General features: G+C 64.2%; 81 protein-coding genes and 1 tRNA gene (1 of these 82 only partly in view). 37 read left to right on the top strand and 45 right to left on the bottom strand.

Going from position 1 to position 90,634, the window contains the following annotated elements; genetic code table 11:
• The first annotated feature begins 806 nt into the window (after positions 1-806).
• The 3 genes from U1R88_RS26190 (at position 807) to U1R88_RS26180 (ending at position 4,667) form a co-directional block, all read left to right on the top strand.
• Positions 807-2,744 carry a M23 family metallopeptidase gene (locus tag U1R88_RS26190; RefSeq protein ID WP_322433893.1) on the top strand — a complete coding sequence of 646 codons (1,938 nt, stop codon included), beginning with the start codon at positions 807-809 and terminating at the stop codon, positions 2,742-2,744.
• A 104-nt stretch (positions 2,745-2,848) separates the two neighbouring features.
• On the top strand, positions 2,849-4,144 hold the full coding sequence (locus U1R88_RS26185; protein WP_322433892.1) for an ATP-binding protein: 1,296 nt from the start codon (positions 2,849-2,851) through the stop codon (positions 4,142-4,144).
• A complete protein-coding gene (locus U1R88_RS26180) occupies positions 4,125-4,667 on the top strand; it encodes a response regulator transcription factor (protein ID WP_322433891.1) in 543 nt (180 codons plus the stop codon). Before U1R88_RS26185 ends, U1R88_RS26180 begins: the two co-directional genes overlap by 20 nt.
• A 4-nt stretch (positions 4,668-4,671) precedes the next feature.
• On the opposite strand, the gene U1R88_RS26175 is transcribed toward U1R88_RS26180, so the two are convergent.
• Genes U1R88_RS26175 through cyoA form a run of 5 tightly spaced genes read right to left on the bottom strand, consistent with a single transcriptional unit; the run spans position 4,672 to position 9,662 of the window.
• Positions 4,672-5,403, bottom strand: a complete 732-nt coding sequence (locus U1R88_RS26175; RefSeq protein ID WP_425545485.1) for an SURF1 family protein — start codon at positions 5,401-5,403, stop codon at positions 4,672-4,674.
• 10 nt (positions 5,404-5,413) lie between these two features.
• Complete coding sequence (gene cyoD / locus U1R88_RS26170; RefSeq protein WP_068290624.1) at positions 5,414-5,791, bottom strand: cytochrome o ubiquinol oxidase subunit IV; 378 nt, start codon at positions 5,789-5,791, stop codon at positions 5,414-5,416.
• The gene (cyoC, locus tag U1R88_RS26165; RefSeq protein WP_322433899.1) at positions 5,788-6,414 is read right to left on the bottom strand and encodes a cytochrome o ubiquinol oxidase subunit III; all 627 of its coding nucleotides are present in this window, start codon (positions 6,412-6,414) and stop codon (positions 5,788-5,790) included. Before cyoC ends, cyoD begins: the two co-directional genes overlap by 4 nt.
• 17 nt (positions 6,415-6,431) lie before the next feature.
• Complete coding sequence (cyoB, locus tag U1R88_RS26160; protein ID WP_322433890.1) at positions 6,432-8,441, bottom strand: cytochrome o ubiquinol oxidase subunit I; 2,010 nt, start codon at positions 8,439-8,441, stop codon at positions 6,432-6,434.
• Positions 8,442-8,471: 30 nt separating this feature from the next.
• Complete coding sequence (cyoA, locus tag U1R88_RS26155; RefSeq protein ID WP_425545484.1) at positions 8,472-9,662, bottom strand: ubiquinol oxidase subunit II; 1,191 nt, start codon at positions 9,660-9,662, stop codon at positions 8,472-8,474.
• 171 nt (positions 9,663-9,833) lie between these two features.
• Here cyoA and U1R88_RS26150 point away from each other — a divergent pair, with 171 nt between their 5' ends.
• Positions 9,834-11,168: an MFS transporter gene (locus tag U1R88_RS26150; RefSeq protein ID WP_082979851.1), complete on the top strand. Its 1,335-nt coding sequence runs from the start codon at positions 9,834-9,836 to the stop codon at positions 11,166-11,168.
• A 24-nt stretch (positions 11,169-11,192) separates the two neighbouring features.
• Here the strand turns inward: U1R88_RS26150 and U1R88_RS26145 are convergent, their stop codons facing one another.
• Both U1R88_RS26145 and U1R88_RS26140 read right to left on the bottom strand, forming a co-directional pair.
• On the bottom strand, positions 11,193-12,485 hold the full coding sequence (locus U1R88_RS26145; RefSeq protein WP_322433889.1) for an NAD(P)/FAD-dependent oxidoreductase: 1,293 nt from the start codon (positions 12,483-12,485) through the stop codon (positions 11,193-11,195).
• A 119-nt stretch (positions 12,486-12,604) separates the two neighbouring features.
• Complete coding sequence (locus U1R88_RS26140) at positions 12,605-13,444, bottom strand: IclR family transcriptional regulator (protein ID WP_322433888.1); 840 nt, start codon at positions 13,442-13,444, stop codon at positions 12,605-12,607.
• Positions 13,445-13,628: 184 nt separating this feature from the next.
• Here U1R88_RS26140 and U1R88_RS26135 point away from each other — a divergent pair, with 184 nt between their 5' ends.
• From U1R88_RS26135 to U1R88_RS26120, 4 genes are all read left to right on the top strand, one after another.
• Positions 13,629-14,696, top strand: coding sequence for an ABC transporter ATP-binding protein (locus U1R88_RS26135; protein ID WP_322433887.1), 1,068 nt, complete (start codon positions 13,629-13,631; stop codon positions 14,694-14,696).
• Positions 14,693-15,547: an ABC transporter permease gene (locus U1R88_RS26130; protein WP_322433886.1), complete on the top strand. Its 855-nt coding sequence runs from the start codon at positions 14,693-14,695 to the stop codon at positions 15,545-15,547. Before U1R88_RS26135 ends, U1R88_RS26130 begins: the two co-directional genes overlap by 4 nt.
• Before the next feature lie 4 nt (positions 15,548-15,551).
• Positions 15,552-16,346 carry an ABC transporter permease gene (locus tag U1R88_RS26125; protein ID WP_322433885.1) on the top strand — a complete coding sequence of 265 codons (795 nt, stop codon included), beginning with the start codon at positions 15,552-15,554 and terminating at the stop codon, positions 16,344-16,346.
• A gap of 95 nt (positions 16,347-16,441) precedes the next feature.
• Positions 16,442-17,494 (top strand): ABC transporter substrate-binding protein, encoded by a 1,053-nt coding sequence (locus tag U1R88_RS26120; RefSeq protein WP_322433884.1) that lies wholly within the window; start codon positions 16,442-16,444, stop codon positions 17,492-17,494.
• 76 nt (positions 17,495-17,570) lie between these two features.
• Here U1R88_RS26120 and U1R88_RS26115 read toward each other — a convergent pair whose 3' ends face one another.
• The 3 genes from U1R88_RS26115 to U1R88_RS26105 form a co-directional block, all read right to left on the bottom strand.
• The gene (locus tag U1R88_RS26115; RefSeq protein WP_322433883.1) at positions 17,571-18,278 is read right to left on the bottom strand and encodes a DUF899 family protein; all 708 of its coding nucleotides are present in this window, start codon (positions 18,276-18,278) and stop codon (positions 17,571-17,573) included.
• A 192-nt stretch (positions 18,279-18,470) separates the two neighbouring features.
• Entirely contained in the window at positions 18,471-21,071 is a 2,601-nt protein-coding gene (gene clpB, locus U1R88_RS26110) for an ATP-dependent chaperone ClpB (RefSeq protein WP_322433882.1), read from the bottom strand.
• Positions 21,072-21,255: 184 nt separating this feature from the next.
• A complete protein-coding gene (locus tag U1R88_RS26105) occupies positions 21,256-21,801 on the bottom strand; it encodes a cytochrome b (protein ID WP_322433881.1) in 546 nt (181 codons plus the stop codon).
• A 254-nt stretch (positions 21,802-22,055) separates the two neighbouring features.
• Between U1R88_RS26105 and zwf the strand changes: the two genes are divergently transcribed.
• Positions 22,056-23,516 (top strand): glucose-6-phosphate dehydrogenase, encoded by a 1,461-nt coding sequence (gene zwf / locus U1R88_RS26100; protein WP_322433880.1) that lies wholly within the window; start codon positions 22,056-22,058, stop codon positions 23,514-23,516.
• Positions 23,517-23,709: 193 nt separating this feature from the next.
• Entirely contained in the window at positions 23,710-24,480 is a 771-nt protein-coding gene (locus U1R88_RS26095; protein ID WP_322433879.1) for a transporter substrate-binding domain-containing protein, read from the top strand.
• 198 nt (positions 24,481-24,678) lie between these two features.
• Here the strand turns inward: U1R88_RS26095 and U1R88_RS26090 are convergent, their stop codons facing one another.
• From U1R88_RS26090 to U1R88_RS26075, 4 genes are all read right to left on the bottom strand, one after another.
• Positions 24,679-26,151: an N-acyl-D-amino-acid deacylase family protein gene (locus U1R88_RS26090; protein ID WP_322433878.1), complete on the bottom strand. Its 1,473-nt coding sequence runs from the start codon at positions 26,149-26,151 to the stop codon at positions 24,679-24,681.
• Between the two features lie 63 nt (positions 26,152-26,214).
• Positions 26,215-26,868: a DUF6963 family protein gene (locus U1R88_RS26085; RefSeq protein ID WP_322433877.1), complete on the bottom strand. Its 654-nt coding sequence runs from the start codon at positions 26,866-26,868 to the stop codon at positions 26,215-26,217.
• A gap of 107 nt (positions 26,869-26,975) precedes the next feature.
• Positions 26,976-27,872, bottom strand: a complete 897-nt coding sequence (locus U1R88_RS26080) for a fructose bisphosphate aldolase (protein ID WP_322433876.1) — start codon at positions 27,870-27,872, stop codon at positions 26,976-26,978.
• Between the two features lie 350 nt (positions 27,873-28,222).
• A complete protein-coding gene (locus tag U1R88_RS26075; RefSeq protein WP_068290592.1) occupies positions 28,223-28,417 on the bottom strand; it encodes a DUF2735 domain-containing protein in 195 nt (64 codons plus the stop codon).
• A 379-nt stretch (positions 28,418-28,796) separates the two neighbouring features.
• Between U1R88_RS26075 and U1R88_RS26070 the strand changes: the two genes are divergently transcribed.
• The 4 genes from U1R88_RS26070 (at position 28,797) to U1R88_RS26055 (ending at position 32,633) form a co-directional block, all read left to right on the top strand.
• The gene (locus tag U1R88_RS26070) at positions 28,797-29,831 is read left to right on the top strand and encodes a glutamine synthetase beta-grasp domain-containing protein (protein WP_322433875.1); all 1,035 of its coding nucleotides are present in this window, start codon (positions 28,797-28,799) and stop codon (positions 29,829-29,831) included.
• A 205-nt stretch (positions 29,832-30,036) separates the two neighbouring features.
• The gene (gene rlmN, locus U1R88_RS26065) at positions 30,037-31,275 is read left to right on the top strand and encodes a dual-specificity RNA methyltransferase RlmN (RefSeq protein WP_322433897.1); all 1,239 of its coding nucleotides are present in this window, start codon (positions 30,037-30,039) and stop codon (positions 31,273-31,275) included.
• 95 nt (positions 31,276-31,370) lie between these two features.
• On the top strand, positions 31,371-31,871 hold the full coding sequence (locus U1R88_RS26060; protein ID WP_322433874.1) for a hypothetical protein: 501 nt from the start codon (positions 31,371-31,373) through the stop codon (positions 31,869-31,871).
• A 198-nt stretch (positions 31,872-32,069) separates the two neighbouring features.
• Positions 32,070-32,633, top strand: coding sequence for an invasion associated locus B family protein (locus tag U1R88_RS26055; protein ID WP_322433873.1), 564 nt, complete (start codon positions 32,070-32,072; stop codon positions 32,631-32,633).
• Positions 32,634-32,789: 156 nt separating this feature from the next.
• On the opposite strand, the gene U1R88_RS26050 is transcribed toward U1R88_RS26055, so the two are convergent.
• The 3 genes from U1R88_RS26050 to U1R88_RS26040 form a co-directional block, all read right to left on the bottom strand.
• Entirely contained in the window at positions 32,790-33,350 is a 561-nt protein-coding gene (locus U1R88_RS26050; RefSeq protein ID WP_322433872.1) for a queuosine precursor transporter, read from the bottom strand.
• A 108-nt stretch (positions 33,351-33,458) separates the two neighbouring features.
• Positions 33,459-34,082, bottom strand: coding sequence for a DUF1638 domain-containing protein (locus U1R88_RS26045; protein ID WP_322433871.1), 624 nt, complete (start codon positions 34,080-34,082; stop codon positions 33,459-33,461).
• A gap of 80 nt (positions 34,083-34,162) precedes the next feature.
• The gene (locus U1R88_RS26040; protein ID WP_068290580.1) at positions 34,163-34,855 is read right to left on the bottom strand and encodes a corrinoid protein; all 693 of its coding nucleotides are present in this window, start codon (positions 34,853-34,855) and stop codon (positions 34,163-34,165) included.
• A gap of 478 nt (positions 34,856-35,333) precedes the next feature.
• On the opposite strand from U1R88_RS26040, the gene U1R88_RS26035 reads away from it, so the two are divergent.
• Complete coding sequence (locus tag U1R88_RS26035) at positions 35,334-36,014, top strand: L,D-transpeptidase (RefSeq protein WP_322433870.1); 681 nt, start codon at positions 35,334-35,336, stop codon at positions 36,012-36,014.
• A gap of 26 nt (positions 36,015-36,040) precedes the next feature.
• Here U1R88_RS26035 and U1R88_RS26030 read toward each other — a convergent pair whose 3' ends face one another.
• Positions 36,041-37,393, bottom strand: a complete 1,353-nt coding sequence (locus U1R88_RS26030) for an MFS transporter (RefSeq protein ID WP_068290576.1) — start codon at positions 37,391-37,393, stop codon at positions 36,041-36,043.
• Positions 37,394-37,598: 205 nt separating this feature from the next.
• On the bottom strand, positions 37,599-38,240 hold the full coding sequence (locus tag U1R88_RS26025) for a PadR family transcriptional regulator (RefSeq protein ID WP_322433869.1): 642 nt from the start codon (positions 38,238-38,240) through the stop codon (positions 37,599-37,601).
• Positions 38,241-38,519: 279 nt separating this feature from the next.
• Between U1R88_RS26025 and U1R88_RS26020 the strand changes: the two genes are divergently transcribed.
• Positions 38,520-39,167: a VOC family protein gene (locus U1R88_RS26020; RefSeq protein ID WP_322433868.1), complete on the top strand. Its 648-nt coding sequence runs from the start codon at positions 38,520-38,522 to the stop codon at positions 39,165-39,167.
• Between the two features lie 50 nt (positions 39,168-39,217).
• Here U1R88_RS26020 and U1R88_RS26015 read toward each other — a convergent pair whose 3' ends face one another.
• Both U1R88_RS26015 and U1R88_RS26010 read right to left on the bottom strand, forming a co-directional pair.
• A complete protein-coding gene (locus tag U1R88_RS26015; protein ID WP_322433896.1) occupies positions 39,218-39,874 on the bottom strand; it encodes a DUF1194 domain-containing protein in 657 nt (218 codons plus the stop codon).
• Between the two features lie 325 nt (positions 39,875-40,199).
• Complete coding sequence (locus U1R88_RS26010) at positions 40,200-40,892, bottom strand: DJ-1/PfpI family protein (protein WP_322433867.1); 693 nt, start codon at positions 40,890-40,892, stop codon at positions 40,200-40,202.
• A 65-nt stretch (positions 40,893-40,957) separates the two neighbouring features.
• On the opposite strand from U1R88_RS26010, the gene U1R88_RS26005 reads away from it, so the two are divergent.
• From U1R88_RS26005 to U1R88_RS25985, 5 genes are all read left to right on the top strand, one after another.
• The gene (locus tag U1R88_RS26005) at positions 40,958-41,980 is read left to right on the top strand and encodes a GlxA family transcriptional regulator (protein ID WP_322433866.1); all 1,023 of its coding nucleotides are present in this window, start codon (positions 40,958-40,960) and stop codon (positions 41,978-41,980) included.
• 109 nt (positions 41,981-42,089) lie between these two features.
• Complete coding sequence (locus U1R88_RS26000) at positions 42,090-43,700, top strand: sugar ABC transporter ATP-binding protein (protein WP_425545483.1); 1,611 nt, start codon at positions 42,090-42,092, stop codon at positions 43,698-43,700.
• A complete protein-coding gene (locus tag U1R88_RS25995; RefSeq protein ID WP_322433865.1) occupies positions 43,697-44,698 on the top strand; it encodes an ABC transporter permease in 1,002 nt (333 codons plus the stop codon). Before U1R88_RS26000 ends, U1R88_RS25995 begins: the two co-directional genes overlap by 4 nt.
• A gap of 172 nt (positions 44,699-44,870) precedes the next feature.
• The gene (locus U1R88_RS25990; protein ID WP_068290570.1) at positions 44,871-45,815 is read left to right on the top strand and encodes an ABC transporter substrate-binding protein; all 945 of its coding nucleotides are present in this window, start codon (positions 44,871-44,873) and stop codon (positions 45,813-45,815) included.
• A 523-nt stretch (positions 45,816-46,338) separates the two neighbouring features.
• Positions 46,339-46,995 (top strand): hypothetical protein, encoded by a 657-nt coding sequence (locus U1R88_RS25985; protein ID WP_322433864.1) that lies wholly within the window; start codon positions 46,339-46,341, stop codon positions 46,993-46,995.
• A 140-nt stretch (positions 46,996-47,135) separates the two neighbouring features.
• Here the strand turns inward: U1R88_RS25985 and U1R88_RS25980 are convergent, their stop codons facing one another.
• Positions 47,136-47,912: an SDR family oxidoreductase gene (locus U1R88_RS25980; protein ID WP_322433863.1), complete on the bottom strand. Its 777-nt coding sequence runs from the start codon at positions 47,910-47,912 to the stop codon at positions 47,136-47,138.
• A gap of 274 nt (positions 47,913-48,186) precedes the next feature.
• Here U1R88_RS25980 and U1R88_RS25975 point away from each other — a divergent pair, with 274 nt between their 5' ends.
• Positions 48,187-48,645: an NUDIX hydrolase gene (locus tag U1R88_RS25975; protein ID WP_322433862.1), complete on the top strand. Its 459-nt coding sequence runs from the start codon at positions 48,187-48,189 to the stop codon at positions 48,643-48,645.
• Positions 48,646-48,949: 304 nt separating this feature from the next.
• The gene (locus U1R88_RS25970) at positions 48,950-49,855 is read left to right on the top strand and encodes a ketopantoate reductase family protein (protein ID WP_322433861.1); all 906 of its coding nucleotides are present in this window, start codon (positions 48,950-48,952) and stop codon (positions 49,853-49,855) included.
• Between the two features lie 9 nt (positions 49,856-49,864).
• Here the strand turns inward: U1R88_RS25970 and U1R88_RS25965 are convergent, their stop codons facing one another.
• From U1R88_RS25965 to cpdR, 6 genes are all read right to left on the bottom strand, one after another.
• Positions 49,865-50,884, bottom strand: a complete 1,020-nt coding sequence (locus tag U1R88_RS25965) for an amino acid ABC transporter substrate-binding protein (protein WP_322433860.1) — start codon at positions 50,882-50,884, stop codon at positions 49,865-49,867.
• A 76-nt stretch (positions 50,885-50,960) separates the two neighbouring features.
• Positions 50,961-51,584 (bottom strand): L,D-transpeptidase, encoded by a 624-nt coding sequence (locus tag U1R88_RS25960; protein WP_082979845.1) that lies wholly within the window; start codon positions 51,582-51,584, stop codon positions 50,961-50,963.
• A gap of 14 nt (positions 51,585-51,598) precedes the next feature.
• Positions 51,599-52,102: a hypothetical protein gene (locus tag U1R88_RS25955; RefSeq protein ID WP_322433859.1), complete on the bottom strand. Its 504-nt coding sequence runs from the start codon at positions 52,100-52,102 to the stop codon at positions 51,599-51,601.
• Between the two features lie 397 nt (positions 52,103-52,499).
• Positions 52,500-53,246 carry an outer membrane protein gene (locus tag U1R88_RS25950; protein ID WP_322433858.1) on the bottom strand — a complete coding sequence of 249 codons (747 nt, stop codon included), beginning with the start codon at positions 53,244-53,246 and terminating at the stop codon, positions 52,500-52,502.
• 486 nt (positions 53,247-53,732) lie between these two features.
• A tRNA-Val gene (locus U1R88_RS25945) sits at positions 53,733-53,807 on the bottom strand.
• A 78-nt stretch (positions 53,808-53,885) separates the two neighbouring features.
• On the bottom strand, positions 53,886-54,251 hold the full coding sequence (gene cpdR / locus U1R88_RS25940; RefSeq protein ID WP_105864233.1) for a cell cycle two-component system response regulator CpdR: 366 nt from the start codon (positions 54,249-54,251) through the stop codon (positions 53,886-53,888).
• A gap of 269 nt (positions 54,252-54,520) precedes the next feature.
• Here cpdR and U1R88_RS25935 point away from each other — a divergent pair, with 269 nt between their 5' ends.
• The 5 genes from U1R88_RS25935 to U1R88_RS25915 all read left to right on the top strand — a co-directional run bounded on the left by U1R88_RS25935 (position 54,521) and on the right by U1R88_RS25915 (position 60,933).
• Positions 54,521-55,408 (top strand): N-formylglutamate amidohydrolase, encoded by an 888-nt coding sequence (locus tag U1R88_RS25935; protein ID WP_371260345.1) that lies wholly within the window; start codon positions 54,521-54,523, stop codon positions 55,406-55,408.
• Positions 55,405-55,947, top strand: a complete 543-nt coding sequence (locus tag U1R88_RS25930; RefSeq protein ID WP_322433857.1) for a gamma-glutamylcyclotransferase — start codon at positions 55,405-55,407, stop codon at positions 55,945-55,947. Before U1R88_RS25935 ends, U1R88_RS25930 begins: the two co-directional genes overlap by 4 nt.
• Positions 55,948-56,099: 152 nt before the next feature.
• Positions 56,100-56,660, top strand: coding sequence for an HNH endonuclease (locus U1R88_RS25925; protein ID WP_068290559.1), 561 nt, complete (start codon positions 56,100-56,102; stop codon positions 56,658-56,660).
• Positions 56,661-56,866: 206 nt separating this feature from the next.
• Positions 56,867-58,678 carry a cation:proton antiporter domain-containing protein gene (locus tag U1R88_RS25920; protein WP_322433856.1) on the top strand — a complete coding sequence of 604 codons (1,812 nt, stop codon included), beginning with the start codon at positions 56,867-56,869 and terminating at the stop codon, positions 58,676-58,678.
• A gap of 410 nt (positions 58,679-59,088) precedes the next feature.
• Positions 59,089-60,933: a peptidoglycan D,D-transpeptidase FtsI family protein gene (locus tag U1R88_RS25915; RefSeq protein WP_425545482.1), complete on the top strand. Its 1,845-nt coding sequence runs from the start codon at positions 59,089-59,091 to the stop codon at positions 60,931-60,933.
• Between the two features lie 129 nt (positions 60,934-61,062).
• Here U1R88_RS25915 and U1R88_RS25910 read toward each other — a convergent pair whose 3' ends face one another.
• The 8 genes from U1R88_RS25910 to U1R88_RS25875 form a co-directional block, all read right to left on the bottom strand.
• The gene (locus U1R88_RS25910) at positions 61,063-61,839 is read right to left on the bottom strand and encodes a metallophosphoesterase family protein (protein ID WP_322433855.1); all 777 of its coding nucleotides are present in this window, start codon (positions 61,837-61,839) and stop codon (positions 61,063-61,065) included.
• 53 nt (positions 61,840-61,892) lie between these two features.
• Positions 61,893-62,744, bottom strand: a complete 852-nt coding sequence (gene nadC / locus U1R88_RS25905; RefSeq protein ID WP_322433854.1) for a carboxylating nicotinate-nucleotide diphosphorylase — start codon at positions 62,742-62,744, stop codon at positions 61,893-61,895.
• 1 nt (position 62,745) lies between these two features.
• Positions 62,746-64,305 (bottom strand): L-aspartate oxidase, encoded by a 1,560-nt coding sequence (locus tag U1R88_RS25900; protein WP_322433853.1) that lies wholly within the window; start codon positions 64,303-64,305, stop codon positions 62,746-62,748.
• On the bottom strand, positions 64,302-65,285 hold the full coding sequence (gene nadA, locus U1R88_RS25895) for a quinolinate synthase NadA (RefSeq protein WP_322433852.1): 984 nt from the start codon (positions 65,283-65,285) through the stop codon (positions 64,302-64,304). The genes U1R88_RS25900 and nadA overlap by 4 nt, the downstream gene beginning before the upstream one ends.
• Positions 65,286-65,500: 215 nt before the next feature.
• Positions 65,501-66,418: an NUDIX hydrolase gene (locus U1R88_RS25890; protein WP_322433851.1), complete on the bottom strand. Its 918-nt coding sequence runs from the start codon at positions 66,416-66,418 to the stop codon at positions 65,501-65,503.
• A 131-nt stretch (positions 66,419-66,549) separates the two neighbouring features.
• Complete coding sequence (locus tag U1R88_RS25885; RefSeq protein ID WP_322433850.1) at positions 66,550-67,272, bottom strand: metallophosphoesterase; 723 nt, start codon at positions 67,270-67,272, stop codon at positions 66,550-66,552.
• Positions 67,273-67,471: 199 nt separating this feature from the next.
• Positions 67,472-68,254: a metallophosphoesterase family protein gene (locus U1R88_RS25880; RefSeq protein ID WP_322433849.1), complete on the bottom strand. Its 783-nt coding sequence runs from the start codon at positions 68,252-68,254 to the stop codon at positions 67,472-67,474.
• A gap of 151 nt (positions 68,255-68,405) precedes the next feature.
• Positions 68,406-70,967 (bottom strand): GcvT family protein, encoded by a 2,562-nt coding sequence (locus tag U1R88_RS25875; RefSeq protein WP_322433848.1) that lies wholly within the window; start codon positions 70,965-70,967, stop codon positions 68,406-68,408.
• 352 nt (positions 70,968-71,319) lie between these two features.
• Here U1R88_RS25875 and U1R88_RS25870 point away from each other — a divergent pair, with 352 nt between their 5' ends.
• Both U1R88_RS25870 and U1R88_RS25865 read left to right on the top strand, forming a co-directional pair.
• The gene (locus U1R88_RS25870) at positions 71,320-71,637 is read left to right on the top strand and encodes an SH3 domain-containing protein (RefSeq protein ID WP_322433847.1); all 318 of its coding nucleotides are present in this window, start codon (positions 71,320-71,322) and stop codon (positions 71,635-71,637) included.
• Between the two features lie 97 nt (positions 71,638-71,734).
• Positions 71,735-73,309 (top strand): acetolactate synthase large subunit, encoded by a 1,575-nt coding sequence (locus U1R88_RS25865; RefSeq protein WP_322433846.1) that lies wholly within the window; start codon positions 71,735-71,737, stop codon positions 73,307-73,309.
• Between the two features lie 49 nt (positions 73,310-73,358).
• Here the strand turns inward: U1R88_RS25865 and U1R88_RS25860 are convergent, their stop codons facing one another.
• The 6 genes from U1R88_RS25860 to U1R88_RS25835 form a co-directional block, all read right to left on the bottom strand.
• Positions 73,359-74,591 (bottom strand): MFS transporter, encoded by a 1,233-nt coding sequence (locus U1R88_RS25860; RefSeq protein WP_322433845.1) that lies wholly within the window; start codon positions 74,589-74,591, stop codon positions 73,359-73,361.
• A 127-nt stretch (positions 74,592-74,718) separates the two neighbouring features.
• The gene (locus U1R88_RS25855; protein WP_322433844.1) at positions 74,719-75,087 is read right to left on the bottom strand and encodes a hypothetical protein; all 369 of its coding nucleotides are present in this window, start codon (positions 75,085-75,087) and stop codon (positions 74,719-74,721) included.
• Between the two features lie 221 nt (positions 75,088-75,308).
• The gene (locus tag U1R88_RS25850) at positions 75,309-75,779 is read right to left on the bottom strand and encodes a carboxymuconolactone decarboxylase family protein (protein WP_322433843.1); all 471 of its coding nucleotides are present in this window, start codon (positions 75,777-75,779) and stop codon (positions 75,309-75,311) included.
• Positions 75,780-75,880: 101 nt separating this feature from the next.
• Entirely contained in the window at positions 75,881-76,144 is a 264-nt protein-coding gene (locus tag U1R88_RS25845) for a hypothetical protein (RefSeq protein WP_322433842.1), read from the bottom strand.
• Between the two features lie 50 nt (positions 76,145-76,194).
• Positions 76,195-76,821 (bottom strand): alpha/beta hydrolase, encoded by a 627-nt coding sequence (locus U1R88_RS25840; protein WP_322433841.1) that lies wholly within the window; start codon positions 76,819-76,821, stop codon positions 76,195-76,197.
• A 16-nt stretch (positions 76,822-76,837) separates the two neighbouring features.
• Entirely contained in the window at positions 76,838-77,377 is a 540-nt protein-coding gene (locus tag U1R88_RS25835) for an HdeD family acid-resistance protein (protein WP_322433840.1), read from the bottom strand.
• A 257-nt stretch (positions 77,378-77,634) separates the two neighbouring features.
• Between U1R88_RS25835 and U1R88_RS25830 the strand changes: the two genes are divergently transcribed.
• Together U1R88_RS25830 and U1R88_RS25825 are read left to right on the top strand one after the other, a co-directional pair.
• Positions 77,635-79,197 carry a trimethylamine methyltransferase family protein gene (locus tag U1R88_RS25830; protein ID WP_322433839.1) on the top strand — a complete coding sequence of 521 codons (1,563 nt, stop codon included), beginning with the start codon at positions 77,635-77,637 and terminating at the stop codon, positions 79,195-79,197.
• A gap of 230 nt (positions 79,198-79,427) precedes the next feature.
• Entirely contained in the window at positions 79,428-79,940 is a 513-nt protein-coding gene (locus tag U1R88_RS25825; RefSeq protein ID WP_322433838.1) for a TlpA family protein disulfide reductase, read from the top strand.
• 163 nt (positions 79,941-80,103) lie between these two features.
• On the opposite strand, the gene U1R88_RS25820 is transcribed toward U1R88_RS25825, so the two are convergent.
• Positions 80,104-82,467: a hypothetical protein gene (locus tag U1R88_RS25820; protein ID WP_322433837.1), complete on the bottom strand. Its 2,364-nt coding sequence runs from the start codon at positions 82,465-82,467 to the stop codon at positions 80,104-80,106.
• A 275-nt stretch (positions 82,468-82,742) separates the two neighbouring features.
• Between U1R88_RS25820 and U1R88_RS25815 the strand changes: the two genes are divergently transcribed.
• Positions 82,743-83,045 (top strand): hypothetical protein, encoded by a 303-nt coding sequence (locus tag U1R88_RS25815; protein ID WP_105864147.1) that lies wholly within the window; start codon positions 82,743-82,745, stop codon positions 83,043-83,045.
• Here U1R88_RS25815 and U1R88_RS25810 read toward each other — a convergent pair.
• On the bottom strand, positions 83,039-84,178 hold the full coding sequence (locus U1R88_RS25810) for a helix-turn-helix domain-containing protein (RefSeq protein ID WP_322433836.1): 1,140 nt from the start codon (positions 84,176-84,178) through the stop codon (positions 83,039-83,041). The genes U1R88_RS25815 and U1R88_RS25810 overlap by 7 nt on opposite strands.
• A 140-nt stretch (positions 84,179-84,318) precedes the next feature.
• Here U1R88_RS25810 and U1R88_RS25805 point away from each other — a divergent pair, with 140 nt between their 5' ends.
• Positions 84,319-85,035 carry a hypothetical protein gene (locus tag U1R88_RS25805; protein WP_322433835.1) on the top strand — a complete coding sequence of 239 codons (717 nt, stop codon included), beginning with the start codon at positions 84,319-84,321 and terminating at the stop codon, positions 85,033-85,035.
• A 287-nt stretch (positions 85,036-85,322) separates the two neighbouring features.
• Here U1R88_RS25805 and U1R88_RS25800 read toward each other — a convergent pair whose 3' ends face one another.
• Positions 85,323-85,979 (bottom strand): TetR/AcrR family transcriptional regulator, encoded by a 657-nt coding sequence (locus tag U1R88_RS25800; protein WP_322433834.1) that lies wholly within the window; start codon positions 85,977-85,979, stop codon positions 85,323-85,325.
• A gap of 332 nt (positions 85,980-86,311) precedes the next feature.
• On the opposite strand from U1R88_RS25800, the gene U1R88_RS25795 reads away from it, so the two are divergent.
• From U1R88_RS25795 to U1R88_RS25785, 3 genes are all read left to right on the top strand, one after another.
• Complete coding sequence (locus U1R88_RS25795; RefSeq protein ID WP_322433833.1) at positions 86,312-87,640, top strand: HlyD family secretion protein; 1,329 nt, start codon at positions 86,312-86,314, stop codon at positions 87,638-87,640.
• Between the two features lie 291 nt (positions 87,641-87,931).
• Complete coding sequence (locus U1R88_RS25790) at positions 87,932-89,509, top strand: DHA2 family efflux MFS transporter permease subunit (protein ID WP_322433832.1); 1,578 nt, start codon at positions 87,932-87,934, stop codon at positions 89,507-89,509.
• Positions 89,510-89,723: 214 nt separating this feature from the next.
• Positions 89,724-90,634 carry the 5' portion of a glutamate-5-semialdehyde dehydrogenase gene (locus tag U1R88_RS25785; RefSeq protein WP_322433831.1) on the top strand. Its footprint extends 379 nt past the window's final position, so only the first 911 of its 1,290 coding nucleotides appear in the window; its start codon is at positions 89,724-89,726; the stop codon falls past the right edge of the window.

Here is a 90,634-nt window from a genome sequence, read left to right as displayed (position 1 = left end):
TCAATGCCGGTTTCCCAACATCCGCAAGGACATCGTCGCCTACGCTTCTCTTTCTTCCGATGCAATTGTCAAATAGCCGGAACGAGCTGAACTCGTTCAATCTTCCAGACGCCTCATCAACCCAGCTCTCACCAGGTTCAGAACCTTGCGATCTTAAGCAGAAGAGGCAACAAATCAGCCCCGCCGCTCATTCGCGGCAGCGCCGTCCGTCGATGGGTGCTGTATAGAGGGGCTCTTTCTGCCCGTCAACAGCCGATTTCATTTTTTTGACGGTTGCATGACGCTTTTTTTGGAGGGCCTTTGGAAAGCTACCCGGCGCGCCCCGCTAACCGCTTGTTGCTACATGGATATTCGACACGGGTATTTCAAGCCCTGGGCAACACCACCTCCCTGTTCAGGAGCCCGCCGGCTCTCGACACGCAACCGCCCCGCCTTCCCTTCGAGCAAGGATCTCGCCTTCGCGCGCACCGGTGTGTCCTCGCGCGCGAGCTTGATTAGGTTACCCCTCGGATCCTGTCTCAGCCCTCACTCGAGCGGCTTCCCGATCATCACTTCCGCCCCGAATTTCATGGAATTGTCATGCACCGCCCCAAATCGGCCCAATTGATCAGGGGTTAAGATGGATCTGGAATTGACCGGCGCGCCCGGCTAGGGCACGGTCCGCCCCCAAGGAAAGGGCAACTTCCTACCAACCATGCGCCCGCCTCACGCCTCGGCGTTTTGGGTTCAGCGTATTTCTGGCGGAACGATCGAATTTGTCACCACGGACGACCTATAGAGACAGGCGGCAGGATCGGTACGGGATCGTGGATCCCGGAACGCAGGCGCCGCTTTCGGCAGATGGCGGGCGTGCGCCCGACCGGCGCAAGGTCTCGATCCGCTGGCTGACGGGAACGGTCCTCACCGGCCTGTGCGGTGCCGGCCTGATGGGCGGAGCCGTCTATGCCGCGCTGGACGGCGAATACAGCGTGGGCCATGCCCCGCAGATCGCCCCTGCCGTCGTGCGCGAGAGCGAGGCCCAGACCTCTACCCAGAAGACCGATCGCATCCTGATCCAGACCGATACGATGGAAGCGCACCAGGTCATCCGTGTCTCCACCACCACCAAGGTGGGCGACAAGGACGTCATCAAGGTCAAGCCCTTCGCGCGCGTGCTCGCCAGCCTGCAGATTGCTTCCGGGCCCCTCGCCTCCCAGGTGCCTCCTTACAATCCCCAGGCTCTTTCCGCCGATCCGGATGCGGCCCTGGCGCCCGCCACCGCCCATGTCGAGCAGGCACCCGACGATGGTGAGGTCACCGTGGCCAACCGCGACCTTGTCGGTGTGAACTTCCAACCGACCTCCGGCCCCTTGCTGCCCGACGAGCAGGTCCTCGCCCTGGTGCGGGCACAGACCCAGGGCAACGATCCCGCCGCCGCGATCATCCCGCCGCAATTCGTGGCGCTCGCCGCCGACGACGATCGCGCCGAGAGTGCCGATTTGACGGCCCTGCGCGAGACCGACGTGCAGACCGACCCGGACTCGGCACTCAAGATCACCATCGTGCCCGAGAACTTCACCAACATCGCCAAGACAGCGCCCGAAGTCTCCTCCCGCGAGCAGACCATCACGGTGGAGGACAAGGACACGCTCGCCGGCATTCTGGGGCGCCTCGGCGCAACACCGCAGGAAGTCCAGGAGATCGCCAAGGCGCTCGGCGATGCCGGAAAGCTGCATGGCGGGCTGCGCCTGCGGGTTCTGGTCGCTCCGGGCGAGGAGGACCCGCATTCCAGGCCCGTACGCCTGTCGGTCTACAATGCCGACAAGCATCTGGGCACCGTGGTGCTCGCCGATACCGGCGGCTATGTTTCCGTGCAGGATCCGAGTTCGACCGACATCGCCGCCAACGCCCAGGACAATCAGGGCGGCGACGACGAGGATGAAGGCGACAGCGGTACCGGCATCCGCCTCTATTATTCCATCTACGAGACGGCCCTGAAGCAGCAGGTGCCCAAGGAAATGATCGAGCGCCTGCTGCGCGTCTATGCCTATGACGTCGATCTCACCCGACACACCCGGCCGGGCGACAATTTCGAGCTCTTCTACGAGCAGGACGACGCCGGCAATCCGGTCGGCGACATCCTCTACACGGCGCTGACCGTGAATGGCGAGCTCAAGCGCTACTATCATTTCGCCAGCCCCGACGACGGCCAGGTCGACTATTACGACGAGGACGGCAAATCGGCGCGCAAATTCCTGACCCGCAAGCCGATCAATGGCGGCGAGATGCGCTCCACCTTCGGCATGCGGCGCCATCCGATCCTCGGCTATTACAAGATGCATACCGGTGTCGACTGGGCCGACCGGGTTGGCACGCCGATCCTGGCCACCGGCAACGGCACCATCGTCAAATCCGGCTGGACCAACGGCTATGGCCGCCACATCGAGATCCAGCACGCCAACGGCTATCTCTCGACCTATTCGCACATGAACAGCTTCGCTTCGGGCACGGGTGTCGGCGCCAAGGTCAAGATGGGTCAGGTCATCGGCTATCTCGGCCAGTCGGGCCTGGCGACCGGACCGCATATCCATTACGAAGTGAAGATCAATGGCAGCTTCGTCGATCCGATGCGCATCAAGCTGCCGCAGGGCCGCGAGCTCAATGGCGAACTGCTCGCCTCCTTCAAGGCCGAGCGCGACCGCATCAACGCCCTGATGAGCAAGGCTCCGGTTGCCGAGATCGCAACCGGCACCAACAAGAGCTGAGGTTGGGCAGCCGTCGGCAATGGCTCGACGGCGATCCACCCCCGCGGCATTTTCGCCAACCGTGCTGCTATCAACTTTTCTGGAAAACACTCTAGTAAGTTGTCATGACCGCCATTCGTGACACCACCGACCGGAAAAACCTCGCCCTGCTGATCCAGCTGCGCTGGCTCGCCGTGATCGGGCAGGTGATCACCATACTGTTCGTCGACCTCGTGCTCGGCATTCCCCTGCCGCTGTTCGAGATGGCCGTGGTGGTCGGTTTCCTGGTGGCGCTCAACATCGTCGGCCTGGTCAGGCTGCGCAGCCAGGGCCTGGTGGGCAATACCGAGCTCTTCCTCGAGCTCATGCTCGACGTCGCCGCGCTCACCGTGCAGCTTTATCTGAGCGGCGGTGCCTCCAATCCCTTCATCTATCTCTACCTCCTGCAGGTCATCATCGGCGGCGTCCTGCTGGAAGCGTGGTCGACCTGGACGCTGCTGGCGGCCACCAGCGCCTGTTTCGTCGGCCTGGCAACCTTCAACCGCCCTTTGCCGATCCCGGCGGGGAACGGCACCGACTTGGCCGACCTGCATGTCCAGGGCACCTTCATCTGCTTCGTGCTGGCGGCGATCCTGCTGGTATTCTTCGTCACCCGCATCAACCGCAACCTGCGCGCCCGCGACGCCCATCTGGCAAGCCTGCGCCAGCAATCGGCCGAGGAGGATCATATCGTCCGCATGGGCCTGCTCGCCTCAGGCGCCGCCCATGAGCTCGGCACACCGCTGGCGACGCTCTCGGTGATCCTGAGCGACTGGCAGCGCATGGAGATGTTCAGCCGGGATGAGGAGATCGCCGCCGAACTCGCCGAAATGCGGGGCCAGCTCGACCGCTGCAAGACGATCGTCACCGGCATCCTGATGTCATCGGGCGAGGTGCGCGGCGAAGGCACCCGGCGCACCAGCGTGATCAGCTTCTTCAACGAGCTCGTCGAGGAGTGGCGCACCAGCCGTTCCCCCGCCCGCCTCGACTACAACAACACCTTCGGCACCGATGTCTCCATCGTCTCGGACGACGCCCTCAAGCAGGTGGTGTTCAACATCTTCGACAATGCGCTCGAAGCCTCGCCCAATTGGGTGGGTATCGCCCTGGAGCGGCGCGGCGACGGGCTAACGCTCTCTGTCACCGACGCAGGGCCGGGTTTCGGCAAGGACATACTGGATCAGCTCGGAAAACCCTATAATTCCAGCAAGAATCGGCCGGGCGGCGGGCTCGGCCTGTTCCTGGTCGTCAATGTCGCCCGCAAGCTCGGCGGCACCGTCACGGCCAAGAATCTGCTGAACGGCGGCGCCCTGGTCGAACTGACCCTGCCGATGGCGACGCTATCGCCCGAAGGAGCAATCGATGCCCCCCTCCCCGGCTGAACGCCGCCTCATCATCGTCGAGGACGATGCGACCTTCGCCCGGACCCTGCGCAAATCCTTCGAGCGGCGTGGCTATGCCGTCGAGGTCGCAGCCGGTCTCGAACCGATGCAGGCCTTGCTCGCGGGCCATGCACCGAGCTTTGCCGTGGTCGATCTCAAGCTTGCCAGCGGCTCGGGCCTCGAATGCGTGAAGGCGCTGCATGGCCACGACGAGACCATGAAGATCGTGGTGCTGACGGGCTTTGCCTCGATCGCCACCGCCGTCGAGGCGATCAAGCTGGGGGCTTGCCATTACCTGGCCAAGCCCTCCAACACCGACGACATCGAGGCGGCCTTCCAGCGCAGCGACGGCGACACCAGCGTGCCGACCACGCAGACCCCGACCTCGATCAAGAATCTGGAATGGGAACGCATCCACGAGACGCTGGTGGAGACGGAGTTCAATATCTCCGAAACCGCGCGCCGCCTCGGCATGCACCGGCGCACCCTGGCGCGCAAGCTGGAGAAGCGGCGGCTGAAATGAGGAGTTACCCTGCTCTTCTCTCGCGCAGGGTATAGACCAGCCCGCCAAGCGTCATGAGGGCGAGCGCGAACCAGGTCAGCGCGTAGACCAGATGGTTGTTGGGCAGATCGACCACCGTCATGCCGCCCGTCGGAATTTCGCCGGACCGCTTCCGCTCGGCGTCGATGAAATAGGGAGCGACGGCACCGAGTCCACGTGCGGCGGCGATTTCAGCCACGTCGCGCGAATACCAGCGATCGGCGCTGGGATCGTTGCTGCGCAGGAAGGCGCCCTTGGGCTCGCTGAGCCGCAACAGCCCCGTCACCTCGGCCGGCCCGGCAGCATTCCCGGCCTTGGCGCGCTCTTCCGGCAGCACGAAGCCGCGATTGACGAACACCACGAAGCCCTGCTCCGTCTTCAGCGGCGACAATGTCCAGAAGCCGCCTCCTCGTGCCGTGGTCGCCTGCACGAAGACGGGTGGCCGATCGAGGAATTCACCCACCAGGCGGATGCGGCGGTAGGCGTCCTTGTCGGCAGCGATCGCTGGCCATGTTGCCGGGCCCGGCGGTGGCGCGGGCTCGGCATGGATACGGGCGTCGATGCGGGCGATCAGGTCGAGTTTCCAGCCGAGGCGCTGGACCTGCCACACGCCCAGGGCACAAAAGCCGGCAAAGGCGACGACGAGCGCCGCCACCATGACGGTGAAACCACGTCGCGAACGTGGTGGCTGGTCCGGCCGGCCACCCGGCGTCGTCATCGCATCGGGCTCACGGCATGTTGCGCATGTCATGTGCCGAGATCGGCATCATGTTGTTGACGAGGTGGTACATCACCCACAGCGAACCCGTCAGCGTGATCACCACCAGCACGATGGTGAAGATCAGGGCCATCAGATTCCAGCCGCCCTCGGACTTGGCGTCCATGTGCAGGAAATAGATCATGTGCACGACGATCTGGATCACTGCCAGCGAGATCACGATCAGCGAGGTCGCGACCTTGGATTCGAGCGCCCCCGTCATCACTAGCCAGAACGGGATGAAGGTCAGCACCACCGAAAGGCCGAAGCCGATCAGATAACTCTTGCGCGAACCATGCGAGGAGCCGTGCTCGTCGTGGTGGGAGTCTTGGTGGGTGTGGGCGCTCATCGCAGCATCCCCATCAGATAGACATAGGTGAAGACGCCGATCCAGATGACGTCCAGGAAGTGCCAGAACAGGCTCAGGCACATGAGGCGCCGGCGGTTCGCCGAGGTCAGGCCGTAGCGGGCGACCTGCACCATCAGGGTGAACAGCCAGAGGATGCCGGTGGAGACGTGCAGGCCATGCGTGGAGACCAGCGTGTAGAAGGCGGAGAGGAAGCCGCTGCGCTGTGGCGTCGCCCCCTCATGGATCATGTGCGAGAACTCGTAGAGTTCGATGCCCACGAAGGCCATGCCGAACAAGGCGGTGACCAGGAGCCAGGCCTGGGTCGAGCCGACCTTGTTCTCCTGCATCGAGATCATGGCAAAGCCATAGGTGATGGAGGAAAGCAGCAGCATCGAGGTGTTCAACGCCACCAGATTGAGATCGAACAGGTCCTTCGGGGAAGGACCGGCGGCGTAGTTGCCGCCGAGCACGCCATAGGTGGCGAACAGGATCGCAAAGATGAGGCAGTCGCTCATCAGATAGATCCAAAAGCCGAGCATGGTGCTCGACCCTTCCGGATGATGCGGCTCTTCCGGCAGGTGGAAGACCGGCGCCTGGCTGTCTGCGGCGTCGGTCTGCGGCATCAGGATGGTCTGCGACATCAGCGTTCTCCTGCCGCCGCCAGCAGGCGCGTGCGGGCATTCTCGGCGGTGGCCACCTCCTCGGCGGGGATGTGGAAGTCGCGGTTGTAGTTGAAGGTATGGATGATGATCGCAGCCAGCAGGGTGACGAAGCTGGCGATGGCGAGCCACCAGACATACCAGATCAGAGCGACGGCGCAGACCGCGCTCAAGCCGGCCAGGATGATGCCGGCCCCGGTGTTCTTGGGCATGTGGATGGGCTTGTAGCCCTCCAGCGGACGCCTGTAGCCACGACGCTTCATGTCCGCCCAAGCATCGAGATCATGCACGACCGGGGTGAAGGCGAAATTGTAGGCCGGCGGCGGCGAGGAGGTCGACCATTCCAGCGTGCGGGCGTCCCAGGGATCGCCCGTGACGTCCTTGAGTTCCTCGCGCTTGCGGAAGCTCACGAAGAACTGCATCAGCATGGCGGCGATGCCGACGGCGATGATGGCGGCGCCGCAGGCGGCGATCACGAACCAGATCTGCAGGGACGGGTCCTCGAAATGGCTGACGCGCCGGGTCACGCCCATCAGGCCGAGGATATAGAGCGGCATGAAGGCAACCCAGAAGCCGACGACCCAGCACCAGAACGAGATCTTGCCCCAGAACGGATCGAGCCGGAAGCCGAAGACCTTGGGGAACCAGTAGTTGACGCCGGCGAACATGCCGAACAGCACGCCCCCGATGATCACATTGTGGAAATGGGCGATCAGGAACAGCGAATTATGCAGCACGAAGTCGGCCGGCGGTACGGCCAGCAGCACGCCCGTCATGCCGCCGATCACGAAGGTGAGCATGAAGGCAAGCGTCCACATCATCGGCAGCTCGAAGCGGATGCGGCCGCGATACATGGTGAACAGCCAGTTGAAGATCTTCGCGCCGGTCGGGATCGAGATCACCATAGTGGTGATGCCGAAGAAGGAGTTGACGCTGGCGCCAGAGCCCATGGTGAAGAAGTGATGCAGCCAGACCAGGTAGGACAGGATGGTGATCACCACCGTGGCATAGACCATCGAGGTGTAGCCGAACAGGCGCTTGCCGCAGAAGGCAGCCGTCACTTCCGAGAAGATGCCGAAGGCCGGCAGGATGAGGATGTAGACCTCCGGATGGCCCCAGATCCAGATGAGGTTCACATACATCATCGGATTGCCGCCGAGGTCGTTGGTGAAGAAATTGGTGCCGACATAGCGGTCGAGCGACAGCAGTGCGAGCACGGCCGTCAGCACCGGGAAGGCGGCGACGATCAGCACGTTGGTGCACAGCGCCGTCCAGGTGAACACGGGCATGCGCATCATCGTCATGCCGGGCGCGCGCAGCTTGACGATGGTCGCGATCAGGTTGACGCCCGATAACAGCGTCCCCACGCCCGCGACCTGCAGGCCCCATATGTAGTAGTCGACCCCGACATCCGGACTATAGGCGATACCCGAAAGAGGCGGATAGGCGAGCCAGCCCGTCTTGGCGAATTCGCCGACGAACAGCGACATCATCACGATGGCCGCGCCGGCCGCCGTCATCCAGAACGAGAAATTGTTGAGGAAGGGAAAGGAGACGTCACGCGCGCCGATCTGCAGCGGCACCACGAAGTTCATGAAGCCGGTGACAAAGGGCATCGCCACGAAAAAGATCATGATGACGCCATGCGCCGTGAAGATCTGGTCGTAGTGATGGGGCGGCAGATAGCCCTCGGACCCGCCGAAGGCGATCGCCTGCTGCAGGCGCATCATGATCGCATCGGCAAAGCCGCGCAGCAGCATGACCAAAGCCAGCACGATATACATCACGCCGATGCGCTTGTGGTCGACGCTGGTGAACCATTCGCGCCACAGATAGCCCCAGACGCGGAAATAGGTCAGGGCACCGAGGAGGCCGATGCCGCCGATGGCCACCATGGCGAAAGTCGCGACCAGGATCGGCTCGTGATAGGGGATGGCTTCCAGCGTAAACCGACCGAAGATCGGGCTCACCGCAACCGTTTCAGAAGACATGGCAAAAACCGCTCGCGAATGAGGTTGCACTTAGCCGGGCTGCGCAGCGGAGAGCTGCGTCGGCTGGCGGGAGGCTGGCGGGAGGGAGAGACCGGCCCCGGCGATGCCGGCCGACCGGGAGCTGAGGGCAGGCACGCCGCTCTTCCACGCATCGAGCGCGCCGGGCCGCGGCACCTCGCAATAATCGGAAACGTAGTAGGGGTCCGGACCGAGCACAGCACCGCGACGGGCATATTTGTCGTGGAGCAGCGGGCGGACATTGTTGATGCCCTCCTTGCCGAGACCACCCTTGGCATCGATCGCCATCATCTTGTCCATGCACATCTTGTCGGGTTTGTTGGGGTCGACGCACATGTTCAAGATGGCGCGATAAAGATCAGGCGCCACCGCATTGTAATAGCGCACCGGCACGTTCTGGCTCGGCTTTTCCAAGGCGAGATAGGCTGCGCGATCGAGCGCGCCCTCTCCCCCGCGCGCCTTGGCGATCCACTGGTCGAAGCCGGCCTGGTCGACCCCATGGAAGCGGAAGCGCATGCCCGAGAAGCCGGCGCCGCTGTAGTTGGACGAAATGCCTTCATACTCGCCCGGTGCGTTGATCACCGCATGCAGCTTGGTCTCCATGCCCGGCATGGCATAGATCATGCCCGCCAGCGCCGGCACGTAGAAGGAGTTCATGACGGCCGAGGCGGTGATCTTGAAATTGATCGGCCGGTCGACGGGAGCCGCCATCTCGTTGACGCTGGCCACGCCATATTCGGGATAGATGAACAGCCATTTCCAGTCGAGCGCGACGACCTGGACCTCGAGCGGTTTGACCTCCTTGGTCACCGGCCTGCCCGCGGCCACGCGTTCGAGCGGCCGGTAGGGATCGAGCAGATGGGTTCCCGTCCAGGTGATCGCGCCGAGGATGATGATGATCAAGAGCGGAGCCGCCCAGATCACCAGTTCGAGCTGGGTCGAATGGTCCCAATCCGGCTCGTAGCGCGCCGTCTTGTTGGACTGGCGATAGCGCCAGGCGAACAGCACCGTCAGCGCCATCACCGGGATGATGATCACCAGCATCAGCACGGTGGAGAACACCAGGAGATCGCGCTGCTGGGCGGCGATGTCGCCGGAGGGACTGAGCACCACGGCATTGCAGCCCGCCAGCAGGCCCGCCAGAGGCAGTGCCATGGCCAGGCGGGCGAGCTTGCGCAAGCGGACGGAGCTAAGGGACGGCATTCGGGATAGCATTCGCATGTCGTGCCGATACGCCTCCGGTTTCAGGCTGCCCATTGGACATTTTGTCCAATGACAATATCATCATGAAGACGGCAATAGGTACGCAAGGGACCCCCATACTGCACGGCTTCCGTCGAGCGGGCTAGGGTCTTTGGAGAAAGCCGAGGGACGATGAGCACCACGACTTCCATGCATCCGGCCGGGGCCGCCGGCCAGCACGGCGCCAAGCGTCACACCATCACGCCCAGCGAGATCGCCATCGGCGTGATCATCGGCCGGACGTCGGAATATTTCGACTTCTTCGTCTATGCCATCGCTTCCGTGCTGGTGTTCCCCAAGCTTGCCTTCCCGCATCTCGATGCGCTGACGGGCATGCTCTATTCCTTTGCGATCTTCGCCCTAGCCTTCATCGCGCGTCCCTTCGGCTCGGCGCTGTTCACCCTGTTCGACCGGCATTACGGCCGCGAGGTCAAGCTGACCATCGCGCTCTTCCTGCTCGGCGGCTCCACCGCGGCAATCGCCTTCCTGCCCAATCACGGCACCATCGGCGCCTGGGCCGGCGTCCTGCTGGCGCTGCTGCGCATCGGCCAGGGCATCGCGCTCGGCGGCAGCTGGGACGGCCTGCCGGCCCTGCTCAGCCTGAACGCCCCGGAAGGCCAGCGCGGCTGGTGGGCGATGATCCCGCAGCTCGGCGCCCCGCTCGGCCTGATCGTCGCCAGCGGCCTGTTCGCCTTCTTCTACACCGAGCTCAGCCCGGGCGACTTCCTCGACTGGGGCTGGCGCTATCCCTTCTTCGTGGCCTTCGCCATCAATGTGGTGGCGCTGTTCTCGCGCCTGCGTATCATCGCCACGCCCGAATATGCCGAGATGTTCCAGAGCCAGGAACTGCAGCCCAAGCCGATCGCGGAGACGGTGGCTGCCCAGGGCCGCACCATCATCATCGGCTCCTTCGCGCCGCTGGCGAGCTTCGCCCTGTTCCACATGGTCACGGTGTTCCCGCTTGCCTGGGTGGTGCTGGAGACCAATGAGAGCGTGGTGCAGTTCCTGATCATCGAGATCTTCAGCGCCCTGTTCGGCCTCGCCGCCATCGTCGCCTCCGGCCCGATCGCCGACCGCTTCGGCCGGCGCAACCTGATCGCGGTCTGTGCCATGGCGATCGCCATCTATTCGGGCTATGCGCCGCAATTGCTGAACGGCGGCCAGACGGGCGAGCTCATCTACATGATCGGCGGCTTCATCCTGCTCGGCCTGACATTCGGCCAGGCTTCGGGTGCGGTGAACATGAATTTCCCGATCCACTACCGCTACACCGGCGCGGCCCTGACCTCGGACCTCGCCTGGCTGTTCGGCGCGGGCTTTGCCCCCTTCGTCGCCCTGGCGCTGGCCGCCTGGTTCGGCCTCGCCTCCTCCGGCGTCTACCTGCTCTCGGGCGCGGTCTGCACCCTGATCGCGCTGTGGATCAACCTCGAAGGCATTCGCAAGGGCACCAGCGATTCGAAGGATTGATCGATATTGCGACTTTGCCGGCCTCTACATTTCGAGGCCGGCGCGATGCCGTTCATAGGCTGAAATCACCCGGAACCCCATGGCGCGGAAAGGTTCGGGTGCGATCCAGTTGGCCAATCCCAGCGAGGCGAACAATTCGCTCTGGTCGCCATGCCCCGTCATCATTTCAGCCATATGCTTGCCCAGTAGCGTCCCCTTGACGATGCCGCCGCCATTGCACCCGCCGGAAGCATAGAGGTTTTCGTCGACCCTGCCCCACCAGGGCGAACCGTTCATGGTCAGGGCCGTCGTACCGCCCCAGACATATTCGAAGGGCACATGGCGCAGCGCGGGCCAGCGGCGCTCGAAACGCGTCCTCAAGGCGCGGATGACGCGCGGCTCGTCGAGTTCGTCCTCATAGGAATAGAGGCTGCGCACCATCAGCCGGTTGGGGCCGATGCGGCGCAGGGTGGTACCCAGACGATGCGAGGGCAGGACGCCCCAGTCGTCATCGGCGCCGGCCCAGCGGCTGTCGGCATCCGGAATCGCCGCGGTAACTGCCGCATAGGTATAGATCGTCACCAGGCGCGATTTCAGATAGCCGAATTTTGTAATGAAGCCATTGGTGGCGAGCACGACCTTGTCGGCAGTGACCGCGCCATTCGGCGTTTCCAGCCGCCATTTGCCGTCAAGGCGCATGCCAAGCACCGGAGTGTTCTCGTGGAGTGCCACCTGCGATGGCAGCGCGTCGGCCAAGCCGCGGATCAGGGCGGCAGGCTGCAGCAGGTAATTATCCTCCAGATGAAGGCCGATGGTGTAATAGGCCGTGCCAATCCGCCGCTCCAGATCGTGGCGAGACAGCACCTCGTGCGGGATGGCGTTCTTGCGGGCAACCTCGCGGGCCACCTCCACGACCGATCTGCCGCGTTCGGTTGCCGCCGTTCGGATATAGCCGGTGCGCTTGAGCTGGCAATCGATGTCATGGGCCTCGATCCGATCCTTGAGCCAGTCGAACCCTTCCGCCTGATAGCGTGACAGGATTTGCGCCTTCGCCGCCATTTCATCGGAAGCGTCCTTGGGCATCACCCTTCGGCCGAGGAAGCCGGAATTGCGGGCCGAGGAGCCCTCGCCCACCCTGCTGGATTCGAGCAGCGCGATCTCGGCAGTAGGGTCGAGTTCGGCAAGACGCCACGCCGCCGCCACACCAGTATATCCTGCCCCGATGACGGCATAGCGAACCCGGATGTCGCCCTCCAGCGCGGCACGGGCCTCCCGCACCGGCAGCATCGCATTCCATCCGCAATGGCTGGAATAGGTCGGATAGGTCAGACGCGCCATCGTGCACTCCTGAAAATCTTCATCGCATCCCCACTTCCACCGCATCGGCGCGAATGGCGGCGGCTCGCCCCCGGGCTCGAACGGGGCCTGAACCGTCCTTCGCCTTTCGCCACGCTGCCCTAGCTCCGACCCGAGGAGGCAGGCTTGGCGAATGCCAGGCTGCGCATGGGGTGGCGCAACGTCATGTCGAAGGGATTGAGGCGCTGGCTGAGTTCCTCTGCCTCGGCTTTCATCACCTTGACGACACCGGCAAGCCGGCTCTCCGTCAGCCGTTCGGCAAGCGTGCCCACGCTAAGCGAAGCGACGGCCAAGCCGCGTGCGTCGAAGACGGGAACGCCGACGCCCGCCATGCCGGGAATCAAGCCCGAGTTGAGATCGGCCCAGCCCTGGTCACGGGCCTTGGCGATCGCCACCCGCAAGGTGGCTTCGTCCAGGAAGCCCTTGTCGATCAGCCGGGGCATGTTGAAGCGGATCACGGCCTCCTGTTCCGCCTCGGGAAGGTGGGAGAGAATGGCCAGGCTCCCTTGCCCCAGTCCCAGCGGTACCTTGCCGCCAATATCGCCGGTGAACGAGCGGATGGGATAGGGCCCCTCGACAAGATCGAGGCAGACGGCGTCAAAGCCGGTACGAACCAGCAGAAAAATGGACTCGCTCAGCGTCGCCGAGAGCCGCAGCAAGGTCGGCCCGGCCAATCTGCGCAGCCCGCTCGATTCCCCGATCCGCGCCGCCAGGACGAAAAATTCGAGGGCCGGCCGGTAACGCTTGCTCCCGGACACCTGTTCGACGACGCCTTCCAGGATCAGATCCTGCAAGAGCCGGTGGACCATCGACTGCCCATAGCCCACCACCTCGCCAATATCCTTCAGGCGCATTCCTTCCGGCGGACCGCCAGCCAGGATGCGCAAGAGCTCCAGAGCCCGCCTTACGGTGGAAATCGCCGTGTCGTCGGAAGCGACCATATCAATGGCATTCCTTATTTCAGAAAATTTTAGTCATAATATATATAATTTTTCTATATATCAGAATTAAATAACTCATAATTCTATTCTACGGAATTTAATGTTGACTGCCTAGTCCCCAATGCGTTTCCATCGCCTCGCTTCCGCCAAGGCTGAAGGCCCCAAACGTTCTCTGTGAGGTGAGATGAGTTTCCTGGCCTTGGAATCGCTGTCGAAGCGATACGGCGCGCTGACCGTGGTGAGTGACGTCGGCCTCGAGATCCAGAAGGGCGAGTTCATCTCGCTGCTCGGCCCCTCGGGCTGCGGCAAGACCACGACGCTGCAAATGATCTCAGGGCTGGTGGAGCCCACGAGCGGGCGCATCGTGCTGGACGGTCGGGACATCACGGGCCTTGCGCCCGAGAAGCGCGGTCTTGGCATCGTGTTCCAGAACTACGCTCTCTTTCCGCATATGACGGCTGCCCAGAACGTGGCGTTCGGGCTGGAGATGCGGGGCGTATCGCGACCGGAGCGCGACAAACGCGTCGCCGAGGCCCTCGATCTCGTCCAGCTCGGCGGATTTGCAGAGCGCTATCCGCGCCAGATGTCCGGCGGGCAGCGCCAGCGCGTTGCCATCGCGCGTGCCCTGGTCATCAGGCCTCCGGTGTTGCTGCTGGACGAGCCGCTGTCCAATCTCGACGCCAAACTGCGCGAGGAGATGCAGTTCGAGTTGCGGCGCATCCAGCAGAGCGTGGGAACCACGACCATCATGGTGACCCATGACCAGGCCGAGGCCCTCTCGATCAGCGACCGCGTGGTCGTCATGGAGGCCGGCCGCATGACGCAGGCCGCCCCGCCCTATCGCCTCTATGAGCGCCCGGCCACACCGTTCATTTCAGGCTTCGTGGGCAAGATGAACCGGCTCGAGGCGATCTGGCGCGCCGACGGCGACCTTGGCGTCGCACTGGCAGGCGGAAGCCGACTGCCGGCACAGGCCGGCCATGTCAAGAACGGTGCGACGGTCACCCTGACGATTCGCCCCGAACGCATCCTGCTGGGCAAGCCGGGAGAAGGCGTGGTCGACGGGCGCATTGCCTCGCGCTTCTTCCTCGGCAGTTACTGGCTCTTCAATGTCGATACTCCGGCCGGGCCCCTGACCGTTTCCGTTCCCAACGATGGCCAGGAGCCGGCAGGCACCCATGACACGGTGTCCCTGCGCTGGGATGCCGCCAGCGCCAGGCTGGAAACACCTCTGCCCGGTGCGGCGTCATGACCGGCCGCAAGGGAGCCATCCCCTGGTTGCTCGCAGGCCCGAACCTGTTGCTTTTCACCATGATGGTGATCGTCCCGCTGATCCTCACGGTCACGCTTTCCTTCCGCGTCTACGACTATTCGACCGGGATTGGCGATGCCGTCACCCTCGACAATTATATCAAGGTGATCACCGACCCCTATTATCTCGGAATCTTCTGGCGAACGCTGAAGATAGCCGCGATCACGACGGCGATCTGTGCGCTGATCGGCATGCCCGAGGCCTATATCTTGTCGCGCATGCGCGAGCCCTGGCGCTCCGTCTTCCTCCTCGTCATCATCGGGCCGTTGCTGGTGTCGGTGGTGGTACGGGCCTTTGGCTGGAGCATGCTGCTCGGCCCGACCGGCCTGGTGAACGCCGGCTTGCAGCTGATGGGGTTCGGACCGGTGCGGCTGCTCTACACGGAAACGGCGATCGTCATCGCGCTGGTCCATGTCATGCTGCCCTTCATGGTGATCCCGGTCTGGACCGCGCTGCAGAAGCTCGATCCCATGGTCGAGGCGGCTGCCCGTACTCTCGGCGCCTCGCGCTTCACCAGCTTCCGCCGTATCGTCATGCCGCAGGCGACGATCGGCATCCTTTCCGGCAGCCTGATCGTCTTCGGCCTGTCGGCGAGCGCCTTCGCCATCCCCGGCCTGCTCGGTGGGCGCCGCCTCAAGATGGCGGCGACACTGGTCTATGACGAATATCTCCAGGAGCTGAACTGGCCGCTGGGAGCCACCATCGCCATCGTCGTGCTGGTCGCCAATCTCGCGATCATGGTGACCTACAATCGCATCGTCGAGTCGCGGGCAAGAAAGGCGCTGGGATAGACCGATGGAGAAGAATGGCCCCCTCGCCCTCATCTTCCACACGCTCGTGGTGGCTTTCGTTCTCGCGCCGCTGGTGGTGATCTGCGTCGTCGCCTTCACCCCCGAGAACACCTTGACCCTGCCGACCACCAGCCTGTCCCTGCGCTGGTTCAAGGCCGTATTCGTCCATCCCGACTTCGTCGCCTCGTTCTGGAACAGCATCTGGGTCGCCACGCTCTCGGCCTCGATCGCCGTGGTGCTCTCGGTACCGGCGGGCCTGGCCATCGACCGCTTCGAATTCCCCGGACGCGATGCACTCAATGCGCTGTTCCTGTCGCCGCTGATCATTCCAAGCCTGGTGCTCGGTGTCGCCCTGCTGCGCCTGTTTGCCCTCATTGGCGTACAGGGCAGCTTCGCCTGGCTGGTGCTGAGCCATGCCGTCATCGTCACGCCCTATGTCTTGCGGCTCGTGCTCTCGGCGCTGACCGGTTTCGACCGCAGCGCCGAGCAAGCGGCAAGAACGCTCGGCGCCTCGCAGTGGACGGTATTCCGCCGTGTCACCGCCCCGCTGATCCTGCCGGGCATCACCGGCGGTTGGCTGCTCGCCTTCATCAACAGCTTCGACGAGCTGACGATGTCGATCTTCGTCACCTCCCCGTCGACCGTTACGCTGCCGGTGCGCATGTACATGTACGCTACGGAGTCGATCGACCCGATGATGGCGGCGGTCTCGGCCTTGATGATCGCCCTGACGGCCTGCGCCATGCTGATCCTCGACCGCGCCTTCGGGCTCGACAGGGTGCTGATCGGCAAAGGATGACAATCTTCCAATAAACGGCCCACGCGGGGTGCAGGTCCGCGCCAGGCCGACAACCGAAAACCCACATGGGCCTGCACGTCACGAGAGGGATTGGAATGAACCCGAAATTTCTGACGGGAGCCGCCGCATCGTTCGCCTTGGCCATCGGCGCATCATCCGCCGCACTGGCACAGGACAAGACACTCTATGTCGGCATGAATGGCGGCCCCTACGAGAAGACCTTCACCGAGGCCGTCTTTCCGGATTTCGAGAAGGCCAATGGGGTGAAGATCGTCGTGGTGCCCGGCACCTCGACCGACATCCTGGCCAAGGCGACGGCGTCCAAGGACAACCCGCAGATGCACCTCATCTTCCTCGATGACGGTGTGATGATGCGGGCGATCTCCTCCGGCCTGTGCGAAAAGCTGCAGCCCTCGCCCGAACTGAACGAAATCGCCGCCAGCGCCCGCATCAAGGGCGACATGGCAGCCGGAATCGACATGGGCATGACCGGTATCGGCTACAACAAGAAGATTTTCGACGAGAATGGCTGGCCGGCACCGACCTCCTGGCTCGACCTGGCTGACCCGAAATTCAAGGACAAGCTTGTCTTCCAGTCCGCAGCCACCTCGACCTATGGCCTGCATGCCCTGCTGATGGTCAACCGCATCGAAGGAGGCAACGAAGGCAATGTCGAGCCGGGCTTTGCCAAGGTCAAGCAGGACATCGCCCCGAACGTATTGGAGTTCATTCCCAGCTCGGCCAAATTGTCGGAAATGGTGCAGACGGGCGATGCCGCAATCTTCCCGCTGACGCCGACTGCGATCGGCAATCTGAAGGACAAGGGCCTGCCGGTCGAATATGTCCAGCCCAAGGAAGGCTCGGTGCTGCTGATGATCGCCCAGTGCGTCACCGCCAAGAATTCGGAGCCGGAGCTGTCGCAGAAGCTGGCCGCCTATCTGATGTCGGCGGCAGCGCAGGCAAAGGCTCTGAATGCCGGCAACATCATTCCCTCCAATCCCGGCACCAAGGCTTCCAACCCCGTCGCCCAGTCCAAGCTCGATGCCTTCAACGGCTATATGAAGACCGTCATCACACTCGATTGGGACGCCATCAACGCCAAGCGCCCCGAATGGAACAATCGCTGGAACAAGACCATCGAGCGCTGACATCACCTGCGTCGGACCGGCCGGCCATACCGGACCCGGCGCAGCCGAGCTGGCCTCGCATCACGGTCGCTACCGGTCAATCATAGTCCACCTTCGGATACCAATGCGGATCGCGCCCCTCGGGCGTGGTGTCGAGCACGTTCCAGAGCGGCGTGAAGTCGGGTGCGCCGCGCGGGTCCTGGCCGGGATCGGCGGTCACACCGCCCATCTCGCCGCCCCAGAAATGGCGGATCGAGCCATCCCGCCGGGTAAAGACGTTGTAGCCCGGATAATCCCCGTCCGGGCGCCAGGTCCCGAAATCGCGGCCGAACTCGGCGCTGGTATCGCTGTAGAGCGGCAAATGCCGCCAGCCGCGCTCCCGCTTGAAATCCGTGAGCCGCTCGATCGGGGCGCGCGCGACGACGGCGAGTGCCGCCCGCTGCTGGATATCCTGCGCATTGCCCGCCAGCGCGCCTAGGAGCGCGGTGCACATCGGACACGGCCGTTTACGCTCGGGACCAAACATGTAGTTGTAGACGATCAAGCTCTCATGCCTGCCGAATAGATCTGCGAAACGAACAGGCCCGTTCTCCCCCTCGAAGACATAGTCCTTCGTCACGGGAGCCCCCGGCGGCAACGCACGGCGCATCTCGGCCACGCGTTCGATGTGGCGGCGAAGCTCGATTTCCTCCGCGAGCAAGGCGGTTCGGGCGCGGCGATACTCCTCGCTTTCATTCGGGATCCGGGCCTCGTTCAGGGCAGCCAGTTCGGTGGCGGGTCTCGGCCCGCTCATGGTCGCGGTCATGCGTTTCTCCTCGATTGTCGTCGATGGCGCTACGCTCCAAGGACGTTTCTCAACGCACGGACCCGACAATCGGGTTCCATTTTTGAGCCGGGCGCATAGTTGCCGCGATTCATGTGGTGGCTGTTTCAGCTTCGGCTGCCATAAAAAAGCGGGCCCGAAGGCCCGCTTTCTCGTTTCTCGGCTGATATTTTCTTACGCCGCCCTGGCATTCACCGCCTGGCCGCCGATGACCAGGCCCGAACCGGTCGCCCCGACCTCGATGGTCGAGCCATCCTTCACCTTGCCGGAGAGGATCATCTCGGCCAGTGGATCCTGGACCAGGCGCTGGATCGTGCGCTTGAGCGGGCGCGCGCCATAGGCCGGGTCGTAGCCCTTGTCGGCGAGGTAGGTCCTCGCGGCGTCGTCGAGATGCAGCGTGATCTTGCGCTCGTCGAGCAGCTTCTGCAGCCGGGCCATCTGGATATCGACGATCGCCCCCATCTGCGCCTTCTTCAGGCGGTGGAACAGGATGATCTCGTCGACCCGGTTGAGGAACTCCGGCCGGAAGTGGCTGCGCACCACCGCCATCACCTCCTCGCGCACCTTGTCCGAATCCTCGCCCTCCTTCTGGTTGACCAGATATTCGGCCCCCAGATTGGAGGTCATGATGATCAGGGTGTTGCGGAAGTCGACCGTGCGGCCCTGCCCATCCGTCAGGCGCCCGTCGTCGAGCACCTGCAGGAGAACGTTGAAGACGTCGGGATGGGCCTTCTCGATCTCGTCGAACAGCACGACCTGATAGGGCCGGCGCCGCACGGCTTCGGTCAGCGCACCACCCTCGTCATAGCCGACATAGCCCGGAGGCGCGCCGATGAGCCTGCTCACCGAATGCTTCTCCATATATTCGGACATGTCGATACGGGTCATCGCCGTGTCGTCGTCGAACATGAAGGCGGCAAGCGCCTTCACCAGCTCCGTCTTGCCGACGCCCGTGGGGCCCAGGAAGATGAAGGAACCGATCGGCCGGTTGGGATCCTGCAGGCCGGCCCGGGCGCGCCGGACCGCGGTCGAAACCGCCTGCACGGCTTCACCCTGGCCGACCACACGGGTCGCCAGCACGTCCTCCATGCGCAGGAGCTTGTCCTTCTCGCCCTCCAGCATCTTGTCGACGGGCACGCCCGTCCAGCGCGAGACCACTTGCGCGACATGGTCGGCCGTCACGGCCTCCTCGACCATGCCGACCTTGCCTTCGGACGCCTCGACCTCCTCCAGCTCCTTTTCGAGCTTGGGAATGATGCCATAGGTCAATTCGCCCGCGCGCTGGTACTCGCCGCGGCGCTGGGCCTCGGCCAGTTCGTTCTTGGCCTTGTCGAGCTGGCCCTTGAGATCGGCGGCGCGGCCGAGCTTGTCCTTCTCCGACTTCCAGCGCTGGGTAAGCTCGGACGAACGCTCTTCCAGATCGGCCAGCTCCTTTTCGAGCTTGGTGAGGCGATCCTTGGAGGCGTCGTCGTTCTCGCGCTTGAGGGCTTCCTGCTCGATCTTGAGTTGGACGATGCGCCGGTCGAGCTCGTCGAGCTCCTCGGGCTTGGAATCCACCTGCATGCGCAGCCGCGAGCCGGCCTCGTCGACGAGGTCGATCGCCTTGTCCGGCAGGAAACGATCGGTGATGTAGCGATTGGAGAGCGTCGCCGCCGCCACGATCGCGCTGTCGGTAATGCGCACCTTGTGGTGCTGCTCATACTTCTCCTTCAGGCCGCGCAGGATGGAGATGGTGTCCTCCACCGTGGGCTCCTCGACGAAGACGGGCTGGAAGCGCCGCGCCAGGGCCGGGTCCTTCTCGACATGCTTGCGATATTCGTCGAGCGTGGTGGCACCGACGCAATGCAGTTCGCCGCGCGCAAGGGCAGGCTTCAGGAGGTTGGAAGCGTCCATCGCCCCCTCGCCCTTGCCTGCGCCGACCAGCGTGTGCATCTCGTCGATGAACAGGATGATCTCGCCGTTCGCTGAGGTCACCTCGTTCAGGACGGCCTTCAGGCGCTCCTCGAACTCGCCGCGATATTTGGCACCGGCGATCAGCGCGCCCATGTCGAGCGCCAGCAAGGCCTTGTCCTTGAGGCTCTCGGGTACGTCGCCATTGACGATGCGCAGCGCCAGGCCCTCGACGATCGCCGTCTTGCCGACGCCGGGCTCGCCGATCAGCACCGGGTTGTTCTTGGTGCGCCGCGACAGCACCTGGATGGTGCGCCGAATCTCCTCGTCGCGGCCGATCACCGGGTCGAGCTTGCCCTCGCGGGCATCGGCGGTGAGGTCGCGGGCATATTTCTTCAGAGCGTCATAGGCGTTCTCCGCCGTGGCGCTGTCGGCGGTGCGGCCCTTGCGCAGGGCCTCGATCGCCTTGTTGAGGTTCTGGGGCGTCACGCCGGCAGCCGCGAGCGCCTTGCCGGCCTCGGTATCCTTCTCGACGGCGAGCGCCAGCAACAGCCGCTCGACCGTGACGAAGCTGTCGGAAGCCTTGTCGGCCGCCTTCTCAGCCGCCTCGAACACGCGGGCGAGCCCCGGCGTCAGATAGACCTGGCCGGCGCCCGTGCCCTGCACCTTGGGCAGCTTCTTGATCGCGGCCTCGACAGCATTCAGCGCCTGGCGCGAATTACCGCCGGAACGATCGATGAGACCCGCCGCCAATCCCTCGGGATCGTCGAGCAGGACTTTCAGGAGATGTTCGGGAGCGAACTGCTGATGTCCCTCGCGCAAAGCGAGCGACTGCGCCGACTGCACGAAGCCTCTGGCCCGTTCGGTATAGCGTTCAAAATTCATTCTATGTCCCTTCCAGCACGCCCGGGGACCCGTAGCATCGTCCAGGCGCCATACAGATTTGCGAACCCCGCAGGCATTCGCTGAGAATGATGTGGGGAGCCGGAACGAAGCTACAAGGGGTATCGAAACAAGAGTCTGAGCCAGATCAAGGAAGAAGCCAAGAAGTCAGTATCACCGCCTCGATTTACCGCGCCGAACGGCGGGGAAGCATGCGTGTCAGCACATCGTCACCCCGGACATAATGGTGCCAGAGCGCTGCAACGGCATGGAGGCCGGCCACGACCAGGATCCCATCCGCGCACAGCTCATGCAGTTCCTTGACCTGATGCGCCAGATCGCGATCGGGGGTCATGGGGGCAGGTATGGTGAACAGGCCGAAAAAGGTCAGGGCATCGCCGCGCAGCCAGGTGAGAGTGATGCCGAGGCCGACGATCCCGATCATCAGAGCATAGAGGAGGAAATGGGCTCCCTTCGCCGCCGCGATTTCCATGCCCGACATGGTCGAGGGCAAGGGCGGGGTGCCGAGCGCCAGTCGGGCGAGGAGACGGGCGGCGATCAAGGCCGTAAGCAGGAGGCCCAGCGAGATATGGCTCCACCAGGACAGATCCCGGATCGGGTCCCCCTTAGCGAAGAACGCTTCATTATAGGTGAGGCCATAACAGGCAAGCACCAGCAGGAAGATCGCCCAGTGCAGGGCTTTCTGAACGGGGCGGTAGGACGCGGAGGGCATGTTCGGACTCCAGATTGGATTAATTCTAATCTGCGCAAGACTGCGGCGACGATATGACATCGACCGCGCCAGGCCAATTAATTCTGCGCCGCCCATTTTTTCCTGCCGCCCTTGATCATCACTCCCGTCTATGCCCCAATACCCGCCTCGAACCGGTATGGGGCTCGGCGATGGCGGCTTCAGGCAAGGACGGGCCTGGATCGGCCCGCAGCGCGCCACGCCGGCGCGGTGCAAAACCAATGGGAACGAGACCCTTGATCAAGAATTCTTCGCGCGTCGGCCCGGGCAAGCCGCAGGTGGTGGTGCTGGTGGGCGCCACGGGCGACCTGTCCCGCCGTAAGCTCATCCCCGGCCTCTTCCATCTCGCCAGCGCCGGCTTCATCCCGGGCTGCCGCATCATCGGCGTCTCGCTCGATGACATCGATGCCGATGGCTTCCGCTCCATCGCACGCGAAGCGCTCGACAAGTTTTCCACCCGCAAGGTCTCCCAGGCCGATTGGGAAGCTTTTGCTGCCAGCCTCGATTATGTGCCGATCAGTGCCGGCGCCGGCCCGGTCAAGGAGGCTGTGGCACGGGCCGAGGCGGAACTCGGCCCCGAAGCCCGCCGCGTGCATTATCTGTCCGTGCCGCCCAACGCGGCGCTCTCGGCCGTGCAGATGCTGTCGGAGGCGGGCCTCGTCGACCGCTGCCGTATCATCATGGAAAAGCCTTTCGGCACGGATCTGGCCAGCGCGGTCGCCCTCAACGCCCGCCTGCACGAGGTCTTCCACGAGAGCCAGATCTTCCGCATCGACCACTTCCTCGGCAAGGAGCCGGCCCAGAACATCCTGGCCTTCCGCTTCGCCAACGGCCTGTTCGAGCCGATCTGGAACCGCAATTTCATCGACCACGTCCAGATCGACGTGCCGGAGACCCTGGGCCTCGGCACCCGCGCCGCTTTCTACGAATCCACCGGCGCCTATCGCGACATGGTGGTGACGCACCTGTTTCAGATCCTGGCTTTCATGGCGATGGAGCCGCCGACCGCGCTGGAGCCGCAACCGATCTCTGAGGAGAAGAACAAGGTGTTCCGCTCCATGGTGCCGCTCGATCCGCGCGAGGTCGTGCGCGGGCAATATATCGGCTATCGCGAGGAGCCGGGCGTCGATCCCGAAAGCGACACCGAGACCTTCATCGCCCTCAAATGCGCCATCGACAATTGGCGCTGGGCCGGCGTGCCCTTCTATCTGCGCACCGGCAAGCGCCTCGCCGAGGGCCAGCGCATCATCTCCATCGCATTCCGCGAACCGCCCAAGAGCATGTTCCCGGCGGGATCGGGCGTGGGCGCGCAGGGCCCCGACCATCTCACCTTCGACCTCGCCGATGCCTCCAAGGTCTCGCTGTCCTTCTACGGCAAGCGCCCTGGCCCGGGCTTCCGGCTCGACAAGCTCTCGCTGCAATTCGCCCTCAGCGAGACGGGCCTGATCGGCGACGTGCTGGAAGCCTATGAGCGCCTGATCCTCGACGCCATGCGCGGCGACCACACGCTGTTCACCACGGCGGAGGGCATCGAGCGGCTCTGGGAAGTCTCCCAGCCTTTGTTGGAGAACCCGCCGCCGGTGCGCCTCTACGACCAGGGCAGCTGGGGGCCGAAGTCGATCCACCAGCTCATCGCCCCCAATGCCTGGCGCCTGCCCTTCGAGCGGGTATGGCGGAAATCGCCGGAGAAGGAATAGGCATCGGGCAGCACGCCCGGCACCATCGCGAAGCTGATCCACCCGACACCGGCAAACTGCCGGGTTACGCCGTCCTTCCGTCGATTGACCTTGTCGGACGAATACGCTCTGTTGCCCGCGCGCCGGGCCTTTGCTCCCGGCCCAATCCGAAAAAACGCCGACAGGGCGGGAGCCGAGGGAGGACATTGGGTCCATGAAGAGTTTCAAGATCAGTTTTCTGGCGGGTGCGGCTTTACTGGCTGGCCTGGCGGCGGCCCATGCCGACCCCGTCAAGATCAGCGTCTCGGCCGAGCCGATCCCACCTTTCTTCTCGCTGGACGGGCAGGGCAACTGGCAGGGCTTCCTGCCCGACTATGCCAAGGCCGTGTGCAAGGAGGCCAAGCTCGACTGCGTGGTGGTCGCCACTGCCTGGGACGGCATCATGCCGGCCCTGCTCGCCAAGAAGATCGACGTGATCTGGGCCGGCATGTCGATCACGCCCGAGCGGCAGAAGCAGATCGCCTTCACCATCCCGATCTACAACACGCCGGTTGAATTCATCGGCAACAAGGAAGACAAGTTCGAATTCGTGCCCGGTGGCCTCAAGGGCAAGGCTGTCGGCGTGCAGACCAGCACCATCCATGCCCAGTATGTGCAGAAGGCCTATCCGGAGGCCGAAATCCGCAACTATGCCACGCTCGATGCCGCCATGGCTGACCTGGCCGCCGGGCGCGTCGAGCTGGTGCTGGGCGACGCCGATTCCGTCGGTCCCTTCCTGGAAGGCAAGGACGGCGCCTGCTGCGATTCCAAGGGTTTTCCCAAGGATCCCTTGTTCGAGGGCGGCATCGGCGGCGGCCTGCGCAAGGAGGACACCGAGCTGAAGGCCAAGCTCGATGCCGGCATCAAGGCGGTCTATGCCAGCGGCGAATTCAAGCAGATCGCCGGGAAATATTTCAAATACGATATCGGCATGCCGCCCAAGTGAGGGATAGTAGCCTTCTCCCCTTGCGGGTATCGTCCACTCCACTTGGAGTGGACTGGGTGCCCCGAAGGGGCGGATGAGGGGAGACACGCTCCCTCTGCCAAGTATGTGCCTGCACCCCTCATCCGTCGTTGCTGCGCAATGCCACCTTCTCCCGCAAGGGGAGAAGGTTTGTCGCGCCTCACCCGGCCTGGTTGTCTCTCACGCAAACGCGGCCGTGAAATTCTTCACCGCCAGGTCGCGGTTGCGCAGTACCTTGCCCGCGCGGGGGCCGGTGGCCCTGCCCTCGCTCCAGGCCAGGCTGCCATTGACATAGACCGAGCGGATGCCGGCCGAAAGCTCGGTGGGATCGTCGAACGTCGCCTTGTCCAGGATGGTCCTGGGGTCGAACAGCACGAGATCGGCAAAGGCACCTGTGCGGAGCACGCCGCGCTGAGCCAGGCCGAAGCGGGCCGCGGGCAGCGCCGTCATGCGGCGCACCGCCTCCTCCATGCCGAACAGGCCGATATCGCGGGCGTAATGGCCGAGCACCCGCGGAAAGGTGCCCCACAGCCGGGGATGCGGGCGCACATCGTGCGGCAGCCCGTCCGATCCCACCATGGTGAGCGGGAATTGCAGCACGCGCCGCACATCCTCCTCGTCCATGGTGAAATAGACGGCACCGGCCGGCTGCAGCTTCGCCACCGCCTCCTCCCTGGAGACGCCGAGCTCGCGGGCGATGACGTCAAGCGTCTTGCCGGCGAGATCGGGGCGTGCCTTCGACCAGGTGATCAGGATGCGCTCGACCTGGCCCGCCCGCTTGGCCTCCAGCACGGTGGAAGAGGCCGCATAGGGATAGACGTCGAGCGTGACGGGCTGCTCACGTGCCCGCTTCTCGATGATCGGCAGGGAGACGCGGGTGCGGCCGTGGTTCTGCGGGTCGGTCGCCTTGTGATGGGAGAGCACCACGGGGACGTCGGCCTCGCGCCCGATGGCGAAGGCCTCCTCCATGGCGTCCAGCAGATGATCTGCCTCGTCGCGCAGATGGGTGGTGTAGAGGGCCGAATATTTGGCCAACGGCTCGGCCACGGCGATCACCTCGGCGGTCGAGGCGGCACTCGCGGGCTGGTAATAGAGCCCGGTGGACAGGCCGATGGCGCCATCCGCCAGCGCCTGGTCGAGCAAATCGCGCATGCGAGCGCATTCTGCTTTGGTGGCCGGGCGGTCTAGCCGGTCCATGGTGGCAAGCCGGAGCGTGGTATGGCCGACCAGGCAGGTGACGTTCACCGTGGTTCCCGCCGCCTCCACCGCTTCGAAATAATCGGCGAAGCGCTCGAACAATTCGTGCTCGCTCTTGGCGATCAGGTCGAGCGGCGGCACCACCTCGCCCTTCGCCTGCAGCGGGGCGAGGCTGATGCCGCAATTGCCCACCACCACCGTGGTCACGCCCTGGCTGAGCTTGGCCGTCATGTCGGTGGCGATCACCGCGCGGTCGTCATGGGTATGCACGTCGATGAAGCCGGGCGCGAGGGCGAGCCCGGAAGCATCGATCTCGGCGCTGGCGCGGTGCGGCAAGCGCTCGCCGACGGCGACGATACGCTCGCCGGTGACGGCGACATCAGCCTGGCGTGGCGCGGCGCCGGTGCCGTCGAAGATCCTCGCCTGCCGGAAGATCAGGTCGCAGGTGGCAGTCATGGTCGAGTCCTTGGGCAGAATGCGAGCCGGTGTGCCGGCCTCTCATTCCGCTATAGCCCGCCCCTATGATTCGTACCCGGCCAATACCGCCGCAGCCCGCCGCGCGGCACTCTCGGCAAGCCCTTCTGCCGGTTCTATCGAATTGTGCAGCAAGGCAAGGCCATAACGCCCGTCCGTGGCAAGAACATGAGCCCGGCCGCGATCCGTACGCTCGCGCACCCGTTCGCTGTCTTCCAATCCGATGGCATGGGGCGTCACAGCGATCAGGCCGGCATCGACCCGTGGATTGGCTTGGAGCACCATGCGCACGGCTTCGTCGGGATGGACGCCCCTTTCGATCAGCGACAGCGCCTCCCTGTTCACCGGAACATCCGAGGCACCCGCTATATTGGGCAGCCGGTGGCCGGTGACGAAACCCCTGCGGCTGACGACAAGAAACTGGGTGAGCGGCTCCGGACGATCAGGCCCGCTGGTAATCACCGCCGCCAGCGGCGAGGCCATCATCCAGGCCAGATCCGGGCGGGTGGACCATTGGGCCCGAATGGTCTCGAGCCCGCCGCGCTGACACTCCAGGCCGACCGGCTCGCCATCCGGCGCCAGGGCGTAGAACACCGCAAAGCCGTGCAGGTCGCCCTTGCCGAGCCTTTCCGCCTCGGCCCAGGCCGCCCAGACCGCCCGGCCCGCTTCGGCCCCGAAGGCAGCAATGCCGATCGTCACGTCTTGAACTCCTCGATCGCAACCAAGAACGGGTCCCTAAACGAAGCCGGCCGCGAGCCGGGCGTCCTGCCCCGCTCGCGGCCGATCGTTTCAAGCGTCCCGGAGGGTCAGGCCTTGACCACGCTCGCCGTGTAGATCTCGCCGATGGTCTTGGCGAGGCTGGCGTCGAATTCCGCATCGCTCATCGAGACGCGCAGATCTTCCGTGAGGGCGCGCGAGAAGGAGGCGATCATGCCATGGTTGTGGCTGAGCTTCTCGCAGGCATCGGCGCGGGTGTAGCCGCCCGAAAGCGCCACCACGCGGGAAACCGCCTTGTGGTCGACCAGAGGCTTGTAGAAATCGGCCACGGTGGGGATGGTGAGCTTGAGCATAACCTGCTGGCCCGCCGGCAGGGCGTCGAGTTCCCTGGCGATCTCGTCGCGCAGGATGGCTTCGGCTTCCTGCTTGGTCGGGCTCTTGATCGAGACTTCCGGCTCGATGATGGGGACGAGGCCATGGCCGAGGATCTGCTTGCCAACCTCGAACTGCTGCTTGACGACGGCAGCAACGCCGGTCTTGTCGGCATTGGCGATCACCGAGCGCATCTTGGTGCCGAAGACACCCTTCTTCACCGCGCGCGAGAGCAGGGCGTCGAGTTCGGGCATCGGCTTCATCACCTGGGCGCCGTTCTCTTCCGCCGCCAGGCCCTTGTCGACCTTGAGGAACGGCACCACGCCACGGTCTTCCCACAGATAGGTCGGCACCGGCTTGCCCTTGGCATCGCCGTCCATGGTCTTCTCGAACAGAATGGCGCCGATCACCTTGTCGCCGGAAAAAGCGGGAGCCGTCATGATGCGCACGCGCATTTCATGCATCAGGCGGAACATCTCTTCGTCGCCGCTATAGCTGGTTTCGGCGATGCCATAGAGACGCAGGGCGCCGGGGGTGGAACCACCGCTCTGATCGAGGGCGGCGATGAAGCCATCCTTTCCGGTCATCTGTGACATCATCTTGGCGTCTGCCATGCTGGTCTCCCTGTTGCGGGCCGGTGCGCAGCGCGCCCGGCCTCCACGGTTGCCTAGAACAAAGCGCGTTTAGACGAAAACGCTCCTTCGCTCTAGCTCATTGTTTCCAAGCCAATCCAACCGATTGGCTGGAGCGTCCTTGCGATTGCCGGCGATTGCGCCAAATCACCAAACGCATGCTCTTCGAGTCAGCGCGAGTATCGGCATGCCGGAAGAGTGAAGCAAGGGGCTGGACAGTGAAAAGCTTTCGCAGGGAAGCGGGAAATAGGGATCCGGACACCTTCCGGCCCTGACACGAGCACGGGGGTTCGACAACCGTCAGCCACAGCGTTTTTTGCCTGTCGGTACCGTCAGCGCTTGCGCGGATCGCCCGCATCGCGAATGGCGGCCTGGTGATACCAGGCGCCGTCTATGTCGACGGGCGGCAAGGGCTGGGTCTCGCGCGAGGAAAGCCGTGTCTCGTCGCGCCCGAGGCTGGATCCCATGCGCGGCCGTGCAGGGAACAGGTAGATCTTGGCGGTCTCTTGCCGGGTACTCGCAGTCATGCTCGTCTCCCTTGTCTGGTGCACCCCGGGGAGGCGACCAAACCAGGATCGAGTCTTAGCACAGCTGTCCGCGCCTTCCTATCATTTGCCCGCTTTGCAGGCAGCGTTTGCCTAAACTATGTGCATTCGAGGCTACGCCAGGACACTGCGCAGGAAGGCAGCACTCCCGGCAATGACAGCTCATGCCCCATTCTTCCGTCGATGGCGCGGAAAGACGCGGATTTAACCACATCCGGGCCGATGGGATGGCCATCCTCTGCGACAAAAGCGCCGCACCCCTGCGCGCTGGCACGCTTCCTGCTTATTGCACTGCAACCGGCGGCGGTCCGGTGCGAACCGGCTGCCGTCCATTCTATTCACATTAGCGAGTATCCTGAGAATGACGAAGTACAAGCTCGAGTATGTCTGGCTCGACGGTTACCGGCCGACCGCCAACCTGCGCGGCAAGACCATGGTCCGCGAATTCGACACCTTCCCCACGCTCGAGCAGCTGCCGCTCTGGGGTTTCGATGGTTCCTCGACCAAGCAGGCCGAAGGATCCAGCTCCGATTGCGTGCTCAAGCCGATCCGCGTCGTCCCCGATCCCGAGCGCCTGAACGGCGCCGTCGTGCTCTGCGAAGTGATGATGCCCGACGGTGTCACCCCGCATGTCTCCAACACCCGCGCCACCATTCTCGACGACGATGGTGCCTGGTTCGGCTTCGAGCAGGAATATTTCTTCTACAAGGACGGCCGCCCGCTCGGCTTCCCCGAGCACGGCTTCCCGGCCCCGCAGGGCCCCTATTACACCGGCGTCGGCTACAAGAATGTCGGCAACATCGCCCGCGAGATCGTCGAGAAGCATCTCGACATCTGCCTGACCGCCGGCCTCAATCATGAAGGCATCAATGCCGAGGTCGCCAAGGGCCAGTGGGAATTCCAGATCTTCGGCAAGGGCTCCCGTGCCGCCGCCGATGAGATGTGGCTCGCCCGCTACTTCCTGCTCCGCCTGACCGAGAAATACTCGATCGACATCGAATGGCATTGCAAGCCGCTCGGCGACACCGACTGGAACGGCTCGGGCATGCATTGCAACTTCTCGACCACTCATATGCGGGAAGTCGGCGGCAAGGCCTATTTCGAGGCGCTGATGGCAGCGTTTGCGGCCAACAAGGAAGCTCATATCGCCGTCTACGGCCCGGACAATCATCTGCGCCTCACCGGCAAGCACGAGACCGCCTCGATCGACACCTTCTCCTGGGGCGTGGCCGACCGCGGCGCCTCGATCCGCGTGCCACACTCCTTCGTGCGCAACGATTACAAGGGTTATCTGGAGGACCGCCGTCCCAACTCCCAGGCCGACCCCTATGAGATCGCCTCTCAGGTGCTCAAGACCATCGCTTCCGTCTCGACCGCGGTGAAGGCCGCGGCCTGAGCCCGAACGGTTTCCGACGAAACGGCGCGGATCGAAAGATCCGCGCCGTTTTGCATGCTGCATCCGGATGAAGCCAGCGCGCGCCCACCATGCATCTTTGCCGGTCGCCCTTTCGGGCTGGCTGTGCTATAGCCCCGGCCAACATCAGGAATTTTGCATGTCGGCCCCTTCGCTCGAACAGGCAGCGAACCCTCAGGCCATTCCCATGGGAATGGCCGATACCGTTGCCGCCCCACAAGCCCTCTCCGCCAAGCCCTCCCTCGCCGGGATGGATCGCGCCGCCCTGACCGAGGCTCTCACCGCCGTGGGCGTGCCCGCCGGCGAGGTGAAGATGCGCGTCAACCAGCTGTCGCACTGGCTCTATGTGCGCGGCGCCAGCCGTTTCGATGCCATGACCAACGTGTCCAAGCATCTGCGCGCCCTGCTGGAGCAGTCCTATACGCTCGACCGCCCGGAGATCATCGCCGAGCAGGTCTCGGCCGACGGTACGCGCAAATGGCTGATGCGCATGCCCTCCACCGGTCCGGCCGACAAGGGCGCCGAGATCGAGACCGTCTACATCCCCGACGAAAAGCGCGGCACGCTCTGCGTTTCCTCGCAGGTCGGCTGCACGCTCAACTGCTCCTTCTGCCACACCGGCACGCAGAAGCTGGTGCGCAACCTCACCACGGCCGAAATCGTGGCCCAGCTCCTGGTCGCGCGCGACCGGCTTGGCGACTGGCCGGGCCAGGAGGCGCCGGAAGGCGCGATCGTGCCGCGCGATGGCGGGCGCTTCGTCTCCAATGTCGTGATGATGGGCATGGGCGAGCCGCTCTACAATTACGACAATGTCGCCGCCGCCCTGAAGGTGATGTCCGACCAGGACGGCCTGTGCCTGTCGCGCCGGCGCATCACGCTCTCCACCTCCGGCGTGGTGCCGATGCTCGGCCCGCTGGGCGATGACATCAATCCCGCACTCGCCATCTCGCTGCACGCTACCAACGACAATCTGCGCAACGAGCTGGTGCCGCTGAACAAGAAATATCCGATCGCCGAACTCCTGGATGCCTGCCGCAACTATGCGGGCCTGTCCAACGCCCGCCGCATCACCTTCGAATATGTCATGCTCAAGGGCGTCAATGACAGCCCGGCCGAGGCACGCGCCCTGGTCAAGCTGCTCAAGGGCATTCCGGCGAAGATCAACCTGATCCCCTTCAATCCCTGGCCCGGCACCTTCTATGAATGCTCGGACTGGGAGACGATCGAGGCCTTCTCCGACATCGTCTTCAACGCCGGCTATGCCTCGCCCATCCGCACGCCGCGCGGGCGCGACATTCTCGCAGCCTGCGGCCAGCTCAAGAGCGAGAGCCAGAAGATGCGGGCCCGCGAGCGCCTTGCCATCGAGGCCGATGCCATGAAGAAACTGGCGGTGGAGGCCTTCTACGCTCACGGCGTGGAAGAGTAGTCCCCCTGGGACCGCAGGCGCCTCGCCTGCTCTTCTTCTCCTGCCCGCGCAATGTTTCCAGGTGCAGACGAGACGCCTGCGGTTCCAGAAAGCTCATGTCCTCTCCCCCACCCGCCCCCAACCGCCCGCGCAGCGTCATCGGCTTCGTCGACCGTCTGGTGCTGGTGGCCTTCGCCGCCATCCTGGCCGCCATCGCCGCGTTGGTGGTCGGCGTGATGGGCCTCGCCAATCACGATTTCGGCCAGGAACTCACCGCCACCGCCGAATTATTGGGCCTGAAGGCCCTGGCGACGCTGCTCGACGGCACGGCGGTGGAGGATATCGGTGCGATGATCCAGCAGGCCGCAACTGCTGCCTTGGCGATCTGGCTCGCCCCGATCGCGCTGGTCGCGGTGATCGGCGAAACCATGGGCAAGGCGAGCTGGATGTTCTACGCCGTGGGCATGGCGCTCGCCTTCGCGGTGGCACCGATGGTGATGAGCCTGAACATCCTCGCCATCATGCTGCTTTACCGCGCCTTGCTGGGCCTCCTTGCCATCGGCATCGTCGCCGGCACGGTCTACTGGCTGGTCGCCGGCCGGAGCGCCGTGGGTTGAGCGGAGCCGGGATTGCACGCCATGGTTCTTTTGGCCCGATTTAACCATTTACTCACCGCGTCCGCGTAGGCTTCGAGCCGTTCCGGTCGAACTTTCGCCGGAATCCCTGTCTTTCGTCGCAGTTGCGCGAGGCGCTCCGATTCACGATGATCGGCGCCACCGCTTCCTGCCCTCTTATTCGGGATCGATCGAGCCAGCATGATGTCCTCAACCCTTCGCATCGCGCTCATCGCCACCGCCGTCGTCGCATTCACCGGTTCGGCTCTGGCAGCACCTCGCAAACCCAAGGCCGAAGCGCCGCCCCCGGCTGCCGCGGCCGGCGCTCAACCGACGCCGCTCGGCCAGTTCGGCGATTGGCAGGCCTTCCAGAACGGCACGGCCAAGGGCAAGTCCTGCTTTGCCATCACCAGCCCGAAGGACCGCAAGCCTGCGCGGCTGAAGCGCGACCCGGCCACGCTCTTCATCACCCGCCGCCCGGGCGAGGGTGTGAAGAACGAGCTGAGCATGATCACCGGCTTCGGCATGAAGGATGGCGGCGACGCCACCCTGAAGGTCGGCCGCTCCTCCTATACGCTCTACACGAAGGGCAGCAATGCCTGGGTGAAGAACGCCGCAGAGGAAGGCACCGTGGTCAATACCATGCGCAAGAGCCGCGAGGCGGTCTTCACCGGCGCCTCCAAGCGCGGCAACAAGACCACCGACCGCTATTCGCTCGACGGCCTGCCGCAGGCCCTCGACGCCATCACCAAGGGCTGCCCGTAAGATTTGGAGCGCGGACATCTCAGCGACATTAAGGAATGTCGCGATGTCCGCTCTTGAAGCATAGAACTCGCAAAAAGGGCGCAGCCAGATCAAGCCGCGCCCATTCCTTGTAGGTTCTCTATTTCCAAGAGCGGACAGGATGTCCGCGCTCCTAAACTACACCGTCTTGGCAGCGAGCCTGTCGCGGAAGACGAGATAGCCGTAAACAGGCATCACCACGAAAACCATGGCGATCTTGATGGCATAGTCGGCAATGCCGAGGCTGACCCAGGGCACGTCCGTGCCGACGAAGGCGATCACCCAGAACAGCACGCTGTCGACTGTCGAGGCCAGGATGTTGGAGATGGACGGCGGCACCCACCAGGCATGCTGGCGGAAGCGGTTGAAGACCTGCGCATCCACCATCTGGCCGGAGATGAAGGCGACGCCGCTGGCGATGGCGATGCGCGGATCCGCCGCCACGAAGGAGACGATCACCGCGATCACGAAGGAGGCCATCACCACCTTGCGCGTCATTTCCACGCCATGGCGCCGATTGCACAGATCCGTGATGAAGAAGGCGACCGGGAAGATGAAGGCGCCCCAGGTCAGGAAATCGGACGTGCCCGGCACGACATATTGCACGCCCCAGTTGGCGGCGGCCACGATCACGGCGTGGGCCAGCACGTAGGACCAGCGCAGGCCGGCGAAGAAAGAGAAAGACGAAGAGCTGCTCACGGCGTCATACCCAGCGAAAACACGGAAATTGCGGGCTGGCATACAGCAAAAGCCGGATCAGGCCTACCCATAAAACAGCATGGCGGGCCTTCGGCGCATTCGCTCTCGTCACGCCGCCGTGTCACGTGGCTTCACGAAGGGCTCGATGCCGGAAAGGCCCGTGTAATGAATTTGCAAGGGCAGGCCGAGACGAGCGGCCGCAGCGGCAGCTTTCTTCTCCAGCGCCTTGTCCGGGATCTGCACCAGGAACATCACCCGCTTGTAATGGCCGAAATACATCGGCAGCAATTGCGGATGGACGTCGAGCTTCAGGCCCTTGACCACGAAGCGGTCGAAATGGCGCACCAGGAAATCGGTAAGGTAGAAGGTGCCGATCTCCTCCTCCTGCATGCGGTCGAAAACGTCCGCGCCGGCAAAGAAGGAATAGCAATGCGGCCCTTCGATGCGCTCGACGCCCTCCTCCTTGAGGACCTCGTCGAGCAGGCCACCAGTGCCGCAATCGCCGTAGAGCACCAGGATCTCGTCATATTTGGCACGGTTGGCGCGGATCTTGCGGCGAATGCCGTCCGGGATCTTCTGCGGATAATTGTGCCAGATCGCCGGCAGGCAGGTAACCTCCATATGGTCCCAGCCATTGGCCGTCTTCACCGCCAGGAATTCGCGCGCCAGCGCCCCGCAGGCAATCACCAGCGTCGAGCGGGGTGCGTCTGTCTGTTTCGAAGGACTGGTCATCGCCCACTCCCCGAGGTCGGTTCCCGCCGTCCATCGGGCGGAACGGCGTCATGCCGCCCCGCATGGATCCGTCGTCAGGCTCAGCCCGCCATGCCCTGGCGCTTGCCGATCAGCGACTTGGCCATCTCCACCGCAATGGCGGCGTCGCGGCAATAGGCATCGGCGCCCACGGCTTCCGAGAAGGCCTCGTTCAGCGGCGCGCCACCGACCAGCACGATGTAGTCGGAGCGGATGCCCTTCTCCTTCATCGTGTCGATCACGACCTTCATATAGGGCATGGTCGTGGTGAGCAAAGCCGACATGCCGAGAATTTCGGGCTGGTGCTTCTCCAGCGCCTCGAGATAATTCTCGACCGGGTTGTTGATGCCGAGGTCGATCACCTCGAAGCCGGCGCCTTCCATCATCATGGTGACGAGGTTCTTGCCGATGTCGTGGATGTCGCCCTTGACGGTGCCGATCACCATCTTGCCGACCTTGGGGGCGCCGGTCTCGGCCAAGAGCGGGCGCAGCACGTTCATGCCGGCCTTCATCGAATTGGCGGACATCAGCACTTCCGGCACGAACAGGATGCCGTCGCGGAAGTCGACACCGACGATGCGCATGCCCTCGACCAGGGCCTTGGTGAGCACGTCATAGGGCGTCCAGCCGCGCTTGAGCAGGATATTGACGCCCTCGACGATCTCGTCGGCCAGGCCGTCATAGAGGTCGTCGTGCATCTGCTCGACGAGCTCGTCATCGGGGAGTGCGTTGAGATCGAGATCGCCGTCGGACATGACTTGCTGTTCCTGCACTGGGTGAAGCACGGATTACTATAGAACGCTTCTTAATGCGAGGTAGCCTGACAGGGGCGCCTTACGCTGTCGCACCGGGGACATCGTATATTCAATCTGCGACAACAGCTCAAAAGAGCGATAGCTGCCAGGCAGCGGGAACCCGATTTCGGGGGCCGATCTTATCCACAATCCGGCTCCCGCAAACCGAGCCCGCTATTGGCTCGGCCGGCTCGTCCGAGCTTATGGGTCCGGCCCCCTCGGCAAGAGCGCTCATTTGCCCCACCGCCTGCCGTCCCCGCGCATTTGCGACTCCCGCCGAGTCCATCTATTCGCGGAGCGCTTCGGCAAAACGTTGGCGTCCGACGTCGGTATTGGCTTGCGTGAACGTTGCAGGAAATAGTAGGCCTACCTAACGGAATGTCGTGGCGCCGGCCTTTGGCGTGATTTCGATACTGATGGCTGTTCGGAAAAGGTTGTGATGCCCGGTTTATCTCGTCGTGTCTTTGTTTTCGGTGCTCCTTTGCTGCTCGCCGGCTGCGCCTCCTCGCGTGCCACCATCGGCTCCCTGTTCGATAGATCCAGCGACAGCGGCTTCAACTATCGCGAGATCTATGCCGGCGGCACGGAGAACGGCCATGACTATCCGCCCATCAATCTGAAAGCGATCGATCCCAAATATTTGCGGCGCGTCGTGGTCGCCCCAGCCGGCGAGAAGCCCGGCAGCATCATCGTCGATCCCGACAATCGTTTTCTCTACCATGTCCATGACGACGGCACCGCCACCCGTTATGGCGTTGGTGTCGGCCGCGAAGGTTTTGGCTGGAGTGGCAAGGCCACCATCCGGCGCAAGGCGGAATGGCCGCGCTGGACGCCGCCGCCGAAGATGGTCAAGCGCGATCCGCTGGCCGCCAAATTCGCCGGCGGCATGGAGGGCGGCGTCGAAAACCCGCTCGGGGCCCGCGCCATGTATCTCTACCAGGGCGACCGCGACACGCTCTATCGCCTGCACGGCACCAACGATCCGACCTCGATCGGCAAGTCGATGTCGTCGGGCTGCATCCGCCTGCTCAACCAGGACATCATGGCCCTCTATCACAACACCCCGGTGGGCGTGCGGGTGGTGGTGCGGCCTTCCCACGGCGGTACCGAGGCGAGCTGACACGGGCGCTGAGCCCGCAATCGTCCTCAGCCCGGCTTGCGCAGCCCGCTCGACACGGCTCCGACCAGCGCGAGGCCCGCACCGATCCAGGCGATCAATTCGGTCTGTCCCTGCGCGACCAGGCTGAAGATGACGGCCGCGACGGCTGCACCCATCGACTGGCCGAGCAGCCGGCCGGTCGATTGCAGGCCGCTGGCCCCGCCGCTGCGCTCGCGCGGCGCGCTGGTGATGATGATGCGGTTGTTGGGCGACTGGAACAGGCCGAAGCCGAAACCGCACAAAGCAAGCCGCCAGACGATATCGAAGCTGTCGGGCCGCTCGCCCATGCTGGCGACGGCCGCCAGCCCCGCCGCCAACAGGCAGAGCCCGGCAATGCCGAGCTTCTCGGGCGATATCCGATCGGACAGCCGGCCCGAGATGGGAGCGATCAGCGCCGTCATCAGCGGCCAGGGCGTCATCAGGAATCCCGTGGCCGCCTCGGAATGGCCGAGCGTGCGCTGCAGGAAAAAGGGCAGCGCCACATAGGCCATGCTCTGTGACGCGAAGGAGCAGATCGAGGTCGCCATCGACAGCGAGAAGACCGGCCGCCGCAAGAGATCGACCGGCAGCATCGGCACCGGCTGCTTCACCGATCGCCGGACCAAGATGAGGGCCGCCACCGCGGCCCCGCCAATCATCGCGAGCGCGATCGGCATGGTTCCGGTATCGCCGAGGCCATCGAGCCCAGCGATCAGCAGGCCGAAGGCGAAAGCATTGAGGACAGCGCTGATCCAGTCGAAGCGATGCCCGGATGCCGGCGTCTGCGGCAAGGCCCGGGCTGCGACGAAGAGGGCGATGAGGCCGATCGGTACGTTGACCAGGAACAGCCATTGCCAGTTCGCCACGGTCAGGATGGCCGAGGCCACGCTGGGCCCCGCCGCCGACGACACCGCCACCACCAGCGCCGTGTAGCCGACACCCGAGCCCAGGGAGGCCTTGGGGAAGATATAGCGCACCAGGGCGATGTTGACGCTCATGATGCCGGCACCGCCGAGTCCCTGCACCGCCCGCGCCAGCGCCAGCACCGGCAGCGACGAGGCCTGGGCACAGGCAAAGGAGGCCGCGGTGAACACGGCCAGACCCGCCCAGTAGACGCGCTTGTAGCCGATGATGTCACCGAGCGAGGATAGGGGCAGCAGCGAGATGGTGACCGCGAGCTGATAGGCGGTAACCACCCAGATCGATTCCGCCGGGGAGACCGCGAGTTCGCCCGCGATCGAAGGCAAGGCGACATTGACGATGGCACTGTCGAGCACCGCCATGGTCAGCGCCATGGCAATGGTTAGGAAGGCCAGGAAGCGTTGGGGAATGGGCAAGCCATCCATGGTGGCGGCGTTCATCAAATACTCACAACCGATGAGAGCCGATGGTATCGGTGTCGTCGGGACAATGAATTGGAAAAAATCACCGGAAACGGCAAACAGGGCGCCGCAACGGCACCCTGTTTTTACGCGTTCTGGATCACCGGAGAAGTGCCAGCTTTATCCTAGTATTAAAACCAACAGGATCCGCGATCCTGCAAGGTTTCCTGGAGGAGGATGGCCGTCAGCCCTGGCCGCCGACGATGTCGCGGGCGGCCTTTTCGATGATGGCGCGGATCCGCTCGGCCTCGGCCTGCGTCCAGGGACCACGATGCATCTGCAAAGCGTGCCGGAACGTATGCAAGGCCTCGCGCACCATCTCCGGCGTGGAACGGGCGGAGAAGGCGCTGGCAGCAAGATCCATGCGGGCCATCACGCCGTCGACCGCATCGCGGTTCTCGGCAAGGAAGGCCTCGCCTTCGGGGGTAATGGTGTAGAGCTTCTTGGTGCCGTCCGAGGCCTCGTTGCGGATATGGTCCTGCTCTTCCAGCAGGGTCAGCGTGGGATAGACCGCGCCGGGGCTCGGAGCGTAGGCGCCGCCGAACTTTTCCTCGATGGCGCGGATCAGTTCATAGCCATGACGCGGTTTCTCGGCGATCAGCGCCAGGATGACCAGGCGCAAATCGCCATGGCCGAAGACGCGGCCACGACCGCCAAAACCACGACCGAAGAAATCGCCGGCGCCATCGCCTTCGAAACCGCCGCGCCCCCAGCGCCCGCCACGGCCCGGAGCACATTCCTGCTGCCCCTCGCGGCCCCAGCCGCGAAAACCGCCACGGCCCCAGAACTCGCCGCGTCCGCGGCCCTCATGATGTCGTCCAAACATTCGATATACCTTTCGTTCTATCTTTAAGATGGATCTTAAGATATATCGAAAGATAGATTACGCAAGAGCCTTTCTGAAAATTCTGCTGCGGCGACGGAGATGATGGGAGACAGACGAGACAGGGGCCATTGTGGCGCGTGGACAGGGTGTTCCTCCCCGCAACGCTGCGATGATTGACAGCGAAGGCCCCCTGCAGCACTCTTTCGGCGCTGCGTAGGGTGCACCGACGGACTGTCGGAAGGGCAATGCCCGCCTACAATCGAAAACACGATTGCGCCCATGCCGAACCTGGAAAACCTCAGGAAGCAGGCCAAGCAATATCTGCGTTGGCATCGCGAGCACTGTCACCCGGTCGCCGCCGAGATCCGGGCTGCCTTGCCGCGCTTCCACGGCCTCGACGATCATCAGATATTGAGGGCGAATTTCCAGCTTGCCGATGCCCTGGAACTCGTCGCTCGCCAGTCAGGCTTCGTGGGATGGGAGGCGCTCAAGACAGGAGCCTCGACCATGACGGATATCCCCGCACCGCCCCTGCCGGAACCCTTTTTGAGCTCGGCCGCGGCCCAGCTCATCGTCACCGACATCAAGACCTCCTGCGACTTCTTCACCACCAGGCTCGGCTTCAGCATCGACTTCGTCCATGGCAATCCGCCCTTCTACGGGCAGGTCAGCCGCGACAGAGCTCTGCTGGCCCTCAGATTGGTGTGCGAGCCGGTCTATCTCGGCGATGTCAGGCAGCGCGAGCATCTACTCTCCGCCGCCATCACGGTCGACAGCGCCGCCGAGATCAAGCAGCTTTTCCTGAATTTTCAGGCCACAGGCGTGGTCTTCCACCAGCCGCTCAGAAAAGAGCCGTGGGGCGCCAGGACCTTCATCGTCCTGGATCCCGACGGCAACCTGATCCTGTTCGCCGGCCCGGCCGGGTAAAACGCAACGCCTGGCCGGAACTGCCCGGGCTACATGGTCGGCAAGGACACTCAGTTGGCCGCTATCTCGCGCAGCAATTTTGACTTGATCGATCTCAGCACATTGGTCCTGTCGTCCACTTTCAGGAGAAAGGCCCCGGGGCCGCCGATGACGTGATCGCGGTAATAGATATCCGCCGGCACCTCGCCGAGCCGGCGAGGGTCGACCCAGGTCGGCATAGGCAGGCCGTTGATGGTAATGCCTCGCAGAATTGCGACGTCGCGAGCACGGTCAGGCGCCTCGCCCCTATTGTTCTCGCCATTGCCCGAGATATCGATCACCCGACGCAGGGCAGCGAAATCATTCTCCTCGATCATCCTCGTCCCGAGCCGGATCACGCCGGTGATATAGGTGGTGCCGGCCGAGCGTTTCGCCGAGCCGGCCGTGATGTGGGATGCAAAGCGCTCGGCATCCGCCCTGTTCCGGAGCAAGGTCCATGGCACCACCACGCGCTGCCCATCCGACCATTCGACATAGCTGGCTGCAATCCGGCCCAAGGGCCCGGTGGAGAGAGCCGCAACGACCTCGGGATCCCGAAAGGCCTGCGCATAACCATCGGTCTGCACGGACAGATTCTCGTCTGACATCGAAAAGGAAATATCCGCAGCAAGAACCAGCTCGAGATCGACGGCGAGTTGCCCCGCAGACGAAGGCGGCGCCCACGGCATCGTCACTGCGACCAGGAAAAGCAGCAAGTTCCGCATAAGGGCCCCTCGTTGGGGTCAGCCGCCGCATGAGACACCGGACCGAAGTCAAAAAGCTCGAGAAAGCGTCCAGACTATGCGTCTCTACCCCTTCGGTCACAAACTTCTTTTTTGAGCGACGCCCCCCTCGATACAACACGGACTTCAACACTTCGGCCCCCGCCCCCGAGATAGTGTGAGCAGGCTGCCCGGGCACTGAGGCGCCGTTGAAAAACGACGCTCCGTCGTCCCCCGGCAAGGCTGGAGAAGACGGAGCGCTCATTCTCGAACGATCCCATGATGTTTTACTTTAGACGGCAGTGATGGCCTTCCGCTCTCGCAGCCTGGTGACAATGCGCTCGCGCTCCTCGACATAGCTCGAGGCGGAAGCCCGTGCCGCCTCGATCGCGGCGACGGGCGCCGTCGCCGGAGACCCGGCGTCGAAGGGCGGTGCCGGCGCATATTCGAGCTTGAGCTGCACGGCCTCCGCCTCCTCGCGCCCCCGCAGCCTGGCGATGATGTCGAGCGCGAAATCGATACCGGCCGTGACGCCGCCGCCGCTGATCAGCCGGCCGTCGGCGACAATGCGCTCGGCCACCGGCACTGCGCCGAGCGGTTCGAGCAGATGATGCGAGCCCCAATGCGTCGTCGCCCGCTTTCCCTCCAGGAGCCCCGCCGCACCCAATACAAGGGAACCGGTGCAGACGGAGGTAACGAAGCGGGCGCTCCAGGCCTGGCGGCGCAGGAAGTCGAGGACGACCTCGTCCTCCATCAGCGGGTTGACGCCGGCGCCGCCCGGTACGCACAGCACGTCGAGAACCGGGCAGTCCTGCAATGTCGTGGTGGGCAGCACAGGCCAGCCCGAAGTCGCCGTCACCGGATCGAGATCCTTCCAGATCAGGTGCTGTACGACGCCTGGCATCGCGGCAAAAGCATCGAAAGGCCCGGCCAGGTCCAGCAATTGCACCTTGGGGAAAACCAGAAAGCCGATCTGCAGGATCATGAGGAAGCTCCGTTCCAAATCTTGAGGTTGACAGAACCACTCTAGCGCGGCAGCCTCTGGCGCAAATGTCGTTTGACCCACATTTTGCGCCAAACCCAATCGACGGGCCGTGGACCGGCAGGCCACTGCGCACGATCGATCTGCTGGCTTTTCCGGGATTTCAACTCCTCGACATCGCTGGCCCCATGCAGGTGTTCGCCTCGGCCAATCGTCTCCTGGAGGATGACGGGCTGCCCCCGGCTTATCGCCTGCGCATTGTCGCCCGGCAGGACCAGGTCTCGGCCTGGGCCGGGCTGACCCTGCAGGCCGAACCCCTGCCCGCCGCGAGCGAAGCGTGCGATACGCTGGTGATCGCCGGCGGACGCGCCGTGCATGAGGCCGCCGAGGATGCCGCGCTCATTGCCTGGGTCGCGGCCAGGGCGGCGACCGCGCGAAGGGTTGCGGCGGTCTGCACAGGTGCGTTCCTCGCCGGTGCCGCCGGCCTGCTCGACGGCAGGCGCGCCGTGACCCATTGGGATTCCTGCGCCCTGCTGGCCGAACGCTTCCCGGCGGCGCAGGTGGAAGCCGATCCGATCTTCATCGAGGACGGCCATCTATGGACCTCGGCCGGCGTGACCGCCGGCATCGACCTCACCCTCGCTTTGGTCGAACGCGACCTCGGCAGTGCCATGGCGCTGGCGGTGGCGCGTGAGCTAGTGGTCTTCCTCAAGCGGCCGGGCGGACAGTCGCAATACAGCGCGGCCCTGGCGCTCCAGCATGGCGCCTCCCGCTTCGAAACCCTGCATGGCTGGATGCGCGAAAACCTTGCAGCCGACCTGTCGGTCCCCGCCCTCGCCGCGCAGGCCGGCATGAGCGAACGCAGCTTTCAGCGCCGCTACCGGGAGGCCACCGGCATGCCGCCGGCCCGTGCCGTCGAAAGGCTTCGGGTCGAACAGGCGCGCACGCTGCTCGCCGACACCACCCAGCCCCTCAAGCAGATCGCTGCTCGCTGCGGCTTCGGCTGCGAGGAGACGATGCGGCGCGGCTTTGCCCGGCATCTCGCAACGACACCACAATCCTATCGCGAGCGATTTTCTGCCGGGCGATGATATTGATCGAAGCGTTTCATGCTGCCCCATTCCGGAAAGCGTGATTGACAGAACCAGCCGTCCCGTTAATCTGACAATTGCGAGGTACGTAACTCATTCGCCTATGCAGATGGCGAAGAGGGCGTTGGTGGGAAACGAAAACCAGGAACCGGATTTGTCCGACGGGGAAGCGAGCGGGGCTGCCGCGCAGAACCAGACCGTGCCGGTGCTGGCTGCCAGCGGCCTGTCCAAGAGCTTCGGCACCATCGAGGTGCTGAGCAACATTGCGCTCGACCTCAAGCCAGGCGAGGTCCACGCCATCATCGGCGAAAACGGTGCCGGCAAGTCCACCCTGATGAAGATCCTGGCCGGCCATCTCCAGTCGAGCAAGGGCAGCATCGCCATCGATGGCGAACCGGTGCATTTTACCGGTCCCGTCGACGCCGAGCATCGCGGCATCGTGCTCGTCCATCAGGAGATCCTGCTCGCGCCCCACCTCACCGTGGCGCAAAACATCTTCCTCGGCCGGGAAATCCGTCGTGGCCCCATGGTCGACGACCGGACCATGAACCGCGAGGCCGCGCAGGCAGTCCGCGAACTCGGGGCAGAGATCGCACCGACCCGGGTGGTCGAGCGACTCTCCATCGCCCAGCGCCAGTTGGTCCAGATCGCGCGCGCCCTGGCGGTGCCGCACCGCGTGGTGATCTTCGACGAACCCACGGCTTCCCTCACCCCGGTGGAGACCGACGCACTCCTCAAGGTGATCGGCGCCATCCGCGCCAAGGGCACGGCAGTGCTCTACATCTCGCATCGTCTCAACGAGGTGAAGGCCATCGCCGACCGCGTCACCGTGCTGCGCGACGGCAAATGGATCGCCACCAGGCCCGCCGCCGAGCTCCAGCCCATCGACATGGCGCAGCTGATGGTGGGGCGCGACATGGCCAATCTCTATCCGGCCAAGACTTCGGCGGAGGCGAATGCGGCAGCCGCCGAAGACCCCCTGCTCGCGGTCGAGCATTTCAACGTGCCCGGCTTTGCCACCGATGTCAGTTTTGGCCTCGAGGCCGGCGAGATCCTCGGCTTTGCCGGCCTTGTCGGGGCAGGACGCACCGAATTGTTCGAGGGCCTGCTGGGCCTGCGCTCCGGCAGCGGAAGCCTCAGGCTCGATGGCCGGCCGGTGCATTTTCGTGAGCCTCGCCAGGCCATGGAAGCCGGCATCGTCTATCTCTCCGAGGACCGCAAGGGAAAGGGCCTGTTGCTGGCGCAGGACCTGCGCACCAACCTCACCTTGGCCGCGCTCGATCACTTCACCTCGGGGCCCTTCATCGACAAGGCGCGCGAATGGAGCGCCCTCAACCAGGCCTTCCAGGATTTCGACATCAGGGCCCGCTCCAAGACCCTGCTCGCCGGCCAGCTTTCCGGCGGCAACCAGCAGAAATTGCTGCTCGCCAAGATGATGCTGCTGGAGCCGAGGATCATCATCATCGACGAACCCACCCGCGGCATCGACATCGGCACCAAGGAGCAGATCTACCGTTTCATCGCGGCGCTGGCCGCCCGGGGCAAGGGCGTGATCGTGATTTCATCGGAGATGCAGGAGCTGATCGGCGTATGCCATCGCATCCTGGTGATGCGCGGCGGGCAGATCGCCGGTGAAGTCAGCGGCGCTGCGATGACGGAAGCCGAAATCGTGGTGCACGCCACCGGCGTTTCCAGGCAAGAAGCGAGAGCACAGACATGAGCGGAGAGCTCGCCCCCACCAAGGCCGCAAGCCGCTTCCAGGATTTCGATCTGCGCGCTGTCGCGCCCTTCGCGGCGCTCGCCGTGCTGATGGTCCTGGGCTACTTCGTCAACGCCCGTTTCATCGACCTCGACAATATCACCAACGTCCTGGCCCGCAGCGCCTTCATCGCTACCATCGCTGTTGGAGCCACCTTCGTGATCACCGCCGGAGGCCTCGACCTCTCGGTCGGCTCGATGGCGGCGCTGGTCTCCGGCGTGATGATCCTCTTCCTCAACAAGGCCATGATCGGCGACGGCTATATGCTGCTCGCCATCGGCATGATCCTGGCTTTGCTGCTCGGTGCTTTGTGCGGTGCCGCCAACGGGCTGGGCGTCACCGCGGGGAGGCTCGAACCCTTCATCGTCACGCTCGGTACCATGGCGATCTTCCGTTCGCTCTTGATCTGGCTCGCCGATGGTGGCTCGATCGCCATGAAGTCGATGGAATTGAGGGCCGATTACCGCCCGGTCTATTTCGGCAATATTTTCGGCCTGCCCTTCCCTGTCTGGGTGATCATCGCAGTGGCCGTCATCGGCGCCTTCCTGCTTTACCGCACCACCTTCGGGCGCCACGTCATGGCGGTCGGCTCCAATGAGGATGTCGCCCGCTATTCCGGCATCTCGGTCGGGCGCGTGCGCATGCTCACCTACATCATCCAGGGCCTGTGCGTCGCCATCGCCGTGCTGGTCTATGTGCCCCGGCTCGGCTCGACCACCTCCACGACCGGGCTGGGCTGGGAATTGCAGGCCATCACGGCGGTCGTGGTCGGTGGCACGGCACTGCGCGGCGGCGTCGGGCGGATCTGGGGCACCATCTGCGGCGCCCTGATCCTGGAAGTGATCTCCAACATCATGGTGCTGTCGAACTTCGTTTCCGAATATCTGGTCGGCGCCGTGCAGGGCGCCATCATCATCATCGCCATGCTGGTGCAGCGCTCGCTCGCCCGGAGGAACTGAGCCCATCTGGAGCAAAGCGCGCTTAGGCGGAACGCTCGTTTGCTCTCACTCTTTGGTTCGACGCGTCTTTGCGAGCCTTGGCGTGACCGCCAAATCGCAAAACGCTCTAGTCCATATGCAGTGGGCGGGACCAACCCGCCCCGACGGAACGAAAAGCGCTAGGGAGGATATCATGCGCAAATTGCTGACCGGCCTGATGGCAGCCGGTCTCTTCACCATCGCAGGGGCAGCGGCGTTCGCCGCCGACACCAAGACCATCGCCGTCTCGATTCCGGCCGCCGACCATGGCTGGACGGGCGGCGTAGTCTATCACGCCCAGCAGGAAGCCAAGGCGCTCGAAGCGCGCTATCCCGGCCTCAAGGTCATCGTGAAGACCTCGCCCGATGGCGCTGCGCAAGCCAACGCCCTCGAGGACCTGACCACGCAGGGCATCAACGCCCTCGTCGTGCTGCCGCATAATTCCGACGAGTTGACCGACCCGATCCGCCAGGTAAAGGGCAAGGGCGTGTTCATCACCGTGGTCGACCGCGCCTTGCGCGACCCGATCCAGGACCTCTACGTCGCCGGCAACAATCCGGGCCTGGGCACCGTCTCGGCCGCCTACGTCAAGGAAAAGCTCGGCGGCAAGGGCGACGTCGTGGTGATCCGCGGTCTGCCCATCGTCATCGACGAGCAGCGTGTCAACGCCTTCAACGAGGGGCTCAAGGGTTCCGAGGTCAAGGTGATCGACAGCCAGTTCGGCAATTGGAGCCGCGACGATGCCTTCAAGGTGATGCAGGACTTCCTGACCAAGCACCCGAAGATCGACGCGGTCTGGTGTCAGGACGACGACATGGCCGTCGGCGTGCTGGAGGCGATCAAGCAGGCCGGCCGCAGCGACATCAAGTTCGTGCTCGGCGGCGCCGGCATGAAGGACATGGTCAAGAAGGTCATGGACGGTGACGCTACCATCCCGGCCGACGTGCTCTATCCGCCGGCCATGGTGGCCGTGGCGATGGATCTCACCGCCGCCGGCCTCTACGACAAGCTGCCCGTGCGCGGCTCCTATATTCTCGACGCCACGCTGGTGACCAAGGACAACGCCAAGGATTTCTACTACCCCGACTCGCCGTTCTGAGCGGAAGCGAAAAGACGGGAGCCGCCCTTCAAGACCGAGGGCGGCTTTTTTTGCAGCGACCGCCAGGTATCATTGCACCACCATAAACAATACCTATTTGGCGCCACAGTCATACCTCCACAATGCAATCTAATACTTAAGTATCATCGCGGCGGTAGCATCTCATTACCCGATTTTGCCCCAGAAACGCCACACTCCAGACGCAATTCATCCATGGCAAAACTCACCCGCATCCCGCCGGAGCACCAGAAATCAAAAGCAAAAATACGCCTAAACTGCCTTAATTCGACACAAAACCCGTCGTAATATGTAAGTATGTTTTAAATTACTCTCCGTACAAAATATAAAACAACATGAAAAATCGATTTAAATCGATTTATTTTCAATAAATCGACGTTGCGATTTACTGTATTTTGGCATATTTTTCTATAGGCATTCAGGTTCCGGCCGATTGATAAAGCACCAAAAGCTCCTTTCCCCGGAGTTCAAGCCGAATGTTCGAGTTTTCCAGGTGGAGGTCGACATGTCTGAGCAATATCGGAAGGATTGGCGTAAGATTGCAATGTTCGCTGGACTGGCGACTACTTTGCTTCTTGTCGCCCCGCAGGCCGCTGTGAGCGGCAGCTTCGGCAATACTGTCGGCGGCGTCGGCAACGCCGTAGGGGGCGCCGTGGGTGCGGTCGGTGGTGCCATCGGCGGGGCGAATGTCGGCGTCAGCGCCAAGGTGGGGCCGGTCAGCGCCAACAGCAACACCAGCCTCAACAGCAGCGGATTGAACTCCAATACGACAGCCTCGGTCGGCAATGCCGCCACGGCCAATGTCAGTGCATCGGCAACAGCCAGCACCGGCGTCAAGGCCAATGTCGGCGTCAATTCCTCGCTCGCCGATGCGGATGTGAGCGCCTCGCTCAACAACAACACGGGCGTGAATGTCGACGTGGGCGTCAATGTCCCCGGCTCCAGCACCGGAACACCTGGCACCCCCGGCAATCCAGGAACTCCCGGCACCCCGGGCGTTCCCGGCACGGGCGTGAATATAGGCAATGTCTCCAGCCAACTCGCTTCGATGAGCAGCGCCCAACGCATCGCCCTCAAGAAACGCTGCAAGCTGATCCTCGGCGCCAGCGACGACTATGACGCCCAGCTCATCAAGCTGTGCCAGATCCTGGCAAAGCTCTGAAGCCGTTCCACGAAGGGAACCAGACTGCGCAGAACGACAGCGGGCTGGCCTTCAAGGCCAGCCCTCTTTCCTTGGAGGCGGCGGGGAGCACCGGAGAAATCGCGTTTCAGTCCAATCGCCTCGCAATTCCAACAAGCCCCTTAGAATGATCCGGCAAAGTTGCCGCCGTCCATCAGGATGTTCTGGCGCGTGAGGTAGCCGGTCTGCACTCCGGCGAGAAAGGCACAGACCGAACCGAGTTCGTCCGGATCGCCGAAACGTCCGGAAACCTCGCCTTCCTGCCATTCCGCCAGGACCGCTTCGGGTGATTGCCCCGGCCTGGCCGAGGCGGCGGCATTGTCCCGCAGCCTGTCGGTGCCGAAGGAACCCGGCAGGATATTGTTGATCGTCACATTGTGGCGGGCGATGTCGCGGGCGAGGCCGGCGACGAAGCCGGTCAGGCCGGTACGGGCACCGTTCGACAGGCCGAGATAGGAGATCGGCGCCTTCACCGTCACGGAGGTGATGTTGATGATGCGCCCGAAGCGGCGAGCGATCATGCCGTCGAGCGTCGCCTTGATCAGTTCGATCGGTGCCAGCATGTTGGCATCGAGCGCGGCCAGCCATTGCTCGCGGCCGAACTGGCGGAAGTCCCCGGGCGGTGGGCCGCCGGCATTGTTGACCAGGATGTCGGGCTGAGGGCAGGCCTCAAGCAGCTTGCGGCGTCCTTCCTCGCTGGCGACATCGGCAACCACGGGCGTGACCGTCGCCCCCGTCGCGGCGCCGATCTCGGCCGCGGTCCGCTCCAGCGTGGCGGGCGTGACGCCATTGATCACCACATTCACGCCTTCACGCGCCAGGGCCAGCGCACAAGCCTTGCCGAGCCCCCGGCTGGAGGCGCAGACGATGGCGGATTTTCCTTCGATACCGAGCTTCATGGTCCCATGCCTCTTCGTGTCGGATGCCTGCAGGCTTTTCGCAGGGCTGCCGTCTGCCGGCAAGCCCGCGATGTGCCGGCAGACGCAAGGCGGCAGCGTCCCGCTCTGCCGGACCGGCATGGCACCATGCCTGCATTTGCAGCCCCATGATTTGCAGCCCCATGCTCGTGACGCGCCGCCGGGACTACTAGCTTCGCCTTGCAGGGTGTCGCTCGAAGCGGAAGGCGCCTATAGCTGGGCCTTCAACCCGCAGGCAGTTCCGGAGAAACAGACAATGGCCTCGGACCCGGCCAAGAGTGACAATCTGCCCCGCCCGATCGCAGCCGTTCTCGCCATTGCGCTACGTGGCGAGGAATTCCTGCTGGTTCGCCGCGCCAATCCGCCGGACCAGGGCCTGTGGGGCTTCCCGGGCGGCAAGATCGAGCCCGGCGAGGGCGTGCTGCAGGCGGCCCTGCGCGAGCTCGAGGAGGAAACCGGCGTGGGTGCCCGGGCCGTGAAGGCCTTTGCGGCCCTCGATTCCATCGATGCCCGCCCAATCGACGAAGGCGGTCACCATTATGTGCTGGTCGGCGTGCTCTGCCATTGGCAATCCGGCGAGGCCGTCGCCGCCGACGATGCCCTGGAAGCCCGCTGGTTCGACCTGCCGGCCTTGCTCGCCAACCAGGCCCACGCCAGCATCGACGTCGACACCCTCGCCCGAGAGGCCCTGGCCTTGGCGCGCACCTTGCCATGACAGCGCTCAATCCGCTCCACGCCCCAAGCACGGGCATCACGATGGCATCGCGGCCCGACCGACGCGGGCCTTGCCGATCGGCAGAACCCGTCTATCCTTGACGGTGATCGCGGCCTTCGGCGACCTGGCAGCCGCGCTTGACATGAATAGAGGCGTCGCCCACCGGTAAGATCACAAGCATGCCGTTCTTCTCCCTCAGCCTCCATGCCGGCTCGAAGGCACCGCCACGGCCTTTGCAGCGTCGGCAATGTCCCGGATCATGCAGCTCGACGATCCACTCAGCTTTTGCTGGAGGAACGGCGTCATGAAGATTGCGGTGATGGGTGCTGGCGCGGTCGGATGCTTCTTCGGCGCCCTGCTCGCCCAGGCCGGCCATGGCGTCACCCTGATTGGGCGCCCGGCCCTGGTCGAGGCCGTCAGGGATGGTGGATTGTTGCTCGAGCGAGGCGGCGAGCGGCAGCAGGTGCCGATCCAGGCCGATACCCGACCGGAGGCGGTCGCCGGGGCGGACCTGGTGCTGTTCTGCGTGAAATCCTTCGACACCGAGGCGGCGGCCGCCGCCATCGCCCCCCATATTGGCGCCGGTTGCTCGGTCTGGAGCCTGCAGAACGGCATCGACAATGCCGACCGGCTCGCCCATATCCTTCACAGGCCTGCCGTGCCCGTCGCCGTCTATGCCGCGCTCGAAGCGCCTGCCGCCGGCTATGTCCGCCACAAGGGCGGCGGCAAGATGGTGATCGGCCCCTCGACCCGAAGCGAGGAATTCGCAGGCCTGTTCGCTGCGGCCGGCATTTCGGCTCGTGTCGCGCCGGATGTCGTCGGCACGCTGTGGACCAAGCTGGCGGTCAATTGCGCGCTCAATGCCCTCTCGGCACTCGCCGCCCTGCCCTACGGCCGATTGGTCGGCCGCGAGGGCGTGGATGTGCTGTTGAAGGGGGTCCTCGCCGAGTGCCGTGTCGTAGCCGAGGCTTACGGCGTCACCTTGCCTCCGACGCTGGAGGACACCGTGTTTGGACTCGGCACCAGCATGGCGGAGCAGTATTCCTCCACCGCCCAGGACCTGGCCAGGGGCCGGCGCACGGAAATCGACGATCTGAACGGCGCCATCCTGCGCCGGGCCGCCGCACGCGGCCTGGAGGTGCCGCTGAACCAGGCGCTATGGACACTGGTCAAGCTGCGCGAAGCCAGTTCGCCGTCACCCTCGCCCTGAGCGCCGGGCCTATTCGACCGGCGGCGCATATTGGACGCCGCCCAGGCTCCACAGCTGGTTGAGGCCGCGCGGTATGCCGAGCTTGGCGGCATCGCCGAGATTGCGTTCGAACACCTCGCCGTAATTGCCGACCTGTCGTACCACATTGGCCGCCCATTCATTGGCCAGCCCGAGCCCGGGGCCCAGCTTGCCCTCTGTACCGAGCAGGCGCTTGATCGCCGGTCGCGTCGAGTCCTTGGCCTGGTCGAGCGTCGCCTTGGAGACTCCCAGCTCCTCCGCGTCGAGCATGGCGAAATGCACCCATTGCACCAGATTGCGCCATTTTGGATCGTCCAGGCGCACGGCCGGGCCGAGCGGCTCCTTGGAGATGACATCGGGCAGGATCAGGTGCTCGCCAGCATCGGCGAGTTCCAGGCGTTGGGCATAGAGCTGGGAGACGTCCGAGGTGAGAACCAGGCAATCCTTCTTCTTGTAGCGCTCAAGCGCCTCGGCCGCCGACCCGACCAGCACCGCTTCGAACTTCACGGAATTGGCCTCGAAATAATCGGCCAAATTGTGCTGGGTGGTGGTGTCCTTGAGCACGCAGACCTTGCTGCCGCCAAGTTCTAGGGCCGAATTTACCTTGGCGCTGCGCGGCACCATGAAGCCCTGGCCATCGAAATAGGTGATGGCGGCAAAGCTCAGCCCATATTCGAGCTCGCGCGACAAGGTCCAGCTCGAGTTGCGCGAGAGGATGTCGATCTTGCCCGAGCGCAAGGCGTCGAAGCGGTCGCTCGCCGACAGCGGCACGAACGCCACCTTGGCGGCATCCCCGAGGACGGCGGCCGAGACGGCGCGGCAGAAATCGACGTCGAAGCCCGACCATTCGCCGGAGGCGGATCTGCTGGCAAAGCCCACCAGCCCTTCATTGACCCCGCACACAAGCTGGCCGCGCGCCTTGACCGCCTCCAGGGTCTGCGCCTGCGGGCCGCTCGCCAGCCCGAGTTGCAGCGCCAGGATCGCCACGATCCCCACAATTATCCGATGCATGGCTATCCCCCGTGCCTTGCTCGATGATGGACAAACGAAAGCGCCTCGCCGAACGGGCGAGGCGGGTTGATCTCGACTAGAGCTTGGGTGCCTGGCGTACCACCACGCGGGTGCCGACGGGAACGCGGTCATAGAGATTGATCACGTCCGGATTGACCAGGCGGATACAGCCCGAGGACACGGCATAGCCGATGGTCTCGGGCTGGTTGGTGCCGTGGATGCGGTAGCTGGTACTGCCGAGATAGAGGGCGCGGGCCCCCATCGGATTGCCAGGGCCGCCCGCCATGAAGCGCGGCAGATAGGGCTGGCGCTTGATCATTTCCGGTGGCGGCCGCCAATCGGGCCATTCCTGCTTGCGCGAGATCTTCAACAGGCCCGACCACTGGAAGCCCTCGCGCCCGACGCCGATGCCGTAGCGCATGGCGGTCTTGTTGTCCTGGATGAGATAGAGGAAGCGTTCCTCGGTCTGGATCACGATGGTGCCGGGCGGCTCGTTCGAGCGGTAATAGACCGGTTGCGGCCGGTATTCGGGCAGGAGCTGCTCCTCCGCGGCATCCGGCACGAAGCCAGGCTTTTCCAGATCCTTGCTGGGATCGAGAGGACGTGGCTGTGCCGAAGCCTGCGCCAGCAGGCCGGCCAATCCCAGGGCAACTGCGACGCAGCCGACAGCGAGCGGGGTGATCCAGGAACGCCTCGTCATGGAAGGCTCCCCTGTCATGCCACGGCGCAGCGCACGAACATCATCGTGCCGTAGCGCTTGGCAACGCCGGGATCCACCCAGCGCGTCACCATCACGCCCTTGTCATAGGACAGGATCTGACGGTCCGCCCGCTCGCCGGGCTTGCCCTGCGGCCCGATATAGACGCCGCCATCGGAGGCGGTCTTGAGATAGACTTCCTGCGGCGTCGCCTGATCGGCCAGATGCATGGTCACCCCGCCCTGGGCGCCCTTGCCGATCACATAGGGATTGGAGCAGGCCGCCTTGGCGGCGGCTTCGGTGCGGACCTTGTCGGTTTCTTCGCGATAGGAGGCCAGGCCCCATTTGCCGACGAGTTCTTCGGAGGTCACCGCAACCGTCGGCGTTGCCACCACCGGCGTCGGCGCCGAGGAGGTGCCGCAGCCGGCCAGCAAAGCGGCGCAGCCAAGGAGAATGCTCGCCTGCACGGTCCGTCCTTGTCGCGCCTCCGCGAGAGTCTTCGCAAACAGATCCGCGCTCATGTATCCCTCCCCATGGAAACACAAAACGATCACCCCAAGACAGCGGCCAAGCAATAATGGGCGCCACACCAGTAGGTGCTTCGGTTAAATCACGGATGGCACCCGTCTTTGCCGGCTATGAACAGTCAGCGTACCAAAGACCGGGCATGAATGATCACGCGTGCCAAGCTGCAACATTGGCAATGGCGGGCGCAAGTGTTTTCTGGCTATGACCTGCACTCTGACCGCAAGGAAAACCCCGCCTCGTCGGCGGGGTTATGTCGCTCGGGGATCTCTGGCGGCCGGTCTCTTCCGGAGTCGTGATCAGCCGCGGATGTATAATCGGCTATTCGGTGTGAATTCGCCGTGACGCGTTGCCGGCCTTTGCCGCGGCCCTGCGCCTTCCACGATCGAATGATCAGAACTTGTAGTTCGCGCCCAGACGAACGGTATGGAAATCCGTGTGCAGCCTGGTGTGGATGGTGTAATCCGTCGGCTCGCCACCATTGATTTCGGTCGCGCTGATTTTCGACCGACCAAGATCGATATATTGATATTCGAGCTTGGCGGTCCAATGCTCGTTGAGAGCGTACTCCGCGCCGCCGCCGACCGCGAAACCAACTCTGGTCTTGCTGGTACGAGGATGAGCGAGGAAATCGCCGTTGACATAGTTCTGGGTGTATTTGACCCCACCGACGGCCAGACCGCCGGTCGCATATATCAGGATATTGTCAAAGGCGTAGCCGATTCGCGGACGAACCGTGCCGAACCAGTTGACCTGGCTCTTCGTGCTCAGAAAGTAACCCGTAGCGGCGCCGATGCGGCCGGTCTTGTCGCTGATGTCGCCGCCCTGGATATCGCCTTCCAGGCCGAAAACAAAATTGCCCGCTTGCCGGTTATAGCCAGCCTGCACGCCGCCGAATCCCCCCTTGGGCGAAAGGCTGCCATAGCTATCCACGAGGGGGCCAGTGGCCGGAAACAGCTCCGACATCGTTACATCGCGGCTGGATCCGAAGGCATAGCCACCATTGATACCGGCATAGAAGCCCGTCCAGTTGTAGGCGACTGCAGGAGCAACGGGTTCGACTGCAGCAGGGGCCAGATCGGCAGCCGAAGCACCGGCCGTGGCAAGCAAAAAGGTGGCTACCGAAATCCGTACCTTCATTTCCCCAAATCCAGTCCCTACCGAATGACGAACTTTTCTACCACGTCACCTCCTGCAAGTATGTGATTTTAAGGCAACAGTTCTTCCATATTCAAACAACCGAACATACGATTTCAATCGTACTAAATTTGTAAATAAATTCACTTTTCTCAAATAAAAAATGAAATAAATTGTAGAATTTATTCAAACCATACATGTCTTCCGATCTTTCAGGCTGAAGAATTGATCGTTCCCTCTGAGCATTCCGGCTGCTCGATCACCATGCCTCCGGAGGTGTTCGTGTCGAACATCGGATATTCGTACCCACGGGCATGAAGGGAACAACGACCGGCAGATACCAGAGAGGCGCATGGATGCGCGGGCCAACATACGAAGACCGAAGCCTTGCGCGAGACGCGAAGGCACACCAAAGCAGCGAGGGTCCCGGAAACACAAAAGGCACCGCGCTTGCGATGCCCTGGGTCTTTTCGTCGTTCGAGGAAGCGATGGTGGGCGCGACAGGGATTGAACCTGTGACCCCTACGATGTCAACGTAGTGCTCTCCCGCTGAGCTACGCGCCCATCGCTTGCGGAGGCCGGCCTGATAGCAGGTTGAATCAGGCCATGCAAGCCATTCGTCCCGCTATTTTTAAGGAAAGTTCAGGCGGCCTTCAAAAGCTTGTCGACTTCGTTGACCAGATCCTTGAGATGGAAGGGCTTGGACAGCACCTTGGCGTCGCGCGGCGCCTGCGAATCCGGATTGAGCGCCACGGCCGCAAAACCGGTGATGAACATCACCTTGATGTCGGGATCGAGCTCGGTGGCCCGGCGAGCCAGCTCGATGCCGTCCATTTCCGGCATGACGATGTCGGTGAGCAGCAATTCGAATGGTTCTTCCCGCAGCCGATGATAGGCTGACAGGCCGTTGTCATAGGACATCACCTCATGTCCGGCATTCTGCAGGGCGCGCACCAGAAAGCGGCGCATATCATTGTCGTCTTCGGCAAGGAGAATCTTGTTCATGATGGCGTCCCGAATCCCCGGCAGGGCCGGAGCTTGTTCGAACTCTATAAACCGTCGTCAGGGTAAACGCCCCGTTTACATCGCAATAGAGTTAATCCCGAATTCGTGATGCTGCCAGGGTTGCTTGTGTCCGCGATGGAGAAAATCATGCAATGGGGCTTGTGATGCTTGCCTGCGCATGATTTTGTCGAGATATGTCGGTATCGCCTGGCTTGGCCGCTCTCCCCTCGGGGACGCGCCGCGAAGGTGAAAGCAACCCGCCGCTGGAGTCCGTGGACGGCATGGAAATCGAGCTCAGCCCTCCCTTCGACGTGGTCGAGCCGGCGGCCTATTCGGCGCCCCTTCTGTTCAATTCGCCTCATTCCGGCCGGGTCTATCCGCGCTCCTTCCTGGAGGCTTCCCGCCTCGACCCGCTGTCGCTGCGCCGCTCCGAAGATGCCTTCGTCGACCTCCTGCTCGCCGATATCGCCGCCACCGGCTCGGCAGTGATGAGCGCGCGCTTTCCCCGCGCCTTTCTCGACGTCAACCGCGAGCCCTATGAGCTCGACCCGCGCATGTTCGACGGCAGGCTCCCGAACTATGCCAATACCCGCTCCCTGCGGGTGGCCGGCGGCCTGGGCACGCTGGCGCGGGTGGTCAGCGAGAACCAGGAAATCTATGCCCACCGCCTGCCGGTGGACGAAGCGCTGCGCCGGATCGAGGAGCTCTACAAGCCCTATCACCGCACGCTGCGCCGCCTGCTCGGCCAGATCCACCGAGAATTCGGCGTGGCGCTGCTGGTCGACTGCCATTCCATGCCGTCCTGCGGCCTGGCGCGCGAGGACAGGCCTCGGGCCGACATCGTGCTGGGCGACCGTTACGGCACCAGCTGCTCGCATCTGATCATGGATTGCGCCGACGAGGCGCTGCGCAATCTCGGCTATTCGGTCGCGCGCAACAAGCCCTATGCAGGGGGATATATCACCGAGCACTATGGCAATCCCGGTGCCGGCTTCCATGTCATCCAGATCGAGATCAACCGCTCGATCTATATGAACGAACAGAACTTCTCCCTGCTGCCGGCCTTCGACCGCCTGAAGCAGGACCTCACCGTGCTGCGCGACACGCTCGCTGGCCTGCCCTTCCACTATCTCGATGCATTCCACCTGGCCGCCGAGTGAACCAGCCCGTTCTGCCCGCCCCTGAAGCCAATTGGGTTTTCGGCTACGGATCCCTGATGTGGAATCCCGGCTTTGCCTATGAGGAACGGCAGAATGCGCTGATTCGCGGCCTGCACCGGGCCTTGTGCATCTGGTCGCATGTTCATCGCGGCACGCCCGAAAAGCCCGGCCTGGTGCTCGGCCTCGACCGGGGCGGCTCCTGCCGAGGCGTTGCCTTCCGCGTCGCCTCCGAAAATTGGGACGCGACGGTGGACTATCTGCGCCGGCGCGAGCAGGCCACCAGCGTCTATATCGAGATCCTGCACGAGGCCCGGCTCGATGATGGGCGCCATGTCCGGGCACTAGCCTACCGGGCCGACCGGGCACATCAACAATATTGCGGCAAGCTGCCGGATCGCCAGCTTCTGGAGGTGGTGCGCGGCGGCGTCGGGCTTTCAGGCGCCAATCCCGACTATGTGCTGGCCACCCACGACCATCTCGACGAACTCGGTATCCCCGACCGTACGCTAGCCTGGCTCTCGCACCAGTTGCGGGGATGATGCGACAGCATGTGGGGCCGGCCGACGAGCCTACCCCCTTCACAAGACCGACACGTTAATCCTACATTGTGTTGGACGAACAGCCGAATCGGCCTTTTCGGCTGGACTGATGGTGACGGGAGCGCTTCGTGACAGCGCATGTTTCGCCTGCTGTGTTTCATCCGCCGGTCTCGCCCGAGGCGTGTCCCGCCCTCGTGCTGAACGCCGATTACCGGCCTCTGTCCTATTATCCGCTGTCGCTATGGTCCTGGCAGGATACGGTGAAAGCGGTCTTCCTCGACAGGGTCAACATCATCTCCGAATATGACAAGGTCGTGCGAAGTCCCACCTTCGAGTTCCGATTACCCTCGGTGGTGTGTCTCAAGACCTACGTCAAACCCAGCCGCAACCCCGCCTTCACCCGCTTCAACGTCTTCCTGCGCGACTGTTTCACCTGCCAATATTGCGGCACGCGCTCGGATCTGACCTTCGATCACGTCATTCCCCGCTCCCGGGGCGGACAGACCACCTGGGAAAACGTCGTCGCCGCCTGCTCGCCCTGCAATCTGAAAAAGGGCGGCGCCATGCCCGCCGAGGCCGGCATGCATCCCAACCAGAAGCCCTACGCCCCCTCCCTCAGCGACCTGCATCAGAACGGCCGGCATTTCCCGCCGAACTACCTGCATGAAAGCTGGCTCGATTATCTCTATTGGGATACCGAACTGGAGCCTTGATCGGCTTCATGTGCCAGGGCATGCTTTGCGCGTCGTGACAGCTTCGTTCCACGCTTTCGTCGCGATTTGATGGCGACCTTTCCGATTGTTAACGAGCGCTCACTATGGAACTCTCCTATGGTGAAGCGGCCGCAAGGCAATCATCAAACAGATCTGGGGTGCTGTTAGCACGTCGAAGGCTCGTTACGACCGCGAAGGGAGGTTCCATGCCGCACGAGACACCGTTGATTGCAACGATCGTGGCGGGCTTGGGACTGGCATTCATCTTCGCGCTTGTCGCGCAGCGATTGCGGCTGTCGCCGATCGTGGCCTATCTGCTCGGCGGTGTGGTGATCGGCCCCTTCACGCCCGGTTTCGTGGCGGACCAGAATCTCGCCAATGAGTTGGCCGAACTCGGCGTGATCCTGCTGATGTTCGGTGTCGGCCTGCATTTTTCGCTGAAGGACCTGCTTTCCGTCCGCGCCATCGCCATCCCCGGGGCGCTGGGCCAGATCGCGGTGGCGACGCTGCTCGGCATGGGCTTTGCCTGGATCATGGGCTGGGGGCTCGGCACGGGCCTGGTCTTCGGCCTCGCCCTCTCGGTCGCCAGTACCGTGGTGCTGCTGCGCGCCATGCAGGAGCGCAAGCTGATCGAGACCGAACGCGGGCGCATCGCCGTCGGCTGGCTGATCGTCGAAGATTTGGTGATGGTGATCACCCTGGTGCTGATTCCCCCGCTGGCCGGCCTTCTCGGCGGCCATGCGCCGGGCGAGGTGGCACCCTCCGGCCTTGCCGCCAATCTCGGCCTCAATTCGATCGCCGCCACTCTGATGGTCACCGCCGTCAAGGTCGCCGCCTTCGTGGCGCTGATGCTGGTGGTCGGGCGCAAAGTCATCCCCTGGGTCCTGCATTTCGTCGCCCATACCGGCTCGCGCGAACTCTTTCGCCTAGCCGTGCTGGCGATTTCGCTGGGGGTCGCCTATGGCGCCGCCGTGCTCTTCGGCGTCTCCTTTGCGCTGGGGGCCTTCTTCGCCGGCATGGTGCTGGCCGAGTCCCCTCTCAGCAAGCAGGCCGCCAACGAGACGCTGCCGCTGCGCGATGCCTTCGCGGTGCTGTTCTTCGTCTCGGTGGGCATGCTGTTCAACCCGGCGATCCTGCTCCAGCACCCGCTGGCCGTGCTTGCCACCTTCCTGATCATCGTGGTCGGCAAGTCGATCGCGGCCTTCCTGATCGTGCGCGGCTTCGGCTACTCCAAGGGCGTGGCGCTGACCATCTCGGCGAGCCTGGCCCAGATCGGCGAATTCTCCTTCATCCTGGCGGTGCTCGGCGTCAAGCTGCAGATCATCCCCGGCACGGCGCGCGATCTGGTGGTGGCGGGCGCGCTCATCTCCATCGTGATCAACCCGATCCTGTTCATGGCGCTGGATCGTTTCGTCTTGCGCCCCGAGCGCCAGCCGGCTGCGGCCAAACCCGAGGCCAAACCGGATGCCGAGCCCGAGGCGCCGCCTCAGCCCGAGACCGAGCCGAGCGCGCCCGTGACGGAAACCGTGACTGCTTCCGCCCCGCCTGAGGACGACGACATCGAGGTGGTCCAGCCGACCAAGCTCAGCCAGCACGCCATCCTGGTCGGCCATGGCCGCGTCGGCAGCCGGGTAGCCAAGGCCCTGCATGAGGCCGGTATACCGTTGGTGGCGATCGAAGAATCGCAGAACGAGGTCGAGAAGCTCAAAGCCGCGGGCATCGAGGTCTATTCCGGGCCGGCCGGCGACTACGAGACTCTGGAACTACAAAATCTGGCCGGCGCGAAATGGCTGGTCGTCGCCATTCCCGACGCCTTCGAAGCCGGTCACCTGGTGGAACAGGCCCGCAAGCTCAATCCGTCCATCCGCATTCTCGCCCGGGCGCACAGCGAAGAGGCCGTCGACTATCTCAAGGGGCTCGGGGCCGACGTGATCCTGATGGGCGAAGAAGAAATCGCGCGCGGCATGATCCGCGATCTGCTGCACCCCGTGGAAAGCCATCCCGGCCAGGCAGCCTGAGCAGGTGCGACTTGGTCATTGCCGGGCAAGCCGGCCTTTCGCGAGCGGAAAACGCCTGAACGGTGAATGACCAGGTCAAGCCCAGGCACGGCAATACGAGACCGCTTGGCCTGATGTCTGACACTTATCCTCGCTAAACACAGGCTGGTTCCAGCTTTCACCTCAACGTTAATGCCTCGATAACCGTACGAATTATTAATGAATTGATACTCTTTACCCGCATTTTCAGCGGCTTTATTGCTATTCCATGAATAGAGCGAACCATTTTTAGACACCAACTCCATTTTGGATAGCGGGCGAAACCCACGAGCGCCCCGTGTCGTCAACGTCAGATCGAGATGCAGCACGAACCGTCGGGCCCAGGCCCGGGCGGATCGCGGCTGCCTGCAAGGCATTGGGGGAAAGCGGCGATGCAGACGCCCACCGTCGACGAGGCAGATCAGGGACAAGAGGCAATGGCGGGCCATCCGCCCCTTGCGAGCGATGGTCCGCCTCGTGGCACCCGGGCGAGCGAGCCCACCATGCCGGCCGAAAGACGCAGGCGGCGACCGATAGCACCCACAAAGCTGCAGAAGAGCGCTGGACGCATCACGCTCATCGTGGTGGGGTTCGTCTGCATCTATATGGCGATCCTGGCCCGGCTGGTGCAGTTCGGCATCGCGCCGGACGAGCAATATGACGCGCGCCGCTCGGCGGCCGACCAGTTGGCGGCGTCCCGCCCTGACATCCTCGACCGCAACGGAAACCTCCTGGCGACCGACGTGCAGGTGCCTTCGCTCTATGCCGAGCCACGAAAGATCATCGATGTCGACGAAGCGACCGAACTGCTCACCGCCCAGATGCCCGAGTTCGACGCGCGCGACCTGAGAGCGAAACTCTCCTCGGGCAAGGGCTTCATCTGGCTCAAGCGGGAGATCACGCCCGAGCAGCGTAACCGCATCTATGCGCTCGGCCTGCCGGGCATCGGCTTCCTCAACGAGGCCAAGCGCATCTACCCCAACGGGCCGACGGTGAGCCATGTGCTCGGTGCTGTGAACATCGACAACCAGGGCATCGCCGGCATCGAGCGCTATATCGACAGAAAGCGCGGCCTCTCCGAACTGCAGGCGCTCGGCTATGCCTCAGACCCGCATGACCTCAAGCCGGTCCGCCTTTCGATCGATCTGAGGGCCCAGGCGGTGATGCGCGACGAACTTGTCGCCGGCATGGAGCACTATCAGGCCAAGGCGGCGGCCGGCGCCATCATGGACGTCAATACCGGCGAGATGATCTCGCTGGTATCGTTGCCCGACTTCGATCCCAACAACCCCGCCGAAGCGCTCGATCCCAACCGGATCAACCGCATCAATGTCGGCGTGTTCGAGATGGGCTCGACCTTCAAGGCCCTGACCTCCGCGATGGCCATCGAATCGGGCAAGTTTACCACCGCCTCCATGCTCGATGCCCGCACCACGCTCAAATATGGCCGTTTCACCATCCATGACGACCATGCCCGCCGGCGCATGCTGAGCCTGCCGGAGGTGTTCACCTATTCGTCCAATATCGGCTCGGCCAAAATGGCCCTCTCCCTCGGCGTCGACGCCCACAAGGCCTTCCTCAAGATGATGGGCCAGACGACGCGGCTGATCACGGAATTGCCCGAGAACGCCATGCCGATCCTGCCCAGGCGCTGGAGCGAGATCAACACCATCACCATCGCCTTCGGCCACGGCATGGCCGTGGCACCGCTGCAGGCGATGATGGCGGTGGGAGCGATGATGAATGGCGGCCATCTGATGAAGCCGACATTCCTGGCGCGCAGCGAAAGCGATGCCCTGGCGGGCTCCAAGCTGGTCCTGAAGAAGCACACCTCGGACGTGATGCGCTACATCATGCGCCTCAACGCCATCGACGGGTCCGGCAAGAAGGCAAATGTTCCCGGCCTTGGCGTCGGCGCCAAGACCGGTACCGCCGAAAAGGTCATCAACGGGCGCTATTCGAAGAAGCTCAACTTCACCACCTTCATGGCGGTGTTTCCCTTCGACAAGCCGAAATATCTGGTGCTCGTGCTCTATGACGAGCCCAAGGGCCTGCCGGAGACCTATGGCTACTCATCGGCCGCCTGGAATGCCGGCGTCACCACCGGCAAGATCCTGGAACGTGTCGGGCCGCTGCTTGGCGTCAAGCCGCGCTTCGAAGAGATTCCAAACCCGGTGCCGCCGCTCTACGCCCCCCGCAGCGAAGACCATCCGATGGAATGGCTGGTCACGCATTGAGGGTGGAGGGGTTCGCCTTCCTAGCCGGCCCCGTCTGCAGCGATCATCGTCATTGCGAGCGAAGCGAAGCAATCCAACTCTTCAAAGATGACAAAACTGGATTGCTTCGCTCGCAATGACGGCCCCTCCTCAAGGAAAATGCGTACCGGGCGGCGCCGGGATGGAGGCGAACACCTCGGCTACGTCATCCTCGAAGATCGCCGCCGTCAGCTTGCCGCCATAGCAGGCACCGGTGTCGAGATTGATGCGGTTGGTGCGGAAATCCGGCTCCTCCACCGAGGTGTGGCCATGCACGATCTTCTTTTCGAAGAGCTGGCCGGAGGGCAGGAACTCGTCGCGGATCCAGATCAGGTCATATTCCTTCTGCTCGGCCAGCGGCACGTCGGGCCGCGCGCCGGCATGCACGAAGAAATAATCGCCGAAGGTGAGGCTGAGCGGCCGCGTGCGCATGAATTCGAGGTGGTCGGGCAGCATCCTGGCGCGGAACTCGGCCCTCACACGCTCGACATCCCGCTTCGAGTGGGGGTCGGCCCCCTTGATGTCGACACCATAGCTGCCGACGGTCGCCATGCCGCCCCATTTGAGCCAGACATCGGCATCGGGGTCCCCCGCCAGGAAGGACATCAGCAAGGTTTCGTGATTGCCCCTGAGCACATGGAGCTCACAACCCGGCAGATCTCCCATCAGCCGGCCTACGACACCGCGGGAGTCGGGGCCGCGATCGACGAGATCGCCGAGGCTGATGACGATGTGGCGCCGGTCCGGCTTGGCCCGGGCCCGGGCTTGCGCCTTGGCCAGGATCTCCTCCATCAGCCCGAGATGGCCGTGGACGTCGCCAAAGGCAATGATGGTCGTCCCCGCCGGCGCGCGCGGCGGGATGGGAAAGGGTACCGTACGATTCTGCATGGCGACAGCATAACAGCAGCGCCTGCGCCAGCAAGGGGATGCGGCAATGCCGCTCAGGCCCGATAATCCAGGCCGATGTCGAGGATCGGCGCGCTATGGGTGAGCCAGCCCACGGAGATGAGGTCGACCCCCGAAGCCGCGATTGCCGGTGCCGTCTCCGCCGTGACGCGGCCGGAGGCCTCGGTGAGCGCACGCCCGCCCACCATGGCCACCGCCTCGCGCAATTGGGCGAGGCTCATATTGTCGAGCAGCACCGCGTCGACGCCGACCGTGAGAGCCTCTTCGAGCTGGGCCAGCGTATCGACCTCGAGCTCGATCTTGACCATGTGCCCTGCCGCGGCCTTGGCACGCTCCAGCGCCGGGCGGATGCCACCGGCGATGGCGACATGGTTGTCCTTGATCAGGATGGCATCGTCGAGACCGAAGCGGTGATTGCCGCCGCCGCCGGCCCGCACCGCATATTTCTCCAGGGCGCGCAGACCGGGGGTGGTCTTGCGGGTGCAGACGATCGTGGCCTTGTGGTCCCTGACCGACTCCACCACCGAAGCGGTCGCGCTGGCGATGCCGCTGAGACGGCACAGGATGTTCAACGCCGTGCGCTCGCCCGTCAGCAAGGCCCGGGCCGAACCGGTGACGCTGGCGATGATCGAGCCAGGCGATACGCTGGCGCCGTCGCCGCGCTCCACCGCGATCGCAGCAGAAGGATCGAGCAGGCGGAAGGCGGCGGCGGCAATATCGAGGCCTGCGACCACGCCGTCCTGGCGTGCGGCCAGCACGGTGGTCGCCCTGAGGCCGACAGGCACGATGGCATCGGTGGTAAGGTCGCCGGCACGGCCGAGATCCTCGACCAGGGCCGCGCGGACGACAGGCTCGAACAGCAGGGGGGACAGGGGAGAAAGGGGCATGTCAGGCGCTTTCTGCGAAAGGAAGGGAGCGGGCGGCCTCACGGGCCGTCGAGAGGGTCTGGTCGAGCGAGAGGAGAGACGGTGCCGCCTCCGGCAGGCTACCGGGGAAATCCGTGCGGCAATGCGCGCCCCGGCTTTCCTGCCGGCATAGCGCGGAGACGGCCAGCATCAGGCCGACCAAGGCGGGCCCCGAGCCAGGGCGTGTGCTGGTGGCCAGCGGTAGGAGTTCGGCGATCGCCGCCTCTAGTCCGGCCCGGTCCCTCACCACGCCGAGCGCACGCGATAGAATCGGACGCGTTGACTCGGCATCCCCAGCGCGAAGGTCAGCAGCATTCGCGGCGATAGAAGTTCCCGCGAATCGGCGGCTGGCGGCCGGTGCGCTCCTCACGCTGTCGGCGACCCAGGCGGCGCAGACCGCAGCCTCGGCCAGGGAATTGCTGGCGAGGCGATTGGCGCCGTGCAGCCCGGTGCAGGCCACTTCGCCACAAGCCCATAGACCCGGCAGGGAGCTTCGGCCCTGTCCATCCACCGCAATGCCGCCCATGTGATAGTGCTGGGCCGGGCGCACCGGCAGCGGCTGCAAGGCGGGATCGAAGCCGGCCTGCCGGCAGAGCCTGTCGATACCCGGGAAGCGGCGCGCGAACCCCGCGCCGGGCCGTTGGCGGGCATCGAGGTAGACTTGGTGCCCGCCCGACAGATGCTGCCAGATGCCGCGGGCGACTTCGTCGCGCGGGGCCAGTTCGGCGCCCGGCAGATGGCGGAGAAAGCGCTCGCCGGTCTCGTCGATCAGCACGGCGCCCTCACCCCGCACGGCTTCGCTGACCAGCCCCATCGGCCGCGCCGCGGTATCGAGCGCGGTTGGATGGAACTGCACGAATTCGAGATTGGAGAGCAGCGCCCCGGCGCGAGCTGCCAGGGCGAGCCCCTGCCCCTGGCTGGCGCGAGGATTGGTGCTATCGCTGAAGAGACCGCCGATACCGCCGGTGGCCAGCACCACGCGTGCGGTGGGAATGGTCATCGCCTCGCCGTTCGGGCCGACGCAGACGACGCCGGCGATGGTGCCGTCCTCGACGATGAGGCGCCGTGCCTCGATGCCCTCCAGCACGGTGATCGAGGGCGTCTTACGCACTGCGGCGACCAAGGCGCGCACGATCTCTCGTCCCGTGGCGTCGCCATCGGCGTGCACGATGCGGCGGCGGCCATGGGCGGCTTCGAGGCCGAGTTGGAAGTCCTCGCCGTTCCTGTCGAAATTGACACCGAGAGCGGCTAGCCGACGCACCGCATCCGGAGCAGCGTCGAGGATGGAGCGAGCCGCCACCGCCGCCACCAGGCCACCGCCGGCCGCCAGCGTATCCTCGAGATGAAGTGCAGGTGTATCATCATCAGCCAGGCTCGCCGCGAGCCCGCCCTGCGCCCAGCCGGTCGAGGTTTCCGCGCCAAGCGGCGCGCGGGAGAGCAGCACCACCGGTTCGGGGGCGAGTGAGAGCGCCGTCATCAACCCGGCGAGGCCGGCCCCGACCACCACCGGGCGGTCGCGATAGAGTTGGGGATGATCGCTCATAGCTCGAGCATCCTCTCGACGGCCCGGCGCGCGGCAACCGCAATGGCAGGATCGATGGTGACTTCGTGCCGGTTGGTCTCCAGCGCCTGGCGGATATTGGCGAGCGTAATGCGCTTCATATGCGGACAGAGATTGCAGGGGCGCACGAAATCGACGGTGGGGTGCTGCACGGCCACGTTGTCGCTCATCGAGCATTCGGTCAGCAGCACCACGCGGGCAGGCTTGTGCTCGGCGACATAGTCGGACATCAGCGCGGTCGAGCCGGAGAAATCGGCTTCCGCCACCACCTCCGGCGGGCATTCGGGATGTGCGAGGACGATCACGCCGGGATGGTCTTCCCTGAGCTGGCGCACCTCGGTCGGCGAGAAGCGCTCATGCACCTCGCAATGGCCCTTCCAGGCGATGATCTCGACATCGGTCTCGGCGGCGATGTTGCGGGCGAGATATTCGTCGGGCAGCATGATCACCTTGGGCACGCCGAGCTTTTCGACGATGCGTTTGGCATTGCCCGAGGTGCAGCAGACGTCGGATTCGGCCTTCACCGCCGCCGAGGTGTTGACATAGGTGACGATGGGCACGCCCGGATAGGTCGCCCGCATCAGGCGCACATCTTCGGGCGTGATCGAATCGGCCAGCGAGCAGCCGGCACCGAGATCGGGGATCAGCACCGTCTTGTCCGGGTTGAGCAGCTTGGCGGTCTCGGCCATGAAATGCACGCCGGCCAGCACGATGACATCGGCATCGGTATCCACCGCCTTACGGGCCAGGGCTAGGCTGTCGCCCACCACGTCGGCGACGCAGTGGAAGATCTCCGGCGTCTGGTAGTTGTGCGCGAGGATGACGGCGTTGTGTTCCTTCTTCAGCGCCAGGATGGCGTCGACATCGTCGGCAAAGACAGGCCATTCCATCGCCGGAATAACGCGCCTGACCCGTTCATAGAGCGGTGCGGTACGGGCGAGGACGGCAGCGTCGAGGGACATCTCTTATACTCCCATTGAGCATATATCCAGCATATGCTTAATCTGAGCATAAGAGATGTCAAGCAAATTATGTTCACTTAGAGCATAAAGATTCGACAGCGCGATCGAGAGAAAGATCAGTTGAAACCCAAGCCCAGGCAGAGCTTCGACTGGCACGATAAGCCTTCTCCCCTTGCGGGAGAAGGGAAACCGCGCCAAACTTGCGAAGCGAGCCGCTACCCCCGCGCCAGCGGCAGCTTGGTGCCGGCGGCCACGCGCTCAGCCAGCACGGCCTGGCGGAAGCGGAACAGCTTGGCAGGGCGGCCGATGGTCTCGGCGGCCATCGCGCCGGTCTCCTCCACCAGTTCCTGCTGCTCGATCAGCCGGCGGAAGTTCTGCTTGTGCACCAGGCGCCCGGCCAGGGCCTCGACGCTGCGCTGCAGTTGCAGCAGGCTGAAGGTGGCGGGTAGCAATTCGAACACCACGGGGCGATATTTGATCTTGGCCCTGAGACGGGCGATTCCGGTGGCGAGGATGCGGCGATGGTCGGCATGCATCGGCCTGCCCGGCACAATCGGCATGCCGCCCACCGCGGCTTCAGGCACCAGCCCGGCCTCATAGAGCAACTCGTAGCGCTGCAGCACGAGTTCCTCGTTCCAGGCAAAGCCTTCCAGCCCGAAGGTGATATCAACCCGTTGGGAACGGATCTCGCGCAGGGCTGCGCTGTCGGCCGCCCCGGCCCAGGCCTTCAGCGGTGCGGCGATACCGGCCTGGAAAAACCCCGGCATGCCGGCACGATGGTCCTCCCAGGGAAAATATTCGTACCAGTCGCGCCAGCCGGTCTCTTCGTCCCGACCGGCATTTTCCCGGGTCAGCCCGAGATAGGAGATCGAGATCGCCCGCTGCATGTCCTCAGCCCCGCGATCCTTGTCGGCGAAGGTATAGAGCTGCTCGACATAGCCCAGCGGATGGCCAGTCTGGCCCTCCACCCAGCTACGCAATCCCGTTTGCAGCGAACGATGACCGGCCTCGAAGGGCCCCGAGGGCAGGCCCCGCCCCTCCTGCACCGTCATCACCCGCGGCCGCCCCGCGGTGACCGCCACGAGCACGGCGATCAGGTCGGCGGTGACGAGGTTGCCGGTCTCTGGCGGCACGATCGATTTCTCCGGGCAAAGGACAGAAGGGAATTGTGGCCCAAAGAGTCGCAGTTGCGGCCGCCCGGAGCAAGCAAGTCGCAGCTTTTGACCAAAGGTTTCAACAAGTGAAGTGCTTCAGGCGGCCCAATTCAAAAAATCGTCGCCTCCGTCCCCTCCAGCAGCACGGCCGTCAGGGGGCCGCCGAAGCAGGCGCCGGTGTCGAGATTGATGCGGTTAGGCCTGAAGGTCGCGATGTCGACCGGCGTATGGCCATGCACGATGCGCTTGCCGAAATCGCCGTCCCAGTCGAGGAACTCGTTGCGGATCCACAAGAGGTCCTCCTCGTCCTGCCGGTCGGGCGGACGGCCGGGGCGAATGCCGGCATGCACGAAGAAATAATCGCCGCAGGCATAGCTGAGCGGCATCCTCGCCAGGAAAGCGAGGTGATGTTCCGGTATCGCGTCGAGAAAGGCGCGGCGCAGGCCATGAAGCGTCGGGCCTTCGGCGAGGGTTCGTTCCAGATCGATGCCGTAGCTCGCCAGCGTGCGCAGGCCGCCATTGTGCAGCCAGGCCTCGGCATCCTCGCCGCCGCGGATGAATTCGAGCATCATGGCCTCGTGGTTGCCCTTGAGCACCACCAGTTCGCAGCCCGGCAGGCCGGCCGCCAGCCGTTCGACCACACGGGCCGAATCCGGACCGCGATCGACGAGATCGCCGACGGAAACGATTATGTGCCGCCGCTGTGGCAAATAGGCCAGGCGCGCTTCGATCTGTTCGAGCAGGTTTTCCAGCTTGTCGTAGCAGCCATGCACGTCGCCGAAGGCGATGACGCTGATGTCGTCGGGGATAGCCGGCAGATGGAATGACGCCATGATGCGCTCCCTCCTATGCCACAATAAGGGGCGTGCGGGCCGGGCGGCAAGAGGCGGACGAGACGTTCGCGGTCCCAGCCTCGGAGGTTCCCGAGCAAGCCTTGCCAGGTCGCGCGGGAAGCGCTGTCCCTGGGACTGCGGACGTCCCGTCCGTTCTCGGAAACACCGCATTCGAAGAGCGGAGCAGCCTTTCAGCCGCTCAGAACACCACGGCCTCGATGCCCTCGAACCGCACCGCGGTCAGCACGCCCGAGGCATAGGCCTTGGTGTCCAGATTGATGCGGTTGCGGTTGAAGTCCGGCTTGCGCACGGGGGTGTGGCCATGGACGATCTTCTTCTCGAAGCGCTGCTTGGAATGCAGGAATTCCTCACGGATCCAGACGAGGTCGCGGTCGTCCTGCTCATCCAGCGGCACGCCGGGGCGCACACCGGCATGGGCGAAGAAATAGTCGCCGATGCTGTAGGAGGTGGGCAGGGCGCGCAGGAAATCGAGATGGGCAGGCGGTATGGCGGCCAACATGTCCTGGCGCAGGCGATCCGGCGTCTTCTCGACCTTGTAGTTCTGCCGGCTGGCAATGCCATAGCTCTGCAGGAAGGCATCAGCGCCGAAGAAACTGCGCCAGGCATCACCGATCGGCTTGTCGTCGAGAAAGCCCAGCAGCGCGTCCTCGTGATTGCCGAGCAGTACGACCAGTTCGCAACCCCGCACGCCGTTCATCAGCCGCTCGATCACGCCGGCGGAATCGGGGCCGCGATCGATGAGGTCGCCAACGCTGACCACGATATGCCTGAGGCCCGGCAGCAGCGAGGCCCGCCTCTCGATGCGCACGAGCAGCGGTTCCAGCAGGTCGAGCCGTCCGTGGATATCGCCGATGGCGACGACGGAGGTCTCGGGCGGCATGCTGGGCGGCTCGGGAAAGCGCTCGATCTTCTTCTTGGCCGTTGGTTTGACGATCGGTTTTGCTATCGGTTTCTTGGGCATGGCGGACTCCCTCGCCCATGCCGGGAGAGGGTCAGGGACTGAGTTCCCTTACTTCCGCGCCCTTCCCCCAAACGTCAACAAGAGCAGGCAATTGTGACGTGGAGAACTCGGCGGCTCCCCCTACCCTGGAAGGAGAAGGGGGAAATCTGCTTCAGCTCCGCGGCTTGGTGTTCTCGGGGTCGTAGAGCGGCTTGTAGCCGACGCCGGCCACCTCGACCGGATAGGTCTCGCCAAAATACTCGACCTTGAACTTGCGGCCTTCCTGCGCATAGGCATGCGGCAGATAGGCGAGCGCGATGTTCTTGCCGATCGTCGGGCCATAGGCGATCGAATAGGTATAGGAACGCCGGCCGAGCTCGTCGACCAGCGTCTCGCCCGTCTCTGGATCCATTACCGGCAGGATGCCGACGGGATAGCGGGCGACGCCCTTGGCATCGACATTGTCGGTGATCACCAGCGTGCACAGCATGGCCGGCTGGTGGGCGCGGGCGCGGTGCTCCAGATGCTTGGCCTTGCCGCAGAAATCGGCCTCCTTGACCTTCGGGCGCTGAAGATCGGTTTCGATCAGGTTGTACTCGGTGTTGAGCTCGGCATTCTGCAGGCGCAGGCTCTTTTCCATGCGGCGGGAATTGGCATAGGTTTCCACGCCCACGGCCATCACGCCGGTGGACCGCAGCGCATCCCAGACCGCGAGGCCATCCTCGTAGCGCATATGCAGCTCCCAGCCCTGTTCGCCGACATAGGAGATGCGGAAGGCAGAAACGTCCTTGCCGCCGATGCGGATCGGCTTGATGGCGGCAAAGGGGAAGTTCTCCGGATCGAGCCCGGCCGGATCCTCCACCACCTTCTTCAGATTGACGCGGGCATTCGGGCCCCAGATGCCGATGGTGACGTATTTCTCGGATGTGTCGGTGACGGTGACGTCGAAGCCCTTGTCCTGGGCGACGCGGCGCAGATAGTTGAGATCGCGCGGGCCGGCATCGGCGCCGTCGACCACGCGGCAGCGATCGGCCATGCGGAACACGGTGAGGTCGGCGCGCACCATGCCGTCCTCATCGAGGAAATGGGTATAGATGCCCTTGCCGACATTGGCGTCGCCGCCGATCTTGGCAGCGCAAACCCATTCCATCAGCGCGACATGGTCAGGCCCCTCGACATCGATCATGGCGAAGTGCGAGAGGTTGATGATGCCGCAATCCTCGCTCATGGCGAGTTGTTCGGCATTGGAGACGCGCCAGAAATGGCGGTTGTCCCACTCGTTCTCGCGCACCGGCACGCGGTTGCCGTATTTTTCCAGCAGATGCTCGTTGGCGGCATAGCCATGGGCGCGTTCCCAGCCGCCGAGCTCCATGAAATAACCGCCGAGCTCCTTCTCGCGCTCGTAGAAGGGCGAGCGCCGGATGTTGCGGCCGGTGTCATAGGGCTCGCGCGGATGCACGGCCGGATTGTAGATCTTGCGGGCCGCCTCGCCGCAGCGCCCCTCGATGAAGCCTTCCTCCAGCATATGCGGGGAGAAGCGGGCATAGTCGATCTTGTTGTGGTCGATCGGCGTGCGCCCGTCGGTCATCCAGTCGGCGATCAGCTTGCCCATGCCGGGACCGTCCTTGACCCAGATGGCGACCGCATACCACAGGCCCCGCACCTTCTGGCTTTCGCCCATGGAGGGGCCGCCATCGGTGGTGACCTGCAGGAGGCCGTTGAAGGAATGGCCTTCGTTGAAGCCGAGCTCACCGAGGATCGGCGTCAGCTCCATGGCGCGTTCGAGCGGCGCCATGATCTGCTCCATGTCGAGGTCGCGTTGCGAGGGCGACAGGCGCGCCTCGTGCTTTTCCAAGAGGTCGCGCGGATGGCACAGGCGCGGATTGGTCTCCTCGTAATAGCCCCACTCGATCTGGCCGCCTTCGGCGGTCTTGGGATCGCCGGTGTCGCGCATATAGGCGGAGTTGCCCTGGTCGCGCATCAGCGGCCAGCCGATTTCCTTGCCGGTGCCGGCGAACTCGTTATAGGGCCCGAAGAAGGTAAGCGGGTGGTCGACCGGCATCACCGGCAGGTCCTCGCCGGCCATTTCGGCGATCAGGCGGCCCCACAGGCCCGCGCAGACCACGACATGATCGGCCTCGATGGTGCCGCGGCTGGTGACCACGCCCTTGATGCGGCCGTTCTCGATGATGAGCGAAGTAGCCGGCGTGTTGGCGAAGGCCTGGAGCTTGCCGGCGGCCTCGGCCTGGTCGACGAGCTTGCCCGCCACGGTCTGCGAGCGCGGAATAACGAGGCCGGCGTCGGGATCCCATAGGCCGCCCTGCACCAAATGCTCCTCGATCAGCGGGAACTTCTCCTTGATCTCGGCCGGCTCGATCAGGCGGGCACGGGTGCCGAAGGCCTTGCCGGAGGCGACCTTGCGCTTGATCTCGTCCATGCGGGCATCGTCGCCCACGCGCGCCACTTCAAGGCCGCCGACGCGGGCGTAATGGCCCATCTTCTCGTAGAAATCGATGGAATAGAGCGTGGTCCAGCAGGACAGGAAGTCGTGGCTGGTGGCATAGCAGAAGTCGGAAGCATGGGCGGTGGAGCCGATATCGGTGGGGATGCCCGACTTGTCGATGCCGACGATGTCGTCCCAGCCGCGCTCGATCAGATGATGGGCGATCGATGCGCCGACGATCCCGCCCAACCCGACGATGACGACCTTCGCCTTCTTTGGAAACACTGCCATTTGCCTGCGACTCCGGATGCGTTGCGGGGGACCTTAGCGCCTCTTCCGCCACGGTTGCTGCCTCAGTGCGACCTTCTCGCAAGGCCGTGCGACCATCACCGCAGGAAGCGGCACCGATGCCATCCCGTTGCCGACTAGCTCTATAGAAGACGCGCCGGAACGATGTCGCATATGGGCCGGGACATGGCCAGAAAACGACGTCATGAGAAATCCGTGTTACCGACGCTGACCGCAAGCCAAGCCATTCCCTTCTCCCCTTGCGGGAGAAGGAAGAATCCCGTCCTGTGCGCGCCGTCACGGCGGTATCCCGCTGCCTGTGGCTTGGTCGGGCATCCACGCATCGGACCCCGCCATGAACCGCTCCCTCCGTCCCCCGCTGCTCGCCGTCTGCCTCGCCTGCCTCCTGCCGGGCGCGGCCTCCGCCATGGAACTGTGCCATCTGCGCAAGACGCCGGATGGCTTCGTCGCCCTGCGCGCCGGCCCGGGCCCGCAGCATCGCCTGGTCGCCAGCATGAAGCCCGAGGACGAAGTGCAATATGGCCAGGGCCGGCAAGGCAAATGGGTCGAGGTCACCTGGTGGCGCGGCGATTCGCGCCTGGAACAGGATGGCTTCAGCAAGGGCGTCCATGGCTGGGCCTTCTCGCCGATGATCGCCAAGGATTGCGGCTGATCCCCGGGAAAGCGTGACACCATCATGCTTGAGGTCTCGTACCGTTTGCGCCTAAGGGTGGTCTGTTCCGAACCACCCAAGCCAGCGGTTTTCAGCCATGCACCAGCCCCTCCCCGCCACCAACGGCATGAACGGCGCCGAAAGCCTGGTGCGCACGCTGGTCGATAGCGGGGTCGAGGTCTGCTTTGCCAATCCCGGTACTTCGGAAATGCATTTCGTCGGTGCGCTCGATCGCATCGAGGGCATGCGGCCGGTGCTCGGCCTGTTCGAGGGCGTGGTCACCGGTGCGGCGGATGGCTATGCCCGCATGACCGGCAAGCCGGCCGCGACATTGCTGCATCTCGGCCCGGGCCTCGCCAATGGGCTCGCCAACCTCCACAATGCCCGCAAGGTGCCGGTGCCGATGGTCAACATCATCGGCGACCATGCCTCGGCGCATCAGGGTTTCGACGCACCGCTGACCTCGGATGTCGCCGCCTTCGCCCGCCCGGTCTCGCATTGGGTGCATTCCTCGCCCAACGCCCGCAGTGTCGCCGCCGATGCCGCCCGCGCCGTGCAGGTGGCACGCACTGCGCCGGGGCAGATCGCCAGCCTGATCCTGCCCGCAGACACCGCCTGGCTCGCTGCCGACAGGCCGGCCGCGCCGCTGCCGGTCCTCGGCCCTGCGCCCGTCTCCGACGACGCCGTGACGCAATCGGTAGCAGCCCTCAAGGCCGGCGGCCCAGTCGCCTTCCTGCTGCGCGGCGAGGCTCTGCGCGGCCGCGGCCTCGCGGCAGCCGGCCGTATCGCGGCCAAGACCGGAGCCCGGCTGATCTGCGACACTTTCGTCCCCCGGGTCGAACGCGGCGCCGGCCGCGTTCGCGTGGAAAGGCTGCCCTACCGCCCCGGCCCGGCGATCGATTTCCTGGAGGGCACGCAGACGCTGATCCTGGTCGGCGCCCAGGCCCCGATCGCCTTCTTCGCCTATCCGGGGCAGCCGAGCGAGTTGACGCCGCCCGGCTGCCGGCCGCTCGTCCTCGCCTTTCCGCATGAGGACGGCACCGGGGCGCTGGAGGCCCTGGCCGAGGCGATCGGCGCCGTCACCCCTGGCAAGGCCTCCGCGCACGAGCCGCCCGGCTTGCCCGCGGACGGCCCCGTCACGGCCGAGGGTATCATGCGCATCGCCGGCCATTTCCTGCCGGAGAACGCCATCATTTCCGACGAGACGATTTCCTCCGGCTTTCCCTTCTATCCGCTGAACGAGACGGCCGCGCCGCATGATAGCCTGCAGCTTTCGGGCGGAGCGATCGGCGACGGCATGCCGGTGGCCACCGGCGCCGCCATCGCCTGTCCCGACCGCAAGGTGGTGTCGCTGCAGGCCGACGGCAGCGCCATGTACACGCTGCAATCGCTGTGGACGCAGGCGCGCGAAAAACTCGATGTCACCACGGTGATCTATGCCAACCGGGCTTACAAGGTGCTGATGGACGAGGTGGCGGGGGTGGGCCTCGGCAGCGTCGGTCCCCGGGGGCTGTCGATGTTCGACATCGGCAATCCCGATCTGGATTGGGTGAAGCTCGCCGAAGGCATGGGCGTGGAGGCTGTCAGGGCGGAGAGCCATGCCGCCCTCGCCGATGCCTTCAAGTCCGCAATGGGACAGCGCGGACCGAGGCTGATCGAAGCGGTGCTGTAGGTTCTTCCGCGCTGACTTTGGCGGATCAGCGCGGCCTTGGTGTGTCCACTCACACCCGCCCGCTCAGATGCCGCACCTTGCGCAGTTCGGGGAACCAGTACCACCACAGGCCGGCCACCGCGATGGTGGCGACGCCCCCGAAGATCACCGCCGGCACCGCGCCGATCAGCCCGGCGGAGATGCCGGCACGGAACTCGCCGAGTTCGTTCGACGCACCCACGAAGACCTGGTTGACCGCGTTCACCCGGCCACGCACGGCATCGGGCGTCCAAAGCTGGATCAGGGTCTCGCGCACATAGACGCTGACCATGTCGAACCCGCCGAAGAGCGCGAACGCCAAGATGGAGAGCCAGACAGCCGTCGAAGCGCCGAACAGGGCAATGCAGGCTCCGACCAGCGCCACGCAAACGAACATCACCATGCCGGCATGATCCTTGATCGGGTGGCGCAGCAGGATCGCCGCCACCACGATAGCGCCGACGCCGGGCGCCGCCCTCAGCATGCCAAGCCCCCAGGGGCCGACATCGAGAATGTCGCGGGCATAAACAGGCAGCAGCGCCGTTGCACCGCCGAGCAGCATGGCGAAGAGATCGAGCGAGATGGCACCGAGCACGATTTTTTCGCGCCAGATATAGCGAAAGCCCGCGACCAGCGTCTCGAAACTCGGCTTTTCCTTCGCCGTCTTCAATTGCGGCGGCGGTGCGATGGTGACGGTGAGCAAGGCGGCGAAGCCGAGCAGCACCAGCGCCGTGCCATAGGCGATATTGGCTGACAGGCCATAGAGAAGGCCACCCGCGACCGGGCCGATCACCGTGGCGATCTGCCAGGACGAGGTGCTCCAGGCGATGGCACTGGCGAGATCCTCCGCCGGCACCAGATTGGGCATCAGCGACTGCTGGGCCGGGCCAAAGAAGGCCCTGAGCGTGCCGAATACCACCAATGTCACGAAGATCGGCACGGCCGTCTGGCTGCCCCACAGGCCGAACAGCATCAGGGCCAGGGCGCACAATGCCTCGCCCGCGAGGCAGAGCGCCATGATCCTGACGCGGTTGAAGCGATCGGCCACCGCGCCGGTGACCAGAACCAGCAGGAAGGCCGGCAGGAACTGCACCAGGCCGACAATGCCGAGATCGAAAGGATCGCGCGTGAGGTCATAGACCTGCCAGCCGACTGATACGCCGATGATCTGGGCCGAGAAACTGCCGAGAAAGCGCGCCAGCCAATAGCGCGCAAAACCGCCGTGACGGAAGGCGCCTGCGCGCGAAAAGGAAAGCTCTGGCATTATGCGGAACCGCGGGAAAAAGGGTCTTCTTGTAGAAAGGCTGGGGATTCGAGGCAAGGTTCTGCAACTGAAGCCTAAGCGATCCGCGAAGGACCTCTCTCTACCGCTGGCGCTGAGCCGATCATCATCATATGCCGCTGATGTCACAAAGGAGATCAACTTTCGAGTCGTCAGGGTGATTCCAGCTCATTCGTCCGATCGTCTTCGCTGCGATGAAGGGAATCGACAGAACCGCACCGCGGGAATTGGCGACTCGCAACTCGAATGAACCGCTTTCCCGAACCACCTTGACCGTCCAGTCCTCCTCACGCACGTCCGGAAACAGGAGAAGGACGGAGCCCGTGGTTCTCGTCAGTTTCGCGCCGCCCTTGCCGTCAAAGACGAACTCAAAGGCGTTGTCGCCTTCGCGACAGATCATCGTTCGCTGGACTGGTTGATCGGCGGCGGCGGGCTGAACCCAGCATGCGCCGGCCATCGCCAATAGGGCGGTTGCCATCGGGAACGCCCACAGGCGCCGTGAATCGTGACTTGGAGCCCTTGCCGAGCGCAGGAGGCGGGCACTCCGGACCGTCATTGTCGCCATGGAATTCACCGCCATTTTGGGGCCAGGTCGTGAATACCGCCATGGCATGACCTGTGCAAATGATGCGAGCGCCGATCATGGTTTAGACGCGGCAAAGCGATATCCTTGCCGCGTCCATACAGCCGCCCGCACTCTCAGGCCGCGACCGCCTTGGCGGATTTCACCAAGGCCGGATCGACCCAGCCGCCGAAACCGACCGCGAGCCGGTTCCAGCCATTGATGACATTGATCAGCAGGGTCAGCTTGACCCGCTCCTCCTCGCTGAAATGCGCCTTCAAGGCCTCGTAGGCCGCTTCATGCGTGTGCCCTTCGCTAAGCCGCGTCAGGGCCTCGGTCCAGCCGAGCGCAGCCCGCTCGCGATCACTGTAACAAGGGGCGTCGCGCCAGGCCGGAAGCAGATAGATACGCTGCTCGGTTTCACCGTTTTCGCGGGCGAACACCGTGTGCATGTTGAGGCAATTGGCGCAGCCATTGATCTGGGAGGCGCGGATCTCCACGAGCTCGCACAGGCCCGGATCGATATTGGCGGCGATGACGAAGGAAACACGCTGCCACTCCTTCATCAGCGCGGGAGCGGCGGCAAGGGGATTGAGCTTGGCGGTCATGGTCGGTCTCCTCGGTTGATACCGAGGCCATGACGATCCGGGATTCGGGTTTGTGACATCCTTTCAGAGTTTTTACATCCGGAACGCAACCGGCAGAATCGTCACTTGCCACAGCAAGGCGTTTCCCCATCTGACACCGTAACGACGGATAGCCGCTCCTTAGCGACGGCAATAGCCCATTCGACGACCTCCAGCGGAACATCTTGCGTGTATAAGGACACGGTCATCGCGTGAGTGGCATCCGAGTAAAAAATCTCTAGAATTGCCGGCGTCTCATTCGGAAAATCGCTAACTTCGACATACATTCCGTCGCGGACGAGATCGCTTCCAAGAACATACCGATATTCAACGCCAGCATGCTTCATGTTTATCCCACCCTTTGAGGAACAAGCTGAAACTTTGCTGTCTCCTACCTTCACACGCCCGTCCCGCCCAGCCTTTCCCGGAGGAAACGGCGGGTCAGTTTCACCCCGGTCGGCGAGATGGTGTGGCCGACACCGCGCAGAATGTGGGTCTGCACCATCATGCCCGCTCCCTGAAGCATCACGCCCGCCCGCCGGGTTTCCTCGGGTGGCACCGCTCCGTCCGCGCTGCCATGCACCAGCAATACCGGCGTGTTGTGGGCCGGCGCGAAGGGAGCGGGCGTGACGAAGCGCCCGGAAAGCAGCACCAGCGCTCCGATGGGCCAGCGCCCGCGGGCCACGGCATCGAAGGCCAGGGTCGCGCCCTGCGAGAAGCCGACCAGGGCGACGCGGTCCAACCGGGCCGCCAGCCCATGCGCGTCAACGAGGGCGCCGATCAACGCATCGAAGGCCGGCCGGGCTGCCGCGATGCGGGCCAGCCGGTTCTCCGGCGTGACGCCCTCCAGGCTGTACCATTGTCGCCCCGGTCCCTGCTCATAGGCAAAGGGCGCATCCGGGGCAATCACGGCCGTATTGGGCAGGGAGCGACGCAGCACGCCCGCCAGCGGATCGAGATCATAGCCGAAGGCGGCAACGCCATGCAGCAGGATGACGAGGCTGCCTGTTACCTGAACCGTCACGACACGCTTGGCAATCTCAGTGGCCCCCGCCAACCCTGCTGCGCAGCGCCATGCCGGTCATCAGCGAGGCGAATCCGTAGAACAGGAGCTCGACACCGAGAAGGATACCGAGCAGCGAGGAAGCCGATTGCTGGAAGTCCGAGAAGATCAGGATTGCCAGCAGAATCGAAATCAGGCCTGACAGCAGCAGCCAGGTCCAGTTGGCGGAAGAGCGGATGTTGAAGGCGACGATTACCTTGGCAAGGCCGTAGACCAGGAACATCGCCCCCAGCAACGCCGTCAGGGACACCACGCCGGCCAGGGGATTGAGCAGCAAGGAGGCCCCGAGCAGCAGCGCGAGAATACCCATGAGCGCCGTCATCAGGAAGCCACCCCAGGCCCTGATCACAGTGGCATGCACCAATTGCCCCACGCCGAGCACGATGAAGGCCCAGGCTGCCCAGACCACCACCACCAGCGAGGCGAAACCCGGATGGATCAGCGCCAGGATGCCGCCGATCACCGCGATCACCCCGAGAATGACAAACCAGGGCCAGGACCGCTGCAGAACTTCCATCGTCGTCTCCCCCTTTGCCGTTGAAGAACGATGAGCAACATAGCATTGCCGCAACCGGATTCGAGCTTTCAGCAACAATATGGTTTCGATGACGCTTCAGCCTATTCTCGGCGGTCGCCGCCCTCGCGCAGCCGCCTCCAATATCCTGCCTACGCCGCACACGTCGCTTTCCGGCAATTCGGCGGCGCGCTTGAGCCGCAGGTGGGCGACGCATTCCCCTATTCAAGTCTCAGGTCCAGAATTCTCGGGAGAACGCCATGACGGACGCAGCCGACAACGCCACGCATACCGAAGCTCCGTCCGCCTCGCGCCGCGGGCGCGACGCCCGCCGGGCCGCCCGCGTGCAGCGCGGCGGCACCTCGGTGCCCTATATCAGCCGCAACATCCCGCTCACCGAGGTACTCTCGGAAGAAGCGATGCAGATCATCGAGCACAATGCCGAGACCCTTCTGGAGGAAGTCGGCATCGAGTTCCGCGAATATCCGCGCGCGCTCGAACTGCTCAAGGCCGCCGGCTGCGACATCAAGGGCGAGCGCGTGCGCTTTCCCCGCGGCCTCGCCCGCAAGCTGATCCAGACCGCCCCCTCGCAATACATCCAGCATGCCCGGAATTCCGAGCGCAACGTCGTCATCGGCGGCAACAACACGGTGTTCGCGCCTAATTACGGCTCACCCTTCGTGCACGACCTCGACAAGGGCCGGCGCTACGGCACCATCGAGGACTTCCGCAATTTCGTGAAGCTGGCCTATGCCAATCCCTATGTGCACCATTCGGGCGGCACCGTATGCGAGCCGGTCGACCTGCCGGTGAACAAGCGCCATCTCGAGATGATCTATGCGCATATGCGCCTGAGCGACAAGCCGTTCATGGGCTCGGTCACCGCGCCCGAGCGCGCCCAGGACACGGTCGACATGGCCAAGATCCTGTTCGGCGAGGAGTTCATCCAGCAGAACACGGTGTGCACCAGCCTGATCAACGCCAACTCGCCGATGGTGTGGGACAACACCATGCTGGGCGCGGCCGACGTCTACGCCCAGAACAACCAGGCCTGCATCATCACGCCCTTCATCCTCTCCGGCGCCATGAGCCCGGTGACGGTGGCCGGCACGCTGACCCAGGTGCTGGCCGAGGTGCTGGCCGGCGTCTCCTTCCTGCAGCTGGTGCGTCCCGGCGCGCCCGCCATCTTCGGCACCTTCGTCTCCACGCTCTCGATGCAGTCGGGCGCACCGACCTTCGGCACGCCGGAAGCGGCGCTCGCCATCTACGGCGCCGGCCAGCTCGCCCGCCGCATGAAGCTGCCCTTCCGCTCCGGCGGCTCGCTCTGCGCCTCCAAGATCCCGGACGCCCAGGCCGCCTATGAGAGCGCCAACACGCTGATCCCGGCGATGTTCGGCGGCGTGAACTTCATGCTGCATTCGGCCGGCTGGCTCGAAGGCGGCCTTTCGGCCTCCTATGAGAAGTTCGTGATGGACTTCGACCAGCTCGGCGCCATGCATGTTCTGGCCAAGGGCGTCGACATGTCCGAGAACGGCCAGGCCATGGACGCCTTCCGTCAGGTCGAGCCGGGCGGCCACTTCCTCGGCTGCGCCCACACCCAGGCCAATTTCGAGACCGCCTTCTACCGCTCCAACATCTCCGACAACAATTCGGTGGAGCAGTGGGAAGCCGAGGGCAAGCAGGACGCCGCCCAGCGCGCCAACAAGATCTGGAAGAAGACGCTGGCCGACTACGAGGCCCCCGCCATCGATCCCGGCAAGGACGAAGCCCTGCGAGATTTCATCGAGCGCAAGAAGGCTGCCGTTCCCGACGCCAATTACTGAGATCGCCTTGCCGGCACGTTGCTCACGCCGCCCATCTGGGCGGCGTTTGCTTTAGAAAAATCATCCTTCCCCTCAATTCCGAACCTGTTCGCAACCGTTCCCGCTCCGTTGCCAAGTCTCTCGCACAACCTATGGTGGCCAAACGCCTTGGGATTTGATGGTGTCGCCTCGAATCGCAGCAATGCGCCGAAGCAAAGAGCCAGGGCAAAGCACCACATGGGAGAATCGTCATGATGGGCCGCAGGGCATTCCTGGCGAGTATCGCCGCCAGCCTGACGACATCGGTCCGTGCCGAGGACCCGGCTCCGACGGATTCGAATGGCACCGTGCTCGGCCCCTTCCAGGTGGAGCCCCTGGCGGGCCTTGCCGACATTCCCGCCCCCACGCTCGAAGCACTGCAGGACCAGGTCACCGTCCTCAACTTCTGGGCCTCGTGGTGCCAGGCTTGCCGGGAAGAGCACCGCTATCTCGTCGACCTCCAACGCAAGGGCGTTCGCATAGCCGGCGTCGCCGTCCAGGACCAGGACGAGGCGGTGCTGCATTATCTGGAAAAGGCGGGCAATCCCTACGGTCTCGTCGGCATCGACAACAAGCGAGAGCTCATCACCATGCTGTCCTTGCGTTCGATCCCGCAGACCTTCCTGATCAGCCGGCGTTGCGAGGTCGTCTGGCAGACGGACGAAGGCCTCGACAATACGCTGGTGGCCGAGCTCCTCGGCAAGATCGGGGCCATCGGCGGCTAACGCTACAGTCGTAATTCTGTTGCTTGAGCGTCATTGCGAGCGAAGCAATCCACAAGCTACGAAATCCCTATTTTTCGGTCCCTGGATTGCTTCGCTTCGCTCGCAATGACGCGTGAAAATCGACTGAAAATCAAAATTCCAACTGGAATGCGGCCGCGCCGCCTCACAAAGCCGCCACCTTGCGCCGGATCTCGGCGATCTCGTCGGCATGATCGCCGCTCCGGGAGAGCAGGTCGATCAATGCCTCATAGGCGCCTGCCTGGTTTTCCACCGCGGCGCCACGCAGGCGCGCCAGCTTTTCCAGAAGCTCTATCTGGCGGCGGCGCGTGGCGATGGCCGGTTCGGTGCGATCCAGCCCCTGCTCGGCCCTGGCGATCTTGTCGAGGATGCGGGCTCGGCGGCGCAGAAGGCTGTTGTTCTCGGGATCGTCGGCGAGGCTCTTGTCGCTCGCTTCGAGGGCCTGGCCGAGATGGGTCAGCGCCGCCTGGTATTTGCCGGCTTCCAGATAGGTATCGCCGATATTGATGCTCGACACCGCCAGGAAGTCCTGATCGAACTTCTTCTCGCCGAGCTTGTCGAGATGGGCAAGATTGGTTGCCTGCGCCCGCTTGTAGTGGATCAGCTTCATCATGGTGGAGCGGGCCGCATGGCCCATCGCCACCTGGATCGCCGACATGGCCTCGTAGGAGCCCCCCTTGTCCGGATAACGCTCGAGCAATGTCGCGCCAACCTGCGCCCCTTCCTGGTAGCTGGCCTGCGCGCCCTTGTCGTCGCCGACATGGCGCTGCTCGTCGCCGAGATCGCGCAGAGCCCAGACAGTGTCGCTGAGTTCGTCGAAACCCGCGGGGTTCTTCTCCTTCTGCTCGCGCCGGATCTCCACGCGCTTGCGGGCCTGGTTGAGCGCCTCCTTCTCCCGGTTCGCCGCATCGAAGGCGTCGGAGAGATCGCGATAGGCGTCTGCCAGGCCGTCCAGGCGACCGGCCCGCTCGGCGGGATCGCGCGCCAGCGGCTCGCGCAGGGCGACCTCGCGTTCCAGCAGACCAATACGCGGCGACTCGATGCCGGCCTCCTCCAGACGTTTGGCTAGGACATGCAGGGCATCGGCGATCTGCAGGAGCAGGCGCGCCCTCTCCCTGCCGCCCAGCCCGTCGATCGCGCGCAGGCGAGGCTCGGCGGCATAGTCGATCAGAGCGCGCGCATGAGCGTCAGCATCAAAGCGACGGGCATCCCGCCGGCCGAGCTCGAACAGGTTTCGCGCCGCCGCGATGAAGCGCCAGCTCTTCTCTCCGTCAACCGGCGCGGCCGCGAGCTCCACCATGGACTGACGATAACGCCGCATCGCCGCCTCCACCTCGCCTTTCGTCTGGTAGCGGGCGGCGATCATATCGCGCAATTGCGCCCGGCGTTCAGGCTCTGCGAGCACGGAGAGCAGCTTCGTCTCGATGGTCTCGGCCGTGGCGACGTCCTGCTTGTCGATGCGCTCGCCAGCCAGCGTCACGGCCGCCAGGATGAGGTCGTCGCCGCTGCCCAGGGCAGGATCATCCTGCGTTCTCGCCCGCAGCCGCTCCAGGCCCTCGGCGAGGGTCGCTGCGGCCTGGACAGGCTCGGTCTTGCCCTGCGCCGTCGCCCTGACGCGATAGCTGGCGACGAGAGCCTCGACCTGGATCGCGTCGAGGCGCGCTGATCCCGGCCCTGGCTCGGCCAGGACGGTGAGCGCCTCGGCGTCAGCGAGGGCCAAGGCCGCCTTGTCGGTGAGGTTGCGCTCGTCGGCCCGCGTCGTCAGCGCGCTCACCAGGAAACTGCGCGCCTTCGGCTCGGCGGGCGCGACGCTGGTCCAGCGGCGGCAGATCTCGACGAGGCGGTCATGTCTGCCCTCGTCGTCGTAATTGTCGCGCAACGCCTCGGCCAGGAGCGGGAAGCGGGCCGGGTCGCGCGGGGCCCGTTCGAGCCGAGCCGAAAAGGCCTCGATTGCCGCCCGCAGCACGGCCGCTCGGGCCTTGCCGACATCACGGTCATAATCCTCCATCGCCTCGTCGAGATCGAAAACCGCCCGGCGCGCGATCAGGCCCGCCAGCAGGTCAGCGTCATCCGCCGTCAAGGCAGCCCGACCGCGGCGCAGTGCATCGCTGCGCATGGCACGGAGATCGGCCAGTGCCGCCTCCACCAGTGACGTGATCTTGGCGTCGCCCTCCTCCTCTTCCGCGTCGATGGTGGGAATGCTGAGCAGGCGTGCCAGGGCTGCGACCACGGGATCGCCCGCCTTGCCGGCCTTGGCGAGGAGATCGGCCAGGGAGGTGGCGATGGCGGCCTGCTTGCGGTCGTCGCCGCCCAGCATGATCAGTTCGAGCCGGGCAAGGTCATCCGTGGGATTGGCCTCGAGAGCCTTGGCCAGGCGCTCGATACGGGGCTGCCGGTCTTTCTTCTCCAAGCCCTGAAGGATGGTAATCGCCGTCTGATAGGGGAGGCCCAGTGGAGTCCTCCCCGTCGTCGCGCAGGCCGCCGGCTCGCCTGGACAGGATGCAGACACGGCCGGCGGCGCCATGAAGGCCAAGCTCAAACCCAAAGAGCCCAGAACCAACCAGACGCCAACTCGCCACCCGGACCGCATGCCATTCCTCCGCAACCGCAAGACGTTACGTCATCCTGGTGACGAAAGGAAACAGCCGCGTGACCCCGATTCGGGAAAGACCACACGGCGTGTTTCAAGGTGTCGAATCGCACGGAAACGGCAGGGCCGCAGTGGCATCGTCATCCCATCAGAGCAAGCGCAGCCCGCGCAAGACGAGAGATGGGAACGAGACAATGTTCAAGAAGATCCTGACCGGAGCCCTGGTTGCCGCCACGCTGGCCGGCACCGCCATTGCCACCACCGGCACCGCCGAGGCCCGCAACGGCCGCCATGGTGCCTTCGCCGCCGGCGCCGGCATCGGCCTTCTGGGAGGCCTGCTGGTGGGTTCGTCCTACAATGGCGGATACTATGGCGGCGGCTACTATGACGATTACCGCCCCGTCTATTATCGCGAGTATCGCCGCTGCACCATTCAGAAGCGTTGGGTCGAAGATTATTACGGCGGTCACTGGGCTCGCGTACGGGTCTGCTACTGAGTTGCGTTGCGTTCGAGTTGCGTCAAGTTGCGTTGCGTGATGTCGCGTTGCGTTTTGGGGCCCCGCCACGGCGGGGCCTTTTGCTTGCCGGCCTCAGCCGTTCCGCTCGGCACAGCGCACTGCCCCCGCCGCCAGGCGATGGGGCTGACCCCGGTTAGGCGCAGGAATTCGCGGTTGAAATTGGATTTGCTCAGGAAGCCGGCCTCCATCATCACCTGGATGATGGAGGTATCGGTGGCCGCCAGCAGGCGGCACGCCTCCTCGATCCTGTATTTGTTGACATAGTGCGACACGCTCATGCCGTGGATGCGGTTGACGGCCGAGGAAACGCGCCGCGCCGGCAGATTCAGCCGCCGGGCGAGCCGTCCGAGATTGAGGTCGACATCCTTGTAGAGCTGGCGATCCGCCATCAGAGCACCGAGGGCCAGCGCCACCGCCTTGTCCTCGTCGCTGCCCGGCCGGGCGGGCGGTTCGGCAACCGGCGGCTCGGTCTCCTCCGCCGGCGCCGTCGATCCTGCCGAGGCCGCGGCAACGCCCAGCACCAGCAGCACCACGACGTTGCCGCCCGACACCATGGCCTCGGAAATCATGCCTCCCATCCAACGCATGTCGAGGCTGATGACGATATCCGTCAGCCCGGAGAGAAGGCAGGCCACCGCGGTGATTTGCAGCGCGCGATAAGACCGCAACACTCCGTCCAGCCGGGGCGCTATCAGCGCGTCCGGGCCGGCCAGCGCCAAGCGGGTCAGGGCGAGGCCGTAGCCAAGGAACGCCAGGATGACCACGAGGTCGATCGACACGGACGAGATCGCAAAGAGCAGCCCGACCAGGCCGGCGGGCAGGAGATGGGGCCAGACCTTGGCCCAGCGCAACGCCGGACCTTCGGCGGTGAGACCGCGAAAGGCAAGCCAGGCCAAGGCCGGCGTCAACGCGGCCAGCATGGCCTGAAGCGGGATGAAAGTCCTGATCCCGTAGCCCCAGCGCAGGCCCAGCAGCACCGAGAGCACCGCGAAACCAAGCAGCAAGAGGAAAAAGGCATTGTCGCGCCACGAACGATCGCCCTGCCGTACCATCTGCACCAGGAGGATGGCAAAGAGCAAAGCGCTGACGAAGGGCAAGGGCACGAAGATCATTTGGTGCTTCCGGAAACGGGACGAATCTACACCATTTCTGTCCCCGATCATGTTCGCATTCGTCCGCGATCGCGATCGAGGTCGCCGGATGTGGCGGATTTCGGCTTGGTCTTTCCACAATTCCACGAGGAAAGACCGCCATGCGAACGCTTTTGAGCATTGCCGCCCTGGTCATTACCATCGCCTGGATGGCCCCCGGCGGGGCTCGTTCCAGCCTTGGCCAACTCGATGTCAGCTCGGTGACGGCGGTGACGATCACCGGCCCAGCCGGCCTGATCCGGCTGAGCGCCAGCCGCGACGGCCCCTATCGCGCCGAACTGCGTGGCCAGCCGGACGGCTGGTTCGCCTTCTGGCGCTCAAGCTGGGCTTCGAATGGCTGCGAGAATGTCGGCTCGATCCGGCTCGACGGCACCGAACTGCGGGTCGACACCGGCAGCCGCGCCTGGTTCGGCGCCTCCGATTGCCGGCTCGAACTCACCGCCACCCTGCCCGAGAACGTCGCCGTCTCCATCGAGCAGGACGCAACCTCGAGCCGCCTGTCGGGCAGCTTCGCCTCGCTCGACATCAAGAGCCGGGCCGGCGATATCGCGCTGGACGGTCATGCGCACGACGTCTCGATCGAGGGCAACGCCATCCGGGCTCGCCTCTCTTATGCCCGCATCGAGCAAGACGAGAGCATTGACCTCGGCGGCAATGCCATCGACGCCGAGTTGCGCTTCGCCGGCGCGGAGGCAGTGAACTACGCGGTGAGCGGCCATGCCTCGCTGGTCGACAGCGCCCTGCCGAACAAGCCGGGCATCAAGCCGGCCATCACCGTCAAGGGTGATTTCCTGCGGGTGAGCATCCGCGGGGGATGATCGATCAGGAAGTGGCGCCACAAACCTCCTCCACGAAGCTGGGGGAGGTGTCACGACGAAGTCATGACGGAGCGGGTGTGGCGTGCAATGCGCCAGGCATAACGCGATGGCGCGACGGTCCTGCAATCTACCGAGAAAGGAGAGCTCTGCCCGCCGCCCCCCTCCCGACCTCGCTTCGCTCGGCCACCCCATGCATTTCACCCGGAAATGCAAAGCCCACTTCATGGAGAGGGCTCGTCGCGCCCTCTCCGGCTTGGCCGTGACAAAGCGGCCAAAAGAACCGCCCGTTACTTCTTCACGCCATAAGCCGCCATGAACACCCGCACCGCCGACTGCGCCACCTCGCGGATGCGCGCCTTGGTCGGCGGCGTGTTGTTGGCCATGAAGAACATCGGCTTCAGCAGGGGACCGTGCGACATTTCCAGGAACTGGGCGGCGGCCAGCTCCGTATCATCGATATCGAGCTGGCCGGCGGCCACGCGCAGATCGAGATATCTAGCCAGTTGCTTGCGGGAATGGCCGGGGCCGGCATTGTAGAAATGAGCCCCGATATCGGGCATGCGCTCGGTGATGCCCATCACGGCGCGCATCGCCGAGATGATGCGCGGCTGGCAGATGAAGGCGGTGATGGCGGCGGAAAGCTCCAGCAGCGTGCCTTCGACGTCGGGCGAATTGTAGTCGAATTCGAAGATGCGCTCGACATGGGAGGAGCGCTCCTCGTCGACGATCGCCGCGAACAGCCGCTCCTTGTTCTCGAAATAGACGTAGAGGGTGCCCTTGGAGACGCCTGCCTCCTTGGCGATGTCGTTCATGCTGGCGCCTTCGAAACCATGGGCCAGGAAGACACGACGCGCACCATCGACGATCTGGCGGCATTTGGCATTGTCGGCGGCCGGTGGGTCGGTAGCCGGCTCTTTCGCAGGTGCCGGGCTTTCGGCGAGCATGACGGAAATCCCTCCAAAAAATTGACTGAACCGTTCGGTTCGATTTTTATTGCGTATCGCAGCGCAACATGATAGTCAACGAAAACTGACTGAACCGTTCGGTTCGATCCTGACAGTCCCAGCCAGACGGTATTGATCTTGTCGACCGGAGCAAAGCGCGTTTCCATGGAAACGCATTTTACTCCAAGCCTTTGTTCTAATGCATATTTGCGATCCTCGGCATAGCCACCCAAATCGTAGAATGCTCCGGGGCAAGATCAACACGGTCTGGTTTTGCAGGCAACTTTTTCGAGTTGTCCAGGGGCGTCTCACCTTCCGGTTGGGAGACCACGATGGACGCAGCTCGCGACCACAATGCCGTTCCGGGTGGCCAGGGAGCCACCGGCCCGGCCGACGCTACCGACAATGTCGTGACCTTGGAGCGCCAGCGTACCGACGCGCCGGCAGCGCCCGAGACGGGGAAGGCGGAGGCCCCGAAGGCCGAAGCGCCCGCGGCTCCGGTGCAGTCCAAGCCTGCCGCCACTGCCGGCAAGAAGAAATCAAAGGCCCGCACCGTCCTGCCTATCCTGCTGGTTGTCGCCCTCGCGGCGGGCGGCTGGTACGGCTATGACTGGTGGACCAATGGCCGCTTCATGGTCGAGACCGACGACGCCTATGTGCAGGCCGACGTGTCCACCTTGGGCGTGAAGGTCTCGGGCTATGTCGACAGCGTGCCGGTGCAGAACGGCGACAGCGTCAAGGCCGGCGATGTCATCGTCAAGCTCGACGACACCGATTATCGCACTGCGCTCGAATCCGCCAAGGCCAAGCGCGCGACCCAGAACGCCACCATTGCCCGTATCGACCAGCAGGTCGTGGCCCAGCAGGCGGCGATCGAGACCGCCAATGCCGGCGTCGCCTCAGCCAAGGCGGGTATCGAGTCGGCCCAGGCCGGCGTCGCCTCGGCCAAGGCCGAAATCGTGCGCGCCAATGCCGCCTTCGACCGCGCCGACGCGCTGGCTGCCCGGGATTTCGGCTCCAAGGCCACGCTCGACCAGGCCACCGCCGACCGTGACAAGGCCAATGCCGGCCTTGCCAGCGCCAATGCCACCCTCACCAATGCCCAGGCGAGCCTGAACAGCGCGCAGGCCAATGTGATCGCGGCCAAGGCCAATCTCGCCGTGACGCAGGCCCAGAAAGCCGAGGCCGAGCAGGGCGCCAAGGAACTCGATGTCGCCATCACCAAGGCCCAGAACGACCTCGACGCCACCGTGGTGCGCGCTCCCACCGACGGCGTGGTCGGAAACCGTGCCGCCCAGCCCGGCCAATATGTCTCGCCCGGCTCGCGCCTGATCGCGCTGGTGCCGCTCAAGAGCATCTATGTCGCCGCCAACTTCAAGGAAACCCAGCTCGCCCCCCTGGTGCCCGGCCAGAAGGTGGAAGTCTCGGTCGACTCCATGGACGGCAATACCTTCGAAGGCGTCGTCGGCAAGTTCTCGCCGGCCTCCGGCTCGGTCTTCAGCCTGCTGCCGCCCGAGAACGCCACCGGCAACTTCACCAAGATCACCCAGCGCGTGCCGGTGCGTATCGAGGTTCCTGCCGACATCGCCCTCAGCGGCAAGCTGCGTCCCGGCCTGTCGGTGGTGGTGACGGTCGACAGCCGCACCGGCCCGAAGGGGTAAGGCAACAAGAAGCCTTCTCCCCTTGCGAGTTTCGTCAACTCTCTTGAGTTGACTAGGGGTGTACCGGCGAAGCCGGGCCGGATGAGGGGTCGCACCGCCTTTCCGGCAAGGTTGCGCGCCTCCTTATCCGGCACTTCGTGCCACCTTCTCCCGCACGGTGAGAAGGCTATCCACTCCCGGAGCAAAGCGCGTTCAGAGCTGAACGCCTGTTTGCTCTCATTCTTTGGTTCGACGCGTCTTTGCGATTCTAGGTGACTCCGTCAAATCGCAAAACGCTATGAGGAGGCCGCCATGGCCACCGCAACAGCCACCGCCATACCGGCTCCCGCCGAAGAAACCATCGACAAGCGCAAGCTGATCGCCTTCCTGGCGATGGTGTTCGGCATGTTCATGGCGATCCTGGACATCCAGGTCGTCTCCGCCTCCCTGCCCCAGATCCAGGCCGGCCTCGGCGCCTCCGGCGACGAGATCCCCTGGGTGCAGACGGCCTATCTGGTGGCCGAAGTGGTGATGATCCCGCTCTCAGGCTTCCTCTCCCGCGCCTTTTCGACGCGCTGGACCTTCGCGGTGTCCTGCGCGGGCTTCACCTTCATGAGCTTCATGTGCGGCACCGCGACGAACATCAACGAGATGATCATCTATCGTGCGCTGCAGGGCTTCATCGGCGGCGGCATGATCCCCACCGTGTTCGCGGCCGCCTTCACCATCTTCCCGCGTTCCAAGCAGGCCATCGTCTCGCCGATGATCGGCCTGGTGGCGACGCTCGCCCCCACCATCGGACCCACCGTCGGCGGCATCCTCACCGATGCGATCTCCTGGCACTGGCTGTTCTTCATCAATGTTGTGCCGGGTATCATCGTCACGCTGATGACCTTCGCCATGGTCGATTTCGACGAGCCGGACCTTTCCCTGCTCAGCAATTTCGACTGGACCGGCCTGATCTCGATGGCGGTGTTCCTGGGCGGCATGGAATATGCGCTGGAGGAAGGGCCGGGGCATGACTGGTTCGCCGAAACGCCCGTTCTGGTGATGTCCGTGCTCGCGGCCGTCGGCGCCGTGGTGTTCTTCGCCCGCGTATTGCTGGCAAGGCAGCCCATCGTCGATCTCCACGCCTTCAAGGACGGCAACTTCGCCACCGGCTCGCTGCTATCCTTCGTGCTGGGCGTCGGCCTCTACGGCCTCACCTACCTCTTCCCGGTCTATCTTGCCGGCGTGCGCGGCTATGATTCGCGCATGATCGGCGAGACCATGTTCGTCACCGGCCTGTGCATGTTCTTCACCGCGCCGATCGCGGGCAATCTCACCCGTTTCGTCGATCCGCGGCTGATGATCGCCGGCGGCTTCATCGGCTTTGCGGCCGGCACCTGGATCATGACCGGCATCACCCATGACTGGGATTTCTACGAGATCCTGCTGCCGCAGATCCTGCGCGGTGTCTCCTTGATGATCTGCATGGTGCCGATCTCCAACATCGCACTGGGCACCCTGCCACCGGCGCGCATCAAGAACGCCTCGGGCCTGTTCAATTTGATGCGCAACCTCGGCGGCGCGGTGGGCCTTGCCATCATCAACACCGCCCTGAACAAGCGCCAGGACCTGCATCTGTCGCGTCTGGGCGAGGCGGTGAACTGGAGCCGCGACAGCGTCATGCAGACCTATGAGAACATGAAGGCCGGCTTCGTCGCCTTCGGCGCGGCAGCCGACCAGATGACCGTCTCCAGGCTGGTCGGGCTGATGCGGCGCGAGGCGCTGGTGATGGCGTTCTCCGACGTGTTCCTGCTGCTGACGCTGCTGTTCGGCGTGCTCAGCCTCTCCATCTTCATGCTGAAGAAGCCGCAGATGGCGGGCGGCGGTGGCGGCGGGCATTGAGGAGTATATCATCCTGGACGCGATGCGTCACGCGGTGACGCTTCGCAGATCCGGGATCGCGAGATGAGCGCGTCTTATCCGGCATACGGTCCCGCATCTGCATCGCATCACTTCGTGCTGCAATGCGTGCGGGATGACCCCAAACCCTTGCAACGACACTCGATCCGGCCTAACCACGTCAGCCTGATCTTTTGAAAAACCGACAGGGTGAGCCATGCCCGACGAAAACCGGGGAATGGAAGACGGCAACGTCATTGCCGTCATGCGCAAAGTAGGACAGGCGGCCCGGTCGGCCGCGCGGATCCTGGCGCTCGCCCCGGCCCCAGCCAAGAATGCCGCGCTCGAGGCAATGGCCAAGGCCATCCTCGCCAATGAGGCCGCCATCCTCGCCGCCAATGCGCTTGATGTCGCCGATGCGCTCGCCCGCGGCCAGATCGCTTCCTATGTCGACCGCCTCACCCTCGACGAGAAGCGCGTCGCCGGCATCGCCGCGGCCATCCGTGAGGTCGCCGCCCAGCCCGATCCGGTCGGCCGGGTGCTGGCGAACTGGACGCGGCCTAACGGCCTGGAATTCGAGCGTGTCTCGACCCCGCTCGGCGTCGTCGGCGTGATCTTCGAAAGCCGCCCCAACGTGCTGGCCGATGCCGGTGCCCTCTGCCTGAAGGCGGGCAATGCGGCGATCCTGCGCGGCGGCTCGGAGAGCTTCCGCACCTGTAGCGAGATCGCCAAGGCTTTGCGGGCGGGCCTGCAGGCCGCCGGTCTGCCCGAGGCAGCCATCCAGATGGTGCCCACCCCCGACCGCTCCGCCGTCGGCGCCATGCTGGCCGGGCTCGATGGCAATCTCGACGTGCTGGTGCCGCGCGGCGGCAAGAGCCTGGTTTCCCGGGTACAGGTGGAGGCCCGCGTGCCGGTCTTCGCCCATCTGGAAGGCGTCAATCATACCTATGTCCATGCCGGCGCTTCGCTCGACATGGCTATCGCCGTGGTGCTCAACGCCAAGATGCGCCGCACCGGCGTGTGCGGCGCCACCGAAACCCTGCTGGTCGACCAAGCCGTGGCGCCGGTCTTCCTCAAGCCGCTGGTCAAGGCGTTGCTAGAGGCCGGCTGCGAAGTGCGAGGCGATTC

Source organism: Labrys sedimenti (assembly GCF_034424805.1).
Classification (GTDB): domain Bacteria; phylum Pseudomonadota; class Alphaproteobacteria; order Rhizobiales; family Labraceae; genus Labrys; species Labrys sedimenti.
The sequence above is the reverse complement of the archived record's forward strand: the minus strand, read 5'-3'. Positions and strand labels throughout refer to the sequence as shown.

Bases quoted from the DNA above. Each gene is read 5' to 3' on its own strand.
- U1R88_RS26185 (WP_322433892.1), top strand. From the start codon at position 2,849: ATGACCGCCATTCGTGACACCACCGACCGGAAAAACCTCGCCCTGCTG.
- U1R88_RS26180 (WP_322433891.1), top strand. From the start codon at position 4,125: ATGCCCCCCTCCCCGGCTGAACGCCGCCTCATCATCGTCGAGGACGAT.
- U1R88_RS26175 (WP_425545485.1), bottom strand. From the start codon at position 5,403: ATGACGACGCCGGGTGGCCGGCCGGACCAGCCACCACGTTCGCGACGT.
- cyoD (WP_068290624.1), bottom strand. From the start codon at position 5,791: ATGAGCGCCCACACCCACCAAGACTCCCACCACGACGAGCACGGCTCC.
- cyoC (WP_322433899.1), bottom strand. From the start codon at position 6,414: ATGCCGCAGACCGACGCCGCAGACAGCCAGGCGCCGGTCTTCCACCTG.
- cyoB (WP_322433890.1), bottom strand. From the start codon at position 8,441: ATGTCTTCTGAAACGGTTGCGGTGAGCCCGATCTTCGGTCGGTTTACG.
- cyoA (WP_425545484.1), bottom strand. From the start codon at position 9,662: ATGCCGTCCCTTAGCTCCGTCCGCTTGCGCAAGCTCGCCCGCCTGGCC.
- U1R88_RS26150 (WP_082979851.1), top strand. From the start codon at position 9,834: ATGAGCACCACGACTTCCATGCATCCGGCCGGGGCCGCCGGCCAGCAC.
- U1R88_RS26145 (WP_322433889.1), bottom strand. From the start codon at position 12,485: ATGGCGCGTCTGACCTATCCGACCTATTCCAGCCATTGCGGATGGAAT.
- U1R88_RS26140 (WP_322433888.1), bottom strand. From the start codon at position 13,444: ATGGTCGCTTCCGACGACACGGCGATTTCCACCGTAAGGCGGGCTCTG.
- U1R88_RS26135 (WP_322433887.1), top strand. From the start codon at position 13,629: ATGAGTTTCCTGGCCTTGGAATCGCTGTCGAAGCGATACGGCGCGCTG.
- U1R88_RS26130 (WP_322433886.1), top strand. From the start codon at position 14,693: ATGACCGGCCGCAAGGGAGCCATCCCCTGGTTGCTCGCAGGCCCGAAC.
- U1R88_RS26125 (WP_322433885.1), top strand. From the start codon at position 15,552: ATGGAGAAGAATGGCCCCCTCGCCCTCATCTTCCACACGCTCGTGGTG.
- U1R88_RS26120 (WP_322433884.1), top strand. From the start codon at position 16,442: ATGAACCCGAAATTTCTGACGGGAGCCGCCGCATCGTTCGCCTTGGCC.
- U1R88_RS26115 (WP_322433883.1), bottom strand. From the start codon at position 18,278: ATGACCGCGACCATGAGCGGGCCGAGACCCGCCACCGAACTGGCTGCC.
- clpB (WP_322433882.1), bottom strand. From the start codon at position 21,071: ATGAATTTTGAACGCTATACCGAACGGGCCAGAGGCTTCGTGCAGTCG.
- U1R88_RS26105 (WP_322433881.1), bottom strand. From the start codon at position 21,801: ATGCCCTCCGCGTCCTACCGCCCCGTTCAGAAAGCCCTGCACTGGGCG.
- U1R88_RS26095 (WP_322433879.1), top strand. From the start codon at position 23,710: ATGAAGAGTTTCAAGATCAGTTTTCTGGCGGGTGCGGCTTTACTGGCT.
- U1R88_RS26090 (WP_322433878.1), bottom strand. From the start codon at position 26,151: ATGACTGCCACCTGCGACCTGATCTTCCGGCAGGCGAGGATCTTCGAC.
- U1R88_RS26080 (WP_322433876.1), bottom strand. From the start codon at position 27,872: ATGGCAGACGCCAAGATGATGTCACAGATGACCGGAAAGGATGGCTTC.
- U1R88_RS26075 (WP_068290592.1), bottom strand. From the start codon at position 28,417: ATGACTGCGAGTACCCGGCAAGAGACCGCCAAGATCTACCTGTTCCCT.
- U1R88_RS26070 (WP_322433875.1), top strand. From the start codon at position 28,797: ATGACGAAGTACAAGCTCGAGTATGTCTGGCTCGACGGTTACCGGCCG.
- rlmN (WP_322433897.1), top strand. From the start codon at position 30,037: ATGGGAATGGCCGATACCGTTGCCGCCCCACAAGCCCTCTCCGCCAAG.
- U1R88_RS26060 (WP_322433874.1), top strand. From the start codon at position 31,371: ATGTCCTCTCCCCCACCCGCCCCCAACCGCCCGCGCAGCGTCATCGGC.
- U1R88_RS26055 (WP_322433873.1), top strand. From the start codon at position 32,070: ATGATGTCCTCAACCCTTCGCATCGCGCTCATCGCCACCGCCGTCGTC.
- U1R88_RS26045 (WP_322433871.1), bottom strand. From the start codon at position 34,082: ATGACCAGTCCTTCGAAACAGACAGACGCACCCCGCTCGACGCTGGTG.
- U1R88_RS26040 (WP_068290580.1), bottom strand. From the start codon at position 34,855: ATGTCCGACGGCGATCTCGATCTCAACGCACTCCCCGATGACGAGCTC.
- U1R88_RS26035 (WP_322433870.1), top strand. From the start codon at position 35,334: ATGCCCGGTTTATCTCGTCGTGTCTTTGTTTTCGGTGCTCCTTTGCTG.
- U1R88_RS26030 (WP_068290576.1), bottom strand. From the start codon at position 37,393: ATGAACGCCGCCACCATGGATGGCTTGCCCATTCCCCAACGCTTCCTG.
- U1R88_RS26025 (WP_322433869.1), bottom strand. From the start codon at position 38,240: ATGTTTGGACGACATCATGAGGGCCGCGGACGCGGCGAGTTCTGGGGC.
- U1R88_RS26020 (WP_322433868.1), top strand. From the start codon at position 38,520: ATGCCGAACCTGGAAAACCTCAGGAAGCAGGCCAAGCAATATCTGCGT.
- U1R88_RS26015 (WP_322433896.1), bottom strand. From the start codon at position 39,874: ATGCCGTGGGCGCCGCCTTCGTCTGCGGGGCAACTCGCCGTCGATCTC.
- U1R88_RS26010 (WP_322433867.1), bottom strand. From the start codon at position 40,892: ATGATCCTGCAGATCGGCTTTCTGGTTTTCCCCAAGGTGCAATTGCTG.
- U1R88_RS26005 (WP_322433866.1), top strand. From the start codon at position 40,958: ATGTCGTTTGACCCACATTTTGCGCCAAACCCAATCGACGGGCCGTGG.
- U1R88_RS26000 (WP_425545483.1), top strand. From the start codon at position 42,090: ATGGCGAAGAGGGCGTTGGTGGGAAACGAAAACCAGGAACCGGATTTG.
- U1R88_RS25995 (WP_322433865.1), top strand. From the start codon at position 43,697: ATGAGCGGAGAGCTCGCCCCCACCAAGGCCGCAAGCCGCTTCCAGGAT.
- U1R88_RS25990 (WP_068290570.1), top strand. From the start codon at position 44,871: ATGCGCAAATTGCTGACCGGCCTGATGGCAGCCGGTCTCTTCACCATC.
- U1R88_RS25985 (WP_322433864.1), top strand. From the start codon at position 46,339: ATGTCTGAGCAATATCGGAAGGATTGGCGTAAGATTGCAATGTTCGCT.
- U1R88_RS25980 (WP_322433863.1), bottom strand. From the start codon at position 47,912: ATGAAGCTCGGTATCGAAGGAAAATCCGCCATCGTCTGCGCCTCCAGC.
- U1R88_RS25975 (WP_322433862.1), top strand. From the start codon at position 48,187: ATGGCCTCGGACCCGGCCAAGAGTGACAATCTGCCCCGCCCGATCGCA.
- U1R88_RS25970 (WP_322433861.1), top strand. From the start codon at position 48,950: ATGAAGATTGCGGTGATGGGTGCTGGCGCGGTCGGATGCTTCTTCGGC.
- U1R88_RS25965 (WP_322433860.1), bottom strand. From the start codon at position 50,884: ATGCATCGGATAATTGTGGGGATCGTGGCGATCCTGGCGCTGCAACTC.
- U1R88_RS25960 (WP_082979845.1), bottom strand. From the start codon at position 51,584: ATGACGAGGCGTTCCTGGATCACCCCGCTCGCTGTCGGCTGCGTCGCA.
- U1R88_RS25955 (WP_322433859.1), bottom strand. From the start codon at position 52,102: ATGAGCGCGGATCTGTTTGCGAAGACTCTCGCGGAGGCGCGACAAGGA.
- U1R88_RS25950 (WP_322433858.1), bottom strand. From the start codon at position 53,246: ATGAAGGTACGGATTTCGGTAGCCACCTTTTTGCTTGCCACGGCCGGT.
- U1R88_RS25920 (WP_322433856.1), top strand. From the start codon at position 56,867: ATGCCGCACGAGACACCGTTGATTGCAACGATCGTGGCGGGCTTGGGA.
- U1R88_RS25915 (WP_425545482.1), top strand. From the start codon at position 59,089: ATGCAGACGCCCACCGTCGACGAGGCAGATCAGGGACAAGAGGCAATG.
- U1R88_RS25910 (WP_322433855.1), bottom strand. From the start codon at position 61,839: ATGCAGAATCGTACGGTACCCTTTCCCATCCCGCCGCGCGCGCCGGCG.
- nadC (WP_322433854.1), bottom strand. From the start codon at position 62,744: ATGCCCCTTTCTCCCCTGTCCCCCCTGCTGTTCGAGCCTGTCGTCCGC.
- U1R88_RS25900 (WP_322433853.1), bottom strand. From the start codon at position 64,305: ATGAGCGATCATCCCCAACTCTATCGCGACCGCCCGGTGGTGGTCGGG.
- nadA (WP_322433852.1), bottom strand. From the start codon at position 65,285: ATGTCCCTCGACGCTGCCGTCCTCGCCCGTACCGCACCGCTCTATGAA.
- U1R88_RS25885 (WP_322433850.1), bottom strand. From the start codon at position 67,272: ATGGCGTCATTCCATCTGCCGGCTATCCCCGACGACATCAGCGTCATC.
- U1R88_RS25880 (WP_322433849.1), bottom strand. From the start codon at position 68,254: ATGCCCAAGAAACCGATAGCAAAACCGATCGTCAAACCAACGGCCAAG.
- U1R88_RS25875 (WP_322433848.1), bottom strand. From the start codon at position 70,967: ATGGCAGTGTTTCCAAAGAAGGCGAAGGTCGTCATCGTCGGGTTGGGC.
- U1R88_RS25870 (WP_322433847.1), top strand. From the start codon at position 71,320: ATGAACCGCTCCCTCCGTCCCCCGCTGCTCGCCGTCTGCCTCGCCTGC.
- U1R88_RS25865 (WP_322433846.1), top strand. From the start codon at position 71,735: ATGCACCAGCCCCTCCCCGCCACCAACGGCATGAACGGCGCCGAAAGC.
- U1R88_RS25860 (WP_322433845.1), bottom strand. From the start codon at position 74,591: ATGCCAGAGCTTTCCTTTTCGCGCGCAGGCGCCTTCCGTCACGGCGGT.
- U1R88_RS25855 (WP_322433844.1), bottom strand. From the start codon at position 75,087: ATGGCAACCGCCCTATTGGCGATGGCCGGCGCATGCTGGGTTCAGCCC.
- U1R88_RS25850 (WP_322433843.1), bottom strand. From the start codon at position 75,779: ATGACCGCCAAGCTCAATCCCCTTGCCGCCGCTCCCGCGCTGATGAAG.
- U1R88_RS25845 (WP_322433842.1), bottom strand. From the start codon at position 76,144: ATGAAGCATGCTGGCGTTGAATATCGGTATGTTCTTGGAAGCGATCTC.
- U1R88_RS25835 (WP_322433840.1), bottom strand. From the start codon at position 77,377: ATGGAAGTTCTGCAGCGGTCCTGGCCCTGGTTTGTCATTCTCGGGGTG.
- U1R88_RS25830 (WP_322433839.1), top strand. From the start codon at position 77,635: ATGACGGACGCAGCCGACAACGCCACGCATACCGAAGCTCCGTCCGCC.
- U1R88_RS25825 (WP_322433838.1), top strand. From the start codon at position 79,428: ATGATGGGCCGCAGGGCATTCCTGGCGAGTATCGCCGCCAGCCTGACG.
- U1R88_RS25815 (WP_105864147.1), top strand. From the start codon at position 82,743: ATGTTCAAGAAGATCCTGACCGGAGCCCTGGTTGCCGCCACGCTGGCC.
- U1R88_RS25810 (WP_322433836.1), bottom strand. From the start codon at position 84,178: ATGATCTTCGTGCCCTTGCCCTTCGTCAGCGCTTTGCTCTTTGCCATC.
- U1R88_RS25805 (WP_322433835.1), top strand. From the start codon at position 84,319: ATGCGAACGCTTTTGAGCATTGCCGCCCTGGTCATTACCATCGCCTGG.
- U1R88_RS25800 (WP_322433834.1), bottom strand. From the start codon at position 85,979: ATGCTCGCCGAAAGCCCGGCACCTGCGAAAGAGCCGGCTACCGACCCA.
- U1R88_RS25795 (WP_322433833.1), top strand. From the start codon at position 86,312: ATGGACGCAGCTCGCGACCACAATGCCGTTCCGGGTGGCCAGGGAGCC.
- U1R88_RS25790 (WP_322433832.1), top strand. From the start codon at position 87,932: ATGGCCACCGCAACAGCCACCGCCATACCGGCTCCCGCCGAAGAAACC.